The sequence below is a fragment of the Aquamicrobium aerolatum DSM 21857 genome (assembly GCF_900113935.1).
GTDB lineage: Bacteria > Pseudomonadota > Alphaproteobacteria > Rhizobiales > Rhizobiaceae > Aerobium > Aerobium aerolatum.
On the sequence record NZ_FORF01000011.1, the window covers coordinates 56649 to 154138 of the forward strand.

Below are 97490 nucleotides of genomic sequence, written 5' to 3' on the forward strand. Positions count from 1 at the left end.
GCGAGCGGCGCAGCAACGATCGAGGGCACTTGATAAGGGTGCAGCGAGCGGACGAGGGCGCTGACGCGTTCAAAGTCTGCAGCCCTGCATTTCAGCAGCAGCGGCACTTCTTCCGCCTGTTCCACTTCGCCCTGCCAGCGATAGACGCTGGAGACAGCGGGAAAAACATTGGCGCATGCGGCAAGGCGGGCATCGACTGCCGCCCTGGCGATCCCGTCTGCCACCGGGCGATCAGGACAGTTGATCCAGATGTCGATGAACGGCGTGGTCATGGGCGGATCAGATTTCCATACCCATCATGCCGGCCACCGTGTGCACATCCTTGTCGCCACGGCCCGACAGGTTGACGATGATGATCTCGTCCTTGCGCATCGTCGGAGCGATTTTCATCGCATGGGCAATGGCGTGCGAGGATTCCAGCGCCGGAATGATGCCTTCCTTCTGTGTCGTCAGCTGGAATGCTTCCAGTGCCTCGTCGTCAAGGATCGGAACGTAATCGACCCGGCCGGTATCGCGCAGCCAGCTGTGCTCCGGACCGACGCCGGGATAGTCGAGGCCTGCCGAGATCGAATGGCCGTCCTTGATCTGTCCGTCGCTGTCCTGCAGCAGATAGGTGCGGTTGCCATGCAGAACGCCGGGACGACCGGCGTTCATCGACGCGCAGTGCTCTTCGCCATCAAGACCACGACCGCCGGCCTCGATGCCGATGATCTTGACGTCCTTGTCGTCGAGGAACGGATGAAAGATGCCGATCGCGTTCGAACCGCCGCCAACGGCTGCGATGATCACATCCGGCAGCCTGCCTTCCTGTTCGAGGATCTGCGCGCGCGCTTCGTTGCCGATCGCCGACTGGAACTCGCGAACCATCTCCGGATAGGGGTGAGGGCCGGCGGCGGTGCCGATCAGATAGTAGGTGTCTTCGACATTGGTCACCCAGTCGCGCAACGCTTCGTTCATGGCGTCCTTGAGGGTGCCATGTCCGGCTGAAACCGCGTTCACCTGCGCGCCCAGAAGTTTCATGCGGAACACGTTCGGCTTTTGCCGCTCGACGTCGGTTGCGCCCATATAGACCACGCAGGGAAAGCCGAAGCGGGCGGCAACCGTGGCCGAGGCAACGCCGTGCTGGCCTGCGCCGGTCTCGGCGATGATGCGCTTGCGCCCCATGCGCTTGGCCAGCAGGATCTGGCCGAGGCAGTTGTTGATCTTGTGCGAACCGGTGTGGTTGAGGTCTTCACGCTTGAAATAGATCTTCGCGCCACCCAGGTGGTTTGACAGCCCTTCAGCGTAATAGAGCTTCGACGGTCGCCCGGCATAATGTGTCGAGAGCGCCTGCAATTCGGCGCGGAACGCCGGATCGTTTTTCGCTGCGTCCCATTCCTTTTCGAGATCGAGAATGAGCGGCATCAGGGTTTCGGCGACAAAGCGGCCGCCAAAGATGCCGAACATGCCCTGTTCGTCGGGTCCGGTACGGAACGAATTCGGGGCCACAGGCTGGTTCACGGCCGGTCTCCTCAGGGATTGGTCCGTCAGGTGGCGCTTGTTTCCTGCGCGCTCCGGACGGCTTTGAAGAACTGTGCGATCAGCGCCGCATCCTTGATGCCCGGCGCTCGCTCCACTCCCGACGAGATATCGATACCGGGCGGATTGGAGAGATGAAGGGCATCGCCGATGTTGGCGGCGTTCAGCCCCCCCGAAAGCATGTAATCGACGTCGCGGTCAAGGGCTGCGAGCAGCCGCCAGTCGAAGGAAACGCCATTGCCGCCGGGCAATTGCGAGCCCTTGGGCGGTTTTGCATCGAACAGGAGGCGATCTGCAACGTGGGAAAACGGCTCGACCTGGTCGAGATCGGCAGCTTCACTGATCGAAAACGCCTTCATCACCGGCAAGCCATAGCGCTGCTTGACGGCACGCACGCGCTCCGGCGTTTCGTTCCCATGAAGCTGCAGGATCTCAGGCGAGACGCTTTTCACGATCGCATCCAATGCGTCGTCATCGGCATTCACAGTCACCGCGACGACCTTTGCCCGGCCGACAGCGTGCTGGCGCAGCATGCCGGCAGCAGCCGGCTCGATATGTCTCGGGCTCTTGGGAAAGAAGATAAAGCCAATATGGCTTGCGCCTTCGTTCAGCGCCGCGAGGAGCGTGTCGTCGCTGGTCAGGCCGCAGATTTTGATATCGAGGGTCATGCCTGTCTTATCGCCACGAAAATGCAGCCGTTTCAAGGACGATTGATACTTTTGCCGGGATTGAGGGATTCACGTGAAATCATGCCGCTGCGGCATGGCTTGCCATCAGGCGTCGCTGTTGTTGCTGAAATCGATTGCCTGAAGCGCGCCGCCATTGCGCTTGAGCCAGGCACGGGCCTCTTCCGTTCGCGGGCAAAGCCTCGCGCACAGCGCCCAGAATTTCGGGCCGTGGTTCATTTCCTTCAGATGCGCAACTTCATGGGCGACGAGATAGTCGATCACGACAGGCGGTGCCATCATGATGCGCCAAGAAAATGACAGATTGCCTTCCGACGAACATGACCCCCAACGCGATGAGGTGTCCTTGTAGCGGATCGAACGGGCAGCTCTGCCGACGCTGGCCGTGTGTTTTGCCACCAGCCTCTCGATGTCGTTGCGAGCCTCACGCTTGAGGAAGTCCGCCACCCGGCGCGGCAGGTGCTCTGCCCGGCCATAGACCCGTAAAACCGGCTCCCCCGTAATAATCTCGGTCGCCACCGTGCCGCGCCCGTCTTCATGCACGATCAGGTGCGCTTCGCCGCGAATGGGGATCTTCACCCCCGGCCGCACACGCGGCAGGTTGGGAAGTTTTGCCAGCTTCGTTTCGAGCCAGCCCTGGTGCCGGTCGAGAAACTGATCGACCTCGCCCTTGCGCAAGCCCGGCGGCACGGTCACCCGCAGTCCCCGCCCTCCAGCTTCGATGCGCAATGTCAGCCGCTTGGCGCGGTCGTTCTCGACGATCTTCAGCGGCAAATTGCGCTCGGCAACCACATGCACCCGCTCCTGCGTCGCTTGACGCGGACCACTGCGTGCTTTCGTCGATTTGAGGAAGCTGAAGACCATGGCAGGAGTCTAGCCGATTCGCGGGCAACAGAAAGGCTGGTCAGGAAGCAGCACGTTGCGGGCGCAAAGAAATGGCGCCGGATTGCTCCGGCGCCGTTTTTGCAGGAAGGCACATCAAAGGCGTGCTAGCGTCTCAGACGTCATCCAGCAGACCTTCGCCCTTCTCAGGCTGGCGGTTTGCCGGGGTGTTCTTCGAGCGTTCGGCCATGAAGCGGTCGAACTCCTGCTGGTCCTTGGCGCGGCGCAGCTCACGCGCATAGGCGTCGAATTCCTCGCGCATCGTGTCGAGCTTGCGGCGCTCTTCGGCGAGGCGGTCGAGTTCTTTTTCACGCCAGTCATCGAAGGCGACATTGCCGGTACGTGCGTGCATCGTCCTACCCTTCTTGCATGAGCCGAAGATGGAGTTGCGGGCCTTGCTCCAGTCGCCTTTGAAATCCTCGAGGCGATCGCCCCAGATGATATAGGCCAACATTGCGAGACCCAGCGGCCAGAATACCATGAAGCCGACGACCATCAGCGCGATGGTAGCAGGCGTCCATGCAGGCCGGATCAGGGCGGTCTTGGTCATTTCGTCCGTTCCTTCACTTGGAGGCAGCCAGACCGGCTGCTTGATTTCGAGATGGGAAACGAAAAAAGTCGATTCAAGACCTTTCTGCGTGAATCAGGCGCAAGGTCCGATCACATTTCAAACTGCCCTGCACGCAGATCCTTTTTCGGTGACCGCTTGCGTGGGGTGTCGAGCGCGCGGCGGTGCCGGTCGCCGCGCGCCGATTGTTGGTCAGCGCCAGCCCAGCCCCGGCGCGACATGCTTGAGGATCGCCTCGATGACATGGGCGTTGTAGTCGACGCCCAGCTGGTTTGGCACTGTCAAAAGCAGCGTGTCGGCTTCCGCAATCGCTTCGTCCTGCTTCAACTGCTCGATCAGCCTGTCAGGCTCCGCCGCATAGCTCCGGCCAAAGATCGCGCGGGTCTTCTCGTCGATGAAGCCGACCTTGTCGTTGCTTTCGTTGCCCGTGCCGAAATAGGCCCGGTCGCGATCATCCATCAGCGCAAAGATGCTGCGGCTGACCGAGACCCGTGGCGTGCGTTGATGGCCTGCTTCCTTCCAGGCTTCGCGGTAGGCGCGAATCTGTTCCGCCTGCTGGATGTGAAACGGCAGTCCTGTCTCGTCATCCTTCAATGTCGAGCTCTGCAGGTTCATCCCGAGCTTTGCGGCCCAGCGGGCCGTGGCGTTGGAGCTTGCGCCCCACCAGATGCGTTCACGCAGACCTTCCGAATGCGGTTCGATCCGCAGCAGGCCCGGAGGGTTGGGAAACATCGGATGCGGGTTGGGTTGGGCAAAGCCCTCGCCGCGCAGCAGGTCGAGGAAGGTTTCGGCCTTCTCGCGTGCCATGTCCGCTTCCGACTCGCCCTCCTTGGGCTGGTAGCCGAAATGACGCCAGCCATCGATCACCTGCTCGGGCGAGCCACGGCTGATGCCAAGCTGCAGCCGCCCACCGGCGATCAGGTCGGCCGCGCCGGCATCCTCGACCATGTAATGCGGGTTCTCGTAGCGCATGTCGATGACGCCGGTGCCGATCTCGATCTTGCTGGTGCGCGCGCCGATGGCGGCCATAAGCGGGAAGGGCGATCCAAGCTGCCGCGCAAAATGGTGCACGCGGAAATAGGCGCCATCAAGCCCCAGCTCTTCGGCTGCGACTGCCAGCTCGATCGACTGCAGCAGCGTGTCGCTGGCAGAGCGCGTCTGGGAATGGGGCGAGGGCGACCAGTGGCCAAAGGAGAGAAAACCGATTTTCTTCATGGGATCTTCAATCTGGTTGAGCGGGCGGTAGAGTTAATCCCGGCGAATATGGGCCGACTGGCGCACAATCGCCACCGTCCCACGGTGAACACTCAGTCGCTGCAAACGGGGCGTTGACCTGCTAATGAGGCGGGCAGCGCCATTGCTGCGGCGCGTCGCGTCGATGTCTGGGAGGAATGAGATGAAACTCTTGCGCTATGGGGCAGCGGGCACGGAAAAGCCGGGCCTTCTCGATGCTGACGGTCAGGTGCGCGATCTTTCGGCCATCGTTTCAGATATCAGTTCCGAAACGCTGGCCGCCGGAGCACTGGGAGCTCTGTCGGCATTTGACCCGCAAACCTTGCCGATTGTCGAAAATGTCGGTCGCCTCGGTCCGTGTGTCGGTAATATCGGCAAGTTCATCTGCATCGGGCTCAACTATGCCGACCATGCTGCCGAAGCGAACCTTCCCATTCCTGCCGAGCCGATCATCTTCCTGAAGGCCAACAGTGCCATCTGCGGCCCCAACGATACGGTGCTGATCCCGCGCGGCGCGCAAAAGACCGACTGGGAAGTCGAGCTCGGCGTCGTCATCGGCAAGGGCGGCAAATATATCGACCAGGCCGACGCCCTTGCCCATGTCGCCGGCTATTGCGTCGTCAACGACGTGTCCGAGCGGGACTTTCAGATGAACCGTGGTGGCACGTGGGACAAGGGCAAGGGCTGTGACACATTTGGGCCGGTTGGTCCGTGGCTGGTCACCCGCGACGAGATCGCCGATCCGCAGAACCTGGCGATGTGGCTCGACATCGATGGCCAGCGCTGCCAGGACGGCTCGACCCGAACGATGATCTTCGATGTCGCCAGCCTTGTCAGCTATGTCAGCCAGTTCATGTCGCTGCAGCCGGGTGATCTCATCTCGACCGGCACGCCCCCCGGCGTCGGCATGGGCATGAAACCGCCACGCTTCCTTGCGCCCGGCAACATCATGGAACTCGGCATTGAGAGGCTCGGCACCCAGCGGCAAAGAGTTGAGGCCGACCGATAGCGTCGCCCTCTTCCACGCCATCGCGCCCTGATGGGCAATCTGCCTGGCGCAATCGTCTTGACGATTGTGCGGCCGACCGCCGGGCATGTTTAGCAGAGTGATCTTGTTGGGGATATCCGGAGTGCACATCTCCGGAAAGAGAATGGTGCCCAGGAGAGGACTCGAACCTCCACGCCTCGCGGCACACGGACCTGAACCGTGCGCGTCTACCAATTCCGCCACCTGGGCAAGTGACCGCGTGAACAGCTTCGAAGGGCTCGAAGCGAAGGTTCATGCGTGGTGCGCCGCCGATGTAAGCGGCAGCGCGCATTGTGTCAATGGGTATCTGGCGACAAAGTCTGCAATTGCGAAAAATCCCTGCACAGCTGTGTTGCCGCGCTCGTGAAGAGCGCGGCGCAGCCGGGTCAGCCGGCCAGCACTTCTTTCGAGGCAACCGTCGAATCTGCGTTCAGGCGGTAGATGATCGGCACACCCGTCGCGAGCTCGACATTGATCACCTCTTCGCGCGAAAGGCCTTCCAGCGCCATGATCAGCGAGCGCAGCGAATTGCCGTGAGCGGCAACCAGAACGGTCTCGCCGCGCAGCACGTGCGGCTGGATCGTGTGCATGTAATAGGGCCAGACGCGCGCGCCGGTATCGCGCAGGCTCTCGCCGCCGGGCGGAGGCACGTCATAGGAGCGACGCCAGACATGGACCTGATCCTCGCCCCACTTGGCGCGGGCATCGTCCTTGTTGAGCCCCGAAAGCTCGCCATAGTCGCGCTCATTGAGCGCTTCGTCGCGCACGGTGTCGAGATCAGACTGGCCGACGGCGTCGAGAATGTGCTGGCAGGTCAGCTGGGCGCGGCTGAGGGTTGAGGTGTAGGCAATATCGAACTTCAGCTCGCGGGCAGCCAGACGGGCGCCAGCGGCTTTTGCTTCACTGTGGCCGAGTTCGGTCAGGCTGGGATCGCGCCAGCCGGTGAAGAGATTCTTGAGGTTCCACTCACTTTGGCCGTGACGGACGAGGACCAGCGTTCCGGACATGCAGCAATACTCCGTTAGACGAATGGGATCAGAATTCAGGCGCCGATGCCGAGCACGTCGCGCATGGAATAAAGGCCTGGCTTGCGCTCATGCGCCCAAAGGGCCGCCTTGACCGCGCCACGGGCAAACAGGCCGCGATCTTCGGCATGGTGCGACAGGACCAGACGTTCGCCGGCTCCCGCCAGGATCACCGAATGGTCGCCGACGACCGAGCCGCCGCGCAGGGAGGCAAAGCCGATGGTGCCCTCTTCACGCGCGCCGGTGATGCCATCGCGTCCGCGCACCGAGGCTTCCGACAGAACGACCTTGCGCCCGGCGGCAGCAGCTTCGCCCAGAAGGATGGCGGTGCCGGATGGCGCATCGACCTTGTGCTTGTGGTGCATCTCGACGATCTCGATGTCGAAATCGGCGGCGTTCAGCGCACGGGAAGCCTGTTCCACCAGCGCGGCCAAAAGATTGACGCCAAGGCTCATATTGCCGGATTTGACGATCGGCGCATGACGCGCTGCCGCAGCGATCTTGGCGTCGTCTTCTGACGTGCAGCCCGTGGTGCCGATGATGTGGGCAATGCGGGCCTGCGCGGCATAGCCGGCAAACTCGATTGTCGCCGCCGGGGTGGTGAAGTCAAGGACACCATCTGCTGTTGCAAAGGTTGCGAGCGGATCGTCCGAAATCGCCACGCCGAGCGGGCCAACGCCGGCGAGCGTACCGGCATCCTCGCCGATCAGGGGCGAGCCGCTGCGCTCGACAGCGCCGACCAGCGTTGCGCCTTCGGTTTCATGAATGGCGCGAACCAGCGCGCGGCCCATGCGCCCACCAGCTCCGACGACAACCAGACGCATGCTCATGGGATCGAAACTCCTTGTTGGGAGACAGCGCCGTCAGGCGTTTCGCCGCGCGCCGTCTGCATGGTGTAAAAGCGTGCATAGACGCCGTTGGTGATGGCCAGAAGCTGTTCGTGGGTGCCTTCCTCGATGATCGAGCCAGCTTCCATCACGATGATATGGTCGGCATTGACCACGGTCGACAGGCGATGCGCGATCACGATCGTGGTGCGTCCCTTCATCACCGTGTCGAGCGCCTCCTGCACCAACGCTTCCGATTCATTGTCGAGCGCCGATGTCGCCTCATCGAGAAGCAGGATCGGCGCGTTGCGTACGATGGCGCGGGCGATCGAGATGCGCTGGCGCTGGCCGCCCGACAGGGTCATGCCGTTCTCGCCGACAAGCGTGTCATAGCCATCAGGCATGCGTTCGATGAATTCATCGGCATGGGCAAGGCGCGCTGCCTGTTCGATTTCGGCGTCGGTCGCGCCGGGGCGGCCATAGCGGATATTGTCGCGAATTGTGCCCTCAAACAGATAGGGCTGCTGCGAGACATAGGCGATGTGGCTGCGCAGCGATGCCTTGGTGACCTGCGCGATGTCGGTGCCGTCAATTCTGATCGCGCCGGCATTCAGGTCGTAGAAGCGCTGGATCAGCGACACGATGGTCGACTTGCCAGCCCCCGAACTGCCGATGATCGCGGTGGTCTTTCCTGCTTCCGCAACGAAGCTGACATCCTGCAGCACCTTGCGCTCGGGCGTGTAGCCGAAGCTGACCTTGTCGAACCGGACCTCGCCGCGTGTTGCTGTCAGCACCGGCGCACCGGGCTTGTCCTGCTGGCGTGGTTCGACATCGAGCAGTTCGTAGATCATGCGGGCATTGACCAGCGTGCGCTCGAGATTGACCTGCACGCGGGCCAGCTTGCGGGCGGGGTCGTAGGCCAGCAGCAACGCGGTGATGAAGGCGAAGATCGAGCCGGGCGGCGTGCCATCGGCAGAGGCGCGATAGGCGGCGTAAGCAACGACGCCGGCAATCGCCAGCCCTGCCAGCGCCTCGGAGATTGGCGTCACACGCTCGGAGACGCGCGCGATCTTGTTGGCGCGTTGCTCGGCCTCGGCGATCAGCTTTGCCATGCGCTGCGACAGCTGCTCTTCCATGGTGAAGGCCTTGACCACGGCGATGCCCTGCGTGGTCTCCTGCATCGCGCCGACCAGCCTTGCATTGACCTCGACAGCCTGGCGCGCAACGCGGCGCAGCCGGCGCATGATCTTGTTGACCGCATAGACCAGCGGCGGGCCAATCAGCAGCGCGATCAGCGACAGCATCGGGTCGAGCGCGATCATTGCACCGACGAGCGCGATCAGCAGCACCGCGTCGCCAGCCACGGATCTGAGCGTCATGCCGAGCATGTCGCGCACGCCCAGCACGTTTTCGTTGATTTGCGCGGCCAGACGCCCCGAGCGTTGTTCGGAGTAGAAGTCGAGCCCGAGCTTCATCAGATGGTCGAAGATGCGCTTCTGGTAGCGGGCAACAAGGTTGTTGCCGATCATCGCCAGGATCACCGACTGGCCGTAAGTGGCAAGGCCGCGAATGAAGAACACGACCGCGATGGCGCCGCAGATCAGCGGGATCAGTTCAAAGCGCTGGTTATAGAAGACGTCGTCGATCAGCGGGCGCATCACCCAGGGGATGAAGGCTGTTGCTCCGGCGACCGCCAGCAGGCAGGCGATTGCTGCGATATAAAGCCCGACATAATCGCGCGCGTTTTCAGAAAGCACGCGCTTGAGCACGGGCAGGATCGCATCCTGTTGCCTTGCGGCGGAGTTCATCTTTGCGTCTGAAGCCAAACCACTGGTTTCCGAAACTGGTTCCTGTGCGTCTGGCTATGCCCTGTCGGGCCATCGGGTGCAATCGTCAATTGCCGGGCAGGTCGTCGCAATCGCGTCAGCCGTGCCGCCAGTGCCGCCCTGATGTGTCGACGCCAAAGCGCTGCGGCGTGCTGGCAAATGCGCCCAGCCCGCGCAGCGCGGCCAGCGGTTCGGTGATGACATAGACCGGAATGTCGGCGATCATCTGGCTATGCGGAGCCTTGTCATTGAACGCTTCGCGGAAGCGCCCGCTCTTCAGCGTCGGCACGATCTTCTGGGCGATGCCACCGGTCAGGAACACGCCGCCCTTACTGGAAAAGATCAGCGCGAGGTCACCGGCAAGGCGGCCAAGGCAGGTGACGAAGATATCGAGCGCTTCCTGCGCCTGCCGGTCGGTGCCGTCCATCGCGGCGGAGGTTACCTGCGCCGGCAGGTTGAAGCCGGCGCTGACGCCGTCAGCTGCGCACACGGCCCGGTAGATATTCACCAGTCCGCGCCCGCACAGCATCTGCTCGGCCGAAATGCGGCCCTCGATGGTTTCGATGCGCGGAAAAACCTGCAGGTCGCGCGCGGTGCGGGGGCCGATATCGACATGGCCGCCTTCGCCGGGGATCGGGATCCAGATGTCGTTTGAATGAACCAGACCGGCAACGCCCAGCCCGGTGCCCGGTCCCAGAACGACCCGGCGGCTGTAGGGCTCAGGCTCGCCGCCGCCGATCTTTTCCATCTGGTCGGGCCCGAGCGCCACCACGGCCAGAGCCTGCGCCTCGAAATCGTTGAGAACGATGATTTCATCAAGCCCGAGCGTTTCGAACATCTGGCGTGGACGCACCACCCAGGCGCTGTTGGTCAGCGCGATCTCGTCCCCTTCGACCGGCGCGGCAATCGCCAGCACTGCCGAACGCGGCATCACCGGGGTCTGATCGAGGACGATGGCGCGGATCGCTTCATCGAGGGTTTCGAAGCTGGCGCTGACAATCGTCGGAAATTCCAGTGGTTTGCCCGATGGCTCGGTCAGGATCGCAAACCGGGCGTTGGTGCCGCCAATGTCGCCGATGAGAACTGGAAATGTCAGCATGGTGTCGGCGGTCCGATCTGTTGTGCGTGCTCAGTGTGCCTCGTGCGCCTGCAGCACCATCCGGGCCGTCGCGACGTTCAGCGCGATGGGAATATCATAGTGCACGGCAAGTCGCATCAGTGCCTTGACGTCGACATCGTGGGGCATCGGTGTCAGCGGGTCGACGAGGAAGATGACCGCGTCAATCGCGCCTTCGGCGATCAGCGCGCCGATCTGCTGGTCACCGCCAAGCGGGCCGCTCCGCAAGGCGCGCACCTTGAGCTTGGGATAGGCATCGCTGATGCGATGGCCGGTGGTTCCGGTCGCCACAATGTCGCAGCGTTCCAGCAAGGGCAGGTACGCAGCGCAGAATTGAACCAGATCGTCCTTCTTGGCGTCGTGTGCGATCAACGCAAGGCGCAGCCTGTCAGCCACTTCATCCTACCAGTCTGTGATTAAATCGATTAGCATCGTCTTAGGGTGCCGTAACGCGACCTGTCAAGATCAGTTGCCGGGCCTGCCAAACGGAAGCGGGATGCTGCTCTCGGGCGTGGGTGCAAAGGCGCTGGCCGAAACCGGCGAACTGGCAGCCGCGGCGGCGAGGGTCCGTCCGCTCCCGGTCACCGTCACCAGCGCTTCCGATGCTGGCGCCGGCGCGGCGGCAACTGCCTGGCAAGCTGCCGGCAATGCGGAAAGGCGCATCACGTCGCGAGCGCGTGGCTTGGCGGGGCCGGTGGCCGGCTTCCACGGCTCGTCAGTGAACCACCAGGCCAAGGAGGCATCGCAGCCGTCGCTCTTGGGCACTGCCTCCTGCTTTTTGCAGCCGTTCGATCCGGCCGGGCAGGCGATACGCACGTGAAAATGCGCGTCATGGCCCCAGATCGGGCGCACCTTGCGCAGCCAGGAGCGATCTCCTGTCACCGTGTCGCACAGCTTCTTCTTGATGCCCGGGTGAACCAGCACGCGCTCGACATTCGGATAGCTGGCGGTGCGTTTCAACACCGCTGCATGGGCGGGCGTCCACTTGCGGTCGTCAACATAAAGCGATTTGGGCTTGAGCAGAGAGACGAATTCCATCGTCTCGCGCTGTGCCTTGGTCAGGCGCTGCCCGGCAGGCATCGGCACAAACCAGATATCGGCGTCGAGCCCGATCTGGTGGGAGGCGTGGCCCGACAGCATCGGCCCGCCGCGTGGCTGCGAGATATCGCCAAGCAGGAGCCCCGGCCAGCCGTCCTGAACCGCTTCGCGCGACAGGCGCTCCAGCGTGGCGATCATTTCCGGGTGACCCCAGCGGCGGTTGCGCGACAGCCGCATTGCCTGCCAGTTTGGCCCGTCCTCGGCGATCGCGACGCCGCCGCCGAAGCAGCCTTTGGAGTAGGTGCCGTGAGCGGCCGCCTGCGACAAGGCCGGCAGGCGCTGCGCACCAAACACTTCTTTCGCCAAGGGATCGGCGCTGGCGGGAGCCGCCGTCAGCATGGCTGCAACGCCACCAAGGGCGAGCACGGTGCGCCGGATCGACGATTTCACAAACATGCAAGAAACTCCGATCAAACGCCCCCGCACGATCACGCCAAGCTTGCGGATGGCACGGTTAATGGCTTCCTAACAATACGCGATTGCCACCACGATAAGTTCCGTCGGCCCACATTGCCTGAAGCGCCGTGCGATAGTCAGGATACACGAATCTATACCCTTCCGCTTTCAGTGCATCGTTGGCGGCGCGCTTGGTTTCTTCGTAGAAGGATCGTCCCATCGGCGACAGATCGGCATCCTCGAATGCAATTTCAGGGGGAGGCGCAACGCCCATCAAGTCCGCCGCGAAGGTGACGACATCTTCTGCCGGTGCAGGAAGATCGTCGCTGAAATTATAGACGCCTCCGCGATTGCCCTGCGCCAGAAGCAAGGTTGCGCCTGCAATGTCGTCGACATGAATGCGATTGAACACCTGTCCCGGCTTGATGATCCGCCGCGCCGTGCCGCTTTCCAGATTGGCCAATGCGTTGCGACCCGGACCGTAAATTCCCGCAATGCGCATGATGGCGACGGGGACGCCGATTTCGCGCCCCAGCGCCTGCCAGGCAAGTTCGGCATCGAGGCGTTGGCGCGAGTGTCGCGACACCGGATCGCAGATCGCGTCCTCGCTGATCCAGCGTCCCTCATGATCGCCATAGACGCTCAACGTCGAGTAATAGCCGATCCAGCGCAGGTGCGGCATTGCGGTTGCAATCGCCGCGCGCGCGACAGCCAGAACCGGATCATCGCCGTTGGGGGCGATCGATATCAGCACATGCGTCGTCCGCTTCAGCTCTTCGACAAGATCACCGCTTGCCGTGGATCCATCAAACACAAACGGCGCGATTCCACCGCCTTGCAACGCGGAAAAATTCTCCGCCCTGCGTGTCGTGCCGGCAATGTGGGCGCCGTCGCGCCGGGCCAGCGCCGCGAAAGCCTTTGCACTGTATCCGGCGCCGAACAGGAAATAGCGGGATGTCATGGCAAGACCTCTTCTTTGTAACTCTCAGGCGCGCCGAACTCGGCCAGCACTTCGGCATCGGTTTCCAGCAACATCATGTCGCGCGTGTCGGCCTCGAACTCGGTTGCCGACAAAAGGCGCGACAAGGCCCACACCGCAGCCCCACGCACCAGCGGCGAAGCATCGCCCAGAAGCGTCCTGACTTGCGGCACCAGCGCCATCTCGCCCGAGTTTCCCGCTGCGATCAGCACATTGCGAATGAAGCGATCGCGCCCGATGCGTTTGACCGGCGAGCCTGAAAACAGCGCGCGAAAACCTGCATCGTCGAGGCCGATCAGGTCGGCGATCCTTGGCTCGCGCAGGTCTTCCCGCGCCACCAGCTTGGCTTCCGATGCGGTGCGGGCAAACTTGTTCCACGGGCAGGCGGCAAGGCAGTCGTCGCAACCATAGATGCGGTTGCCGATCGCTTCGCGGAATTCGTGCGGGATCGGTCCCTTGTTCTCGATGGTCAGGTAAGAGATGCAGCGCCGCGCGTCGATCTGGTACGGGGCGGGAAACGCCCCGGTCGGGCAGGCATCGAGACAGGCGCGGCACGAGCCGCATTGCCCGCGTGGATCAGGCGCATCGGCGGCAAGGTCCGCCTCGGTGAAGATCGAGGCGAGAAACAGCCAGGAGCCGAAATCACGGCTCACCAGATTGGTGTGCTTGCCCTGCCAGCCGATCCCAGCAGCTTCCGCCAGCGGCTTTTCCATCACCGGTGCGGTGTCGACAAACACTTTCACCTGCGCGCCGGTTCGCGCGGCAAATTTCTGCGCCAGTTCCTTCAGCTTGCCCTTGATGACGTCGTGATAATCGCGATGGCGGGCATAGACGGAAATCGCGGCGCGATCCTTGCGCTGCAAGAGCGCGCGTGGATCGTGGTCCGGGCCGTAATTCATCGCCAGCATGATGACGGAGCGCACGTCGGGCCACAGGCTGCGCGGATCGCCGCGCCGGTCGGCGGTCTCGGCCATCCACTCCATCGACCCATGGCGCTGCGCCTCGATGAACTCGTGCAGTCGCCCGTATGCGAGCGGTGTTGCGCCCGGCTTGGTGATGGAGATAACGTCGAAGCCAAGCTTTTCCGCTTCAGCGTTGAGAAAACCCCGAAGCCGGTCCTGCTGGACTGGGCTCAGGTCGCAGGCCATCAGAAATCCAGATCGGCGTAATGCGAGGTCGGGGTTAGGCCCCGCACCCGATCGGCCAGCAGCGGGCGGAAGGAGGGACGCGATTTCATGCGCGTGTACCAGTCCTTGGCCGCCGGATATTCCGACCAGTTGATCTCGCCGAGATAGTCGAGCACGGACAGTGAAGCCGCCCCGGCCATGTCGGCATAGGTGAGGCGCGCGCCGGCGAGCCAGTTGCGGGTTCCGGCCAGCCAGTTGGTGTATTTCATGTGCTGGCGGACATTGGCGCGTGCGGCGCGCAGGGCCGTCGAATCGGGCGAGCCGCCGCCAAATTCTGCGCCCATTACCGGCTTCAGGACGCGCTCGCGCACAAGGTGGCGAACGACGTCCGCCTCCATCTTCACCAGATACCAGTCGACCAGCCTGCGGATTTCCGCGCGCACGAACGGGTCTTCGGCAAAAAGCCGCCGGTCGCGCTTCAGAACGCCCCGCGTCTCATCGAGATATTCGGCGATCACCGTTGCCCCGACAATCGGCGTGTCGCCCTCGGCCAGCAGTACCGGCAAGGTCGCGGCGGGGTTGAGCGAAAGGAACTCCCGGCGGCGCAGCCAGGGCTTTTCCTCGATCAGAGCAAGTTCCTCCCCGTACTCCCCGAAGGAGACGCGGACAAAACGGCAATTGGCAAATAGCGGGTGATGAAACAGGGTCAGCATGGTTTCGTGGAGAACAGAACGTTCTGGCCTTTTCAAGGCGGCGCAGTTAAGTCTCGAACCCGTTTTTGAGTCGAGCGCGAGGGTGTCACGACCTATAGGCGCTCAACTATTTCCTGACAAGCAACCCCTCTTCGCCAACGTCCGGGAGTCGCGAGCATGAGCGAACAGACCATCGTCGGAGCAGCAATTCTCGGCATCGTCGAGGGGCTGACGGAATATATTCCGGTCTCTTCAACGGCGCATATCCTGCTGCTGGGTCATTTTCTCGGCTTCGAATCGACCGGCAAGGTTTTCGAGGTGGTGATCCAGCTTGGCGCTGTGCTGGCGATGCTGACGCTTTATTTCTGGCGGCTGTGGGACATGGTTGTGAAGCTGCCGTCGGATCGCTCTACCCAATTGTTTGTACTCGGCATTCTGATCGCCTTTCTGCCTGCCGCAATCATCGGCGTGATGGCGCATGGCTTCATCAAGAACGTGCTTTTCGAGACACCGATTCTCATCTGCGTCATGCTGATTCTGGGCGGTTTCATCCTGTTGTGGGTCGATCAGCGCAAGGTCGAGCCGAAATATACCGACGCGGCGGCATTTCCACTGTCGGTCTATCTGAAAATCGGCCTGTTCCAGTGTCTTGCAATGATTCCAGGCACTTCGCGGTCGGGCGCGACCATCGTCGGGGCGCTGCTTTCGGGGACCGACAAGCGTTCGGCGGCCGAATTCTCGTTCTTTCTTGCCATGCCGACCATGGCGGGGGCGTTTGTCTACGACCTCTACAAGAACTGGCACATCCTGTCGCCCGACGATCTGCCGATCATAGGGACCGGCTTTGTCTTCGCCTTCATCGCGGCGGTGCTGGTGATCCGCAAACTGCTCGATTACGTCTCGCGCAAGGGATACACGCTGTTTGCCTACTGGCGCATACTGGTCGGCGCGCTCGGCCTTATCGGATTGATCTTGTTGGGATGATAAGGCGCGCGGGTTCGTGGCCCCGAACCCGCGCGCGCGCTCCCCGCAGCGCGTATAGGTCAGATATCAACTTCCCTGTACAGGGTATAATGCTCATGTAATTGATCGCGAATCACAAGTTCGCAAGGCTGCCGTAGGGGAATTACCCACAGGTGGATGAGTTTCGTCGTTTTCCGAAAGTGGATACGTTTTACATCCTCTTGGTTTTATTATGGAAATTCCCTGTTTTCGGGCATTTTCAGAGCAGCGTTCAGCCAGAATTTGTCCAAAACATTTTCAAGCTGCAAAACTGATGTGAAAATTTGTCCGGATTTCCATGTTCATTGTTTTCCAGCGCCAAAAAAGAATGTCCGCGCCGGGCATGACGCGGACATTCTTACATCATTGATGATAGCTGCGCGTCAGGCCGCGTTGGGTCGTGTGAACTGGCCTGCCTTGCGGTACTGCCACAGATAGGAAGGCAGGATCGCATCGGCGGCTTGCGGATCAATCCCTATGGCAGCGAAATCGCGACCTTCGCTGATCGCCTCGGCCGAGACGACATTGTCGCTCTTGAGCATCGTGACCTGATCGCGGGTCAGCAGCGGATTGGGCAGGATGCCGAGCAGGGAGCCCATCAGTCCGGCGACCGGCCATGGCAGCGAGACGAGCAGACGCTTGCGGTCGATGACGGCGAGCATGTCTTTCATCAAAGTGCGGAAGGTCTTCACTTCCGGCCCACCCAGCTCATAGATGCGGCCGCCTTCGACCTGACCGTCGACGGCGCGCGCGATCGCCTCAGCGACGTCCACGACATAGACCGGCTGCATGCGCGTTTCGCCACCGCCAATCAGCGGCAATGCCGGCGAAAGGCGGGCGATCGAGGCAAAGCGGTTGAAGAAGCTGTCGTCGGGTCCGAAGATGATCGACGGCCTGAAGATGACAGCGTCCGGCAGGGTCTCCAGGACGGCCTGTTCGCCGCGCGCTTTGCTGCGGGCATAGGCGGCTTCCGACTGCGCATCGGCGCCGAGGGCGGAGAGGTGAACAAGTTTTGCACCTTCAGCGCGGGCGGCTTCGGCAACTGCGCGTGCGCCAAAGCCCTGCACGGCCTCGAAGGTCTGGCGTCCGCTTTCGTGGAGGATACCAACCAGATTGATAACGTAGTCGGCGCCCTGGACGGCACGGTCGACCGACCAGCGCACCCGCAGATTTGCCTGCACTGCCTGAATCTGACCGACATTGCCGAGCGGCAGCAAATGGCCTGCCAGATGCGGATTGCGCACCGCAACGCGCACGCGATAGCCGCGACGCGCAAGCGCACGCACGACATATCGTCCGACAAAGCCCGATCCACCGAACACGGTGACGAGCGGCGGGACCTTGGAAATGGCGGTCATCTCTGGCTCTCCGATTGCCTCTTCTGCCGCTTCTTAGTCGTTTCGCAGCCAAAGGCAAAGGGTGCTGTTGGTCGCGGAAAGGGTGACCTTGGTCCGTTTATGCTTCCACTTGGCCGTCTTGCAAGTTAGAAACGCCCCCGGCCTTGTGCTTGCACCGTAAGAAAGAGGAACACCATGCGATTTTGGACGCTGGCGGCAATCGCCGTCGCCATCGGCATTATTTTGCCAGACCCCGCCTTTGCAGCGGAGGCCTTGCCGGGGGCGACGATGTCGTTGCTTTGGGCGTTGCCCTTTGCCGGCATACTCTTGTGCATCGCCACCGGGCCGTTGTTCTTCCCGCATGTGTGGGAGCATCATTATGGCAAGATCGCTGCGGGCTGGTCACTTCTGGTGATGGTGCCATTGCTGATGGCGTTCGGCTTCGGCGCGGCGAGCGGCGCGGTGCTGCATGCGATGCTGCTCGAATACATGTCGTTCATCATCCTTCTGTTTGCGCTTTTCACCATTTCCGGCGGCATTCTGGTGTCCGGCAATCTGCACGGCACACCTCTGGTCAATTCGGCAATTCTGCTGATCGGTGCGCTGCTCGCATCGGTGGTCGGCACCACGGGTGCGTCGATGATCCTGATCCGTCCGATCATCCGCGCCAACGACAATCGCCGGCACAATGTGCATGTCATCGTTTTCTTCATTTTCCTGGTGTCGAATATCGGCGGTTCGCTGACGCCACTGGGCGATCCGCCGCTCTTCCTCGGCTTCCTGCGCGGTGTCGATTTCTTCTGGACCGCCTCGCATATGCTGGCGCCCGCAGCCGTGATCGGGCTCATCGTACTGGTGGTGTTTTTCCTGCTGGACAGCTGGCTTTACAAGCGTGAGGGCGCTCAGGCCCCGATTGCGGATCCGACGCCGGATTCACGCCTTCGTCTGCGCGGCCTGGTCAACCTGCCTTTGCTGGGCGGTGTCATTGCCGCGATCCTGATGTCCGGCATGTGGAAGCCCGGCATCGGCTTCACCATTCAGGGCGTGCATCTGGAGCTTCAGAACCTGCTGCGTGATGCGATCATTCTGATCCTGGCGCTGGTGTCGCTGGTGGTGTCGAGCAAGGAATATCGTGAAGCCAACGGCTTCAACTGGCATCCGATCCTCGAAGTCGCCAAATTGTTCGCTGGCATCTTCATCTGCATCATTCCGGTAATCGCCATCCTGCAGGCCGGACTTGACGGCGCCTTCGCGCCGCTGGTGTCGCTGGTGACCGCCGCCGATGGCAGCCCGAATGACGCGGCCTATTTCTGGATGACCGGCATCCTTTCGTCGTTCCTCGACAATGCACCGACCTATATCGTGTTCTTCGAGATGGCCGGCGGCGATCCGCAGGTGTTGATGACGACGATGTCGCGCACGCTGGTGGCGATTTCGGCAGGTGCCGTGTTCATGGGAGCCAACACCTATATCGGCAACGCACCCAATTTCATGGTCTATGCCATCGCGCGCAGCCAGGGCGTCAACATGCCGTCCTTCTTTGGCTACATGGCCTGGTCCTGCGTGGTGCTGCTGCCGATCTTCGTGCTGGTGAGCTTCCTGTTCTTCATGTGAGGCCTGCGGGCCTCACGCAGCTGCTCACGCTCCATTCAGCAGCCCGGCAGGGGGGATGAACACGAGTTCTGAAAAAGTCAGGTCAATCGTCTCGGCGTCGTGGGCGCCGAGAACCTGGACGGGCGGTGAGCGCGTCCAGAACAGGGACGGCGGGAAGCCGTCCTTGCTGTCCCCATCGAAATCCATGAACAGATATCCGCGCGCCAGTAGATGCCGCGCCAACGCGCCGGCCGCATCGCGCAACAATGCGCGTGAAGGCGCAAGGATCACCCGCGCACCTGCAACGCCCTTGCGCCGGCCCGGTGCGAGAATGACCGGATGCAGCGCAGCCTGCCATTCAACGATCAGAGCGACGCAGCCAAGCGCTTTATGGGCGGCGAGCAGGTCACGCAGGCGCGTATCAAGTTGCGCGGCTGCCGCGCTACCGAGCGTATGGATACGAACGTGTGGCGAGGGCCGCAGAGCCGCCGGCAGCAGCGGCACGATCACCATGCCTCCCGCCTGATCGACAAAACCGATCTTGCGGTTGAGCTCGCGCATCACCGGCGAGGCGGTCAGGTCGAGATAGGTTGCGGTGGTCTGTGCCATCAGGCGCTTGAGGACCAGCGGTGTGCGCCATTCTTCACCGGGGCGCATGTAGAAACAGGCGAGATTGAAGATTGTCGATGGCGGCTGGGCAAAGGCGTGGCGCTCTGCGGGGATGGCAAGGCAGATGCCAAGATCGCCACGTGACGCGGTGACAATCGAGCCGATCGCATGCTCGCCGCGTCGTTCGACATAGTCGAAGATCCGCGTCACGCTGTCTTTCCATGTCGTCTCGGCCAGAGCCGGGAAACCTTCGGCAAGCAGCGACGTCGCAAGTGCCGAATCGTCGCGCGTGATGGGGCGGAGCTTCATCCGGGACGCGGTCCCGGCTGTGCCTCGATCATCTCTTCGAGCGAATGCAGGGTGTCGATGCGCGAGATGTCGAAATCCTCGTCGGAGAGGTCGACGCCATATTCGCTCTCAAGCTGGATCAGCACTTCTGTCGCTGCAAGCGAATCCAGAAGACCGGATGAAAACAGCGGATCGTGCTCGCCTGCCGGACCCAGCTTCCGCTCGGCCAGAATCTGCAGGATGGTTTCGCGCACACTGGCGCTTGCGTATTGCGTCATGGCTTGCCCTCCGACGTGTGTTCCAGATTGCGCGCGGTTGCAGGCGCGGCCTGCTCGTGCACGAGACGGTCGATCAGCGCGCGCCTGTCGACCTTGCCATTGATGTTGACGGGCAGGGTGGCGACGACATGGACCGGCTCGGGAACCATGTAGCGTGGCAGCGTCGTCAACAGCGCATCCGTGATCTGTTCAGGCGTGAGGGCGCTGGTGCAAAAGCCGACGAGCCCCTGCGGCACGCCGTCGAGCAGCGGCCAGGCAACGACGGCAACGCCATCGCTGTCGCAGGCGCGGCGCAAATGTGCCTCGACTTCCTCAAGCTCGATCCGGTTGCCCTTGACCTTGACCTGATTGTCGGTGCGCCCGAGGTGATGGAAGACGCCGTTTTCGTCGCGCATGCCAAGATCGCCGGTCAGATACCAGCGCTGGCCATCAAGGATGCAGAAACGCGCATCCTGCTCCGGCGACGCGTTGAGATAGCCCTGCGCCAGCTGTGGGCCGGAGAGGGCGATCTCGCCCGGAAGGCCATCCGGGACGGGCTTTTGCTGCGCATCGAGGATCGCGACCGTCATCGTCTCATAGGGCGTTCCGATGGCAAGGATGCCGCGCTCGCCGGTGGTCAGCGGCGGCTCGGTCAGCGTATGGCGCATGCAGATGACGGTGCCCTCCGTCGGGCCGTAGATGTTTTCGACCCGCCCGCCGACGGTTGCGTCGGCCCACGCTTTGGCAAGCGATGCCGGCAGCGGTTCGCCACAGAAGATCGACAGGCGCAGATGCGGGAAGATGCCGGGCTTGAGCGCGCCGGCCTTGCGCATCGTGGCCGCAAGCGTGGGCACAGACATCCAGACGGTGATGTCGCGGGCGCGCAGGAAGCGCGCTGGGGCCAGCATGTCGAGCGGCGTCAGGATATGCAGCGACGCGCCAGCCTCGGCGGCGAGGAACAGATTGTGGACGGAAAGATCGAAGGTGAGGTCGCAGGTTTCCGCCAGACGGTCGTCGGGCGTCAGCTGCGTCCATGGGCGGCTCTCTTCGACGTAGCTGGCAAGGGAGCCGGCCGAGATCATCACGCCCTTGGGCGTTCCGGTCGTGCCGGAGGTGAAGATGATATAGGCCAGGTCGTCGGGGCCGACCGGGACAGGCTGCGCGAGCGGTTGTGCGTCCATCTCGCCGAAGCGGGTGATGGTCTGGCCGGGAACGGGGCTGAGCGGCGCTGCCTTATCGGCGACGACGATGATGGCGGGGGCAGATGCCAGCACGGCTTCGGTGAGCAGCGAGGCACCATTGGCGTCAACGATCAGTGCGTCGAGATCGAGCACGCCGAGCAATTCGGCGATGCGCTGCGGCGGCCATTTGAGGTTAAGCGGGACATAGGCGGCGCCAGCGATGGCGGCGGCGAGCACGCCTGCATAGGCTTCGACGCTGCGGGTGCCAAGAATGCCGACACGCTTGGGCCGGCCAGATGCCGATAGATGCCCCGCCAGCTGCGCGGCCTGCGAGTACATCTGGCCATAGCTGAAGCTGTTCAAAGAATCGGCAAGGAACAGATGTTCCGGAAAGCGAAGAGCTGAGCTTACAAAGCCACTCGCAATATTGTAATCGTCAGCCATATCCGCTCCTGTACCCTGATCAGGAATTGCCTCCCCCCGGACAAATCTTGGCGTCCACGAAAAAGACCTGGCGCGAAAGTCGCGTCATCTCGGGACTGCTTGGCATCACTGATACAAGACAGGGCTTGCGATTTTGCTAATGCGCGCGACATGCGGCGCAATGTCCGCGAATTTCGACGATCGTCTTCTCTGTCTGGAAGTCGTTGGCCGCTGACCAGGCGCCCAGACGTTCGCGGATGGCGTCATCGGTGAACTCGTTGACCTGGCCGCAATCGCCGCAGATTGCAAAGGCGATCATGCCGTGGCCGTGGCAATCTGGATGAGCACAGGCAATGAACGCGTTGAGCGATTCAAGGCGATGGACGAGGCCGCTCGCCAGCAGCTTGTCGAGCGCGCGATAGACCTGAAGCGGCGCGCGGAAGCCTTCATCGCGCAGGCGGTCGAGGATGGTGTAGGCTGACAGCGGTCCTTCGGCCTGGGTGAGCGCGCCGAGGACCAGCGACTGGTTGCGGGTGAGTTCGCGCGGAGCAGCGGTGGTCATGACAGCGGCCTTTCGGTTTGCCGGCTGCGTGCAAGCGGCAGCAGGCTGAAAAGAAACAGCACAAGGGCGGCGACGACAATCGACGGACCGGATGGCGTGTCGAATTCGAGCGAGCCGAACAGTCCGCCGATGACGGCAACCGCGCCCAGCAGCGCACCAATCACCGCCATCTGCTCGGGCGTGGCGGCAAAGCGGCGGGCAGTGGCGGCGGGGATGATCATCAGCGCGGTGATCAGCAGCACGCCGACAAGCTTCATCGCGATGGCGATGACGAGCGCCATCATCAGCATGAAGACGAGACGCGAGCGGTCGGGGGAAAGCCCCTCGGCTTCTGCCAGTTCCTCATTGACGGTGGCGGCCAGAAGCGCGCGCCAATAAAGCGCCAGAACGGCCAGCACCAGCGCCCCGCCGCCCCAGATCAGCGCGATGTCGAGACGCGACACCGACAGGATGTCGCCGAAGAGGAAGCCCATCAGGTCGATGCGCACCCACGACATGAAGGCGATGGTGACGAGGCCGAGCGCGAGCGTTGCGTGCGACAGGATGCCAAGCAGCGAGTCGGTCGACAGCGAGCCGCGCTTTTGCAGGGCGAGCAGCGAGAGAGACGCAAGGACGGCAACGATGAAGACGCCAACCGTGAGGTTGATCTCGAACAGGAAGCCGAGCGCAACGCCGAGCAGCGCCGAATGGGCCATCGTGTCGCCGAAATAAGCCATCCTGCGCCAGACGATCAGGCAGCCGAGCGGGCCGGTGGTGAGCGCAAGGCCGATGCCGGCGATCAGCGCGCGGCTGAAGAAATCATCGAGCATGGTGGTGCTCCGCATGGTCGTGGCCATCATGGTCATGCTCATGATGGTGGCCATCCTCGGGGTGGCAATGGGCGGTGATCGAGCCATCGGAATGCTGCACGCGCCCGTCTGGTAGATGGGTGTGGTCGTGATCGTGACGATAGACGGCAAGCGTGCGCGCGGCGCGGGTGCCCCCGAAAAGATGCTGGTATTCGGGGCTGGCAGCGACGGATTGCGGCGTGCCGCGGCAGCAGACATGACCGTTGAGGCAGATCACCGTGTCGGTGGCCGCCATGACGACATGCAGGTCGTGCGAGATCAGCAGGATGCCGCAGCCGGTCTCATCGCGGATGCGCCCGATGAGGTCGTAAAGCGCGACTTCGCCGGCAAGATCGACACCCTGCACCGGCTCGTCGAGGACGAGCAGGTCGGGCTTGCGCAGCATCGCGCGGGCGAGCAGCGCGCGCTGGAACTCGCCGCCGGACAGCGCCTGGACGTCGGATTTTCCCAGATGCGGGATGCCGACGGAGGTCAGCGCGGCCTCGATCTCGGCCGTCGAGCGCCGCTCGGTGAGCGTCATCAGTCGATTGACGCTGAGCGGCAAGGTCCAGTCGATCGACAGCTTCTGCGGCACGTAGCCGATCTTGAGGCTGGGCTTGCGCGTCACGGAGCCTTCGTCGGGGCGGATTGCGCCGACGGCAGTGCGGGCGGTCGTGCTCTTGCCCGAGCCGTTGGGTCCGATGAGCGTGACGATCTCGCCGCGCGCGACGTCGAACTCGACATTGCGCACCAGCCAGCGCCCGGCGCGCTGGACACCAATGCCATGCAGGCTGACGAGAGGTGTTCGATCGGATTTCGGGGTGTTCTTCATCGCTTATGTCCGGGGTTGCCAAATGCATATCGCACACGTTATAGCATTACACAATGTAATACCATTACATCTCCCGGCACTCTTTCTTGGACGGAACATGCTCATGAAACATTCGCGCCCCCTCGCACTCGCTTTTGCCGCCACAGCGGCGCTTTGCACCACGCCCGCTTTGGCGCTGGACGGCGTCGTGACCTCGATCAAGCCGGTGCATTCGCTGGTGGCGGCGGTGATGGAAGGGGTCGGAACCCCGCATCTGATCGTGCGCGCAAGCGGCTCCGAACATGCCTATTCGTTGCGCCCTTCCGATGCAGGTGCCTTGCAGGATGCGCGGCTGATCTTCTGGATCGGACCGCAGATGGAGACATTTCTGAAGACACCGATCGAGACGCTGGGAGAAAAGGCCGAAGCGGTTGAACTTGCCGCCATCGAAAGCCTGACCTTGCTGCCGCAACGCGAAGGCGGCCCTTTCGAAGCCCATTCGCATGGCGAACACGCGCATGAAGGCGAACATGACCATGACGACCACAAGGATGGGCACAAGGATGGGCACGATCACGCCCATGACCACAATCATGACCACGAGCACGATCACGCGCATGGCGAGCATGATCTGCATTTCTGGCTTGATCCGCTCAACGCCAAGGTGATGCTGGGCGAGATCGAGCAACGACTGCGCGCCGCCGATCCGCAGAACGCGCAGGCCTACAAGGAAAATGCGCAGGCCTATGCGGCCAAGCTCGACGCGCTGGTCGGCGAGGTGGACGCGGCGCTGGCGCCGGTGCGCGAAAGGCCGGTGATCGTGTTTCACGATGCCTACCAGTATTTCGAGCAGCGTTTCGGCGTGAACGTCGTCGGCTCGATCACCGTCAACCCGGAGATCGCGCCGGGCGCGCAGCGTGTGTCGGACATCAAGGCGCGGATCGCGGAGCTTGATGCTGCCTGCATCTTTTCCGAACCGCAGTTCGAGCCGCGTCTGGTCGGTGTGGTGGCGGAAGGCACCAAGGCCCGGACCGGGGTGCTCGACCCGCTGGGCGCGGAGCTTGAAGACGGGCCGCAGCTTTATCTTGATCTCATCCGCAACATGGCAACATCGTTCACCACCTGCCTTGCTGAAGGGTGATGCTGTGCGGTTTCAGGTGCGGGTGCGCAGCTGCCCCTCATAGTCGCCCTTGCCGATGGGCACGCCTTGCGTTCGCAGAATGTTATAGGCGGTGACGGCGTGGAAATAGAAGTTGGGCATGGAGTAGGTCAGGAGCAGCGTTTCTGCGGTCATGGGTAGCCTGCGGGCCGCCCAGGCCGAGGACGATGCGTGGTCGGGATCGACGGGACGGAAGATGTCGATGTCCAGCGTCTTTCCGGACCAGCTGTCCACCTCGGTGCGGTCAAGCGCTTCAAGCGTCGTGATGGCTTCGCCAATAAGATCGCGCAGCTTGGAAAACGGCACCGGCCCGACGAGCGGCGGCGGCTCGAATGCGCCGGTGCGGATCGCGTCCAGCCCCCATACGGCGTGGTTGCGCAGCGCTTCGATCTGGAAATGGAAGGGCGCCATATCAGGATAAAGGCGCGCGTGGACGAATGCGTCAGGGCCGGTGCCGGTGGCCGCGCCATGAAGCGCGGCGCGCTCAAGTACACCGGCAAGCGCGCGCAGCGTTTGCAGGAAAGTCGGGACGCTGAGTTCGTAAAGGGAGATTGCCATCACACGCGCTCCCTGGGGGCTTGCCGCTGCAATTTAACGCATAAGGCGACGTCAGTCTTGCTCGAAGCCCGTCAGCACACCGACGGCGTTGATGCCGATTTCCTCGACGGCATAGCCACCTTCCATGACGAACAATGTCGGCAGGCCAAGCCGTGCGATCCGCGCGCCGATCTTGGGATAGTCGGACGAGGTCAGGCGGAACTTGCTGATCGGGTCGCGCTCGAACGTGTCGACGCCAAGCGAGACGATCAGCGCGTCGGGTGCATAGGCGGCGACGAGATCGCAGGCGCTGTCGAGCGCGGCGCTCCAGCCCTCCCATGCGGTGCCGAGCGGCAGCGGGAAATTGTGGTTGAAGCCTTCGCCCGCGCCGCTGCCTGTCTCATCGGCATGGCCGAGAAAATAGGGATATTCCTGCAGCGGGTCGGCATGCAGGTTGAGAACCTGCACATCGGCACGTGCGTAGAAGATCTGCTGGGTGCCGTTGCCGTGGTGGTAGTCGACGTCGAGGATTGTCACGCGCTTCGCGCCGTTGTCGCGGAAGAACTGCGCTGCGACGGCAGCATTGTTGATGTAGCAATAGCCGCCGGCAAAATTCGAGCCGGCATGATGGCCGGGTGGCCGGCACAGGGCAAAAGCGGCGCGTTCGCCTGCCTGCACCAGCCGAGCGGCGCTCAGCGCGCTGTCGTGCGACGATTTCACGGCGTCCCATGTGCCCGCAACGAAGGTCGCGCCGGCATCGAAGGCGTAATAGCCGATCCGGCCCTCGATGCTGGTCGGCGGCACATCGGCGCGCACGCCGCGCGTCGGCCACACATAGGGCATCGCCGTGCCGGAATGCCCCGCTGCAAGCCATTGCGGATAGACGCTTTCAAGGAAGTCGAGATAGTCGTGCGCATGGATCTTTCGCGCGGTTGAAAGGTCGTGCGCGTTGGGTTCGATCACCGGCCCGAGCCCCACGGCCTCGACACGCTCGCGGATGATCTGCGCGCGCGACGGCTTTTCATAGGCCGCGACGATGGCGTTGGTGTCGAGCTCGACATTGCCGGAATGGCCGACATGGCGCGGTGAAAAGACGGTTTTCATGGGACGACCTCGCAGTGACGCGCAGACTATGCCGCGCGAGGGAGGTGATGCAAGGTGGCGCGAGCGAGTTGCCATTGCGTCGCGGTGTTAAAAAAAACCCCGCCGGATGGCGGGGCTGGGGTAAGGGTAGTGAGAGAGATCAGCCGCGGCGCAGCCAGTCGTCGATCTCGCGGTCGCTTTCTTCCTGGGCCTTGCCGTAGCGTTCCTGGATGCGGCCGGCCAGTTCCTGGCGCTTGCCCTTGATGACGTCGAGATCGTCGTCGGTGAGCTTGCCCCATTGCTGCTGGACCTTGCCCTTGAACTGTTCCCAATTACCTTCGATCTGATTCCAGTTCATGTCGCGTCCTTTCATTCTGGTCGGGACGTTGGCGTCCCTTGCAAAATCCCAACGCAACGAGACGGGCAGGGGTTCCTCAAAAAAAATATCAGCTGCGCGGTGGGCCGTTTGAGGACAGCGCAAAAGAAAACCGCCGGATTGCTCCGGCGGTTTCCAATTTTTCAGCAGTGAAAGGACGATCAGTCCTTGGTGTTCTGCTTCTTCAGTGCCGCGCCGAGGATGTCGCCCAGCGACGCGCCGGAGTCGGTCGAGCCGTACTGTGCGACTGCTTCCTTCTCTTCAGCGATTTCCAGCGCCTTGATCGAGACCTGCAGCTTGCGGGTCTTCTTGTCGAAGACGATGACGCGTGCATCGACCTTCTGGCCGACCTGGAAGCGCTCTGGACGCTGCTCGTCACGGTCACGCGACAGATCCGAACGCTTGATGAAGCTTTCCAGATCGTGGTCGACGAGACGGACGTCGAGGCCGCCGTCCTTCACATCGGTGACTTCACAGGTAACGATCGCACCCTTGCGCAGTTCGCCCGAGGTTGCGGCTTCACCGATCGAGTCACGCGACAGCTGCTTGATGCCGAGCGAGATACGCTCCTTCTCGATGTCGACATCGAGAACCTGCGCCTGAACCATGTCGCCACGGTTGTACTCTTCGATGACCTGCTCGCCAGGACGGTTCCAGTCGAGATCCGACAGGTGAACCATGCCGTCGACGTCGCCCTCGAGGCCAATGAACAGGCCGAACTCGGTCTTGTTCTTGACTTCGCCTTCGACGATCGCACCAGCCGGGTGGTTGCGTGCGAACGCTTCCCATGGGTTCTCGAGCGTCTGCTTGAGGCCCAGCGAGATGCGGCGCTTCTGCGGGTCGACTTCCAGAACGACCACGTCGACTTCCTGAGTCGTCGACAGGATCTTGCCCGGATGGACGTTCTTCTTGGTCCACGACATTTCGGAAACGTGGATGAGGCCTTCGATGCCCGGCTCCAGCTCGACAAATGCACCATAGTCCGTGATGTTGGTCACGGTGCCGGTGATCTTCTTGCCGATCGGGAACTTGGTGCCGATGTCCTGCCACGGATCCGACTCGAGCTGCTTCATGCCGAGCGAGATGCGGTGGGTTTCCTGGTTGATGCGGATGATCTGCACCTTGACCGTCTGACCGATGTTGAGGATTTCGGTCGGATGGTTGACGCGGCGCCATGCCATGTCGGTGACGTGCAGCAGACCGTCGATGCCGCCGAGGTCAACGAACGCACCGTAGTCGGTGATGTTCTTGACGACGCCTTCAACGACCTGACCTTCTTCGAGGTTCTGGACGATTTCCGAACGCTGCTCGGCACGGCTCTCTTCGAGCACGGTGCGGCGCGACACGACGATGTTGCCACGACGGCGATCCATCTTGAGGATCTCGAAGGGCTGTGCGTTGTGCATCAGCGGGGTGACGTCGCGGATCGGACGGATGTCGACCTGCGAACGCGGCAGGAAGGCAACTGCGCCATCCAGATCGACGGTGAAGCCACCCTTGACCTGGTTGAAGATGACGCCTTCGACGCGCTCACCAGCGTTGAACTTGGCTTCGAGACGGACCCAGCTTTCCTCGCGGCGAGCCTTCTCGCGCGACAGCATGGCTTCGCCCAGCGCGTTTTCGATGCGCTCGACGTAAATTTCGACTTCGTCACCCGCCTTGAGTTCCTTGGCCTGAGCGCCGAACTCCTTGAGCGGAACACGACCTTCTACCTTCAGGCCGACGTCGATGATCGCCATGTCTTTTTCGATGGCGGTGATGAGGCCCTTGACGACCGAACCTTCAGCGGAATGCTCGGCCGAGAACGACTCGTCGAGAAGGCTGGCGAAATCGTCACGGGTTGGGTTGGATTGCGACATAGATGCTCCTGAAATGCCCTGACCGTTGCCGGTCCTCCGGGCGCGCGCCGTGGTTTGCGTTTCGAAAGGTCCGCCTCACATCGCGATCCGAGCTTCGGATCGACCGCCCTTTCGGGCAATTCCGGCGCATGACAATGCTGGCGGGCCGGTGCAAGTCCTTGGCACAAAAGCGCCGTACTCTGCTTCCCGAAGCGGGAAAAGTGTACGTCGCTCGATGCTGCAGGTCTTATTTCCGGGAAGCCATGGCCGTTTCGACCAGCGTTTTCGCTGCCTGGAAGGCCGTCTCTATATCCATTTCGCTCGTATCGAGCAAGTGCGCGTCGTTGGCAGGACGCAGAGGCGAATCAGCGCGGCCCATGTCGCGCGCATCACGCTTTTCGATGTCGGCCAGAATCTGCGCAAATTCGGCGCTGCCGCCACGCGCCTCGATCTCGGCGAGGCGGCGTTGCGCGCGCACCTGGGCGGTGGCAGTGACATAGAGCTTCACGTCCGCATCCGGGCACACGACGGTGCCGATATCGCGACCGTCGAGCACGGCGCCGGGGAGGGTGCGGGCAAATTCACGCTGCTTTTCAACCAGCGCCTGGCGCACAGCCGGAATGACGGCGACTTGCGACGCTGCTTCGCCAATCGCGTGCTGGGACAGGATCTCGCGATCCATCTCGCCCAGATCGAGCTGGCGCGCCGCGGTCTCGGCTGCCGACGCGTTCTGCAATGGCAGGCCATAGGTGAGCATGCGGTGGGCGACGGCGCGGTAGGTCAGGCCGGTGTCGAGCAGATTGAGATGGAAATGGTCGGCCAGCCGGCGCGCCATGGTGCCCTTGCCCGCGCCAGCGGGGCCGTCAATGGCGATGATGAACGGGTCGGACATCGGCAATCCTATACGGAGCGCATCAGGCCGCCGTCGATGCGGATGTTCTGGCCGGTGATGTAGGAGGATTTTTCGGAGGCGAGAAAGAGGACGAGGTCGGCGACTTCGTCGGCCTTGCCATAGCGCTGCATCGGCACCGCGTCGCGCCGCGCCTCGACTTCCGGCAGGCTGTCGATCCAGCCCGGCAGGACATTGTTCATGCGCACGCTGCGCGCGGCGTAATTGTCGGCGAAGAGCTTGGTGTAGGCGGACAGACCGGCACGGGCGACGGCGGAGGTCGGGAACATCGCGCTCGGCTCATCGATCCAGGCGGTCGAGATGTTGACGATCGAACCGCTGTTTTGGGCGATCATCACCGGGGCGACGTGGCGGACCGCACGCACGACATTCATGAAATAGACGTCGAGGCCTTCGTGCCACTGCGCGTCGGTGATGTCGAGCAGCGCGCCCTTGGGGCCGTGGCCGGCGCCGTTGACCAGCACGTCGATGCGGCCGAAACGATCCATCGTCATGTCGGTGAAGCGCTGCAAATCGTCCGGCGAAAGGTTGGAGCCGGTGAAGCCGAGGCCGCCAAGATCCTTGGCCAACGCCTCGCCCTTGCCGGACGAGGACATCACGGCAACGCTGTAACCGTTTTCAGCAAGCTTGCGCGCCGATGCGGCACCCATGCCGCTGCCGCCGCCGACGATCATTGCAACCTTGGTGTCAGTCATGGTCTCGCCTTTCGCGTATGCCTGTCGATGAGAGAGTAGGGGAATAGGCGGTTAAGGGAAGAGGGGAGTAGGCAGTAGGCAGGGGCTAGGAGATCAGCGCTCCGAGCCCTGTCATCAGACCCATGAACTCGGGGAAGCTGGTGGCGATCATCGTGCGGTCGTCGACGGTGACGGGGTGCTGGGTGGCAAGGCCCATGATGAGGAAGCTCATCGCGATGCGGTGATCGAGATGCGTGGCAACGGTGCCGCCGCCAAATCCCTTGCCATCGGGGCGACCGCGCACGGTCAGGCACGCCTCGCTCTCGGTGCAGTCGACGCCGTTGGCCTCAAGCCCTCGGGCGACGGCGGCGAGGCGGTCGCATTCCTTGACGCGCAGTTCCTCGATGCCATCCATCACCGTCTCGCCCTCGGCGAAGGCGGCGGCAACGGCGAGAATCGGATATTCGTCGATCATGAAGGGCGCGCGCGCAGGCGGCACGACAACGCCCTTGAGCTGCGAATGGCGCACGCGCAGATCCGCGACCTCTTCGCCGCCGGCATCGCGGCGGTTGAGGATCTCGATGCTGGCACCCATTTCCAGCAGCGTGTCGATGATGCCGGTGCGGGTCGGGTTCATCAGGACGTTCTCGATGGTCACGTCGGAACCGGGCACGATCAGGGCTGCGACCAGCGGGAAGGCGGCCGAGGACGGATCGCCGGGAACGGCGATGGTCTGGCCGCTCAGGCGCGGCTCGCCTTCGATGCGGATGTGGCGCACGCCTTGCGCGTCGGTCTCGATGTCGAGTGCAGCACCGAAGCCGGCCAGCATCTTTTCCGTGTGGTCGCGGGTCATGATCGGCTCGATCACGGTGGTGATGCCCGGCGTGTTGAGGGCAGCCAGCAGCACAGCCGATTTCACCTGCGCGGAGGCCATCGGCACGCGGTAGCTGATCGGCGCGGCGCGCCGCGGGCCATGCAACGTCAACGGCAGGCGATCCCCCGGCGCGGCATCGATGACCTGAACGCCCATCTCGCGCAGCGGGTTGAGCACGCGCGCCATCGGGCGGCTCTGCAACGAGGCGTCGCCGATGAAGGTGGTCTTCATGTCATAGGTGCCGACGAGGCCCATGGTCAGGCGCGAGCCGGTGCCGGCATTGCCGAAATCGAGCGGCGCCTGCGGCTCCAGAAGGCAGCCATTGCCGACGCCGTCGATGACCCACTCATTACCGGCGCGGGTGATCTTCGCACCCATGGCCACCATGGCATCGCCGGTGCGCATGACGTCCTCGCCTTCCAGCAGCCCGGTGATGCGCGTCTGGCCCGCAGCAAGGCCGCCAAACATGAAGGCACGGTGCGAAATCGACTTGTCGCCCGGCACACGAATGCTGCCGGTCAGCGTTTCGGAACGTGAAGCTGTGGAGGGATTGGGCAAAGCGTACGAATTCATGAGAAAATTCCGGTCTGGCGCAACGTCGTGGTGGCGTTTTTGTTGCGGCGTCGTACCATGCGACCTGCGTTCGGTCATCCCCTGGACACGGGTCAGGACTGAAAAGCGCTTTTCATGCGCGCTGCACATGCGCGGGCGCGAGTTGTGGGCAGGAGGCGGGCGACGCGGATATAGGCTTTGACAGTGGGTCGACTTGCAGTTAAGGGACCGCAATTCTGATGAGAGCGTCAGGGGCTGCCGGCCTTGGCAGGCAAGATCCCCCATCCACGGACCGACGTGCAGATCGGTCTCATCGCAAGCAGAAAATTATGAGGCAGCACGTGGCTAACCCCGATCTCGGCACCAAACGCATCTGCCCCGAAACGGGCCGCAAATTCTACGATCTCAACAAGGATCCGATTGTCTCTCCCTATACGGGCCAGAGCTATCCACGTTCCTTCTTCGACATCACCACCAAGATGTCCGTCGTCGCAGACGAGGAAGACGAAGAAGAGAAGGAAGTCGATCTGGAGGATGAGGGCGCCGAGCTGGTGTCTCTTGAAGACGCCGACGACGAAGCGAAGGGCGAAGAGATTCCGCTCGACGATGACGATGACGATGTCGACCTTGGCGACGACGATGACGACACCTTCCTGGCCGATGACGAGGACGATGAGGACGACGTCACCGGCATGATCAGCGTCGGCGACGACGACGACGAAGGTTAATTGAAGAAACACCTCGAAAGAGGCTTGATCTTAGAGGCGGCCAGGGTTAGAAGCCGCCTCTAACACCGGTGCAGCACCCCAGCCGCATCGGTCTGATGGGGCCATAGCTCAGCTGGGAGAGCGCCTGCATGGCATGCAGGAGGTCAGCGGTTCGATCCCGCTTGGCTCCACCAAATTCTACCCTCCCTGTTACGACCCGATTTGATCCGCCAGAACCATGAATTGTGCCGTATGGCGCGCCTTTCCGCGCGGCGTGCAAGGCCTTCTGGCATAAGCCGACAAAATATCGATAAATTGCATGGCAGGCATGCAGGAATGTTGGTTGTCCGAATCGGCCCGTCTGGGTAGGAAGCAGTCACTGACGTTCTACCTCCTCCCAGAACGTCGGTATCGAATGCGGCGAACCTCCTCCCTTGCCGCATTGCAGATTAGACCCGCTGCACCTCCTCCCGCAGCGGGTCTTATCATTTCTGCACCCTATAGCCGGCAGATGCGGCTTTCCTTACAAATTGCTGTACCGGTTTGCGATGAAGCTTCAGGCAATCGTCGTCGTCAATGCGCCGAGATTTTCGATCTCGACGACGCAGACATCGCCGCGCTCCAGCGCGCCGACCCCGGCAGGCGTGCCGGTATAGACGAGGTCGCCTGGCTGAAGGCGGATCGAGGCCGACAAGATCGCGATGATTTCCGGCACCGACCAGATCAATTCCGAAAGATCGCCGCTCTGGCGCAGGCTGCCATTGACCGAGAGGCGGATGAAGCCCTGTGAAGGATGGCCAATGGTTGCGACGGGGATGACCGGGCCGCAAATGGCGGAATTGTCAAAACCCTTGCCCCAATCCCATGGCCGCCCCGCCTTCTTGGCTTCGGCCTGGCGGTCGCGCCGTGTCAGATCGTTGCCAATGGCGTAGCCCCAGACATGGGCAAGCGCGTCGGCGGCATGGATATCAGCACCACCGCGCCCGATGGCAACGACCAGTTCTGCTTCATGATGAAGGTCATCCGTGTCCGGCGGGTAGGGGATCGTGGCGCCGTCGTCGACCAGCGCATCAGCCGGCTTGGTAAAGAAAAACGGCGGCTCGCGGTTCGGATCGCCGCCCATCTCATGTGCGTGGGCGGCATAGTTGCGCCCGACACAGAAGATGCGTCGCACCGGGAATCGGGATGTGGAGCCGGCTGTCGCGACGGATGGAACCGGAGGCGGGGCAAAAACGTAGTCCATGAAACTTTTCCTGTAAGCCTGTCGATAGCCAATTGGACGCGTTTTCGCGGCGCGCGCAAGGGGGCCGCAGCCGGGCCGAAAATCCGGGGCAGCCCGGCTGCATGGCTGCCATGCGAGGGAGGTTGTTGACGCGGTCTTGTGCAGGAGAGCATCATTCAAGGCACCTGCCAGAGTTGCATGCGGAGGAACGATCCATGTCAAAAGCGGAAATAGGCCTCATCGGGCTCGGTGTCATGGGCTCGAACCTTGCCCTGAACATTGCCGAGAAGGGCTACCCGGTCGCCGTCTATAATCGCACGACATCGCGCACCGGCGCTTTTTTCGAAAACGCCCATGGCCTGCGTGAAAATGTCGTTCCCTGCTCAACGCTGGAAGAGCTGGTTGCGCAGATCAAGCCGCCGCGCCCGATCATTCTGATGGTGCAGGCCGGCAAGGCGGTGGACGAGCAGATCGCCGCGCTGCGCGGGCTGCTGTCGAAGGACGACATCATCATCGACGCTGGCAACGCCAATTTTCGCGACACGATCCGCCGTTTTGAGGAAATGGCGGGATCGGGCCTCACCTTCATCGGCATGGGCGTTTCCGGCGGCGAGGAGGGCGCGCGCCACGGCCCCTCGATCATGGTCGGCGGCAAGCAGGAAGCCTATCAGCGGGTCGAAAAGATTCTGACCTCGATTGCCGCGCGCTTCGAGGGCGAGCCGTGTTGCGCCTGGCTCGGCGAGGGTGGCGCGGGCCACTTCGTCAAGACGATCCACAACGGCATCGAATATGCCGACATGCAGATGATCGCTGAGATCTACGGCATCCTGCGTGACGGATTCGGCATGGAAGCGGGCGACATCGGTGCACTTTTTGCCAAGTGGAACGAAGGCCGGCTCAATTCCTATCTGGTGGAAATCACTGCTGAAGTGTTGAAGACCCAGGACGCGGACACGATGCGTCCGATCGTGGATGTGATTCTCGATCGAGCCGGGCAGAAGGGCACCGGACGCTGGTCGGCGATCGAAGCGCAAATGATGGGCGTGCCGGCAACGGCGATCGAATCGGCGGTGGCAGCACGCAGCCTTTCGGCGGAAAAGACGCTGCGGCGCGCAGCCTCGGCAGCCTATGGCAAGCCCAACAAGCCGGACGCGACGACACCTGACGCCGCCTTTATCGACGATCTGGAGCTGGCATTGTTTGCCGGCAAAATAGCAGCCTATGCGCAAGGTTTCGCCGTGATGGGAGAAGCCTCGGCGGAGTTCAAATGGAACCTGCCAATGCCGACGATCGCGCGCATCTGGCGCGCTGGCTGCATCATCCGTTCGCAGTTCCTCGGCACCCTGGCCCAGTCGTTCGAAGCCGATGCGGAGGCAGAAAACCTGCTGCTGATCAAGGATTTCGTCGGCATGATGCAGGAAGCACAGCCCTCCTTGCGGCGCATCGTGGCGCATGCGGCGCTCGGCGGGCTGCCGGTGCCGGCATTGTCGGCGGCGCTCGGTTATTTCGACTCGTTCCGTCAGGCGCGCGGCACCGCTAACCTGATCCAGGCGCAACGCGACTTCTTTGGCGCCCATGGGTTTGAGCGCATCGACCGGGAAGGCGAAGATTTCCACGGGCCGTGGGCGCTGGTTTCCTGACGGGCTGAACGATTTGCGGGTCTTGGGGGTGCGTCCTTCGAGGCTCGCTGACGCGCGCACCTCAGGATGAGGATGGTAGCGCGCGATAAACTGTTGCTGCGCCTGCCCATTACCTATTCCCTTACTCCCTTCTTCCCCTATTCCCGCAGCCACCTCTCCTGCGCTATGTTCGCTCCTGAATGCTGATGGCGTGAAAGGATATGGTATGAGCTGGCATCCTGCGGACGACCGCTACGAGACGATGCGGTACAACCGGTGCGGGCGCTCCGGATTGAAACTGCCGGCGATCTCGCTGGGCCTGTGGCACAATTTCGGCCATGACCGGCCGCACCAGCTCAAGCGCGATCTGTGCCGCCGCGCCTTCGACCTCGGCATCACCCATTTCGATCTTGCCAACAATTATGGCCCACCGCCCGGCTCTGCCGAAGAAGCGTTCGGCGAGATCTTGCGCACCGACTTTGCCGGTTATCGCGACCAGCTGATCATTTCGTCGAAGGCCGGCTACGACATGTGGCCGGGGCCGTATGGCGAATGGGGGAGCCGCAAATATCTGCTCGCCTCGCTCGACCAAAGCCTCAAGCGGCTCGGCGTCGACTATGTCGACATCTTCTATTCGCATCGTTTCGATCCCGAAACGCCGCTGGAAGAGACGATGATGGCGCTCGATCAGGCGGTGCGCTCGGGCAAGGCGCTTTATGTCGGGCTGTCGTCCTACAATTCGAAGCGCACCCGCGAGGCTGCCGAAATTCTCAAGCAGCTGGGCACGCCCTGCCTGATCCACCAGCCGTCCTATTCAATGCTCAATCGCTGGGTCGAGGAAGACGGCCTGCTCGACACGCTGGACAATCTGGGCATTGGCTCGATCGTGTTCTCGCCGCTGGCGCAGGGCATGCTGACCGACAAATATCTTGGTGGCATCCCCGAAGGCGCGCGCGCCGGACAGGGCAAGTCACTGCGCCCGACCCATATCAACGCCGAAAATCTCGGCAAGATTTCAGCCCTCAATGACATCGCCAAAAGCCGCGGCCAGACGCTGGCGCAGATGGCGCTGGCCTGGGTGCTGCGCGGCGGACGGGTGACGACGGCGCTGATCGGGGCGAGCCGCCCCGAGCAGATCGATGATTGCGTTGCGGCGCTGAAGAACCTTGATTTCACCGAGGCGGAGCTGGCGGAAATCGACACCTATGCCAAGGATGCCGGGATCAATCTGTGGGCGGCATCTGCCGAACGGCCCGGACCGCCGCGCAAGTAACAGCGCGGCCTTCACGGGTGAGGATGTTTTGGGAGGAACACATCACATGACCACTGCGCCAGCGACCATGAAGGGGCCGGGAATTTTCCTGGCCCAGTTTGTCGGCGATCAGGAACCGTTCAACTCGCTGCCGTCGATCGCGGCCTGGGCGGCAGGGCACGGCTACAAGGGCATCCAGTTGCCCAGCGGCGAGCCGAAGCTGTTCGATCTCGAGCGGGCGGCAGAGTCGAAGGATTATTGCGACGAGATCAAGGGCGTGTGCGCTGAGGCGGGCGTCGAGATCACTGAACTGTCATGCCATTTGCAGGGGCAGCTGGTGGCAGTGCATCCGGCCTATGACGCGCAGTTCGATGCCTTCGCCCCGGCGCATCTGCACGGCAACCCCAAGGCACGGCAGGAATGGGCGGTCGATCAGGTCAAGAAGGTGGCGCGCGCCTCACGCAATCTCGCACTGCCAGGGGCGGTCGGCTTTACCGGCGCGCTGGCGTTTCCCTATCTTTATCCGTGGCCGCAGCGCCCGGCAGGGCTGGTAGAAGAGGCCTTCGCCGAGCTTGGCCGACGCTGGAAGCCGATCCTCGAAATCTATGAAGAGTGCGGCTGCGATCTCGGCTTTGAAATCCATCCCGGCGAAGACGTTTTCGATGGCGCGACCTTCGAGATGTTCCTCGACGCGGTCGGCGGGCACAAGCGCTGCATGATCAATTACGATCCGTCGCACTTCCTGTTGCAGCAGCTCGACTATCTTGCCTTCATCGACATCTATCATGAACGGATTTCGGCGTTTCACGTCAAGGACGCCGAGTTCAACCCGACCGGCAGGCAGGGCGTTTATTCCGGCTATCAGGGCTGGACCGAGCGCGCGGGTCGCTTCCGTTCGCTGGGCGATGGGCAGGTCGATTTTTCCGGCATCTTTTCCAAGCTGGCGCAGTATGGCTACGACCGCTGGGCGGTGCTGGAATGGGAATGCTGTCTGAAGCACCCGGAGCAGGGGGCCGCGGAGGGCGCACCGTTCATCGATGCCCACATCATTCAGGTGACTGACAAGGCGTTTGACGACTTTGCCGGTGGCAGCACGGATCGCGCGGCGTTGCGCAGGATGATGGGAATCGCCTGACCGATGACGACCGGACAAGTGCTGCCGCTGTGTCGAAACACTCGACTTTGCGGCGCGCACGGGTTAGGGGGCGCTGAGATCAACGAGGCTGCGCCATGACTTCTCCGACACTCATCGCTCCATCCGTGCTGTCTGCCGATTTCTCGCGACTTGGCGAGGAAGTGGAGGCGGTGGTTGCCGCTGGCGCCGACTGGATCCATCTCGACGTGATGGACGGACATTTCGTGCCGAACATCACCTTCGGGCCGCAGATCATCAAGTCGATCCGGGGCCGCACCGACAAGATCTTCGACTGCCATCTGATGATCACGCCTGCCGATCCGTATCTGGCGGCATTCGCCGATGCTGGCTGTGACATCATCACGGTGCATGCCGAAGCCGGCCCGCATCTCGACCGCTCGCTGCAGGCGATCCGTGCGCTGGGCAAGAAGGCGGGCGTGTCGCTCAACCCGTCGACGCCGGAATCGGTGATCGAATATGTGCTCGACCGGCTCGATCTGGTGCTCTTGATGACGGTCAATCCCGGCTTTGGCGGCCAGGCCTTCATTCCGTCGGTGGTCGAGAAGGTGCGCCGGGTCAAGGCGATGATCGGCGACCGTCCGATCGACATCCAGATTGACGGCGGTGTGACGCCGGAAACCGCGCCGTTGGTCGCCGCAGCAGGCGCCAACGTGCTGGTTGCAGGCTCGGCGGTGTTCAAGGGCGGCTCGACCGAGGCCTATGCCAGGAACATCACGGCGATCCGCAACGCTGCCGATCTTGCCACCGGCAGCGCTGTCTGATCGACGCGCGTCAGACCGAATAGCCGATCCGAAGGCCGCCCCAGTGGCGGCCTTTGACGTAGATCGGCGCCGACACGTCCTTCATCAGCATGAAATTGCCGCCGCCCATGTCGCGCCGATAGGTCTGCAGCAGGAAGGGGCGGGTGTTGCGCCCGGCACCAAGGCCGGTGCGGTCGGTGAACATGCGCCGGTTGCGGCAATGGGCAAGGTTCCACGCCGGATCGTCGCCCTGCGGCTGCGAATAGACCAGATTATGCGTTGGAATATAGCCGTTGCGGTCGATCGACACGCAGAATACGACGCGCGAATTCATGTCCAGCACCGGCTCCTGAACGGGCGGCAGGCAGGCGTCGGTGAAGGCCGTGAAGCGGGTCAGCACCTGCTGCGGGTTCGAGCCCGGCACCGGGCGATAATTTTCATCGAACAGCTCGCTCATGCCGATCCGGCCCGCGTCGACCGCAGCTTCGAAGATCGCCGAGATTTCGGCAGACCGCGCCTTGCACATTTCAATCAGTGGCGTGTCCGGGGTCTCGATGTCGGAACTGGCAATGAAGAGGATGAAATCCTCCGAGATGTCGAGGATGGCCTGTGATCGCTCGGCGGCGGAAGCAAGCTTGGCGTCGGATTCCTTCGTCATGCGGACAATGGAATGGAGGTGTTCGCGAACCTTGTCGCTGGCCTCGATATTCTTGCGCACCGGGTCTGCCATCTGGTCGATATTGTCGGCGAGATGCTCGACGGTCGTGACCAGCGACTGGATCGTGCGGGTGGATTCACTGGCGCGTGCGGAGGCCTCGATCGCCGCCTCGGCGGTCGACACGTTGGTCTGAGCCGTGGCGCTGAGCTCGGTCAATGTGCCCTGCAGTGCGACGAGACTTGATTCATTGCGCTTGGCGGCACTGCCAATCTGGTCGGCGAGCGCCTTGATCGCGGTGCCGATGACGGCAAAGCCCTTGCCGGCCGTGCCAAGCCGCGCCGCTTCGATCGAGGCGTTGATGGCGACCAGCTGGGTTTCGCGAGCGATTTCGTTGATCGATGCGCTGACATCGCTCACCAGCTTGATGGTTTCGGTGACGCGATCCAGCGCCGCGGAAAATCCCATCACGCCGTCGCTGAGCGAGCGCATGTTGCTGACCGCATCATCGAGCGTTCCGGCCACCGCATCAGCGCTTGCCGACAGGATCGAACGCGTCTGCGAGGCGGAAGTGCCCACTTCTTCCATGGACGCGGCAAGGCGCGAATTTGCCTCGCCGGTCTCGCGTGCCGAACGCACGACGTCGCGCAAGGTCTCGATCTGGTTGCGGCCAAGATGGCCGAGATCGTCAATGATGCCGACAATATCGGCGATCTCGATGCCGAGTCTGCTGGCGCGTTCCCCGATCGCGCTCATGTCGACATCATGATGGTGTGGAGCGTCGTCTTCGGCGACGGCGCGCAGCGGTACAATGTTCATCCGGTTCTCCCCCCACGGATCTTGGGGGGAGAGAATTGATGCATCAGCTTAATTTCGCGTTAACTAAAATAGTCTTCGCAGCTGCAGTCGAGCCAAGGATTTCCCTGCATCTTGCTGAAATATTGCTAGTGCGCTTCGTCCCAGTTTCTTGCAGCGCGCGCATCGACATGCAGCGGAACCTTCATGGCAACGGCGGGCATGGCCGCGTTTTCCATGACGGTGCGGATCACCGGGATCGCGGCTTCCACTTCCAATTCCGGCGCTTCGAAGATCAGTTCGTCGTGAACCTGCAGCAGCATCTGCGTCTGCGTCAGGCCAGCGCTTTGCAGCGCATCTTCGATCCGCGTCATGGCACGGCGGATGATGTCGGCGGCTGAACCCTGAATCGGCGCATTGATCGCGGCGCGCTCGTTGAAAGCGCGGATCGACGGGTTGGAGGCGCGGATTTCGGGATAGTTGACGCAGCGGCCAAAGATCGTCTCGACATAGCCGTTCTCGCGCGCCGCCGCCTTGGTGGCTTCCATATAATCGCGGATGCCGGGGAAGCGCTCGAAATACTTCTTGATGTAGGCGCCGGCTTCCTCGCGCGGGATCGACAGCTGGTTGGCAAGGCCGAAGGCCGAAATGCCATAGATGATGCCGAAATTGATCGCCTTGGCGCGGCGGCGCACTTCGCCGGGCATGTTTTCGAGCGGCACGCCGAACATTTCCGACGCTGTCATCGTGTGGATGTCGATGCCGTCGGCAAAGGCCTGACGCAATTGCGGAATGTCGGCGATGTGAGCGAGCACGCGCAGCTCGATCTGGCTGTAGTCGGCCGAAATCAGCAGATTGCCCGGCTCGGCGATGAAGGCGGTGCGGATCTTGCGCCCTTCAGCGGTGCGAACAGGAATGTTCTGCAGGTTCGGATCGGATGAGGACAGGCGGCCGGTCGTCGTCGCAGCCATCGCATAGGAAGTGTGGACCCGATGGGTCTGCGGGTTGATAAAACCGGGCAGCGCGTCGGTATAGGTCGATTTCAGCTTGGTCAGCTGGCGCCAGTCGACAATCTTGCGCGGCATTTCGTGCCCTTCGGCGGCCAGTTCCTCAAGGATCTGGGCCGAGGTTGCCCATTGGCCGGTCTTGGTCTTGGTGCCGCCCGGAATGCCGAGCTTGTCGAACAGAATTTCGCCCAGCTGCTTGGGTGAGCCGACATTGAACTTCTCGCCCGCAAGCGTCTGGATCTCGTCTTCGAGCGCTGCCGCGCCTTGCGCCAGATCACCGGAAAGACGGCTGAGGATCTGCCGGTCAATCGAGATGCCGCGCTGTTCCATGCGGGCAAGCACTGGCGTCAGCGGACGCTCAAGGCGCTCATAGACCGAAACGAGGCCGTCTTGCGCGAGACGCGGCTTGAACACCCGCCACAGGCGCAGGACGATCTCGGCGTCTTCGGCGCCATAGGCGGTGGCTTTGTCGATCTCGACCATGTCGAAGCTGACCGCGCTCTTGCCCGAGCCGCAGACATCCTTCAGCGTCATCGGCGTGTAGTCGAGCCAGCGCTGCGCCAGAGAATCGATGCTGTGGCTGGCGGCCATGCCGGCGTCGAGCGCATAGGACATCAGCATCGTGTCGTCGAACGGGGCAATGTCGATGCCATGGCGCTGCATGACGACGAGGTCGAACTTCAGGTCCTGCGCGATCTTGAGGACGGCGCGGTCTTCCAGAAGCGTGCGCAGCTCCGCCAAAGCCTCGCGCACGGGGATCTGACCTTCGACGGTCCCGCCGCCCAGAAGATCGCCAGCGCCCGATTTGTGCGCCAGCGGCACATAGGCCGCCTTGCCTGGCTCAAGCGCCAGCGAGAAACCGGCAAGCTCGGCGCGCATCGGATCGAGCGAGGTGGTCTGGGTGTTGAAAGCAACCAGGCCGGTGTCGCGCGCGGCGGCGATCCATGCGCGCAAGGTGGCGATGTCGCGGATGGCGATAGCGGCGGCGGGATCGATGGCGCTTGCGCGCGCCTCGGTCTTGCGGAACGCGACAAGGTCGGCCGGCGTCATCACGCCGGGCGCATTTTGCGCTGGTGCGCTGGCGGCTGCCGCGTCGGGTGCTGAAGCAGACGGAGCAACGTCGAGGTCCGGGCCATGGGCTTCAGCGACAGAAGCCACGGCGACATGGGCTGCCTCGATCTGCGCGGCGTCGGTACCGGTGACGTCGGCGACGCGGCGCGTCAGCGTGGTGAACTCCATCGCCTTGAGGAAGGAGATCAGCTTTGGCCCGTTCGGCGGCTGGAGCGTCATCGTGTCGAGCGGGTCGATGTCGACGATGTCGTTCTTCAGGCGCACCAGCTCGCGCGACAGAAGCGCCTTGTCGCGGTTTTCGATCAGCGTTTCGCGGCGCTTGTTCTGCTTGATCTCGGAGGCGCGGGCGAGCAGCGTGTCGAGGTCGCCATATTCCTCCAGAAGCTGGGCGGCGGTCTTCTGGCCGATGCCCGGAACGCCCGGAATGTTGTCGACCGAGTCGCCCATCAGCGCCTGCAGGTCGATCATTTTCTCCGGCGGCACGCCCCATTTCTCGATGACTTCGGGGACGTTGATCTCCTTGTCCTTCATCGGGTCGTAAAGCGACACCGAACCATTGACGAGCTGCATCAGATCCTTGTCCGAGGAAATGATGGTCGTCTCGCCGCCAGCCTCCGTGGCAAGGCGCGCATAGGTGGCGATGATGTCGTCGGCTTCATAGCCTTCCATCTCGATGCAAGGCAGGTCGAAGGCGCGGGTCGCCTCGCGGATCAGCCCGAATTGCGGGATCAGATCCTCGGGCGGGGCCGAACGGTTGGCCTTGTATTCGGGATAAAGATCCTTGCGGAAGGTCTGCGACGAATAGTCGAAGATCACCGCGAAATGGGTCGGGGGCTCGCCGACATCGGTGTCGCGCGCATTCTGCATCAGCTTCCACAGCATGTTGCAGAAGCCGGCAACGGCACCGACCGGCAGGCCGTCGCTCTTGCGCGTCAGCGGCGGGAGGGCGTGATAGGCGCGGAAGATGTAGCCCGAGCCGTCAACGAGGAAGAGATGATCGCCATTTTTCATGCGGCAGGGGTAGCGCGCGGGGTCATTTCTGTCCATCTCTAAGCGCGGCTTTGCAGTGAGTTCCTGCCATGCAAGGGCATCACGACGATGTTACAGAATGGTAATGTTGAGAGCCCTTGAAACGCCACTTTCACACACCAAATTCTGATGTATCGGCAATTATAGCCGAGTCCGGTCCAAGGCTCGTCCCCCGCCTCACCGGACACAGCGGGAGCCTCATCCCCCTCTCCGGGCTCCCGCAATTGTTTGAGTAAAGGCCGCTGTGGTATCCCCCTCCGCCACAGCGGCTCTTTTTTGCCTGCCGCACGGCTCGTTCCCCACATTGAATATTCAGCTTCGACGGCGTGCAGGCTCACGCTGGCCGAAAAGATTGTTGATGCTGCCAGCGGCTGAATGGCGGCTGGGGGCTTTCCGCAGCCAATCGGCGGCGATAGGGTCACGGCAAATCATCGAAAGGCTAGCTGATGTCTGTTGTTTCTCCTGTTCTTGATCAAATCGATGCCAATCTCGACGCAAGTCTGGAGCGTTTGTTTGCGTTGCTGCGGATTCAGTCGATTTCGACCGACCCGGCCTATGCCGGTCAGTGCCGGAATGCGGCGCAGTGGCTGGTGGATGACCTGACCTCGATCGGGTTCGAGGCCAGCGTGCGCGACACGAGCGGGCATCCGATGGTGGTGGCGCATCATGACGGGCCGGAGGGATCACCGCATGTCTTGTTTTATGGCCATTACGACGTTCAGCCGGTCGACCCGCTGGAATTGTGGACCGACGATCCGTTCGCCCCGAGCCTCAAGGAAGTCGAGCCGGGCCGCAAGGTGATTTTCGGGCGTGGCGCGTCGGACGACAAGGGACAGCTCATGCTGTTCGTCGAGGCCTGCCGGGCGTGGAAACAGGTGCATGGCTCGCTGCCGTGCAAGATCACGCTTTTGTTCGAGGGCGAGGAAGAATCCGGCTCGCCGTCGCTGAAGCCGTTCCTTGAAGCCAATGCGGATGAGCTGAAGGCCGATTTCGCGCTGGTCTGCGACACCGGCATGTGGGACCGCACGACGCCATCGATCGACACCTCGCTGCGCGGGCTGGTCGGCGAGGAAATCACAATCAAGGCGGCAAACCGCGACCTGCATTCGGGCATGTATGGCGGGGCAGCAGCCAACCCGATCCGTATCCTGACGAAGATTCTCGGCGCGGTGCATGACGACACGGGCCGCGTCACCATTCCGGGCTTTTACGACGGGGTCGAGGAAACGCCGTCGCAGATCAAGCAGTCCTGGGATGCGCTCGGCCAGACGGTCGAGGGTTTTCTCGGGCCGATCGGCTTGTCCGAATTGTCGGGTGAAAAGGGCCGCTCCCTGCTGGAGCTGGTGTGGGCGCGCCCGACGGCAGAGTTCAACGGCATCAATGGCGGCTATACCGGCAAGGGTTTCAAAACCGTGATTGCGGCGGAAGCGTCGGCGAAAGTGTCGTTCCGGCTGGTGCACAAGCAGGATCCGGACAAGATCCGCGCCGCGTTCCGCAAATTTGTCGAGGAACGTATTCCGGGCGATTGCTCGGTCGAGTTCCTGCGCCATGGCGGCTCGCCGGCGATCCAGCTGGCCTATGATTCGCCTGTCATTACCAAGGCCAAGGCGGCGTTGTCGGATGAGTGGGACAAGCCGGCTGTGCTCACGGGCAGCGGCGGCTCGATCCCGATTGTTGGCGATTTCCGTACTTTCCTTGGCATGGAATCGCTTCTGGTCGGCTTTGCGCTGGCGGACGATTGCATTCACTCGCCAAACGAGAAATACGACCTCAATTCGTTCCACAAGGGACAGAGAAGCTGGGCGCGCATTCTTGCCGCGCTGACGGCATGAGTGCGAAGGGCAATCCGATGACAATCCGTTTCCACAAGGGCGACCTGCCTGACCTGTCCAACTACGATGTCGATACGGTGGCAATCGACACCGAGACGCTCGGGCTCAACCCGCTGCGTGACCGGTTGTGCGTGGTGCAGATTTCGCCCGGCGACGGCACGGCGGACGTCATTCAGATTGCTGCCGGCCAGAAGCAGGCGCCGAACCTGGTGGCTCTGCTGGAAAACCCGGCCATCACCAAGCTGTACCATTTCGGTCGCTTCGATCTGGCGGTGTTGTATCACGCCTTCGGCGTCACGCAGCAGCCGGTCTATTGCACCAAGATCGCCTCACGGCTGGTGCGCACCTATACGGACCGCCACGGGCTGAAGGATCTGTGCAACGAGCTGATCGGGGTCAGCATTTCCAAGCAGCAGCAATCTTCGGACTGGGCCGCAGAGACGCTGAGCCCGGAGCAACTCGAATATGCCGCATCCGATGTTCTTTACCTGCATCAGCTGCGCGACAAGCTCAACGAGCGACTCGCGCGGGACGGACGCGCGCAGGAAGCGCAAAAGTGCTTCGAGTTCCTGCCGACGCGGGCCAAGCTCGATCTGATGGGCTGGGACGAACAGGACATCTTTGCCCATTCGTGATGGGTTCGCGATGCTATCGAAAAGGCCCGGAGCTTGCATGCTCCGGGCCTTTTTTCATTCGGCGGCGGTGCCGGCGAGCTGGGCTTTGGCCGGTGGCCGGTCGAGATAGGCCCAGTCGGGCCGTTCGAACAGGAAGCGGCCATAGCCGGTCCACTGGATCAGCAGATAGAGGATCGCCGGTCCGGCGACGGCGGCCATGGTGACCAGCAGCGACACAACGCCAATGTCACTGATCAGGCCGGACTTGATCAGCACGACACGGCTGACCGCCATCGGTACGAAGAAGGCCAGATAGATCACGATGGAATGGAGGCCGAGCCAGGTCAGCCAGCCGGTCCATGGCAGGCTGGTGACCAAAGTCGACACCAGCACGATTGCCATCGCGCCGGCAACGCCCAGCGCCAGCGACACGAGCGGCAAAGCGGCGATGCCCTGGCTGTAGCGGCCGATGGCGTCGGCATCGAGCAGATATTGCAGCGAGGCTGGCGCCGGCGTGAACACGAACAGCGCATTGACCAGCGCCCAGACGGCGAGCAGTGCCAGCGTCTTGCCACGGTTGGCGCTGGCCCATTCGGCGAAATCGAAGATACGGCTGGCAAGCGCATAACCGGCGTAGAAATAGACGAACCGGGCGCAGAATTCGTCGATCACCAGCCAGCCGGTGTGGACCGGCAGGATTTCCAGAACCGCTGCGCCACCCAGCACCAGCCAGACCGGCAGGTTCTTCATCAGACGTGTCAGGATGAAGAACAGCGGCAAGAGATAGACGAACCACAGCGTGCCGAAGGGCTGGATATAGGCCCAGAGATAATCCCGCACCACCGCGCCGACGCCTTCTTCAAGCGCTGTTGCAGGTGATTTGAACACGAACTGGATGGTGAGCCAGAGCACGTAGAAATAGACGAAATGGACAACCTTGCGATCGAGATAACGCAGCCACGGGCGGTCGATCACCAGGCCCAAAAACAGGCCGGAGATGAGGAAGAAGTCAGGCATGCGGAACGGGCGTGCAAACGACACGACCGTGTGCATGAAGCCTTCGCCGTCCATTGCGTTGCCGACGCCAAGCGTCGAATGCATCATCACCACGAAGATGATGCAGATCCCCTTGGCCGTGTCGACCCAGTCGACGCGTGTACGCGTATTCGTCATCGGCAGATCCCCAAATCGCCCTGCAGTCGCTTATCTGAATCCGATACTGGCAGAAGAAGCCGACAGAACCGTTAAATCGACACCGATCACGCAATTGTCATCGCAGGGTCGATCCTCGCAAAGACGTTGCGCGGGTCAAGATGACTTTGGAAAAGCGATCTATTTGACGGCATTGATTGCGGCCCGGCCCCGTTCATACTGGTTTCAGCGGCACAGAACTGCTGCGCCACGTACTGAAAGGAGGCGTCATGATGCAGAAAATGGTGACCCGCTTTTCCAATTTTCTGGAATGGGTGTTTGCGCCGCACCAGCCGGAAGAGATCACGCGCGCGACAACGCCGGACGAGGCGGCCCAGCGCTTTTCCCGCGAGGAAGCTTATTATTGGCTGATGCACGCGCATTGGTGAGGAGCCGACGCAAGGGCTGTTTTGGGTGGTGCAGCGCGACGTGTGGACGGGGTCGCACATAGAAATATTCGTCGGCAATGAAATTCGTGATCGACAAAGTCTACAGATTTTATAGACTAAGGAGATGGACGGAGAATTCGATGTCGTATTCTGACACTAACAGAGCAAGCCGCCAGCAGTTGCGCAACAGCGCCAAAGCAGCGGTTTCCGCACCGGCGCCAGCAAGCGCGCTGACCTATCTCGTCTTCACCTTGTCGGTCGGCTTCATGATCGCGGTGGTATTCGGGGTTCTTGCCTGAACGGATGACGGGCAGGCGGTGCCTCTGACCAGAACAGGCGCTCTTTGCGCCGGCTGATCTATCCCGACGGGAGCGAAAGATCGCTTTCTTTTGCATCGCGCATCTGGGCCAGACTGCGATGGTCGAGGATCTCGGCGATGGCGCGGCGCACATCCATCATCATCCGGCGGACCTGGCAGCTGGCTTCGTCGCAATCGTGGCAGCGCTCATAGCGCGTGGCGCTGGCGCAGGAGATCGGCGCCAGCGGACCGTCAAGAACGCGTACCACGTCGCCGATCCAGATCTCATCGGGATGGCGCGCAAGACGATAGCCGCCATCCTTGCCCTTGCGGCTCTGCACGAACCCGGCATTGCGCAATTCGCCGAGAATCGCGTCGAGGAATTTTTTCGGGATGCTGTTGGTGGTGGCGATATCGTTGACCAGAGCAAGCTGTCCCTGCGGCAGGTGCGACAGATGGATCAGCGCTTTGAGCCCGTATTTGCCTTTTCTGGTCAGCATATTTGCCCGACGCCTTCTGCGTAGTCCGATGAATGCATGAGATCGCACGCCCGAACCGATCATGCGGCAGAGGCGTTAAAAAGGCGCTTCAGCGCTTCTTGCGTTTGCGTCCGTAGATTTCGAACCGGTGGTGCACGATCTCGTAGCCGAGACGGTGCGCGATCTCGTTCTGGAGTTCCTCGATCTTGTCGGACTGGAACTCGATGACGTCGCCGGTGTCGATGTCGATGAGATGATCATGATGCTCGCCGACGGCGGGCTCGAACCGTGATGGCCCGCCGGCAAAGGCGTGACGGTGGATCGCGCCGATCCCTTCAAGCAGTTTCATCGTGCGGTAGACCGTCGACAGGGAGATGCCGCTGTCGATGGCGACGGCGCGTTGGAAGATCTCCATCGCGTCCGGGTGGTCGCCCATATCGGCCAGAATGCCGAGGATGACGCGGCGCGGACGGGTGATGCGCACCCCTGCCTCACGCAAGGCTGCCTCGTAATCGGTAGTGTGAATCTCTGGCTCGTTCATGGGGTCGACTATGCGTCAGCACGCGCTGCGATGCAAAGCAGGGTGGGCTCCTCATGTCGATGATCCAGAACCTTCTCTGGCGCAAGACGGCCAAAAGACAGATCGCAGATGCAGTTGCAAATGATTTGCAACTGCATTGACAGCGAGGCGACGCAACGATAGACAGGCTGTACCGTTGATGATTTTGATATTTCCTGCCCCGGAGTTTTCATGCTTGTTCGTTCGTTGATTGCCGCGATTGCGTTGTGCGCCGGACTGTTGCCCGCCGCTGCCGCCGAGAAGATGAAGGTGGTGACGACATTCACCGTGATCGCCGATATTGCCCGCAACGTTGCCGGTGATGCGGCGGACGTCGAATCGATCACAAGGCCCAATGCCGAGATCCACGAATATTCGCCGACACCGGGCGATCTGTTGCGCGCGCAGGATGCCGATCTGGTGCTCTATAACGGCCTTAACCTGGAGCTGTGGTTCGAGCGCTTCTTCCGCAATCTGCGCGACGTTCCAAGTGTGGTCGTCACCGAGGGGGTGGAGCCGATGGGCATTTCAGAAGGCCCCTATAGCGGCAAGCCGAACCCGCATGCCTGGATGTCGCCCGCCAACGCGCTGATCTATGTCGAGAATATCCGCGCTGCCTTTGCCGAGCGCGACCCCGCCAACGCCGAGATCTATGCAGCCAATGCCAAGGCCTACCAAGCGCAGATCGAAGCGACCGCCGCACCGATCCGCGAGCGTCTGGGTGCGATTCCGGAGCAACATCGCTGGCTGGTGACCAGCGAAGGCGCATTCTCCTATCTCGCTCGCGATTTCGGGCTGAAGGAACTCTATCTGTGGCCGATCAATGCCGACGCGCAAGGAACGCCGCAACAGATCAAGAAAGTGATCGACCTGGTGCGTGAATATAAGATCCCCGCCGTGTTCAGTGAAAGCACGGTGTCGGCCGACCCGGCGCAACAGGTGGCGCGGGAGACCGGATCGCAATATGGCGGCGTGCTCTATGTCGATTCGCTTTCCGATGAGACCGGACCGGTGCCTACCTATCTCGACCTGTTGCGGGTGACGACCGAAACCATCGCTGCCGGGCTTGCAAAATGAATCAGGCAGATACCAAGCCGACCGTTGCCGCCGAGGGTGCAGGTCTGGACGTGCGCAACGTTACCGCGACCTATCGCAGTGGTAACACCGCGCTGCATGATGCCTCGTTCTCGATCCCGCGTGGTACGATCACCGCGCTGGTCGGCGTCAACGGTTCGGGCAAATCGACATTGTTCAAGTCGATCATGGGCTTCGTGCCTTTGGCGCGCGGCTCGGTGTCGATCCTCGGTCAGCCGGCCGCACAGGCGCTGAAGCGCAATCTGGTCGCCTATGTGCCGCAGGCCGAGGAGGTCGACTGGAACTTCCCGATCCTCGTCGAAGACGTGGTGATGATGGGCCGGTATGGCCACATGAACTTCCTGCGCATGCCGGCACGGCGTGATCGCGAAATGGTCGATGAAGCGCTGGCGCGGGTCAATATGAGCGACTTTCGCAAGCGCCAGATCGGCGAGCTTTCGGGCGGGCAGAAAAAGCGCGTGTTCCTGGCGCGAGCGCTGGCGCAGGAAGGACAGGTCATCCTTCTCGACGAACCCTTCACCGGCGTTGACGTGAAAACCGAAGAAGCGATCATCACGCTTTTGGGTCAGTTGCGCGAAGAGGGGCGGGTGATGCTGGTCTCGACCCATAATCTGGGCTCCGTGCCGGAGTTTTGCGACCGGGCGGTGCTTCTCAACCGCACGGTGCTGGCATCGGGCCTGACAGCAGACACTTTCACCCGTGAAAACCTTGAAAAGGCGTTTGGCGGTGTGCTGCGCCATTTTGTGCTCGGCGGCACAGATCTGCACGACGACGCCGATGGGCGCGAGGTGACCGTCATCTCCGACGACGAACGTCCGTTCGTGCTTTATGGCGACAAGCCGCATTCGACGAGCGGGCCTGCCGGGCAAGAGGAGAACAGGCAGTGACGCTGCTGCTGGAACCTTTCTCCTATGGCTACATGGTCAACGCCATGTGGGTGTCCGCGCTGGTCGGGGCGGTCTGTGCTTTCCTGTCGGCCTATCTGATGCTCAAAGGCTGGTCGCTGATCGGCGATGCGCTGTCCCACGCGATCGTCCCCGGCGTGGCCGGTGCCTATATGCTCGGCCTGCCATTTGCGATCGGCGCTTTCTTTTCCGGCGGGCTGGCGGCAGCTGCGATGCTGTTTTTGAGCCAGCAGACGAAGCTGCGCGAAGATACCGTGATCGGCCTGATCTTCACCTCCTTTTTCGGCCTCGGCCTGTTCATGATCTCGTTGTCGCCCGTGTCGGTGAACATCCAGACCATCGTGCTGGGCAACATCCTTGCGGTGACCCCTTCGGACACGCTGCAACTGGTGATCATCGCCGGGGTGTCGCTGGCGATCCTGATCGTCAAATGGAAGGATCTGATGGTGGTGTTCTTTGACGAGAATCATGCGCGCACCATCGGCCTCAACCCGAACTTCCTGCGCGTGCTGTTCTTCACCCTGTTGTCGGCATCGACGGTTGCGGCGTTGCAGACGGTGGGAGCGTTTCTGGTGATCGCGCTGGTGGTAACGCCCGGCGCGACCGCCTATCTTCTGACCGACCGGTTTCCGCGCCTGATCATCGTTTCCGTCGCGATCGGCACGGTGACGAGCTTCATCGGCGCTTATGCCAGCTATTTCATCAACGGCGCGACCGGCGGCATCATCGTGGTGTTGCAGACGCTGATCTTCCTGGCGGCCTTTGTGTTTGCGCCCAAGCACGGGATGCTGGCCGCCCGAAGGCAGGCGCGCAAGGCGCTGGAGATTGCGTCATGATCGACACGCTGACCTTGCCATTCCAGTTTGCGTTCATGCAGCAGGCCTTCGTCATCGCCATGCTGGTGGCGCTGCCAATGGGGCTGTTGTCGCCGTTCCTGGTGCTCAAGGGCTGGTCGCTGATGGGTGACGCCATCAGCCATGCGGTGCTGCCCGGCGTGGTGCTGGCCTATCTGATCGGCCTGCCGCTGGCGGCGGGGGCGTTTGTCGCCGGCATGTTCTGTGCGCTCGCCGTCGGCTATCTGAAGGAGAACAGCCGCGTCAAGGAAGACACGGTGATGGGCGTCGTGTTTTCCGGCATGTTCGGACTTGGCATCGTGCTGTTCTCGATGATCGAGAGTGATCTGCACCTGCTGCATGTACTGTTCGGCGATATGCTGGGGGTGACCTGGGGTGATGTCGCCCAGACCGGTCTGATCGCGCTGATGGCGGCGGGGTTCGTGCTCCTGCTGCGGCGCGACCTGCTGCTGGCAGCGTTCGACGCGCAGCATGCGCGCGCCATCGGCCTGCCGGTACGCTTTCTCCACTATGGACTGCTGGCTACCCTGTCGCTGACGATTGTCGGCGCGCTGACGGCGGTGGGGATTATCCTTGCCATCGCGCTGCTGATCGCACCGGGAGCGATCGCCTTTCTGCTGACCCGCCGCTTTGAAGCGATGCTGGCGCTGTCGGCGGCGATCGCCACCGTCAGCGCCTTTGTCGGGGTCTATCTGTCGTTCTTCATCGACAGTGCACCCGCGCCGACAATCGTCGTCCTGATGGCAGTGCTTTTCATCGGCGCGTTGCTGTGGACCAAGACGCGCAGCCTCAGCCTCGCGGCGGAACGTTGAGGCCAACCTGGCTGGCCGGGCGCTCCATGCAGCGCTCGAGCCATGCCAGGACGTTCGGAAAGTTCTTGAAGCCCAGCAATTCGTCCGCCTCGTAGAACACGCGCGCGGTGCGCACCCACGGGAAGATGGCGATGTCGGCGATGGTGTAGTCGTCGTCCATGATGAACTGACGCCCTTCCAGGCGCTTTTCGAGCACGCCGAGAAGACGGGTCGCCTCCTTGGTGTAGCGCTCGAGCGGGCGCTTGTCCTCGATCTCCTTGCCGGCAAATTTGTAGAAGAAGCCGAGCTGGCCGAACATCGGGCCGATGCCTCCCATCTGGAAGAACACCCACTGGATCGCCTCGAACCGCCGCGCCGGGTCGGCTGGCAGAAGCTTGCCGGTCTTCTCGGCGAGATAGACGAGGATCGCGCCGGACTCGAACAATGCCAGCGGCTTGCCGCCCGGACCGTCCGGATCGAGGATCGCCGGGATCTTGCCATTCGGGTTCAGCGACAGGAACTCGTCGGTCCAGGTCTCGTCCTTGCCGATGTGAACGCTGTGGGCCTCATAGGGCAGCCCGATTTCTTCCAGAGCGATCGACACTTTCACGCCATTGGGGGTGGGGAAGTAATAGAGCTGCAACTTTGCCGGATCGGCGGCGGGCCAGCGCTGGGTGATCGCAAAAGCGGACAGATCGGTCATGTTACCTCGCAGGAAAAAGGCCGCGCAGGCGGCCGGAAGCTATGTCTCTCACATAGCTATCGGAGTTTTATCTGCAAGGCTGGGTTTCAGATGGACCAGGATGAAATGAGGATTCCCCATCGCTGTGCGATGTTCTAGCGTGTCGGCATCGGAGGAATTGTTCATGATCTATGTGATTGCCACGCTGACCATCAGGCCAGGTTCGCTGGAGGCGCTGCGCGAACCCGCAGCCGCCTGTATCGAAGCGACGCGCAAGGAGGATGGCTGCATCTCTTACGAGCTGTTTTCGAGCGTCATCGACCCTGAAAAGCTGGTGTTCGTGGAAAAATGGGAGACACGCGGGGCGCTGACGGCGCATTCCAAGACCGAACACCTGTTGGCTTGGCGCGAAGCCAGCAAGCCGCATGTGATCGAGCGACACATCGAGATCGTGCATCCGGACGAGGTCGAGAATTACTGACGGGCAAGCGCCCTTGGCAGCAACCACGCATAGGGGGAATCGAACATGTGCAAGGCAATTGGGTCGCCCGGTTCGCGCCTGACGCGCGTCACCTGGATGCTGGAAGAACTCGGCCAGCAATATGAGATCGTCAAGACAAAGCAACACACACCGGAAATGCTGCGCTACAGCGCCTCGGGCAAGGGGCCGGTGCTGGACGATGACGGTGTGGTCGTGACCGATTCAGCGGCGATCTGCGCCTATCTCGCCGACAAGCACCCGGAAAAACGCATGGGTGCGGAAAACCTCGCCGAACGCGCGCATCTCAACGCCTGGCTGTTCTTTGCCCAGTCGGAACTGGAAGCGCCGCTGTGGAACAAGCTGAAGCATCGCATGCTGTTGTCGGCAGAAGAGCGGGTCGATGTCGGCCCGTGGACAAGCGCCGAGTTCACGCGTGAGATCCATTCGCTCGATGCGCGGCTCGGTGATCGCGAGTTTGCGATGGGCGACCGGTTTACCGCTGCCGACGTGATTCTCGGCCATTGCGGCCAGTGGGCGCGCGGCGCGCGCTTCGAGATCGATTCGCCGCGTGTGAACGCCTATTTCGACCGGGTGCTCGCGCGTCCGGCGCTGGCGCGCGCCAAGGCGCGTGAGCAGGCCGCGTAAAGGCTGCCAGTCCCGCGCCGTCTCAATTGGCGGCGGCGAGGGATGCCTTTGGCAGGTACATTTCGATCAGCTCTTCCATATGGGCGTTGCGGGCACGTGCGGTTTCGCCGCCCATCACCACGGCGACGATGCGCCGTCCGCCGCGCCCGGCGGAGGTGGCCAGGTTGAAGCCGGAGGCGCGGATGTAGCCGGTCTTCAGCCCGTCGACGCCGTCAACCCGCCCGAGCAGGTCGTTGTGGCCGCGGATGATTTTGCCGGCATAGGAAAATTCGCGATTGCTGAAATAGTGGTAGTGCTGCGGGAAGCGCTTGCGCAGAGCCGTCGACAGCACCGCCATGTCGCGCGCCGATGTGCGCTGATCGGCGTCGGGCAGGCCCGAGGCGTTGCGGAAGGTGGTCGAATTCATGCCGAGCTGGCGCGCCTTGGCGGTCATCATTTCGGCAAAACGCGCTTCGCTGTCGCCGAGATATTCGGCCACGACGGTGGCGACATCGTTGGCAGAGCGGACACACAGGGCCAGGATCGCGGTCTGCACATCGATATGCTGACCGGGGCGCAGGCCAAGTCTGGATGGCGGTTTGCTGGCGGCAAAGGCGGTGACCGGCAGTTGCGCCGTCGGATCGACGCGGCCGGTTTCGAGCGCCTCGAACAGCATGTACAGCGTCATCATCTTGGTCAGCGACGCCGGATAGCGTAATTCGCGCGAATTGCGGTCGAACAAGACCTTGCCGGTGTTGGCGTCGACGACGATGGCGGCATATTTGTCGGAGGACAGCGGCGCGACTGATTCAAGCGCCGATTGGGTCGAGCAGGCAGACAGGAAAGCTGCCACAAGGACAAGCGTGAGGCCGCGCGCGACATGCGAGGCGATGCGAGAAAAGGCCAACAAATATTCACCCCGATTGAGCCGACGACCACGCCCGAATCTGACGGATGATGCCTCAGCGCCCTGTCGGCCGCAATCCCGCCAGCAATGGCGAGCCGTAGACCGGCATTGCTGGCGCGGCAAGGGGAAAGGATGCGGCGCGACGGAATTTCGCCGCGCCGAAAAGGATCAGGCCGTTGGCTGTTTGGTCTTGCGCAGGTAAGGCAGGATCGTCTCGTAGGAGCCGAAACGCTTGACCGCGTCTTCGTTGGACACGGCGGCGGTGATGATGACGTCGTCGCCCTGCTTCCAGTTGGCAGGCGTTGCCACCTGATGCTTGCTGGTCAGCTGGATCGAGTCGATGGCGCGCAGGATCTCGTCGAAGTTGCGGCCCGTGGTCATCGGGTAGGTCAGCATCAGCTTGATCTTCTTGTCGGGGCCGATGACGTAGACATTGCGCACGGTGGCGTTGTCGGCAGGCGTGCGGCCTTCCGAGGAATCGCCGGCAGCGGCAGGCAGCATGTCATAGAGCTTGGCGACCTTGAGATCTTTGTCGCCGATCAGCGGATAGTCGACGCTGAAGCCGGTGGCGGTCCTGATGTCGTCCTTCCAGCGCGCATGATCTTCGACCGGATCGACGGAAATGCCGATCAGCTTGACGCCGCGCTTGGTGAATTCGTCTGCGAGGCCGGCCATGGTGCCAAGTTCGGTGGTGCAGACCGGGGTGAAGTTCTTAGGATGCGAGACGAACACGCCCCAGCTGTCGCCCAGCCATTCGTGGAAATTGATCGTGCCCTGCGTGGTTTCGGCGGTGAAATCGGGTGCTGTATCGTTGATGCGAAGGCCCATCTGGCTCTCCCTTCTGTATGACGCCGGGTCGCCCTGCCTCAAAAGATGCAGCAGCGACCTGAAATTGAGCGGCACCGGAATATCGCGATGCACTTTCTGCAATATAGGTACTGAGGCCGCATATTTCCTCTCCCTGCGATCTAATATGGCTGGCGGAAATAGAACTTCAATCTACGCTGATGCGAGGATGTGGAACAATAGTCTGATGCGCCTAAGATGAACTCGACAAGCCGCTCGCAATCTGCAGTTCGCGACGTGCGCGCAGATGTTGCTTGAGGGCGGCGAGTTCCGCGGCGCTCCAGGCCGGTGGCTGCGTGACTTCGATCCACGGTTCGACATGGTGTTCGGGCGCGTAGACGTGGCCATGGCCCATCGGCGTGGTGGTCGCCAGCGCCATGTCGAGGCCCAGCTGCAAAACGCTGACGATCGGGAACCACACCAGTGAGGGTGAGACGTCCGGACCGCGTGGAAATTCCATCCATGCCGGTTCGCGATAGGGCGCGGTGCGGTCGAAGAAGACGATCGGGTCGCTGGCATATTGCAGATAGACGATGCGCATCGGCCCCCAGCTGGCGGTGCGCGAGGCCGCCCCGCCGAACTGGTTGGCGAAACGGATCGCCGAGCCGTCGCGGAAATGTGGCAGCCATGCCGGCGAGCCCTCTTCGCGCCGCGCGGTGGCCGAGCGCCATGCCTGGGTCGAAAAGGGCGGGCCGCTCCACAATGCGCCGTGGAACGGATCGCCGATCATGTCGTAGATCTCGACTGAGCGGCTGGAGTTGAGCGCGCCGAGGCTGAGGCCGTAGAGATAGAGGCGCGGCCGCTGATCGTGCGGCAATTTCGTCCAATACTGATAGACCGTATTGAACAACGCTTCGGCGGTTTCCGCGCCATAGGCGGGCTCGATCAGCAGCGAGAGCCAGCTGGCGAGATAGGAATATTGCACCGCCACCGTGGCGACGTCGCCATGATGGAGATACTCCAGCGTGTCCACGGCTGAGGGGTCGAGCCAGCCGGTGCCGGTCGGGGTGGCGACCACGAGAACCGAACGCTCGAAAGCGCCGACGCGCTTGAGTTCTTCCAGCGCCAGCGCAGCGCGCTCGTTGGCTGTGGGGGCGGAGTTGAGCCCGGCGAAGACGCGCAGCGGCTCCAGCGCCGGCTTGCCGGTGAAGGCGGAAATTTCCGTTGCACTTGGCCCAGTGGCGACATAATCGCGCCCGGCGCGGCCCAACGCTTCCCAATCGAGGAGTGAAGCGGGGCTGCCGGTCTTCATCGGATCGGTCGGGCGCGCAATGTTGGATTCGATGCGGGCATCGAGATTCTGGAACGCGCGGTCAGCGGCGCGGATCGCCGACTGGAACAGGATGCCGTCGACGGCAGTCCAGACCAGGCTGACCAGAATGGCAATGCCGATGACATTGGAGACACGGCGCGGGATGTGTTTTTGCAGCCAGAGAGACAGGTGGTCAAACAGGAAATTGAACAGGCGCGCCAGTCCGAGAAGGACCAGAAACACCAGCGCGGCGATCAGCCCGACTTCGAGCGGGCGGCTGCCTTCGACCGGCTGCATCCCCATCAGGAGGCGGACCGAATCCTGCCACTCCGAGGCTTTCCACAACACGACCAGAACGACGGCGGCGCAGAACGCAGATGCAATGCCGAGCGCCCAGCGTCTGACCCGTGCCGACGGTGCGGGCATTTCGAGATAATGCCAGACCCAGCGGGCGAAGACGCCGACCAGATAGCCGGAGGCAAAGGAAAAGCCCGACAAGGCGCCCTGCAACTGGAAGCTGCGCGGCAGGAGGCTGGGCGTCAACGAGGCGGCAAAAAACAGCGTGCCGACAAGCAGGCCGATGGTGCAGAGAGATTTGCTCAGCCTGACGAGATAGGTCTGCACGATGGCACCGTCCGGGTTGGGCGCGTGCTTGCTGGGGGAGGGAGGAACGCGCGGCAGGCAAGATTAGCTGCCCGCCGCCACTGCACGCAAGTGTTTGTGTTGCAGGCGCTGTCGCCTATTTGTCCTTGCGCTTTTGCTTGAACGGCTTGGCGCCGTCAGGCTTCGGCCCTTTTTTCGCCCATGGCTTGCTCTCGCCCGAACCCCAATCCTTCTTCGGGTAGGAGGGGCGATCGCCGCGCGGCGCGCCATCGAACTTCTTCGACTTGTAGGGCTTCTTGCCGGCTGGCGGCTTGGCGGAATAGGAACTGCGGCCAAGCTCTGGCGCACCTTGCAGGCGCTCGAGCAGGATACCGTTCTGCAATTCGCGGTCCGGCCCGACAGCATCGAGGAAGGCGTCGGCGGCACCGGCAGCAATCTGGATGAAGGTCTCGTCCTGCTGCATCTTGATCGCGCCGATCTCGTTCTTGGTGATCTTGCCGACGCGGCACAGCATCGGGATGATCCAGCGCGGCTCGGCGCTCTGGCGGCGACCCGCCGACAGCGAGAACCAGACGCTGTCGCCGAATTCGTCGCGCGAGCGGGCGGGGCCGGCATCGCCGTCGCGCTCTTCGCGGCGACCGGTCGGGGCGGCGAAGGCCTGCAATTCGATCAGATCTTCGGGCGCGGATTTGCCGGCGCGCGCCATGCGCACCAGCGCGGCGGCAACTTTCTGCGCGCCGTGCTTGTCGAGCAGCGTTGCGGCAAAGTCGGCCTCGTCATCAACGATGGCCTCGTCGAAGATCGGATTGGCCAGCAGACGCTCATTGTCGCGGCGGATGATCTCTTCGGCTGACGGCGGACGCGCCCATTCGGCATGGATGCGCGCGTTCTGCAACAGGCGGTCGGCGCGGCGGCGCGCGCTTGACGGGATCACCAGAACGCTGACGCCCTTGCGCCCGGCACGCCCGGTGCGGCCCGAACGGTGCAGCAGCGTTTCAGGGTTGGACGGAAGGTCGGCATGCACCACCAGTTCAAGATTGGGCAGGTCGATGCCGCGCGCAGCGACGTCGGTGGCGATGCAGACTTTCGCGCGACCATCGCGCAAGGCCTGCAAGGCATGGGTGCGCTCGTTCTGGCTCAGCTCACCCGACATCGCGACGACGGAAAAGCCGCGATTGTTGAAGCGCGCGGTCAGATGGTTGACGGCGGCGCGGGTCGAGCAGAACACCAGCGCGTTCTTGGCATCGTAATAGCGCAGGACGTTGATGATGGCGTTCTCGCGGTCGCTCGGAGCAACGGTGAGGGCGCGATATTCGATGTCGCCATGCTGTTCGCGCTCGGCCTTGGTGGTGATGCGCACGGCATCGCGCTGGTAGCTCTTGGCAAGACGCGCAATGGAGCTTGGCACGGTGGCCGAGAACATCAGCGTGCGGCGGTCTTCCGGCGCGTTTTCAAGGATGAATTCGAGATCTTCGCGGAAGCCGAGGTCGAGCATCTCGTCGGCTTCGTCGAGGATCACGGCGCGCATCTGGCTCATGTCGAGGCCGCCACGGGTGATGTGGTCGCGCAGACGGCCCGGCGTGCCGACGACGATGTGAGCGCCCTGTTCGAGCGCGCGGCGTTCCTTGCGCATGTCCATGCCGCCAACGCAGGAGGCAATCCATGCACCGGTCGGGGCGTAAAGCCAATCGAGTTCGCGCTTGACCTGGATCGCCAGTTCGCGCGTCGGCGCGATGACGAGGGCGAGCGGCACGCCGGCTTGCGGGAAGCGGTCGGCACCGTCAAGCAGCGTCGGGGCGACGGCGAGGCCGAACGCAACCGTCTTGCCGGAGCCGGTCTGTGCGGAAACCAGAAGATCGCTGTCGCCCAGTTCTGGGTCGATCACGGATTGCTGGACGGGGGTGAGTTCTTCGTAGCCCTTGGCTGCCAATGCGCTGGCCAGCGCTGGAACCACGCCCTGGAACTTCGTCATGTCGATGTCTTTCGGAGTTGCGGCAGCCGGGACGCGTCCGCGGTGCACGGTGCCGCCCAATTGTCGCAGCAGCATCTTGGTTCTTGTTTTTAAGTGCTATCGGGCGTGATGTACAGGCCGCCCCGAAGCCGGGATAGTGCCGCACATAGAGCATCGGAGCGAAAAGTGAAATGCACTTTTCGCATTACACCAATGCGCGGGCACTGAACAGCTGCCTCAGTCCTCGCGCACCTGGTAGTCCTTGATCGCTGCAAAGCGGATGTCCTTCCAGCGTTCGGCTTCATAGTTGAGGCCGAATTCGTGCTGCGCCAGGAACACCGGATCGTCGTCGAGATCGCGGGCGATGTCGCCGCGATGGGACTCGATGAAGCGCTCCAGTTCCTGACGGCTGTCGGCGGAAATCCAGCGGCAGACCGAAAACCGCGCCATCTCGAAATCGACCGGCAAGCCGTACTCGATCTGCAGGCGTTCCTTCAGAACGTCGAGCTGCAGCGCGCCGACGACGCCGACGATGGCGGGTGAGCCGTCTTCCGGCGTGAACAGCTGGACGACGCCTTCCTCGGCCATCTGCTGCAGCGCTTCGCGCAGCTTCTTGGCCTTCATCGGATCGCCGAGGCGCACACGGCGCAGAATTTCCGGCGCGAAGTTGGGAACGCCACGGAAGAGAATGTCCTCGCCCTCGGTCAGCGTGTCCCCGATGCGCAGCGTGCCGTGGTTGGGAATGCCGACGACGTCGCCGGCATAGGCCTCGTCGGCGGTGACGCGCGAACGGGCAAAGAAGAACTGCGGCGCTGACAGCGCCATCGGCTTGCCGGTGCGCACCAGCTTGGCCTTCATGCCGCGCTGAAGCGTGCCCGAGCAGACCCGCACGAACGCGATGCGGTCGCGATGGTTGGGGTCCATGTTGGCCTGGATCTTGAAGACGAAGGAGGTCATTTTCTCTTCCGTCGCCTCGACCTTGCGGGTGTCGGCTTCTTGACCACGCGGCGGCGGCGCCCAGTCGCCCAGAGCTTCGATCAGGTCGCGCACGCCGTAATTGCGCAGCGCGGAACCGAAGAACACCGGCGTGAGGTGGCCTTCGCGAAATGCCTCCATGTCGAACGGACGGCAGGCCTCGCGCGCCAGTTCCAGTTCCTCGATGAAGGTCTCGCGCTCGTTCTGCGGCAGCAGGCCGGCGGCCCAGTTGGAATCGGGACCGGAAACCTTGGTGCGCTCCAGCTCGGAATCGGCGCGGCGGATGGCGTTGTCGGCGAGGTGATAGGTGCCGGCAAAGCTCTTGCCCTGACCGATCGGCCAGGTGATCGGCGCGGTGTCGAGCGCCAGCTTCTGCTCGATCTCGTCGAGGATCTCGTAGACGTTACGCGCGTCACGATCCATCTTGTTGACGAAGGTGACGATCGGGATGTCGCGCATGCGGCAGACTTCGAACAGCTTCAGCGTTCGCGGCTCGATACCGCGCGCGGCATCGATGACCATGACCGCACTATCGACCGCCGATAGCGTCCGATAGGTATCGTCGGCGAAGTCTTCGTGACCCGGCGTGTCGAGGAGATTGTAGACATTGTCGCCATACTCGAACGTCATCACCGAGGTGACGACGGAGATGCCGCGCTCGCGCTCGATCTTCATCCAGTCGGAGCGGGTCTGGATCTTGTCCTTCTTCGCCTTGACCTCGCCGGCAAGCTGGATCGCGCCGCCGAACAGCAGCAGCTTTTCGGTCAGCGTCGTCTTGCCCGCGTCGGGGTGGGCGATGATAGCAAATGTCCGGCGGCGGGAAACCGCCTGCGCAATCGTCTCGGCCATGCGATGAAATCCTGTGAGATGGCCGGCTTATAACCAGATGCGCGCCGCATGTCGAACCGGAATTGCCAACGTTGTGCCGAGGCTCCGGTCACACTGCCAGAGCGTGCACGGGCGCGGCCATCGGCTCGAACGAGGCAACGGCGACGCTGTCCTGTGTGGCGGTGATGAAGCTGCCGGGTGGGACTGCCTGCCATTCCGGGCCGTCGCGGTCGAACGGTTCCGACACCAGACAGCGCCCCAGCCGATTGCGGAACGTGCCGGCGTAAAGCGTGGGCGCGTGGCTCATGGTCGAGTAGCGCACGGCGTAAAGCCGCTCGCCATCGGAGAAGGCTGCGGTCAGCTTGAGTGCGGGATCGGCATCGGCCCGGTCGGCTGCCGCCAGCACGCGCGCGACGGCGCGGGCGGCGGCACCATGCGGATCGTGGTCGAGACCTTCGGCGAGCATCAAAAGGAAGATCAGCTCCGAATCGGTGGTGCCATGCATCTGTGCGTAAATGTCGTCGGGCAGGCTGTCGACGAGGCGGCGGCGGATCAGCGGGAAGCAGCCGATCTGGCCGTTGTGCATGAACGACCAGCGCCCGGAGACGAACGGATGGCAATTGTTGCGGTTGGTGGCGCCGCCGGTCGAGGCGCGCACATGGGCAAGAAACAGACCCGAGCGGATCTGGCGGCACAGGCTTTTCAGGTTGCAGTCGGACCAGGCGGGCAGGACATCGCGGTAGCGTCCCGGCTCGGCGCGGTCGCCATACCAGGCAATGCCGAAGCCGTCGCCATTGGTGGCGGTCTTGGCTTCCAGCGCATGGTGGCTTTGCGCAATCAGCGATTGCCGGGGCGCGGTGACGATCTCTTCCAGAAATACCGGTTCGCCAAGATAAGCGGCCCATCTGCACATGATCGCGTCCTCACTTTGTGCGCGCTGTGGATGTTCCAGTATTTGATTAAAAACGCAAGAAAAGGTGAATGCGGTGATGCGATTGCATGGACACGAATAATGCCTGATAGCAGTGATCCGTGAATTGACCCTGACGAATGCGCCAGCCATAGCAGAACCATGACCGAGCATCTTTCAGTTTCCATGCCCGCTTTGGGCATTGTTCGACTTGCGCATGCCGACGGCCTTGCGCTTCCTGCCTATGAGACTGCTGGCGCGGCCGGCATAGATCTGCGCGCCGCCGTTCCGGAATCGGAAAGGCTGGTTCTGAAGGCGGGGGAGCGCGCTCTGGTGCCGACCGGCCTGATCTTCGAGATCCCGCAGGGCTATGAAGGACAGGTGCGGCCACGCTCGGGCCTGGCGTTCAAGAACGGCGTAACCTGCCTCAACACGCCCGGCACGATCGACAGCGATTATCGCGGCGAGGTGAAGGTTCTGCTGATCAATCACGGCGATGCAGATTTCGTGATCGAACGGGGTATGCGCGTCGCCCAGATGGTGCTGGCTCCGGTTGTCCAGCTGGCGGTGGAAGAGCGCAACCTTGCTGGCGTCACTGCGCGCGGCGAAGGCGGCTTTGGCTCGACGGGGACGGCTTGATCATGACGGCGACACAGCCACCGAAGCTGGTGATTTTCGACTGCGACGGTGTTTTGGTGAACACCGAAGAGCGCGCCAACCGCGTTTTGGCGCAGTGGTTGAGCGAGACCGGCCTGCCGGTGACCTATGAGGACTGCCGCCGGATCTATTCAGGGCGCAGCATGAAGAGCGTGCAGGCCGAGATAGAAACGCAGGGGCACCAGCTCGGCTTCAATCTGATGGAGCGCTGGTACGGCTCGCTCGATATGATTTTCGGAACGGATGTCGAGGCGATCCCGCATGTCGAGACCGTGCTGGACGATCTGCGCGCGCGCAATGTGCCGTGGTGCGTTGCCTCATCCGCCAAACTGGAAAAGATGCACCTGACGCTCGGTGTGACCGGACTGATCGCGCATTTTGGCGATGTGCTCTACAGCGCCACCATGGTGGAAAACGGCAAGCCGGCCCCGGATTTGTTCCTGCATGCGGCGCGCGAGATGGGCTTTGCGCCGGAAGAATGCGTTGTGATCGAGGACAGCGTGCCGGGAACGGTGGCGGGGATCGCCGCAGGCATGAAGGTCTATTCCTATTTCGCCGATCCGTTGTCCAACAAGGATCAGCTGGCGGCGGCAGGCGGCGTCCTGTTCGACGACATGCGCGCCTTGCCGGGGCTGATGTTCGGCTGAGGCGAGATACGGCTGGACCAAGAAACCAGGGCAGCGTGCGCGCTGTTGCCGGAGCCGGTTTCGTGCAAGAGATTTCGCCATTCTTGGAGACGTCGACATCATGACCCTTGCAGGCTTTCTTACCTATGCCGGTGCGCTGGCGATTGCGGCGGCGATTCCGGGGCCGGGCATCGTGGCGATTGTGGCGCGGGCGCTGGGGTCTGGGTTTCGCTCGTCGGTGTTCATGGCGTTCGGGCTGATACTCGGCGACCTGACCTATCTGACCGCGGTGATCAGTGGTCTGGCATTGCTCGCGCAAACCTTCGGGACGGCGTTTCTCGTTATCAAATGGGCCGGCGTTGCCTATCTCGCCTGGCTGGCCTGGACGTTCTGGTCGAGCGGGATCACGGCGGAAAAGGTCAATGCGGAGCAATCGCGCGACGGCGCTTTCGCCAGCCTGTTGTCGGGCCTGCTGGTGACGCTCGGCAACCCCAAGGTGATGGTGTTCTATGTCGCCATCACGCCGACGATCATTGATATTGCAACGATTTCTCTTGCCGATTACGGCGTGCTGATGGCGATCACGACGATGGTTCTGCTGGTGGTGCTGGTGCCATATCTGATGCTCGCTGCGAAAGCGCGCTGGTTTCTGGCGACCCCACGGGCGCTGAAGGCGCTGAACCGATCGGCGGCAATGATCATGGCGGGTGCAGCGGCGGCGATCGCATTCCGGCAGTAAAGCTGACTGATTTGACATTTTCGGTTTGGCTTTTGCTGCATAGCCTCTAAAACTTAGGCATCGACCGATGGTGAGGGAGGGTGTTCACCGTCGGTCAGTGGCTCTACAGGGAGGAATTGCATGAAACATATTGCCAGGAATCTTGTCGCCGCTGGTGCCGTGGCGCTGTCATTCGGTCTGTCTTCAGGCGCGGCCAAGGCGCAGGAATTCATCAACGTACTGACGGGGGGAACCTCGGGCGTCTATTATCCGCTCGGCGTCGCGCTGTCGGAAATCTACGGCCAGCATATTCCCGGCGCACGCGCGCAGGTGCAGGCGACCAAGGCGTCGGTGGAAAATCTCAATCTGCTGCAGGCAGGGCGCGGCGAAATCGGCTTCACGCTGGGCGACTCGCTCAAGGAGGCCTGGGCCGGCAACAAGGAAGCGGGCTTTCCCGGCAAGCTCGACAAGCTGCGCGGCATCGCCGCGATCTACCCCAATTTCGTCCAGATCGTCGCATCAAAAGAATCCGGCATCACCTCGCTGGAGCAATTGAAGGGCAAGAGCTTGTCGGTCGGCGCACCCGCATCGGGTACCGAGCTGAATGCACGCGCGATCTTCGCGGCGGCCGGGCTGACCTATGCCGATCTCGGCAAGCTGGAATATCTGCCATTTGCGGAATCCGTCGAGCTGATGAAGAACCGCCAGCTCGATTCGACGCTGCAATCGGCGGGTCTCGGCGTTGCCTCGCTGCGCGATCTGGCCACTTCGGTGCCGATTAACGTCGTTGCCGTGTCGCCAGAGATCGTCGAGAAGATCGGCGCGCCGTTCATTGCCGAAACGATTCCGGCGGGAACCTATGAGGGCCAGACCGAAGACGTGCCGACAGCCGCCGTCGGCAATTTCCTCGTCAGCCATGAAGGCGTGTCGGAGGAGACCGCCTATCAGATGACCAAGCTGATGTATGAGAACCTCGACAAGATGGCGGCGTCGCACTCGGCGGCCAAGGCAATCGACGTCAACAAGGCGCTCGATGGCATGCCGGTGCCGCTGCATCCGGGTGCAGAGCGCTACTATCGCGAGATCGGCGTTCTGAAATAAACGGCACGCACTAGAATGCGGCTGCGCGGGAGAAGGGGGCGCAGCCGCACCTCAAAGCGAGAGAATCCGGGAGGAAACATGACCGAGGCCAACACCGCGATGGCGCAGCACGAGCAGGAGGTGCCGCACACAGCGGAAGAGCCGATCGAAGGCCTGCCGCCGGGATTTGGAACCGGGTTTCTGGGCCGGGCGGCATTCTGGATCGCGGTTGCGTTTTCGCTGTTTCAACTGTGGACCGCCGCTTATGGCACACTGCCGAGCCAGGCCGTCCGCGCCATGCATGTCGGCTTCCTGCTGCTGCTCGGATTTGCGCTGGTCGGCAATCTCGTCGCGCGCACATCGGTCGGACAGGCCTGGTTCTGGGCTCTCGGCATTCTCGGCTTTCTCACCGGCATCTATCAATGGGTCAATTATGTCCCGCTGATCCAGCGTTCCGGCTTCCTCACGACCACCGATCTGATCGTCGGCACCATCACCATCATTCTGGTGTTTGAAGGCGCGCGTCGCCTGATGGGGCTGCCGCTGACGATCATTGCCGGGCTGTTTCTGGCCTATTGTTTCTTCGGTCAATATCTGCCCGCGCCGTTCATTCACCGCGGCTATCCGGCCGAGATGATCATCGAGCATTTCGGCTTTGGCACCGAAGGCATCTACGGCACGCCGGTTTATGTCTCGGCGGCCTATATCTTTATTTTCGTGGTGTTTGCCGCCTTTCTGGAACGCGCCGGAATGCTGGCGCTGTTCAACGATTTCGCGCTCGGTTTCGTCGGTGCATGGCGCGGCGGCCCGGCGCAGGTCAGCGTGCTGTCCTCGGCGCTGATGGGGACGATCTCTGGCTCCGGCGTCGCCAATGTGGTGGCATCCGGCCAGTTCACCATTCCGCTGATGAAGCGCTTCGGTTTCCGCCCCGCCTTTGCCGGCGGCGTCGAGGCAACTTCGTCGATGGGCGGCCAGATCATGCCGCCGGTGATGGGCGCGGTGGCCTTCATCATGGCTGAAACGCTCAACGTGCCTTACGTCGACGTCGTCAAGGCGGCGCTGATTCCGGCGGCGCTCTATTTCGGCGTCTGCTTCTGGATGGTGCATCTGGAGGCCGGCAAGGCCGGGCTCGGCGGGCTCGACAAGGCCAGCCTGCCCGACCCGTGGGCGGCGTTGCGCAAGCACTGGCCGCTGGTGCTGCCGCTCGGCGTATTGGTCTATCTGCTGTTTGCCGGCTACACGCCTATCTTCGCCGGCACGATGGGACTGGCGCTGGTGGTGGTGCTGATCCTTGGCACGCCGCTTGCCGCCCTGATCGGGCCGTTCGCATTCCGCATGGTGTTCTGGATTGCGCTCGGCCTCGCCGCAGCCTCGTTCATGAAATATGGCATCAACATTCTCGCCGGCGTGATCGCGGCGCTGGTGCTGGCCTGCGTCTTCTTCAAGGGTGGGCGCGAGACGCTCGGCATCTGTCGCGATTCGCTGGCCGAAGGGGCCAAGAACGCGCTGCCCGTCGGTATTGCCTGCGCCATTGTCGGCATCGTCATCGGCACCCTGACGCTGACCGGCATTGCCTCCACCTTCATCGGTACGATCATCCGCATCGGCGAGAACAATCTGTTCCTGTCGCTGGTGCTGACCATGATCACCTGTCTGGTGCTGGGGATGGGGATTCCGACGATCCCGAACTACATCATCACCTCGTCGCTGGCCGGACCGGCACTGCTGGAACTGGGCGTGCCGCTGCTGGTCAGCCACATGTTCGTGTTCTATTTCGGCATCATGGCCGACCTGACGCCGCCGGTGGCGCTGGCCTGTTTTGCCGCCGCGCCAATGGCGAAAGCGTCGGGGCTGAAAATCTCGCTGCAAGCCACCAAGCTGGCGACTGCCGGCTTCATCGTGCCGTTCATGGCGGTCTATACGCCGGCTTTGATGCTGCAGGATGCCGGGCCAATGGCGGAAGCCTGGGGCTATCCGGTGGAGGTCGTCTACATCGTGTTCAAGGCCTGTTTCGGCATCGCGCTGTGGGGCATGGCGGTGGTCGGGTTCCTCGTCGGCCGGGCGCTGTGGTGGGAACGGCTGCTCGCGTTTGCCGCGGGGGTCTCGATGATCCTTTATCTGCCCTACACGGATGAAATCGGCTTTGCGATGGGCGTGGCGGTGGTGGCACTGCATTGGATGCGCGTGCGCCGCCGTAAAACCAGCGTCGAAGTGGCCTGATGGCGCTGTGCGTGTTGGCGGGCGGCAAACTTGCGATGCTGGCCGCATCCGCCTTCACGCTGGCCTGGACGCATTCGATTGAAAAGACCGCGTGGGAGGAAGACTGGCAGGTGATACCTGCCGGTCTTCAGCTGGTCGAAGCGCGGGTGAAAGGCTCGGGCGCCGGCATGGAGCCGCCGCCGGACGCGCGTCTCGAGGATGGCTGGTTCGTCTGGAAGCCGGATATGCCCGCGCAAGACAGGCTGACGCTCGCGGCATCAGGCGCGACCGGGGCTGGCTGGACGCTCTGCGCAGCGGGGGAGTGCCTGTCGCTGGGCGAAGACGCAAGCGCGCCGGTGACGGTTCAGCTGTGCGGAGGCTGAGGTTTTCGCCGGAACGATCAGCGAAAGCTGGCTGACGGCTCAAGGCGCTTGGCGCGCGCGCATGCAGGTCCGGGTCCACGCATATAGTGGCGCTCCGGGCGATAGCTGGGCGCGATGAACTCACGTATCCCGAGGATGGTTTTCTTGATGTGAGCCAATAACTTCATGACCGTTGACCCTGTCCGCCGGATGTCCCTTCCGAACTGACGCCATCCTACCGCTGATCCATGAATAAGCGGTGAACGTGTTGTTAATATCTTGCCGTTTGCGGCCCGTGGCGTGGCTGAAATGCGGGTGATTCGCGGCATTTTCGCGATTTGCGCCGATGCGTGCGGTGCTGTGCCTTTGCGGCCACAGCGCGCAACGGGCCAAAGTCAATTTTGACGCTTGCCTCGTTGCAAATATGGCTATGGTGGCGCCGTGACGAATTTGGGAGGTGAAGATGGCTGCAGTGCCGCCGGTATGCGATTTCGGCTGGAAGGGAATTGATGCGATCCTGCCTGGCACCGATGGCAATGAGCATCAATTGTCAGAGCATGTCGGACCGGGTGGATTGGTGGTGGCGTTCATCTGCAACCACTGTCCCTATGTGAAGGCCGTGATCGGCCGCATCGTGCGCGACGCCAACGACCTGCGCGGCCATGGTGTCGGCTTTGTTGCAATCAATTCCAACGACGCCGCCGCTTACCCGCAGGATTCGTTCGAGGCGATGAAGGAATTTGCCCGCGCGCATCGCATGTCGTTTCCTTATCTGCACGATGAGAGCCAGGCGATTGCGCGCGCCTATGGCGCAGCGTGCACGCCGGACTTCTTCGGCTTCAACGCCAATATGAAGCTGCAATATCGCGGCCGTCTCGACGCTTCGCGTCGCGAGGAAGGGTCGCCGGACCTGCGCCGCGATCTCTATGAGGCGATGGTGGGAATTTCACGCAGCGGCGAGGGGCCGCGCGACCAGATTGCGTCCATCGGCTGTTCGATCAAATGGAAGGACGGGGTCGAGTAAGACGCTGGCGCTGTTGAACGTGCGGCTGTGGCGCTGTGGGACGACACGCAGTGCAGCCATGGTGTCGCCCTGCGGCACGGAGATATGATGATGAATGCAACGCTCAACAGCGGGATTGACAGCCGCTATGCCTGGATACGGCTGGTCATCTCGGTGTTGATCGCCACGATCGGTAGTGTCGGCATGTGGTCGGTCGTCGTGGTGCTGCCTGCGGTGCAGGCGGAATTTGCGGTTGATCGCAGCGTTGCCTCGCTGCCTTACACGATGACGATGGTCGGTTTTGCCGTGGGCAATGTCTGGCTCGGGCGCATTGTCGATCGTGCCGGCATTTTCCTGCCGTTGGCGGGTGTCGCAGTGGCCTTGTTGGTTGGCTATGTCGGCGCGGCGATGGCGCCGTCGATCTGGCTGTTTGCGCTGTTGCAGGCGGTTATCGGCTTTGGGGCATCGGCAACCTTCGGACCGCTGATCGCCGATTTGTCGCACTGGTTTCGCAAGCGTCGCGGGGTGGCGGTAGCGGCGGCGGCCAGCGGTAATTATCTCGCCGGTGCGATCTGGCCGCTGGCGATGCAACTCACGTTGGCTGACGAAGGTTGGCGCTTCACCTATGCCGCGATCGGCATCTTCTGCATCGTGACGATGGTACCGCTGGCGCTATTGTTGCGCCGCCGCGCTCCGACGATGATTGCGGCGTCGGATGGCGCGCAGAAACCTGCCGGACAGCGCAGCGTCGACCTGTCGCCGCGCGCGCTGCAATGGCTGCTGGCAATCGCAGGCGTTGGTTGCTGCGTCGCCATGGCGATGCCGCAGGTGCATATCGTTGCCTATTGCGTGGATTTGGGATTCGGCGTGGCGCGCGGCGCGGAAATGCTGTCGCTGATGCTCGTCGGCGGCATCGTCAGCCGGCTCGCATCGGGGTTTCTGGCCGACTATATCGGCGGCGTCAAAACGCTGCTGATCGGCACCGTGCTGCAATGTCTGGCGTTGCTTGCCTATATCCCGTTTGACGGGCTGGCCTCGCTCTACATCGTCTCGCTGGTGTTCGGCCTGTCGCAGGGCGGCATCGTGCCCAGCTACGCGATCATCGTGCGCGAATATCTGCCGGCACATGAGGCCGGACAGCGCGTCGGGATCGTGATCATGGCAACGATTGTCGGCATGGCGCTGGGCGGCTGGCTGTCGGGCTGGATCTATGACCTGACCGGTTCCTACGCCGCCGCGTTCTGGAACGGCATTGCGTGGAACGTGCTCAACATCGCGATCATGCTCTTCATCCTGATGCGCGGGCGTGCACCTGCAGCACTGCGTGCGTGACGCGGCGCGTCAGAACGCCTTGAAGGTCAGCGTCGTCAACGACCGCATGATGCCGGGAACGTTGGCGACGTTGTCATTGATGAATTTGCCGATGTCGACATCGTCCTCGATGTAGATCTTCATCAGGAGGTCGTAATCGCCGCTGGTAGAGTAGAGCTCCGATGCGACCTCGCGCTTGAACAGTTCGTCTGCGACGTCATAGGTCCGGCCTGGCGAAACCTGCAGCTGCACGAAAACGGCTCTCATGATGTGTGCTCCGAAAATGGGGTTGCGCCTGTATAGGGGCTCTCGAGGCTGGTGTCTTGGCCCTAGCCTGTCAACAATGTTTGCGTCAGGGCGTGGGTGGGGTCGATCAGGCCGTCGAGGATGTTGAAATGGTGGCGGTCGGGTTGTTCGACGATCAGCGTCGTTGCACCCAGTCCGGTCCAGATATTGGCGAGAAGGGCGTTCTGGCGGACGAACTCCGAGCGTTCGGCGGCACCGACCCAGCAGGCGATGCGCGCGCCTTGCTTCGGTTCCAGCAAGACGGGGCTTTCGTTGTTTGCTTCCTCTGCGTCGATGCCGAGCACGGCATAGATCGTGGTGGCCATAAGGGGGCGCAGATCGTGCAGGCCGGAGACGGAGACGACGTTGAGGATGCGCGCACTGGTCGAAGGGCTGAGCGGCGAGGTGGTGCAGATCATCCGCGACACCAGATGGCCGCCGGCGGAATGGCCGATGAGGCGGATCGGGCCGTCGATCTCAGCCGCGGCAGCGTCGATGGCCGCACCGATTTCTTTGACGATGCCGCCGATGCGGATGTCGGGGCACAGCGTATAGGATGGGATCGCGACGGCATGGCCCTGTGCCACCGCGCCGGCAGCCAGATGCGACCAGTAGCTCTTGTCGAGCGCCATCCAGAAGCCGCCATGGACGAACACTACCAGCCCTTTTGGCGTGCCTTCGGGCAGGAAAAGATCGAAGCGGTTGCGGGGCTGGTCGCCATAGACAAGGTCGAGCCGGGCGCGGTTTTGCGCCTGCATCGCGGCGCGGAACGTGGCGGCCGGCTCCACCCAGGCGGCGGGCCAGCGGTCGCCATGCGGGATATTGATGCCGTTGGAATAGGCGTCGTTCCAGTCTGCGATGCGGTGATAGATCATGATTTCCGGCTCCCCCGATGACGGCGTTTTGTCGCGCGACGGGAGCATTCTGTCCAGTCCGGAAAAATACTTCAACCTTGAAAGTTTATGCTTGAAGGATGGGGCGATTGGTGCAATCCTCGATCAAATAACAAGAACGGGGAATGCGACGGATGAAAGTTGCTGTGCTCGGCGGCGGTCCCGCTGGCTTGTATTTCGCCATCTCGATGAAGCTGCGTGATGCGGCGCATGAGGTGGTGGTGTTCGAGCGCAACAAGCCGGACGATACGTTCGGTTGGGGCGTCGTTCTGTCCGACGAAACCCTCGACAATCTGGCCGAAAACGACGCCAAGAGCGCGGCGGCGATCCGCGAGCATTTTGCCTATTGGGACGACATTGCCGTCATACACAAGGGCGTGCGCACTTTGTCGACCGGGCATGGCTTCTGCGGCATTGGCCGGATGCGGCTGCTGGTGCTGCTGCAGGAGCGGGCGCGTGAACTCGGCGTTGATCTGCGCTTCCAGACCGAGGTGGACGACACCGAAAAGCTGATGGCGGAGTACGATCTGGTGATCGCCGCGGATGGCCTCAACTCGCGCACCCGCAGCAAGTTTGCCGAACATTTCCACCCCGATGTCGACACGCGCAAGTGCAAGTTCGTCTGGCTCGGCACCAAGCAGAAATTCGACGGCGCATTCACCTTCATTTTCGAGAAGACCGAGCATGGCTGGGTCTGGGCACACGCCTACCAATTCGATCCGGAGACCGCGACCTTCATCGTCGAATGCACGCAGGAGACGTGGGAAAAGTTCGGCTTTGGCGAGATGAGCCAGCAGGAATCGATCGCCGTATGCGAACGGATCTTCAAGGATCATCTCGACGGTCACGCGCTGATGACCAATGCCAACCATATTCGCGGCTCGGCCTGGATCAACTTCCCGCGCGTGCTGTGCGAGCGCTGGTCCTACAAGAACCTGGCGCTGATGGGCGATGCGGCGGCGACGGCGCATTTCTCCATCGGCTCCGGCACCAAGCTGGCGCTGGAATCGGCGATTGCGATGGCCGATTATCTCCATTCGGAGCCGACGCTGGAGGCGGCGTTCACGAAATATGAGGACGCGCGGCGGCTCGAAGTCCTGCGGCTGCAATCGGCGGCGCGCAACTCGATGGAGTGGTTCGAGGAAGTCGAACGCTATCTCGATCTCGACCCGGTGCAGTTCAACTATTCGCTTCTGACCCGCTCGCAGCGCATCAGCCACGAAAATCTGCGGCTGCGCGATGCGCAATGGCTCGGCGGGGCGGAGGAATGGTTCCAGTCGCAGGCAGGCGCGAACGGCAAGGCCAGCCGCGCGCCGATGTTTGCGCCCTATAAATTGCGCGAGATGGAGCTGAAGAACCGCGTCGTCGTCTCGCCGATGGCGCAATATAAGGCGGTCGACGGCACCCCGACCGACTGGCATTTCGTCCATTATGCCGAGCGCGCCAAGGGCGGTGCAGGCATGGTCACGGTCGAGATGACCTGCGTGTCGCCGGAAGGGCGGATCACGCCGGGCTGCCCCGGCTTCTACAAGCCGGAACACGAGGTGGCGTGGAAGCGGATCGTCGATTTCGTTCATGCCGAGACGGACGCCAAGATCTGTGCGCAGATCGGCCATGCCGGCGCGAAGGGCTCGACGCAGGTCGGCTGGGAAGAGGGCGACGCGCCGCTGAAACAGGACAATTGGCCGTTGCTGTCAGCGTCCGAAACGCCGTGGTCGCCGCAGAACCAGACGCCGAAGGCGATGACGCGCGCCGACATGGATAGGGTGCGTGACCAGTTTGTCAGCGCTACCGAAATGGCGCAGCGTTGTGGCTTCGACATGATCGAACTGCACATGGCGCATGGCTATCTCTTGTCGTCGTTCATCTCGCCGGTGACCAATCTGCGCACCGACGACTATGGCGGCTCGCTGGAAAACCGGATGCGCTATCCGCTGGAAGTGTTCCACGCGGTGCGCGCCGTGTGGCCCAAGGAAAAACCGATCTCGGTGCGTATCTCGGCCAATGACTGGGTTGGCGACGAGGGCGTCACGCCGCAGGAGGCGGTCGAGATCGCGCGCATCTTGCAGGCGGCGGGCGTCGATATTTGCGACGTGTCGGCGGGGCAGACCTCGATCCGCGCCAAGCCGGTCTATGGCCGCATGTTCCAGACGCCGTTCTCCGACCGTATCCGCAACGAGACCGGGATGGCGACGATGGCGGTTGGCAATATCTACGAGCCGGACCATGTCAATTCGATCCTGATGGCAGGGCGGGCTGATCTCGTCTGCCTGGCGCGGCCGCATCTGGCCGATCCGTACTGGACGTTGCATGCAGCCGCACAACTTGGCGACAAGGGCGTGACCTGGCCGAGCCCTTACTGGCCCGGTCGCGACCAGCTTTACCGCCTCGCCGAGCGCGGGCCGGAACAAATGACAGGAAAGGTGTGATGGCGTTGAATTTCAGGCATGCGCTGGTGACCGGCGGCGGCAGTGGCATCGGAAAGGCCATTGCCGAAGCCTTGGCACAGGCGGGTGTCACCGTGACGATCTGCGGCAGGCGCGTCGAAGCGCTCAACGCAGTGGCCGAAGGCAACCCGAATATTCATGTGCAGGTGGCTGACGTCACTGACGAGGATTCTGTCACGCAGCTTTATGAGCGCGCGCAGGCCGCGCGCGGCCCGTTCGATATTGTCATTGCCAACGCCGGCATGGCGGTCAGCGCACCGGCGGGCAAGACCAGCCTCGATTTGTGGCAGCAGACCATGAACGTCAATCTGACGGGCGCGTTTCTCAGCGTCCGTCCGGCTGTGGACACGATGCGAAAAGCCGGAGGGGGCCGCATCGTGTTCATCGCTTCCATCGCGGGGCTGAAAGGCGCACCTTACATCTCGGCCTATGTGGCGTCGAAACATGGCGTCGTTGGTCTGACCCGCGCGCTCGCCGCCGAGCTGGCGCATACCGAGATAACGGTGAATGCGATCTGCCCCGGCTATGTCGAAACGCCGATGCTGGAGCGCACGGTCGCCAATATCGTCGCCAAGACCGGCCGCGACGAAGACAGCGCGCGCGCTGCGGTCACCAAGGACAACCCGCAAGGACGCATCATCACCCCGCAGGAAGTCGCCGACACTGTGCTGTGGCTGTGTGGTGACGGCGCGCGTTCGGTGACCGGGCAGGCGATTGCGATGGCGGGAGGCGAGGCGTGATGGATGCGATGACGCCGCCGCTCGTGGCCCATAAGGATCGGTTGCGGCTGTGGATCCGGCTGCTGCGCGCCGCGCGCGTGGTCGAAGGCGAATTGCGCGAGCGGCTGAAGACGCAGTTCGAGATGACGCTGCCGCGTTTCGACGTGATGTCGGCTTTGTATCGCGAGCGCGATGGCATGCTGATGAGCGACCTGTCGCGGTTTCTGCTGGTGTCGAACGGCAATGTCACCGGCATCGTCGACCGGCTGGTGTCGGACGGATTTGTGGTGCGCTCCAATCGCGAGGGCGACAGGCGCACGTCGATCGTCCGGCTGACGGAAGCCGGGGAAATCCGCTTTGCCGAAATGGCAAGCGCACATGAAAACTGGATCGAGGAACTGCTCAAGGACATCAGCGAAGAGGACGCACGGCGTCTGTCGTCGATGTTGAAGGCGTTCCGCAGCAATTGGGAGGCAGAACATTGACCAAGATGGCCGGGCTGAAGCCGAAGCATTTTCTGTGGCGGGTCGAGGGCCGGGTCGGCATCGTCCAGCTTGACCGTCCCGAGCGCAAGAACCCGCTGACCTTCGAGTCCTATGCCGAGTTGCGCGATACGTTCCGCGACCTCGTCTATGCCGACGATATCGACATCATCGTGTTCCTGCCCAATGGCGGCAATTTTTGCTCCGGCGGCGATGTGCATGACATTATCGGCCCGCTGGTCGGCATGGACATGAAGGAATTGCTGGCGTTTACCCGCATGACCGGCGATCTGGTCAAGGCGATGCTGAATTGCGGCAAGCCGATCATCTCGGCGGTCGATGGGGTCGCGGTCGGCGCGGGCGCGATCATCACCATGGCGTCCGACATTCGTCTGGCAACGCCCGAAGCCAAGACCGGTTTCCTGTTTACCCGCGTCGGGCTGGCCGGCTGCGACATGGGCGCATGCGCGATGCTGCCGCGCATCATCGGGCAGGGCCGTGCGGCGGAACTGCTCTATACCGGCCGCACCATGAGTGCGCAGGAAGGCGAACGCTGGGGCTATTATAACCGCCTCGTCGACGCCGCAGAGCTGGAAGCCGAAGCGCTCAAGCTGGCGCAGCAGCTGGCAGCAGGGCCGACTTTCGCCCATGGCATCACCAAGACGCAGATCAACCAGGAATGGTCGATGAGCCTGGAACAGGCGATCGAGGCCGAGGCGCAGGCGCAGGCGATCTGCATGCAGACCAAGGATTTCGAGCGCGCCTATCGTGCGTTCGTCGCCAAGGAACGTCCGGTGTTTGAGGGGAATTGACGATGGCGAACGCCTTTTTTCCCTCCCCCTTGAGGGGAGGGTGCCGAGCGAAGCGAGGTGGGTGGGGTCGGTCGATGCCGCGCGCTGCCGCCATGACCCCGCCCGTCCAATCGCTTTTGGCGATTGTCCACCCTCCCCTCAAGGGGGAGGGATACCATGACTGACCGCTCCTTCCTCAACTGGCCTTTCTTCGAGCAGCGCCATCGCGACCATGCCGAACGGCTGGAAGCGTGGTGTCAGGAGAACCTGCCGGTCGATCACAGCGACATCGACGCCGCCTGCCGCAAGCTGGTGGCGATGCTGGGCGAGGCCGGGTTCCTGAAACCCACGGCGGTCGACCCCGCCGATCCGCAGCCGCTCGACGTGCGCATGTTGTGCATCACGCGCGAGACGCTAGCGCGCCATGACGGGCTCGCCGATTTCGCCTTTGCCATGCAGGGACTTGGCACCGGCGCGATCAGCCTGTTCGGCACGCCGGAACAACAGAAATGGCTCGACAAGACCCGCGCCGGTAAAGCGCTGTCGGCGTTTGCCCTGTCAGAGCCAAGGTCAGGGTCCGACGTCGCCAACATGGAAATGACGGCGACGCGCGATGGCGACGACTACGTGCTGTCAGGCGAGAAAACCTGGATTTCCAACGGCGGCATCGCCGATGTCTATTGCGTGTTTGCCCGGACCGGGGAAGCGCCGGGTGCCAGGGGCATCTCGGCCTTTATCGTGCCGGCGGATTCGCCCGGTCTCATCATTGCCGAGCGCATCGACGTGGTTGCCCCGCACCCGCTCGCACGCCTTTCTTTTAACGACGTTCGTGTCCCGGCTTCGGCGCTGATCGGCAAGGCCGGCGACGGCTTCAAGCTGGCCATGTCGGTGCTTGACGTGTTCCGCTCGACAGTGGGCGCGGCCGCGCTTGGCTTTGCCCGTCGCGCACTGGATGAAAGCGTTTCGCGCGTGCGCGAGCGCGAATTGTTCGGCGCGCCTTTGTTCGATCTGCAGATGGTGCAGGGCCATATTGCCGACATGGCGCTCGACGTCGACGCCGCCGCGCTGCTGATCTACCGCGCCGCCTGGACCAAGGATGAAGGGGCGCCCCGCGTGACCCGCGAAGCGGCGATGGCAAAACTCTATGCAACCGACCGGGCCCAGAAGGTCATCGACAAGGCGGTGCAGCTGCATGGCGGCGATGGTGTGCGCAGGGGTCACATCATCGAAAGCCTTTATCGGGAAATCCGCGCATTGCGCATCTACGAGGGCGCGTCAGACGTCCAGAAGGTGGTGATTGCGCGGCAAACAATGGGAGGATGAGCCCATGCTGGGGCCATCAGCGCACGTCGACAGTTTTACACGCGACAACCTGCCGCCATTCGACCAATGGCCGGACATCAATCTTGATGGCTTCCAATATCCGGAGCACCTGAACTGCGCCGTCGAGCTGACGGACCGGCTGGTGGAAAAGGGATTGGGCGACCACACCGCGCTGATCGGCAATGGCCGCCGGCGCACCTATAAGGAACTGTCCGACTGGACCAACCGGCTCGCCCATGCGCTGGTCGAGGATTACGGGGTCAAGCCGGGCAACCGGGTGCTGATCCGCTCGGCCAACAACCCGGCGATGGTGGCGTGCTGGCTGGCCGCGACCAAAGCCGGCGCGGTCGTGGTCAACACCATGCCGATGCTGCGGGCGGGCGAACTCGCCAAGGTCGTCGACAAGGCGGAAATCCAGCTCGCGCTCTGCGACACGCGTCTGATGGACGAATTGGTTGCTTGCGCCAAGGACAGCCGTTTCCTCAAGCAGGTCGTCGGCTTTGACGGCACCGCCAATCACGATGCCGAGCTTGACCGGGTGGCGCTCGACAAGGCGGTGACCTTCGACGCAGTGAAGACCGGGCGCGACGATGTCTGCCTGCTCGGCTTTACGTCCGGCACCACCGGCGTTCCCAAGGCGACGATGCATTTTCACCGCGACGTGCTGATCATTGCCGACGCCTATGCCAAGGAAGTGCTGGGGGTGACACCAGACGACGTGTTCGTTGGCTCGCCGCCACTTGCCTTCACCTTCGGGCTGGGTGGCCTGGCGGTTTTCCCACTGCGCTTCGGCGCGGCCGCGACGCTGCTCGAAAGCGCCACGCCGCCGAATATGATCGAGATCATCGAGAAATATAAGGCAACGATCTGTTTCACCGCGCCGACCGCCTATCGCGCCATGCTGAAGGCGCTGGACGAAGGCGCGGATTTGTCATCGCTGCGCGTTGCCGTCTCAGCGGGCGAGACGCTGCCCGCGCCGGTGTTTGAGGAATGGGTCGCCAAGACCGGCAAGCCGATCCTCGACGGTATCGGCGCGACCGAGATGCTGCATATCTTCATCTCCAACCATTTCGACGATATGCAGGCTGCTTCGACCGGGCGTCCGTTGCGCGGCTATGAAGCGCGGATCGTCGATGACGAGATGAATGAGAAGCCGCGCGGCGAGGTCGGCAAGCTTGCGGTGCGCGGACCGGTCGGCTGCCGCTACATGGCCGATGATCGCCAGATGCAATATGTGCGCGACGGCTGGAACCTGACCGGCGATGCCTTCTGGCAGGACGAGGAGGGGCGGTTCCATTTTGCTGCCCGTTCCGACGACATGATCGTGTCTGCAGGCTACAATATTGCCGGGCCGGAAGTGGAAGCGGCGCTCCTGTCACATGAATCGGTGCTGGAATGCGCCGTGATCGGTGCGCCGGATGTCGAGCGCGGCCAGATCGTCGAGGCATTCGTGGTGCTGGTCGATGGCGCCAAGGCTGATGACGCCACGGTGCTCCTGTTGCAGAACCATGTGAAAGCGACGATTGCACCGTTCAAATATCCACGCTCGGTGAAGTTCGTGACCGCCCTGCCACGGACACAGACGGGCAAGATCCAGCGCTTTCGCCTGCGTGAGGAAGACGCGTCATGACCATCGCCGAAAACCCGGAGACGCATGGCGCGGAAACCGATTTCCGCCAACGCATGTCATATGCCGACTATCTGCATCTGGAAAAGATCCTCGATGCGCAGGAGACATTGTCGTCGTCGCCCGATGAACTGCTGTTCATCATCCAGCACCAGACGTCCGAATTGTGGATGAAGCTGGCGATCCACGAACTGGGCGCGGCGATCTCTGCGATCCAGCGCGACGATCTGCGCCCGGCCTTCAAGATGCTGACGCGCGTGTCACGCATCTTCGAGCAGTTGAACAGCGCCTGGGACGTGCTGCGCACGATGACGCCGAGCGAATATACCCGTTTTCGCGACGATCTGGCCCAGTCTTCGGGGTTCCAGTCGTGGCAGTATCGCGCCATCGAGTTCCTCGCCGGCAACCGCAATCTGGCAATGATGAAGCCGCATGAGCACCGACCTGAACTGGTGGCGCGGCTCGAGGCGATCCTTGCGCAGCGCAGCCTCTACGACGAGACGCTGGCGCTTCTGGCGCGCAACGGTTTCGACATTGGCGAAGATGCAAGCCGGGGCGACTGGCGCACCACGCGCGCACCCAATGACGCGGTGCTCGCCGCCTGGCAGACGGTCTATCGCGAACCTGAAAAGCATTGGGCGCTTTATGAACTGGCGGAAAAGCTGGTCGATTTCGAGGACTATTTCCGGCGCTGGCGTTTCAACCATGTCACGACGGTTGAGCGCATCATCGGCCTGAAGCGGGGCACCGGCGGAACGGCTGGGGTGTCCTATCTGCGGCGGATGCTGGAGGTCGAGCTGTTCCCCGAACTGTGGAAGGTGCGCACGGAACTGTGAATTTCTGGTCGTCCTTTGCAGAGGGGAGGCGACCCAAGAACAAAAACACTGCAACAGTCTGGTATTGAACCAAAAACCTGTTCATCGTGAAACGGCCCATAAGGGTCCAGTTTAATGGGAGTTGAGGAATGAAGAGATTGATAGCTGCCAGCCTTGCCGCGCTCGCTCTGGGCGTGTCGGCTGTGTCGGCCGAGCCAGTGAAGGTCGGCCTGATTACAACGCTTTCAGGCGGCGGTGCCGGTCTCGGCGTCGACGCGCGTGACGGCCTGATGCTGGCGCTGAAGAACGCCGGCGATGCAGCCAAGGACATCACGGTGGTGACCGAAGACGACGGTCAGAAGCCGGAACTTGCCGTGCAGATCGCCGACAAGATGATCCAGTCGGATCAGGTCGACATTCTCACCGGCATCATCTGGTCGAACCTTGCCATGGCTGTCGTGCCAAGCGCCGTTGCGCAGGGCAAGTTCTACCTGTCGGTCAACGCCGGACCTTCGCCGCTGGCTGGCCCGCAGTGCAACGAGAATTATTTCAACGTTGCCTACCAGAACGACAATTTCCATGAAGCGATGGGCCAGTACGCCAACGAGACGTACAAGAACACCATCATCATGGCGCCAAACTATCCCGCCGGCACCGACTCGCTCACCGGCTTCAAGCGCTACTACAAGAACACGCTTGCCGGCGAGATCTACACCCAGGTTGGCCAGACCGACTACGCCGCCGAAATCGCACAGATCCGCGCATCGGGCGCAGATTCGCTGTTCATCTTCCTGCCAGGCGGCATGGGCATTGCGTTCATGAAGCAGTACGCGCAGTCAGGCGTCGACATCCCGGTGATCGGACCTGGCTTCTCGTTCAGCCAGGACGTTTTGCCGGCTATCGGCGATGGCGCAATCGGCGTGAAGAACTCGGCTTCCTGGGCCAAGGATCTCGACAACGCCGCTTCCAAGAAGTTCGTCGAGACCTTCCAGGCCGAATATGGCCGTCTGCCTTCGATCTATGCCGCACAGGCCTATGACACCGGCAGCCTGATCGTCTCCGCTGCCAACAAGGCCAGCGTCAAGGACGCGGCTGCGTTCCGCGCGGCGCTCAAGGCCGCCGATTTCGAGTCGGTGCGCGGCAAGTTCTCCTTCAACACCAACAACCACCCGATTCAGGACATCTATGTCCGTGAGGTGGTGAAGGAAGGCGACGTGCTGACCAACAAGATCATCGCCACGGCGTTTACCGACCATGGCGATGCCTATGCCGAGCAGTGCTCGCTAAAGTAGGTCTCGCATGAACGCTTCCGCCTCTCCTTCGGGGAGGGGCGGAAGACATGTCACTGTCATTGACCGTCGCGGCGCGCACCAGCGGGCGCGCGCCCGATGATTCTCGCAACGCCGGAAGCTTGAGTTCGCCTCGTGCAAATAGCGCTCTTCATCGAACAGATCCTCAACGGGCTGCAGCTCGGCGTGATGCTGTTTCTCATGGCCGCAGGGCTGACGCTGATCTTCGGCGTCATGGGGCTGATCAACCTCGCCCATGGCTCGCTCTACATGGTCGGCGCGTTCGCCTGCGCGGCCGTGGCGGCGGCAACCGGTTCGTTCTGGCTCGGGCTCGCGGCAAGCCTTGCGGCAGCTGCGGCGGCGGGCGCGATTATGGAAGTGCTGGTCATTCGCCGGCTCTATGACCGTGACCATCTCGATCAGGTGCTGGCGACCTTTGCGCTGATCCTCGTCTTTTCCGAAGCGACGCGCTGGCTGTTCGGCTCGTTTCCGCTCTATCTCGACATTCCGCCGCTGTTGCAGGGCACGGTGCCGCTGCCGGGCGGGTCGCGCTACCAGCTCTATCGCCTCGCCATCATCGGTGTCGGCATCGCGGTCGCCGTCGGCATGTATCTGCTCATCACCAAGACGCGGCTTGGCATGCGCATTCGCGCCGGCCAGTCGGACCGCGACATGATCGGCGCGCTGGGGGTGGACATTCGCCTGCTTTATACGGTCGTGTTCGCGTTCGGCGCGGCGCTGGCCGGATTTGCCGGGGCGCTAGTGGGCGCGTTGCAATCGGTGCAGGTTGGCATGGGCGAGCCGGTGCTGATCCTTGCTTTCGTTGTCATCGTCATCGGCGGCATCGGCTCGATCAAGGGCGCGCTTGTCGGCGCTATTCTGGTCGGCGTCACCGACACGCTGGGGCGTTTCCTGCTGCCGCAATTGTTCGGGCTGATGATGCCGCCGTCGCAGGCGGGGCTGGTCGGCGGCGCGCTTGCCTCGATGCTGATCTACATCGTCATGGCCGTCATTCTCGCCGTGCGTCCGCAGGGCCTGTTCCCGGCGATGAAGGGGTGAGGCGATGACGATCTCCCGTGAAACCATCATCAACATCGTGCTGGCGCTGCTGCTGCTGGCAATCCCCTATGCCGCGATCCAGTTCGGCAATCCGTTTTACGTGACGCTGGCGACGCGGATGGCGATCCTCGGCCTTGCCGCTGTCGGTCTCAACATCGCGCTCGGCTTTGGCGGCCTCGTCTCGTTCGGCCATGCCGCGTTCTTCGGTATCGGCGGCTATGTTGCCGGAATCCTTGCCAGCCACTCTCTCTCCGGCGCGCCGCTGAATTTCGGTGTGTTCAGCGTGCCGGGCACCAATCAGATGCCGGTGATCTGGCTGGTGGCGTTGGTGGCGGGCGGCTTGCTGGCTGCGGCGATCGGCGCAATCAGCCTGCGCACCTCCGGCGTCTATTTCATCATGATCACGCTCGCCTTCGCGCAGATGACCTATTATTTCGCGATTTCCTGGCCTGCCTATGGCGGCGAGGATGGGCTGTCGATCCTGGTGCGCAATCAGTTTCCCGGCGTCAACACGATGGTGCCGCTCAACTATTTTCTCGTCTGCTATGGCGTGTTGATGGTGGGGCTGCTTGTGTCGGCACTGATCCGCGATTCGCGCTTTGGTGCGGCCTTGCAGGCGGCGCGGCAAAACGAAGTGCGGGTTGCCTCGGTCGGGATCACGCCGTTCCGCATCCGTCTCGTTGCCTTCGTGATCTCGGGCATGATCACGGCGCTGGCCGGGGCGCTTTATGCCGACCTCAACCGCTTCGTCAGCCCCTCGATGCTGTCCTGGCACATGTCGGGCGAATTCATCGTGCTGATTATTCTCGGTGGCGTCGGTCGTCTCTATGGCCCGGTGGCCGGGGCGATGTTGTTCGTGATGTTCGAGTTCCTGCTCGGCGGCATGACAGAACGCTGGCAGTTCTTCCTCGGCTTGATCCTCCTGGGCGTGGTGCTGTTTGCACGCGGTGGCCTGATCGGCCTGATTGCAGGGAAGCCGCGTCATGGCTGAAACGATTCTCGAACTTCGTAATCTGTGCAAGAGCTTCGGCGCGCTGAAGGCGACCGACGATGTCAGCCTCGATCTGCGGGTGGGTGAAATCCACGCGTTGATCGGCCCGAACGGGGCCGGCAAGTCGACCCTGATCCACCAGATCGCCGGAACATTGACGCCCGATACCGGCACGATCGAGTTTCTTGGCCGGCCGATCAGCCAGCTTGGCGTTGCCGAGCGGGCGCGGTTGGGGCTGGGGCGCTCGTTCCAGGTGTCGTCGCTGGCGTCGGAATTTTCCGCGCTGCGCAATGTCATGCTGGCGGTGCAGTCGCGGCAGGGGTCGAGCTTCCGCTTCTTCAAGCCGGTGATGCGCGACCGTTCGCTGGTCGAGCCGGCAATGGCGGCGCTGGCGCGGGTCGGGCTGAAGGACCGCGCTGACATTCCGGCAGCGGAACTGTCGCATGGCGAACGCCGCCAGCTTGAAATCGCCATTGCGCTGGCGCTGGGCTCGCGCGCATTCCTGCTCGACGAGCCGATGGCGGGAATGGGGCCGGAAGGCTCGCGCCAGTTCACCGGCTTTCTCGACGCGCTGCGCCAGGAAGCGCCGATCCTGCTGGTCGAGCACGACATGGATGCGGTGTTTGCGCTGGCCGACCGGATTTCGGTGCTGGTCTATGGCCGCATCATTGCGTCGGGCACGGTGGAGGAAATCCGCCACAACCCCGAAGTGCGCCGCGCCTATCTGGGAGATCCGCAATGAGCCTGCTGCAGATAAGGGGGCTTGAGACCTTTTACGGTGCCAGCCAGGCGCTGTTCGGCGTCGATCTCGACATCGCCGAGGGCGAGGTCGTGGCGCTGATGGGGCGCAATGGCATGGGCAAGACCACCACCATCGGCTCGGTGATGGCGCTGACGCCGGCGCGCAAGGGTGAGATCCGCTTTGCTGGAAAGACGATCCAGACACTCAAGCCGCATGTGATTGCGCGGCTCGGTCTGGGGCTGGTGCCGGAAGGGCGGCGCTGCTTTCCCAATCTGACCGTATTCGAAAATCTGGTCGCCGCGGCCCGGCCCGGTCGCTGGACGCTGGCGGAAATACACCGGCTGTTTCCGCGCCTTGAAGAACGGCGCGATCAGCTGGCGCGCTCGCTGTCGGGCGGCGAGCAGCAGATGCTGGCGATCGGCCGCGCCTTGATGACAAATCCCAGCCTGCTCATCCTTGATGAAGCAACCGAAGGGCTGGCCCCGGTGATCCGCCACGATATCTGGGCGGTAATCCGGACCTTGAAGCAGGAAGGCCAGTCGATCCTGATCGTCGACAAGACGCTGGCCGAACTCTTGCCCTGTGCCGACCGGTGTTTCGTGCTCGAAAAAGGCACCACCGTGTGGACAGGCAACCCGACCGACCTGACTCCCGAATTGCAGGATCGTTTTCTCGGCGTCTGACGCCGTCCGTCAAGGCGGGCCATGCGCCGCCAGTGAAGAGGATCTATCCCATGAGCGAACAAAGAACCCCGCACGAAGTGCTGCACCCGGCGAACTGGAAGAAGGCGTCCGGCTATGCCAACGGCATGCTGGCGCAAGGCCGCACCGTCTGGGTTGGCGGCCAGATCGGCTGGAATGGCGATCAGGTGTTTGAAACCAGCGACTTTGGCGAACAGACGCGCCAGGCGCTGGCGAATATCGTCGCGGTGCTGCACGAAGCGGGCGGACGCCCCGAGCACATCGTGCGCCTGACCTGGTATGTCACCGACAAGCAGGAATATCTCGCCAGCCTCAAGGGCATTGGCGATGCCTATCGTTCGGTGCTGGGACGTCACTTCCCGGCGATGACCATGGTGCAGGTGGCCGATCTGATCGAGGACGAAGCCAAGGTCGAGATCGAAGCCACCGCCGTTATCCCGGACTAAGGTCAGTCCGGATCGACCACCCGGTCGACCAGGCCTTCCAGCGCGGTGATCATCATCGCGATGTCCTGTGGCCGCGACAGACGGTGATCGCCATCGCGAATGAGCGACACGGTGACATCGTCTGCCGGCAGGTGCTCGACCAGCTTCAGCGCATGCTGGTAGGGCACATCCGGATCTTCCATCCCGTGCATGATGTAGACCGGGCAGTGCGTGTCGATCAGCCCGGTCATCACCCGGTTCTGCTCCCCATCTTCAAACAGCGCGCGCGTGTAGATGTTGGGTTCGGGCGAATATTCGGAGTGCTCTTCCAGAAAGCCGCGCTCCATCAATTCGGCGCGTTGTTCCGGCGTCAGCACGGGTTCCATCAGTTCGGCGGTGAAGTCGGGTGCGGGGGCCAGCAGCAGCAGGCCGGCGACATGGTCGCCTTCGCCCGCCTTGTGCAGTTCCTGGATCATGCGCAGCGCAATCCAGCCGCCCATCGATGAGCCGACGAGAATTTGCGGCCCGACGGTGCGCTGGCGCAGCACCGCAAGGCTTTGCGCCAGCCACAGCGAGATCGTCCCGTCGCGAAATTCTCCGCCGGACTCGCCATGGCCGGAATAGTCGTGGCGGGTGAAGGCCTGGCCGGTTTCTTCGGCCCATGTGTCGAGCGCAACGGCCTTGGTGCCGCCCATGTCGGAACGGTAACCGCCGAGCCACATCACACCCGGCGTTGCTCCATTGCGATGGCGCACAGCGATGCGATCGTCTGCAACGTTCAGATATTCAAGTTCCCCGGCATTCATGGACAGTCCTTCCGATCATCCCTACATAGTGAATGGTGTGCATTTTTGCTGCGGTGCAGCGGTTAATGAAACCGAACTGCCACATTGCAGGAGTTTGTCGCGTTCCGCGTGATTTCTTCAGCGTCCTGTGCTATTGACGGTCGCGGCGAGCGCGCGCAGATCTGTGTGCGACCCACACTATAACCAATCGATATCAACGATTCGAGGAGTTTACGACCATTCGCAGACCATTCAAAGCTACGGCGCCCGTAAAGGAAGGCCCGCGCTCAAATCTGGAGATTCGAGTCCCCAAGGTTCAGCTCATCGACGCAGAGGGCACGAATCGCGGCATCGTCTCGATCAATGACGCGCTGCTTTTGGCGGAAGAAGCCGGAATGGACCTTGTGGAGATCGTTCCGCATGCGGAACCGCCCGTCTGCAAGATCACCGATCTTGGCAAGATGAAATATCAGAGCCAGAAGAAAGCAGCCGAAGCGCGCAAGCGTCAGAAGACCATCGAGATCAAGGAGATCAAGATGCGTCCGAACATCGACGACCACGACTATGAAACCAAGATGAAGGCCGCGCGCCGGTTCTTCGACGATGGTGACAAGGTAAAGGTGACTTTGCGATTCCGTGGCCGCGAAATGGCGCATATGGAACTCGGCATGAAGTTGCTCAACCGGGTGCGCGAAGAGACAACCGAGATTGCCAAGGTGGAAGCCGAGCCGAAGCTCGAAGGCCGCCAGATGATGATGGTGCTCGCGCCACGCGCGTGAGCGTCGAAACCAGCATAGCTGTTGCGCTTTGACGGAGTCCCCGTTATACAGCGCGCGTTAAAGAGCCGCCCGGCAGGGCATGCCGGGGCGGTTTCTTATGCTTTTCGGGCTTTGGTCGGCCCGAGGCAGACATTGCCTTCTCGCGAAGGCGCATAGAAAGGATAAGCAAAATGCCCAAGATGAAGACCAAGTCATCCGCCAAGAAGCGGTTCAAGATTACCGGTACAGGCAAGGTGAAAGCCGCTGCTGCCGGCAAGCGCCACGGCATGATCAAGCGCTCCAACAAGTTCATTCGCGATGCTCGCGGCACCATGGTTCTCGCAGAGCCAGATGCCCGGAAAGTCGTCAAGAATTACCTGCCTAACGGCGGCGGCATCTAAGCCGGTTGGAACCTGAGTTTTAAGGAGATCATGACATGGCACGCGTAAAGAGAGGCGTTACCGCCCACGCAAAGCACAAGAAGGTTCTGAGCGCAGCTAAGGGCTTCTACGGCCGCCGCAAGAACACCATCCGCATCGCCAAGCAGGCAGTCGAGAAGTCGCTGCAATATGCTTATCGCGATCGCAAGAATCGCAAGCGCAATTTCCGTGCGCTCTGGATCCAGCGTATCAACGCCGCTGTGCGCGAGCACGGCCTGACCTACGCTCGCTTCATCGATGGTCTGAACAAGGCGAACATCGAGATCGACCGCAAGGTTCTGTCCGATATGGCGATCCATGAGCCGCAGGCATTTGCTGTTCTGGTCGAAAAGTCGAAGGCTGCTCTCGAGTACCTGAAGGACACGACCCCGAACGCATTTGAGAGCGCTGTCGCCTAAGCCAGCGCTTCCCAAGCTTCGACATCTGATTTGGGAAACCCGCGCTGGCAGGCTGGCGCGGGTTTTTCTTTGATCCCTGGCAACGTCTGTGAAGTGAATCCGATATGAGCGAACAAAACGCGCAACTGGCTGCACTGGAAGCCACCCTGCTTTCCGACATTGCCGCGGCAGGTGACGAGGCCGCCATCGAGGCGGTACGGGTCGCTGCCCTTGGCAAGAAGGGCTCGATCTCCGAAAAGCTGAAGACGCTGGGCGCGATGAGTGCCGAAGAGCGCCAGGTGATGGGCCCGGCGATCAATGGCCTGCGCGACCGTGTCGGCACCGCGCTTGCCGCCCGCAAGAGCGATCTGCGCGACGCCGCCATCGAGGCGCGCCTGGTGTCGGAAAAGCTCGACGTGACGCTGCCGGTGCGCCAGAGCCCGGCTGAACGCGGCCGTATCCATCCGATCAGCCAGGTGATCGACGAGATCACCGCGATTTTCGGCGATCTCGGCTTTGCCATCGCCGAAGGCCCGGATGTCGAGACCGACCATTACAATTTCACCGCGCTGAATTTTCCGGAAGGCCATCCAGCGCGCGAGATGCACGACACGTTCTTCTTCGAGCCGAACGAGGCAGGCGAGCGCAAATTGTTGCGCACCCACACCTCGCCGGTGCAGATCCGTACGATGGAGGCACAGCAGCCGCCGATCCGCATTGTTATTCCCGGCAAGACCTATCGGCAGGATTCCGACGCCACCCATTCGCCGATGTTCCATCAGGTTGAGGGACTGGTGATCGACAAGAGCGCCAATGTCGCCAACATGAAGTGGGTGCTGGAAGAGTTCTGCAAGGCGTTTTTCGAAGTCGACAGCGTGAAGATGCGGTTCCGCCCGTCATTCTTCCCGTTCACTGAGCCGTCGATGGAAGTCGACATCCAGTGCGACCGTTCGCGGCCGGGCGAGGTGCGCTTTGGCGAGGGCAATGACTGGCTTGAGATTCTGGGTTGCGGGATGGTGCATCCCAACGTGCTGCGCCATGGCGGGCTCGATCCGGAAATCTATCAGGGCTTTGCCTGGGGCATGGGGATCGACCGGATCGCGATGCTGAAATATGGCATGCCGGATCTGCGCGCCTTCTTCGACGCCGATGTACGCTGGCTGCAGCATTACGGCTTCCGTCCGCTCGACCTGCCAACCCTGTTCGGGGGGCTGAGCCAGTGAGTGACGCGCCGCATGGTGGCGCCTGCCGCTGCGGGCTGATCTCGGCGGAGATGCGTGCGCAGCCGATGCTGCGCCTCTACTGCCACTGCCGCGACTGCCGCAAGCAGACCGGCGCGCCGATGATGGCGTTCGTCGTGTTCAACGACAGTGACGTTACCTGGTTTGGCACGCCGAAGACATTTCGCTCCGGCGGCGTCGAACGGTCGTTCTGCGAGCATTGCGGCAGCCAGATCGGCTACCGCGACGACCAATTGCCCGGCGAGATCTATCTGGCGCTCGGTTTCATGGATGAACCGGAACGCTACCCGCCGTCCTTCCACGCCTTCGACAAACGAAGGCTGCCCTTTATTCACCTTGCCGACGAGTTGCCACGCCACGACGGCTTCTCCACCCAGCGCTAGAGCGAGCGGACCGAGACATGAAATTCACTCTTTCCTGGCTTAAGGATCATTTGGACACCGATGCGTCGCTCGACGAGATCGTCGAGAAGCTGACGATGATCGGTCTTGAAGTCGAAAGCGTCGACGACAAGGCGGTGCTGAAGCCGTTCGTGATCGCCAAGGTGCTGAGCGCAGAGCAGCATCCCGATGCCGACCGGCTGCGGGTGCTGTCGGTCGACACCGGCACGGGCGATCCGGTGCAGGTTGTGTGCGGTGCGCCCAACGCCCGTGCTGGCCTGATCGGCGCTTTCGCCGCGCCCGGCACCTATGTCCCCGGCATCGACGTGACCTTGTCGATCGGCAAGATTCGTGGTGTCGAAAGCCACGGCATGATGTGCTCGGAGCGCGAGCTGGAGCTGTCGGACGAGCACAATGGCATCATCGAATTGCCCGAAGACGCGCCGGTGGGCGTCAGCTATGCGACATGGGCCAAGCTTGATGACGCGGTGATCGAGATCAACCTGACGCCGAACCGCCCGGACGCCACCAGCGTTCACGGTATTGCGCGCGATCTGGCAGCAGCCGGGCTCGGCACGCTGAAGAACGATGCGGTCGCGCCGGTCAAGGGTGAGGGCGCGTGCCCGATCAAGGTGACGATCGAGGCACCCGATCTGTGCCCCGGTTTTGCGGTGCGGCTGGTCAAGGGCGTCAAGAACGGCCCGTCGCCGAAATGGATGCAGCAGCGTCTGATCGCCATCGGCCTGCGCCCGATCAATGCGCTGGTCGACATCACCAACTATCTGACCTTCGACCGTGGCCGCCCGCTGCACGTCTATGACGCCAAGAAGGTGGTCGGCGACATCGTCGTGCGCCGTGCCCATGACGGTGAGACTCTGGTGGCGCTCGACGGGCGCACTTACACGCTGAATTCGCAGATGTGCACCATCGCCGATGCGGAAGGTGCTGATTCCATCGCTGGCGTGATGGGTGGCGAGCATACCGGCAGCGATGAGGACACCACCGACGTGCTGATCGAATCGGCGCTGTGGGAGCCGCTCAACGTCGCGCGCACCGGGCGTGCGCTCGGCATCATCACGGATGCGCGCTATCGTTTCGAGCGTGGCGTCGACCCCGAATTCATGGTTCCGGGGCTGGATCTGGCAACGCAGATGGTGCTCGATCTGTGCGGCGGCACGCCGGGTGAGGCGCAGGTGGTTGGCTATGCCGGTCATCAGCCCAAGGTGGTGACGTTCCCGTTTGCGGAAGTGAAGCGCCTGACCGGCATTGAGGTGTCAGCCGATGAAAGCCGTGCGATCCTGACACGTCTCGGCTTCACGCCGAAGGGTGACGGCGAAGTCATCGAGGTGACGGTGCCGTCATGGCGTCCGGACGTCGATGGCAAGGCCGACATTGTCGAAGAAGTGATGCGTATTCATGGCGTCGACAACATCGCGCCGCAGCCGCTGACCTCGCACGACGCCGTCAATGGCCGCATCCTGACCCAGTTGCAGATCCGCACCCGCAATGCGCGCCGTGCGCTGGCCGTGCGCGGCATGATGGAGGCTGTCACCTGGTCGTTCATTCCGGCCAAGCACGCCGAATTGTTCGGCGGTGGCGCGACAGCGCTGAAACTGTCGAACCCGATTGCCGCCGACATGTCCGACATGCGCCCATCGCTGTTGCCGGGGCTGATTTCGGCGGCGCAACGCAATGCCGACCGCGGCTTTGCCGATGTGGCGCTGTTCGAAGTGTCGGGCACCTATGAAGGCGACACGCCGGATAAGCAGCGCCGCGTTGCTGGCGGCGTGCGTCGTGGCACGGCGAAGCTTGACGGGCAGGGCCGCCACTGGGCCGGCAATGCGGCTTCAGTGAATGTCTACGACGTCAAGGCCGATGCGCTGGCCGCGCTTGAGGCTGCCGGTGCGCCGGTCGAGCGCCTGCAGATCGAGGCCGGCGGGCCGGCCTGGTATCATCCGGGCCGCTCGGGCACGATCAAGCTCGGGCCGAAAGTCGTGCTCGGCACGTTCGGCGAGTTCCATCCGAAGACGCTGGAAGCGCTCGACGTGTCGGGCCCGCTGTGCGGCTTTGAAGTGTTCATCGACGCGATCCCGGAAGCCAAGGCCAAGCCGACGCGCACCAAGCCGAAGCTGGAACTGTCGCCATTCCAGGCGGTGCGCCGCGACTTCGCCTTCGTCGTCGACAAGGCGGTCGAGGTTGCATCGCTGACCCGCGCTGCCGGGTCGGTCGACAAGAAGCTGATCACCGATGTGCGCGTGTTCGACATCTTCGAAGGCGCTTCTGTTGGCGCGGACAAGAAGTCGGTCGCCATCGAAGTGGCGATCCAGCCGTTGGAACGCACGCTGACTGACGAGGATTTCGAGACCCTGGCCAGGAAGATTGTCGACAACGTCGCGAAGCAGACCGGCGGTGTGTTGCGCGGTTGAGTTCAGCACTTTGCGATTTGAGGAAGGGCGTCGCCGAAGCGGCGCCCTTTTCTTTTGACGGAGCTGGTCGTACCGTCTGAGCGGATTGGCCTTGCGAGGAGACGCAGATGTTTCGCTGGGGTGTGTTGTCGACGGCAAAGATCGCGCAGGTGCATGTCATTCCGGCGATCCTGACGTCCAGCAATGGTGTGCTGTCGGCGGTTGCCAGTCGCGACCTCGCCCGAGCGCAGGCTCTGGCCCAGCAATGCGGCGCGCCGCATGCGTTCGGCACCTACGAGGAGTTGCTGGCGTCGGATGCGGTCGACGCGGTCTACATTCCGCTGCCGACATCGCAGCATGTCGAATGGGCAATCAGAGTGGCGGATGCCGGCAAGCATGTGCTGGTGGAAAAGCCGCTGGCACTGAAGGCGTCAGACATTGCCGCGGTGATTGCCGCGCGCGACCGCAACAAGGTGCTGGTGTCGGAAGCCTTCATGGTGACCTATCACCCGCAATGGCGCAAGGTGCGCGATCTGGTGCAGGCGGGCGCGATCGGTCAGTTGCGTCAGGTGCAGGGCGCGTTTTCCTATTACAATGTCGATCCGGAGAATATGCGCAATCAGCCCGAACTGGGCGGCGGCGCGTTGCCCGATATCGGCGTCTATCCGACGGTGGTGACGCGGTTTGTCACCGATAGGGAGCCGCTGCGGGTGCAGGCGAGCGTCGAGCGCGACCCGAATTTCGGTACGGATCGTTTCGCCAGCGTGCGCGCCGATTTCGGCACGTTCGAGCTATCGTTCTATGTCGCGACCCAGTTGGCGGCGCGCCAGGTGATGGTGTTTCACGGCAACGAAGGCTTTATCGAGGTCGAAGCGCCGTTCAATGCCGGCGTCTATGGCGATCCTATTGTGCGTGTTCACGACCGCAGCCACACGCAGGCGCAAGTTTTCCGATTTCCCGCCGCCCATCAATATCGGTTTCAGGTCGAAGCCTTTGCCCGTGCCGCGCGAGGTGAGGCAACCACCGTGTTCACGCTCGAGGATTCGGTGCGCAACCAGAAGCTGATCGATGCAGTGTATCGGGCAGGGGACAAGGATGGCGGCTGGGAAGCTGTTGAGGCTGGCGTGACAAATTGAGTTTCGCGATTCCCTGTTTGCCGGAAACTTGCGTTTCGGTCGGGCAAGACGGGTGCGGTCGGGGCCAAAGGCCGATGGCACGCTTGCAACCCGCATGGCTACCTGACAAGGGAGGCAAGCTGCTTTCTGATCCAACATCTGTGACGTACTAGACATCACGGGGCCAGCGAGCGGTGACCAGTTCGAAAAGCTCGTTCAGGTCGATTGGGCACCACAATGGAGAGGGATGCGTTTTGTTCACGACGGCCGATTTGATCGATGAAGATGAGAGCCTTCCGTCTTGCGCGCTGCAGTTCCGCAGGCTGGGGAAGCGTGCAAGAATTTCCGGCAGGATCGCCACAGTGTCCTGTTTTGAGGACAACGCACTGATAAAGCAGATGCTTACCAAGCCAGGGAATAATCAGGTCTTGGTCGTCGATGGACAGGCTTCACTGCGATGCGCCTTGATTGGTGACGTGATCGCCGGACTTGGTGCCGCCAATGGCTGGAGCGGCGTGATCATCAATGGCGCTGCCCGTGATGCCGATCTGCTGGACGAGATGGATTTTCATGTGAAAGTGCTCGGCACTAATCCAGCAAAATCTTCGAAGACAGCCAAGGGAACGGTCAACCAGCCGGTCGCTTTCGGTGGCGTCTTGTTCCAGCCGGGCCATTTCCTCTACAGCGACAACGACGGGATCCTTGTTTCTGAGCGTTCGATGACCTGATTTCGGAAAATAGGGCAATAGTTCTTTTCCGATATCAGACATTCCATTGAGCTCGCCAGGCGTCATATCTAGCCTCACCAATTTCAGGGAGACTTGTATGAAGCTTGGATATTTTACGATGCCGATGCACCCGGCAGAACGCGCGTGGGTCGACACGCTTCGCGAAGACCGCGAAGCGGTCATCCTGGCGGACCAATTGGGCTTTCACGACGCTTTCATCGGCGAACACCTGTCAGATGTGCACGAGAACATCACCAGCAGCATGCTGTTTCTGGCGTCGCTCGTCTCGGACACCAAATCCATCAAGCTGGCGACAGGCACGTCCAACCTGTCGCAGTCTCACCCTGTCCTCATCGCTGCCCATGCAGCAATGCTGGATCACATGTCGAATGGAAGGCTGATATTGGGTATCAGCCCGGGGGCTCTCACCACGGACGCCGAGGCTCTTGGTATCTTGGATGAAGACCGCAACAAGATGTTCGAAGAAGCCATCGACGTCATCCTGGCTATCTGGGAACGCGATGCGCCCTACGACATCGACTTCCCCGACAACCGCTACAAGGTTTCAACGGCACGAACCGCCGCGATGGAACTCGGTGTTGGTCAGTTGCCAAAGCCCCTTCAGCAGCCTCGTCCCGAAATCGTCGGAACTGTGCTGGCGCCTTACTCCAAGGGTGTCATTGCCATGGGCAAACGCGATTTTCATCCATTGTCCGCCAACTTCCTCCTGCCAAAATGGGTCAAGACCCATTGGCCGAACTACGTGGAAGGCAAGGAGTCGGTCGGGCAGAAGGCAGATACCGCCGATTGGCGCGTGGCGCGCACGATCTTTGTCGCCGATGATGAAAACACTGCACGCAGCTACGGTCGCGACGACGCAAACAGCCCCTATCGCTTCTACTACGAACAGATCCGCAAGAAGCTTATCCGTAGCCAGCGCCTCTTTGTGTTCAAGAGCGAGCGTGAACAGTCAGACGAGTCGGTGACATACGACTACATGATGGACAATCTGATGATCCACGGCACCGTGAACTCGGTCGTTGATCAGATCCTTGCGCTGCGTGAAGAAGTCGGCGATTTCGGCGAGATCGTCTATGCCGGATTGGACTGGGCGGATGCAGACCTTGCCAAGCGTTCGATGCAGCTGATGGCTGAAGAGGTGATGCCGCGCGTGAACGCCGCGATTTCTGCCTAAGCGTTTGCTTCAGGCTGAGTTCGTCTCTCTTGCAACGCCAGATCACACTCAATGTGTTCTGGCGTTGTTGTTGTCCGTTTGTCAGGGCAACTTCGTGATTTCAATCAGAAAATCGAGAAACGCCCTCACCTTCTGTGGGACGTGACGATTGGCGGAATAAAGTATCGAGACCGACATTCCCTGGTCGGCCCAATCATCCAGCAACGAGACCACGGAACCTTGTTCCAGGTCTTTCCGCATCAGCCACCATGTTCCCTGAACGATCCCAAGACCCGAGACTGCGGCCTCGCGCAGCGCGTCACCGCTATTGATGGTGCAGTTGCCTGAAACCCGGACGACGAAGCGGCGCTTGTCCGGATGCAGGAAAGACCATTCGGGTCCAAATCTGCCGACAATGCAATTGTGATGCGACAGGTCATCTGGGGTTTGCGGCCATCCGTGTCGCTCCAGATAGGCTGGCGATGCGACCGTGACCTGACTGCCGCGCGTCAGCACGCGGGTGTTGAGGCGGGAATCGCTGATCTCGCCCGTCCTCACCGCGATATCGAAACCCTCCGCAATCATATCGACCGCTGCGTCGCTGAAATGAACGTCTACCTCGATCTCGGGATGAGCCTCAAGGAAACGAGGCAGCTGAGGTATGACGGTAACGCGACCGAACGAAAATGGCAGGACAACGCGGATGCGTCCTTTCGGAGCAGCTATTCCAGTTTGCAGTGCAGCTTCTGCATCTTCCAGCTCGGCGAGAATACGGATGCAGCGTTCATAAAATTTCTGACCGTAATCGGTAATGTTGATGCGCCTGGTTGTTCGATTGAACAACTGGACACCCAGCTCATCTTCCAGTCGCGATATTGTTTTTGTGACGGCAGAAACTGAAAGATCGAGCGTTTCAGCTGCCGCCGTGAAACCACCGTGCTCTGCCACCCGCACGAAGACCGATATCGCCATGAATTTGTTCATTGCTGATCATTTCGGAAATTTTAGAAAGAAGCAATTTCGTATTTCAGACTTCATAGCAATGCAAGCTTTCCGATAAACTCGTGTCAGATCTTAAAGGAGACGACATGAGCCGCCCTGCCGTAGCTGTTGATTATGATCACGACGGGATCTGCCAGGCAGAATTCCGGAAAGCGATGAGCAACTTCCCGACCGGGGTGGCTGTCCTCACTGCAGCCGAGAACGGCACACGCTATGGCATGACAGTCAACTCACTGACTTCTGTGTCGCTGACGCCTAGCCTGCTGCTCGTTTGCCCCAAAAAGGGAAGTTCAACTGGCGAAGCCCTGAAGCGGACGGGGCGTTTTGCCGTGAACATTCTGTCGGCGGACCAGGAAGATTTGTGCAAGCGCTTCGCTGGTGAACATGCGCCCCGCTTCGAGGGACTGGAGGAGGTTGAGGAACGCGATGCGTTGCCCTTGCTGCCAAACAGTCTCGTACATCTCATCTGCGAAGTTCATGCCGTTCATCCTGCCGGCGACCACGACATTGTCGTTGGCAGAGTGACGCAAGGACAAGTTGCCGCCGGCGACCCGCTACTTTTCCATCAGGGCTCGCTGACGCATCACCGAAGGGAATCAGCCTAGAAATGACTGAGCTCAACTATATCACTGAGGGCAACCCAAGCGGCCCGGCGCTTGTTCTTGCACACGGTCTGGCGACCGATTGCCAGATGTGGGCTGACGCTGCTGGTCATCTCGGCGAATATTTCCGGATCATCCGCTACGATTCCCGCGGTCATGGGCGCACGCCGGCGGGTGCGGTTGGGTTTACCCTGGAGGATCTCGCTCAAGACGTGATCCGCCTCCTGGATATCTTGCAAATTGAAAGCGCGGCATTTGCTGGTCTTTCGATGGGTGGCATGGTGGGCATGACGCTCGCACTCAGTGGCAGTGATCGCATTTCCAGCCTTATTGTCTGCAATGCGAGGGGGGATGCGCCTGAGGCATATCGCAACTCGTGGGATGACAGGATCGCCAAAGTGCGCGCTAACGGCGTTGCAGCGATCGCTGATGCAACCATCAATCGCTGGTTTACCAGTGAGTTTCTCGGCGATCCGGCCAAGGTTGCGAAGGTTCGTGAGATGATGCTGCGTACCAGCGTTGATGGCTACTGCTTCTCGGCTGCCGCGCTGAAAGCCCTGAATTGCACGCCCCGCCTGCCAAGCATGAGCATACCCGCGATGTTTTTGACAGGCGCTGAGGATGTCGGCGCTCCGGTTGAAACCATGCGTGAAATGCATCGTCTGACACCCGGCTCGCGGTTCGAAGTCATCAGCGGTGCGGGGCATATTTCGGCACTGGAACAGCCTTTGAAGGTCGCCGAGGCGATCCTGTCGTTTCACAAGGAACTGTAAATTGGCACGAATTACGCTTGTCACATCCAAGGAAGGTCTGGAGGGGCGGCAGCTCGAGGTTTTCAACAGTATCGCGGGAAGCAGGCCCAACGGTGTGCGAGGCCCGCATGCCGTGCTTCTCAACAATCCTGATCTTGCCGGCACAGTTGAAGCACTCGGGCGATACGTTCGGTTCGAGTGCAGTGTCCCGCAACGGTGGCGTGAACTTGCTATTCTGGCTATCTCCGTTCACTGGAAAACACGCTATGAATGGTACGCCCATTCAGCCATTGCGCTCTCCCTGGGGATCAGCGACCACGTGCAGCGTGCGCTCGCGGCCGGGGCAGAACCTGAGTTCGAGAACGAAGATGATGCGCTGGTTTTTTTCTACGTAAAGCAGACATTGCAGGGCCAGGATCTCGAGCCCGACCCATTTGCGAAGCTGCAGGCACTGCTCACGCCGAACGGTATTCTCGATCTCGCGGCTTTGGTTGGTTATTACACGATGCTGGCTTTCATCCTGAATACGTTTCAGGTCGAGCCTCCCGTTGGCACGGTTCCCTGGTAGGCGCGGATTGTTGCCAAAATGGAAAGAGCAAATTCTCCTTTTTGATATTTTCGACGGGAAGAGGTTGAGCTAGGCTCAGGACCCATTGATTTAGAGGAATGGGTGTGATTCAGACGGGCGTATAGGAGCCTGACTGATGAGCAATTTGTTTTGGCTGACGGACGAGCAAATGGCTCGTCTTCGGCCCTATTTTCCCAAGAGCCATGGTCGCCAGCGCGTTGATGATCGACGCGTTCTGAGCGGCATCATCTTCGTCAACCGCAACGGGCTCAGGTGGTGCGATGCGCCGAAGGAATATGGCCCGGCGAAGACGCTTTATAACCGCTGGAAACGCTGGGGCGACAAAGGCATCTTTATCCAGATGATGGAAGGCCTGGCTGTGCCTGAAGCTGCAGAGCACAAGAC

99 protein-coding genes, 2 tRNA genes and 1 pseudogene (1 of these 102 only partly in view) are annotated in these 97490 nt (G+C 62.1%); 54 read left to right on the top strand and 48 right to left on the bottom strand.

Annotated elements, in window-relative coordinates; genetic code table 11:
* The 6 genes and pseudogenes from cutA to BMZ42_RS10555 all read right to left on the bottom strand — a co-directional run.
* Positions 1-272, bottom strand: a pseudogene (gene cutA, locus BMZ42_RS18440) (divalent-cation tolerance protein CutA); its annotated part reaches 25 nt to the left of the window's first position; the annotation flags it as partial.
* Between the two features lie 7 nt (positions 273-279).
* On the bottom strand, positions 280-1500 hold the full coding sequence (gene trpB, locus BMZ42_RS10535; RefSeq protein ID WP_091521985.1) for a tryptophan synthase subunit beta: 1221 nt from the start codon (positions 1498-1500) through the stop codon (positions 280-282).
* A gap of 26 nt (positions 1501-1526) precedes the next feature.
* Positions 1527-2186, bottom strand: a complete 660-nt coding sequence (locus BMZ42_RS10540) for a phosphoribosylanthranilate isomerase (RefSeq protein ID WP_091521987.1) — start codon at positions 2184-2186, stop codon at positions 1527-1529.
* 105 nt (positions 2187-2291) lie between these two features.
* Entirely contained in the window at positions 2292-3068 is a 777-nt protein-coding gene (locus BMZ42_RS10545; RefSeq protein WP_091521989.1) for a M48 family metallopeptidase, read from the bottom strand.
* 133 nt (positions 3069-3201) lie between these two features.
* The gene (locus tag BMZ42_RS10550; protein ID WP_091521990.1) at positions 3202-3636 is read right to left on the bottom strand and encodes a DUF2852 domain-containing protein; all 435 of its coding nucleotides are present in this window, start codon (positions 3634-3636) and stop codon (positions 3202-3204) included.
* Positions 3637-3846: 210 nt separating this feature from the next.
* The gene (locus BMZ42_RS10555) at positions 3847-4869 is read right to left on the bottom strand and encodes an LLM class flavin-dependent oxidoreductase (protein WP_091521992.1); all 1023 of its coding nucleotides are present in this window, start codon (positions 4867-4869) and stop codon (positions 3847-3849) included.
* Between the two features lie 181 nt (positions 4870-5050).
* Here BMZ42_RS10555 and BMZ42_RS10560 point away from each other — a divergent pair, with 181 nt between their 5' ends.
* On the top strand, positions 5051-5896 hold the full coding sequence (locus BMZ42_RS10560; protein WP_091521994.1) for a fumarylacetoacetate hydrolase family protein: 846 nt from the start codon (positions 5051-5053) through the stop codon (positions 5894-5896).
* Between the two features lie 143 nt (positions 5897-6039).
* Here the strand turns inward: BMZ42_RS10560 and BMZ42_RS10565 are convergent.
* From BMZ42_RS10565 to BMZ42_RS10610, 10 genes are all read right to left on the bottom strand, one after another.
* A tRNA-Leu gene (locus BMZ42_RS10565) sits at positions 6040-6124 on the bottom strand.
* A 176-nt stretch (positions 6125-6300) separates the two neighbouring features.
* Positions 6301-6921 (bottom strand): 2,3-bisphosphoglycerate-dependent phosphoglycerate mutase, encoded by a 621-nt coding sequence (locus BMZ42_RS10570; protein WP_091521995.1) that lies wholly within the window; start codon positions 6919-6921, stop codon positions 6301-6303.
* Positions 6922-6956: 35 nt separating this feature from the next.
* Complete coding sequence (gene dapB, locus BMZ42_RS10575) at positions 6957-7763, bottom strand: 4-hydroxy-tetrahydrodipicolinate reductase (protein ID WP_420492462.1); 807 nt, start codon at positions 7761-7763, stop codon at positions 6957-6959.
* 2 nt (positions 7764-7765) lie between these two features.
* Complete coding sequence (locus tag BMZ42_RS10580; RefSeq protein WP_091521999.1) at positions 7766-9574, bottom strand: ABC transporter ATP-binding protein; 1809 nt, start codon at positions 9572-9574, stop codon at positions 7766-7768.
* A 115-nt stretch (positions 9575-9689) separates the two neighbouring features.
* Entirely contained in the window at positions 9690-10691 is a 1002-nt protein-coding gene (locus tag BMZ42_RS10585; RefSeq protein WP_091522001.1) for a glucokinase, read from the bottom strand.
* Between the two features lie 30 nt (positions 10692-10721).
* Positions 10722-11105 (bottom strand): methylglyoxal synthase, encoded by a 384-nt coding sequence (locus BMZ42_RS10590; protein ID WP_091522003.1) that lies wholly within the window; start codon positions 11103-11105, stop codon positions 10722-10724.
* A 69-nt stretch (positions 11106-11174) separates the two neighbouring features.
* A complete protein-coding gene (gene mepA, locus BMZ42_RS10595; protein ID WP_091522005.1) occupies positions 11175-12203 on the bottom strand; it encodes a penicillin-insensitive murein endopeptidase in 1029 nt (342 codons plus the stop codon).
* 58 nt (positions 12204-12261) lie between these two features.
* Positions 12262-13164: an SDR family oxidoreductase gene (locus BMZ42_RS10600; protein ID WP_091522008.1), complete on the bottom strand. Its 903-nt coding sequence runs from the start codon at positions 13162-13164 to the stop codon at positions 12262-12264.
* The gene (gene queG / locus BMZ42_RS10605; RefSeq protein ID WP_091522010.1) at positions 13161-14330 is read right to left on the bottom strand and encodes a tRNA epoxyqueuosine(34) reductase QueG; all 1170 of its coding nucleotides are present in this window, start codon (positions 14328-14330) and stop codon (positions 13161-13163) included. Before queG ends, BMZ42_RS10600 begins: the two co-directional genes overlap by 4 nt.
* Positions 14330-15022 carry a glutathione S-transferase family protein gene (locus tag BMZ42_RS10610; RefSeq protein ID WP_091522012.1) on the bottom strand — a complete coding sequence of 231 codons (693 nt, stop codon included), beginning with the start codon at positions 15020-15022 and terminating at the stop codon, positions 14330-14332. Before BMZ42_RS10610 ends, queG begins: the two co-directional genes overlap by 1 nt.
* 156 nt (positions 15023-15178) lie before the next feature.
* On the opposite strand from BMZ42_RS10610, the gene BMZ42_RS10615 reads away from it, so the two are divergent.
* Positions 15179-15985, top strand: a complete 807-nt coding sequence (locus tag BMZ42_RS10615; RefSeq protein ID WP_091522015.1) for an undecaprenyl-diphosphate phosphatase — start codon at positions 15179-15181, stop codon at positions 15983-15985.
* 401 nt (positions 15986-16386) lie between these two features.
* On the opposite strand, the gene BMZ42_RS10620 is transcribed toward BMZ42_RS10615, so the two are convergent.
* Positions 16387-17361, bottom strand: a complete 975-nt coding sequence (locus BMZ42_RS10620; RefSeq protein WP_091522018.1) for a complex I NDUFA9 subunit family protein — start codon at positions 17359-17361, stop codon at positions 16387-16389.
* 174 nt (positions 17362-17535) lie between these two features.
* On the opposite strand from BMZ42_RS10620, the gene BMZ42_RS10625 reads away from it, so the two are divergent.
* Positions 17536-18954, top strand: coding sequence for a sodium:proton antiporter (locus tag BMZ42_RS10625; RefSeq protein ID WP_091522020.1), 1419 nt, complete (start codon positions 17536-17538; stop codon positions 18952-18954).
* A 24-nt stretch (positions 18955-18978) separates the two neighbouring features.
* Here the strand turns inward: BMZ42_RS10625 and BMZ42_RS10630 are convergent, their stop codons facing one another.
* The 6 genes from BMZ42_RS10630 to BMZ42_RS10655 all read right to left on the bottom strand — a co-directional run bounded on the left by BMZ42_RS10630 (position 18979) and on the right by BMZ42_RS10655 (position 23912).
* Positions 18979-19851, bottom strand: a complete 873-nt coding sequence (locus BMZ42_RS10630; protein ID WP_091522022.1) for a hypothetical protein — start codon at positions 19849-19851, stop codon at positions 18979-18981.
* Positions 19848-20108, bottom strand: a complete 261-nt coding sequence (locus BMZ42_RS10635; RefSeq protein WP_091522025.1) for an acyl carrier protein — start codon at positions 20106-20108, stop codon at positions 19848-19850. Before BMZ42_RS10635 ends, BMZ42_RS10630 begins: the two co-directional genes overlap by 4 nt.
* Positions 20105-21712, bottom strand: a complete 1608-nt coding sequence (locus tag BMZ42_RS10640) for an amino acid adenylation domain-containing protein (protein WP_091522026.1) — start codon at positions 21710-21712, stop codon at positions 20105-20107. Before BMZ42_RS10640 ends, BMZ42_RS10635 begins: the two co-directional genes overlap by 4 nt.
* 136 nt (positions 21713-21848) lie before the next feature.
* Positions 21849-22253, bottom strand: a complete 405-nt coding sequence (locus tag BMZ42_RS10645; protein ID WP_091522029.1) for a Fur family transcriptional regulator — start codon at positions 22251-22253, stop codon at positions 21849-21851.
* Positions 22250-23062 (bottom strand): metal ABC transporter permease, encoded by an 813-nt coding sequence (locus tag BMZ42_RS10650; protein WP_091522031.1) that lies wholly within the window; start codon positions 23060-23062, stop codon positions 22250-22252. Before BMZ42_RS10650 ends, BMZ42_RS10645 begins: the two co-directional genes overlap by 4 nt.
* Positions 23052-23912 (bottom strand): ATP-binding cassette domain-containing protein, encoded by an 861-nt coding sequence (locus BMZ42_RS10655; protein WP_091522034.1) that lies wholly within the window; start codon positions 23910-23912, stop codon positions 23052-23054. Before BMZ42_RS10655 ends, BMZ42_RS10650 begins: the two co-directional genes overlap by 11 nt.
* Before the next feature lie 103 nt (positions 23913-24015).
* Here BMZ42_RS10655 and znuA point away from each other — a divergent pair, with 103 nt between their 5' ends.
* Positions 24016-25032 carry a zinc ABC transporter substrate-binding protein ZnuA gene (gene znuA / locus BMZ42_RS10660; RefSeq protein ID WP_091522036.1) on the top strand — a complete coding sequence of 339 codons (1017 nt, stop codon included), beginning with the start codon at positions 24016-24018 and terminating at the stop codon, positions 25030-25032.
* Positions 25033-25044: 12 nt separating this feature from the next.
* On the opposite strand, the gene BMZ42_RS10665 is transcribed toward znuA, so the two are convergent.
* The 7 genes from BMZ42_RS10665 to aroA all read right to left on the bottom strand — a co-directional run bounded on the left by BMZ42_RS10665 (position 25045) and on the right by aroA (position 31915).
* Complete coding sequence (locus BMZ42_RS10665; RefSeq protein WP_091522038.1) at positions 25045-25608, bottom strand: DUF1993 domain-containing protein; 564 nt, start codon at positions 25606-25608, stop codon at positions 25045-25047.
* Between the two features lie 51 nt (positions 25609-25659).
* A complete protein-coding gene (locus tag BMZ42_RS10670) occupies positions 25660-26691 on the bottom strand; it encodes a histone deacetylase family protein (protein WP_091522040.1) in 1032 nt (343 codons plus the stop codon).
* A 139-nt stretch (positions 26692-26830) separates the two neighbouring features.
* On the bottom strand, positions 26831-27028 hold the full coding sequence (locus BMZ42_RS10675; RefSeq protein ID WP_091522042.1) for a CsbD family protein: 198 nt from the start codon (positions 27026-27028) through the stop codon (positions 26831-26833).
* A gap of 179 nt (positions 27029-27207) precedes the next feature.
* Entirely contained in the window at positions 27208-28905 is a 1698-nt protein-coding gene (gene rpsA, locus BMZ42_RS10680; protein WP_091522044.1) for a 30S ribosomal protein S1, read from the bottom strand.
* A 226-nt stretch (positions 28906-29131) separates the two neighbouring features.
* Positions 29132-29776 (bottom strand): (d)CMP kinase, encoded by a 645-nt coding sequence (gene cmk / locus BMZ42_RS10685; protein ID WP_091522046.1) that lies wholly within the window; start codon positions 29774-29776, stop codon positions 29132-29134.
* An 8-nt stretch (positions 29777-29784) separates the two neighbouring features.
* Positions 29785-30489 carry an SDR family oxidoreductase gene (locus tag BMZ42_RS10690; protein ID WP_091522049.1) on the bottom strand — a complete coding sequence of 235 codons (705 nt, stop codon included), beginning with the start codon at positions 30487-30489 and terminating at the stop codon, positions 29785-29787.
* An 85-nt stretch (positions 30490-30574) separates the two neighbouring features.
* The gene (gene aroA, locus BMZ42_RS10695) at positions 30575-31915 is read right to left on the bottom strand and encodes a 3-phosphoshikimate 1-carboxyvinyltransferase (protein WP_091522196.1); all 1341 of its coding nucleotides are present in this window, start codon (positions 31913-31915) and stop codon (positions 30575-30577) included.
* Between the two features lie 320 nt (positions 31916-32235).
* Here aroA and BMZ42_RS10700 point away from each other — a divergent pair, with 320 nt between their 5' ends.
* Together BMZ42_RS10700 and BMZ42_RS10705 are read left to right on the top strand one after the other, a co-directional pair.
* Positions 32236-32622, top strand: a complete 387-nt coding sequence (locus tag BMZ42_RS10700; protein WP_091522199.1) for a TIGR02300 family protein — start codon at positions 32236-32238, stop codon at positions 32620-32622.
* A gap of 97 nt (positions 32623-32719) precedes the next feature.
* Positions 32720-32795: transfer RNA gene (locus BMZ42_RS10705), tRNA-Ala, on the top strand.
* 362 nt (positions 32796-33157) lie between these two features.
* Here BMZ42_RS10705 and BMZ42_RS10710 read toward each other — a convergent pair.
* Positions 33158-33844, bottom strand: coding sequence for a fumarylacetoacetate hydrolase family protein (locus BMZ42_RS10710; RefSeq protein WP_091522051.1), 687 nt, complete (start codon positions 33842-33844; stop codon positions 33158-33160).
* Positions 33845-34038: 194 nt separating this feature from the next.
* Between BMZ42_RS10710 and gndA the strand changes: the two genes are divergently transcribed.
* The 4 genes from gndA to rpe all read left to right on the top strand — a co-directional run bounded on the left by gndA (position 34039) and on the right by rpe (position 38611).
* Entirely contained in the window at positions 34039-35463 is a 1425-nt protein-coding gene (gndA, locus tag BMZ42_RS10715) for an NADP-dependent phosphogluconate dehydrogenase (RefSeq protein ID WP_091522054.1), read from the top strand.
* 205 nt (positions 35464-35668) lie between these two features.
* A complete protein-coding gene (gene mgrA, locus BMZ42_RS10720) occupies positions 35669-36715 on the top strand; it encodes an L-glyceraldehyde 3-phosphate reductase (protein WP_091522056.1) in 1047 nt (348 codons plus the stop codon).
* Positions 36716-36761: 46 nt separating this feature from the next.
* Positions 36762-37829, top strand: a complete 1068-nt coding sequence (locus BMZ42_RS10725) for a sugar phosphate isomerase/epimerase family protein (RefSeq protein ID WP_091522058.1) — start codon at positions 36762-36764, stop codon at positions 37827-37829.
* A gap of 95 nt (positions 37830-37924) precedes the next feature.
* Positions 37925-38611, top strand: a complete 687-nt coding sequence (gene rpe, locus BMZ42_RS10730; protein WP_091522061.1) for a ribulose-phosphate 3-epimerase — start codon at positions 37925-37927, stop codon at positions 38609-38611.
* 10 nt (positions 38612-38621) lie between these two features.
* Here the strand turns inward: rpe and BMZ42_RS10735 are convergent, their stop codons facing one another.
* Both BMZ42_RS10735 and polA read right to left on the bottom strand, forming a co-directional pair.
* Positions 38622-40064: a methyl-accepting chemotaxis protein gene (locus BMZ42_RS10735; protein ID WP_091522063.1), complete on the bottom strand. Its 1443-nt coding sequence runs from the start codon at positions 40062-40064 to the stop codon at positions 38622-38624.
* 125 nt (positions 40065-40189) lie between these two features.
* Positions 40190-43129, bottom strand: a complete 2940-nt coding sequence (gene polA / locus BMZ42_RS10740) for a DNA polymerase I (protein ID WP_091522201.1) — start codon at positions 43127-43129, stop codon at positions 40190-40192.
* 464 nt (positions 43130-43593) lie between these two features.
* Between polA and BMZ42_RS10745 the strand changes: the two genes are divergently transcribed.
* Both BMZ42_RS10745 and BMZ42_RS10750 read left to right on the top strand, forming a co-directional pair.
* Positions 43594-44979 carry a M20/M25/M40 family metallo-hydrolase gene (locus tag BMZ42_RS10745; protein ID WP_091522066.1) on the top strand — a complete coding sequence of 462 codons (1386 nt, stop codon included), beginning with the start codon at positions 43594-43596 and terminating at the stop codon, positions 44977-44979.
* 17 nt (positions 44980-44996) lie between these two features.
* Positions 44997-45614 carry a ribonuclease D gene (locus BMZ42_RS10750; protein WP_091522204.1) on the top strand — a complete coding sequence of 206 codons (618 nt, stop codon included), beginning with the start codon at positions 44997-44999 and terminating at the stop codon, positions 45612-45614.
* A gap of 54 nt (positions 45615-45668) precedes the next feature.
* Here BMZ42_RS10750 and BMZ42_RS10755 read toward each other — a convergent pair whose 3' ends face one another.
* Complete coding sequence (locus tag BMZ42_RS10755; protein WP_091522067.1) at positions 45669-46766, bottom strand: acyltransferase family protein; 1098 nt, start codon at positions 46764-46766, stop codon at positions 45669-45671.
* 248 nt (positions 46767-47014) lie between these two features.
* Here BMZ42_RS10755 and BMZ42_RS18000 point away from each other — a divergent pair, with 248 nt between their 5' ends.
* Both BMZ42_RS18000 and BMZ42_RS18005 read left to right on the top strand, forming a co-directional pair.
* A complete protein-coding gene (locus tag BMZ42_RS18000) occupies positions 47015-47173 on the top strand; it encodes a hypothetical protein (RefSeq protein ID WP_175556693.1) in 159 nt (52 codons plus the stop codon).
* A gap of 140 nt (positions 47174-47313) precedes the next feature.
* Positions 47314-47472 carry a hypothetical protein gene (locus BMZ42_RS18005; RefSeq protein ID WP_175556694.1) on the top strand — a complete coding sequence of 53 codons (159 nt, stop codon included), beginning with the start codon at positions 47314-47316 and terminating at the stop codon, positions 47470-47472.
* A 58-nt stretch (positions 47473-47530) separates the two neighbouring features.
* Here the strand turns inward: BMZ42_RS18005 and BMZ42_RS10760 are convergent, their stop codons facing one another.
* Both BMZ42_RS10760 and BMZ42_RS10765 read right to left on the bottom strand, forming a co-directional pair.
* Positions 47531-47971: an RrF2 family transcriptional regulator gene (locus BMZ42_RS10760; protein WP_091522070.1), complete on the bottom strand. Its 441-nt coding sequence runs from the start codon at positions 47969-47971 to the stop codon at positions 47531-47533.
* Positions 47972-48059: 88 nt separating this feature from the next.
* Entirely contained in the window at positions 48060-48491 is a 432-nt protein-coding gene (locus tag BMZ42_RS10765; protein WP_091522072.1) for a Fur family transcriptional regulator, read from the bottom strand.
* Positions 48492-48701: 210 nt separating this feature from the next.
* Here BMZ42_RS10765 and BMZ42_RS10770 point away from each other — a divergent pair, with 210 nt between their 5' ends.
* The 4 genes from BMZ42_RS10770 to BMZ42_RS10785 are packed head-to-tail and all read left to right on the top strand — an operon-like array spanning position 48702 to position 52175.
* The gene (locus BMZ42_RS10770; RefSeq protein WP_091522074.1) at positions 48702-49586 is read left to right on the top strand and encodes a metal ABC transporter substrate-binding protein; all 885 of its coding nucleotides are present in this window, start codon (positions 48702-48704) and stop codon (positions 49584-49586) included.
* A complete protein-coding gene (locus tag BMZ42_RS10775) occupies positions 49583-50491 on the top strand; it encodes a manganese/iron ABC transporter ATP-binding protein (RefSeq protein WP_091522076.1) in 909 nt (302 codons plus the stop codon). The genes BMZ42_RS10770 and BMZ42_RS10775 overlap by 4 nt, the downstream gene beginning before the upstream one ends.
* A 32-nt stretch (positions 50492-50523) precedes the next feature.
* Positions 50524-51345, top strand: a complete 822-nt coding sequence (locus tag BMZ42_RS10780) for a metal ABC transporter permease (protein ID WP_091522206.1) — start codon at positions 50524-50526, stop codon at positions 51343-51345.
* On the top strand, positions 51342-52175 hold the full coding sequence (locus tag BMZ42_RS10785) for a metal ABC transporter permease (RefSeq protein ID WP_091522078.1): 834 nt from the start codon (positions 51342-51344) through the stop codon (positions 52173-52175). Before BMZ42_RS10780 ends, BMZ42_RS10785 begins: the two co-directional genes overlap by 4 nt.
* Here BMZ42_RS10785 and BMZ42_RS10790 read toward each other — a convergent pair.
* The gene (locus BMZ42_RS10790) at positions 52153-52857 is read right to left on the bottom strand and encodes a glutathione binding-like protein (protein WP_091522080.1); all 705 of its coding nucleotides are present in this window, start codon (positions 52855-52857) and stop codon (positions 52153-52155) included. The genes BMZ42_RS10785 and BMZ42_RS10790 overlap by 23 nt on opposite strands.
* A 163-nt stretch (positions 52858-53020) precedes the next feature.
* On the opposite strand from BMZ42_RS10790, the gene BMZ42_RS10795 reads away from it, so the two are divergent.
* Both BMZ42_RS10795 and BMZ42_RS10800 read left to right on the top strand, forming a co-directional pair.
* On the top strand, positions 53021-53317 hold the full coding sequence (locus tag BMZ42_RS10795; RefSeq protein WP_091522208.1) for a putative quinol monooxygenase: 297 nt from the start codon (positions 53021-53023) through the stop codon (positions 53315-53317).
* A gap of 45 nt (positions 53318-53362) precedes the next feature.
* The gene (locus BMZ42_RS10800) at positions 53363-53962 is read left to right on the top strand and encodes a glutathione S-transferase family protein (RefSeq protein ID WP_091522083.1); all 600 of its coding nucleotides are present in this window, start codon (positions 53363-53365) and stop codon (positions 53960-53962) included.
* Positions 53963-53984: 22 nt separating this feature from the next.
* Here the strand turns inward: BMZ42_RS10800 and BMZ42_RS10805 are convergent, their stop codons facing one another.
* From BMZ42_RS10805 to BMZ42_RS10830, 6 genes are all read right to left on the bottom strand, one after another.
* Positions 53985-54851: a D-alanyl-D-alanine carboxypeptidase family protein gene (locus tag BMZ42_RS10805; protein WP_175556696.1), complete on the bottom strand. Its 867-nt coding sequence runs from the start codon at positions 54849-54851 to the stop codon at positions 53985-53987.
* A gap of 165 nt (positions 54852-55016) precedes the next feature.
* Positions 55017-55676: a peroxiredoxin gene (locus tag BMZ42_RS10810; protein ID WP_091522088.1), complete on the bottom strand. Its 660-nt coding sequence runs from the start codon at positions 55674-55676 to the stop codon at positions 55017-55019.
* Between the two features lie 211 nt (positions 55677-55887).
* Positions 55888-57573: an alpha/beta hydrolase gene (locus tag BMZ42_RS10815; protein WP_091522091.1), complete on the bottom strand. Its 1686-nt coding sequence runs from the start codon at positions 57571-57573 to the stop codon at positions 55888-55890.
* 112 nt (positions 57574-57685) lie between these two features.
* A complete protein-coding gene (locus BMZ42_RS10820) occupies positions 57686-59521 on the bottom strand; it encodes a DEAD/DEAH box helicase (protein ID WP_091522211.1) in 1836 nt (611 codons plus the stop codon).
* A 216-nt stretch (positions 59522-59737) separates the two neighbouring features.
* The gene (locus tag BMZ42_RS10825; RefSeq protein WP_091522094.1) at positions 59738-61324 is read right to left on the bottom strand and encodes a peptide chain release factor 3; all 1587 of its coding nucleotides are present in this window, start codon (positions 61322-61324) and stop codon (positions 59738-59740) included.
* An 88-nt stretch (positions 61325-61412) separates the two neighbouring features.
* Positions 61413-62216, bottom strand: coding sequence for a class II glutamine amidotransferase (locus BMZ42_RS10830; protein ID WP_091522097.1), 804 nt, complete (start codon positions 62214-62216; stop codon positions 61413-61415).
* 159 nt (positions 62217-62375) lie between these two features.
* On the opposite strand from BMZ42_RS10830, the gene dut reads away from it, so the two are divergent.
* From dut to BMZ42_RS10860, 6 genes are all read left to right on the top strand, one after another.
* Positions 62376-62852, top strand: coding sequence for a dUTP diphosphatase (dut, locus tag BMZ42_RS10835; RefSeq protein WP_091522100.1), 477 nt, complete (start codon positions 62376-62378; stop codon positions 62850-62852).
* A gap of 2 nt (positions 62853-62854) precedes the next feature.
* Complete coding sequence (locus BMZ42_RS10840) at positions 62855-63517, top strand: HAD family hydrolase (protein WP_091522103.1); 663 nt, start codon at positions 62855-62857, stop codon at positions 63515-63517.
* A 100-nt stretch (positions 63518-63617) separates the two neighbouring features.
* Complete coding sequence (locus BMZ42_RS10845; protein ID WP_091522105.1) at positions 63618-64235, top strand: LysE family translocator; 618 nt, start codon at positions 63618-63620, stop codon at positions 64233-64235.
* A gap of 120 nt (positions 64236-64355) precedes the next feature.
* Positions 64356-65315 (top strand): TAXI family TRAP transporter solute-binding subunit, encoded by a 960-nt coding sequence (locus BMZ42_RS10850; protein ID WP_091522107.1) that lies wholly within the window; start codon positions 64356-64358, stop codon positions 65313-65315.
* 78 nt (positions 65316-65393) lie between these two features.
* Positions 65394-67514 (top strand): TRAP transporter permease, encoded by a 2121-nt coding sequence (locus BMZ42_RS10855; RefSeq protein ID WP_091522110.1) that lies wholly within the window; start codon positions 65394-65396, stop codon positions 67512-67514.
* On the top strand, positions 67514-67876 hold the full coding sequence (locus tag BMZ42_RS10860; protein ID WP_091522112.1) for a DUF1850 domain-containing protein: 363 nt from the start codon (positions 67514-67516) through the stop codon (positions 67874-67876). Before BMZ42_RS10855 ends, BMZ42_RS10860 begins: the two co-directional genes overlap by 1 nt.
* Positions 67877-67893: 17 nt before the next feature.
* On the opposite strand, the gene BMZ42_RS18010 is transcribed toward BMZ42_RS10860, so the two are convergent.
* A complete protein-coding gene (locus tag BMZ42_RS18010; RefSeq protein ID WP_091522115.1) occupies positions 67894-68043 on the bottom strand; it encodes a hypothetical protein in 150 nt (49 codons plus the stop codon).
* 275 nt (positions 68044-68318) lie between these two features.
* Here BMZ42_RS18010 and BMZ42_RS10870 point away from each other — a divergent pair, with 275 nt between their 5' ends.
* Together BMZ42_RS10870 and BMZ42_RS10875 are read left to right on the top strand one after the other, a co-directional pair.
* The gene (locus BMZ42_RS10870; RefSeq protein ID WP_091522118.1) at positions 68319-68879 is read left to right on the top strand and encodes a thioredoxin family protein; all 561 of its coding nucleotides are present in this window, start codon (positions 68319-68321) and stop codon (positions 68877-68879) included.
* Positions 68880-68966: 87 nt separating this feature from the next.
* Positions 68967-70190, top strand: a complete 1224-nt coding sequence (locus BMZ42_RS10875) for an MFS transporter (protein ID WP_244523231.1) — start codon at positions 68967-68969, stop codon at positions 70188-70190.
* Positions 70191-70199: 9 nt separating this feature from the next.
* On the opposite strand, the gene BMZ42_RS10880 is transcribed toward BMZ42_RS10875, so the two are convergent.
* Together BMZ42_RS10880 and BMZ42_RS10885 are read right to left on the bottom strand one after the other, a co-directional pair.
* On the bottom strand, positions 70200-70436 hold the full coding sequence (locus tag BMZ42_RS10880; protein ID WP_091522121.1) for an Lrp/AsnC ligand binding domain-containing protein: 237 nt from the start codon (positions 70434-70436) through the stop codon (positions 70200-70202).
* A 62-nt stretch (positions 70437-70498) separates the two neighbouring features.
* Positions 70499-71329, bottom strand: coding sequence for an alpha/beta hydrolase (locus BMZ42_RS10885; protein WP_091522215.1), 831 nt, complete (start codon positions 71327-71329; stop codon positions 70499-70501).
* 152 nt (positions 71330-71481) lie between these two features.
* Between BMZ42_RS10885 and BMZ42_RS10890 the strand changes: the two genes are divergently transcribed.
* From BMZ42_RS10890 to BMZ42_RS10950, 13 genes are all read left to right on the top strand, one after another.
* Complete coding sequence (locus BMZ42_RS10890; RefSeq protein ID WP_091522123.1) at positions 71482-73776, top strand: bifunctional salicylyl-CoA 5-hydroxylase/oxidoreductase; 2295 nt, start codon at positions 71482-71484, stop codon at positions 73774-73776.
* The gene (locus BMZ42_RS10895; RefSeq protein WP_091522126.1) at positions 73776-74534 is read left to right on the top strand and encodes an SDR family NAD(P)-dependent oxidoreductase; all 759 of its coding nucleotides are present in this window, start codon (positions 73776-73778) and stop codon (positions 74532-74534) included. The genes BMZ42_RS10890 and BMZ42_RS10895 overlap by 1 nt, the downstream gene beginning before the upstream one ends.
* The gene (locus tag BMZ42_RS10900; protein ID WP_091522128.1) at positions 74534-74998 is read left to right on the top strand and encodes a MarR family winged helix-turn-helix transcriptional regulator; all 465 of its coding nucleotides are present in this window, start codon (positions 74534-74536) and stop codon (positions 74996-74998) included. Before BMZ42_RS10895 ends, BMZ42_RS10900 begins: the two co-directional genes overlap by 1 nt.
* A complete protein-coding gene (locus tag BMZ42_RS10905) occupies positions 74995-75807 on the top strand; it encodes an enoyl-CoA hydratase family protein (protein ID WP_091522130.1) in 813 nt (270 codons plus the stop codon). Before BMZ42_RS10900 ends, BMZ42_RS10905 begins: the two co-directional genes overlap by 4 nt.
* Positions 75808-75963: 156 nt before the next feature.
* Positions 75964-77109, top strand: coding sequence for an acyl-CoA dehydrogenase family protein (locus BMZ42_RS10910; RefSeq protein WP_091522132.1), 1146 nt, complete (start codon positions 75964-75966; stop codon positions 77107-77109).
* 4 nt (positions 77110-77113) lie between these two features.
* The gene (locus BMZ42_RS10915) at positions 77114-78739 is read left to right on the top strand and encodes an AMP-binding protein (protein ID WP_091522134.1); all 1626 of its coding nucleotides are present in this window, start codon (positions 77114-77116) and stop codon (positions 78737-78739) included.
* Positions 78736-79572 (top strand): tryptophan 2,3-dioxygenase, encoded by an 837-nt coding sequence (gene kynA, locus BMZ42_RS10920; protein WP_091522136.1) that lies wholly within the window; start codon positions 78736-78738, stop codon positions 79570-79572. The genes BMZ42_RS10915 and kynA overlap by 4 nt, the downstream gene beginning before the upstream one ends.
* A 128-nt stretch (positions 79573-79700) precedes the next feature.
* Entirely contained in the window at positions 79701-80843 is a 1143-nt protein-coding gene (locus BMZ42_RS10925) for an ABC transporter substrate-binding protein (protein ID WP_091522139.1), read from the top strand.
* Positions 80844-80975: 132 nt separating this feature from the next.
* A complete protein-coding gene (locus tag BMZ42_RS10930; RefSeq protein ID WP_091522141.1) occupies positions 80976-81899 on the top strand; it encodes a branched-chain amino acid ABC transporter permease in 924 nt (307 codons plus the stop codon).
* A 10-nt stretch (positions 81900-81909) separates the two neighbouring features.
* Positions 81910-82890, top strand: a complete 981-nt coding sequence (locus BMZ42_RS10935; protein ID WP_091522218.1) for a branched-chain amino acid ABC transporter permease — start codon at positions 81910-81912, stop codon at positions 82888-82890.
* The gene (locus BMZ42_RS10940) at positions 82883-83632 is read left to right on the top strand and encodes an ABC transporter ATP-binding protein (protein WP_091522144.1); all 750 of its coding nucleotides are present in this window, start codon (positions 82883-82885) and stop codon (positions 83630-83632) included. Before BMZ42_RS10935 ends, BMZ42_RS10940 begins: the two co-directional genes overlap by 8 nt.
* Complete coding sequence (locus BMZ42_RS10945) at positions 83629-84315, top strand: ABC transporter ATP-binding protein (protein ID WP_091522147.1); 687 nt, start codon at positions 83629-83631, stop codon at positions 84313-84315. Before BMZ42_RS10940 ends, BMZ42_RS10945 begins: the two co-directional genes overlap by 4 nt.
* A gap of 50 nt (positions 84316-84365) precedes the next feature.
* A complete protein-coding gene (locus tag BMZ42_RS10950; protein ID WP_091522150.1) occupies positions 84366-84779 on the top strand; it encodes a RidA family protein in 414 nt (137 codons plus the stop codon).
* 2 nt (positions 84780-84781) lie between these two features.
* Here BMZ42_RS10950 and BMZ42_RS10955 read toward each other — a convergent pair whose 3' ends face one another.
* Positions 84782-85564: an alpha/beta hydrolase gene (locus tag BMZ42_RS10955; RefSeq protein ID WP_420492460.1), complete on the bottom strand. Its 783-nt coding sequence runs from the start codon at positions 85562-85564 to the stop codon at positions 84782-84784.
* Positions 85565-85782: 218 nt separating this feature from the next.
* On the opposite strand from BMZ42_RS10955, the gene infC reads away from it, so the two are divergent.
* From infC to BMZ42_RS11000, 9 genes are all read left to right on the top strand, one after another.
* The gene (infC, locus tag BMZ42_RS10960) at positions 85783-86322 is read left to right on the top strand and encodes a translation initiation factor IF-3 (protein WP_091522156.1); all 540 of its coding nucleotides are present in this window, start codon (positions 85783-85785) and stop codon (positions 86320-86322) included.
* 170 nt (positions 86323-86492) lie between these two features.
* Positions 86493-86702: a 50S ribosomal protein L35 gene (gene rpmI, locus BMZ42_RS10965; protein WP_091522158.1), complete on the top strand. Its 210-nt coding sequence runs from the start codon at positions 86493-86495 to the stop codon at positions 86700-86702.
* A 35-nt stretch (positions 86703-86737) separates the two neighbouring features.
* The gene (rplT, locus tag BMZ42_RS10970) at positions 86738-87139 is read left to right on the top strand and encodes a 50S ribosomal protein L20 (RefSeq protein WP_091522161.1); all 402 of its coding nucleotides are present in this window, start codon (positions 86738-86740) and stop codon (positions 87137-87139) included.
* A 104-nt stretch (positions 87140-87243) separates the two neighbouring features.
* Positions 87244-88341, top strand: a complete 1098-nt coding sequence (gene pheS, locus BMZ42_RS10975; protein WP_091522163.1) for a phenylalanine--tRNA ligase subunit alpha — start codon at positions 87244-87246, stop codon at positions 88339-88341.
* A complete protein-coding gene (locus BMZ42_RS10980) occupies positions 88338-88742 on the top strand; it encodes a GFA family protein (protein ID WP_244523232.1) in 405 nt (134 codons plus the stop codon). Before pheS ends, BMZ42_RS10980 begins: the two co-directional genes overlap by 4 nt.
* A 17-nt stretch (positions 88743-88759) precedes the next feature.
* Positions 88760-91165 (top strand): phenylalanine--tRNA ligase subunit beta, encoded by a 2406-nt coding sequence (gene pheT / locus BMZ42_RS10985; RefSeq protein ID WP_091522165.1) that lies wholly within the window; start codon positions 88760-88762, stop codon positions 91163-91165.
* 107 nt (positions 91166-91272) lie between these two features.
* Positions 91273-92280 (top strand): Gfo/Idh/MocA family protein, encoded by a 1008-nt coding sequence (locus BMZ42_RS10990; RefSeq protein ID WP_091522167.1) that lies wholly within the window; start codon positions 91273-91275, stop codon positions 92278-92280.
* Between the two features lie 233 nt (positions 92281-92513).
* Positions 92514-92987 carry a ribonuclease E activity regulator RraA gene (rraA, locus tag BMZ42_RS10995; protein WP_091522170.1) on the top strand — a complete coding sequence of 158 codons (474 nt, stop codon included), beginning with the start codon at positions 92514-92516 and terminating at the stop codon, positions 92985-92987.
* Between the two features lie 97 nt (positions 92988-93084).
* Positions 93085-94182: an LLM class flavin-dependent oxidoreductase gene (locus tag BMZ42_RS11000; protein WP_091522173.1), complete on the top strand. Its 1098-nt coding sequence runs from the start codon at positions 93085-93087 to the stop codon at positions 94180-94182.
* Between the two features lie 81 nt (positions 94183-94263).
* Here the strand turns inward: BMZ42_RS11000 and BMZ42_RS11005 are convergent, their stop codons facing one another.
* Complete coding sequence (locus BMZ42_RS11005; protein WP_244523233.1) at positions 94264-95133, bottom strand: LysR family transcriptional regulator; 870 nt, start codon at positions 95131-95133, stop codon at positions 94264-94266.
* Between the two features lie 116 nt (positions 95134-95249).
* On the opposite strand from BMZ42_RS11005, the gene BMZ42_RS11010 reads away from it, so the two are divergent.
* From BMZ42_RS11010 to BMZ42_RS11025, 4 genes are all read left to right on the top strand, one after another.
* Positions 95250-95768, top strand: a complete 519-nt coding sequence (locus tag BMZ42_RS11010) for a flavin reductase family protein (RefSeq protein WP_091522177.1) — start codon at positions 95250-95252, stop codon at positions 95766-95768.
* Between the two features lie 2 nt (positions 95769-95770).
* Positions 95771-96538 (top strand): alpha/beta fold hydrolase, encoded by a 768-nt coding sequence (locus tag BMZ42_RS11015; RefSeq protein ID WP_091522179.1) that lies wholly within the window; start codon positions 95771-95773, stop codon positions 96536-96538.
* Position 96539: 1 nt separating this feature from the next.
* Positions 96540-97085 (top strand): carboxymuconolactone decarboxylase family protein, encoded by a 546-nt coding sequence (locus tag BMZ42_RS11020; protein ID WP_091522181.1) that lies wholly within the window; start codon positions 96540-96542, stop codon positions 97083-97085.
* Positions 97086-97221: 136 nt separating this feature from the next.
* The coding region (locus BMZ42_RS11025; protein ID WP_139207906.1) for a transposase at positions 97222-97490 on the top strand (269 nt) is incomplete at its 3' end.

What these genes read in the sequence shown, in the direction of transcription:
- BMZ42_RS10540 (WP_091521987.1), bottom strand. Translation starts at nt 2,186, where the DNA reads ATGACCCTCGATATCAAAATCTGCGGCCTGACCAGCGACGACACGCTC.
- BMZ42_RS10545 (WP_091521989.1), bottom strand. Translation starts at nt 3,068, where the DNA reads ATGGTCTTCAGCTTCCTCAAATCGACGAAAGCACGCAGTGGTCCGCGT.
- BMZ42_RS10550 (WP_091521990.1), bottom strand. Translation starts at nt 3,636, where the DNA reads ATGACCAAGACCGCCCTGATCCGGCCTGCATGGACGCCTGCTACCATC.
- BMZ42_RS10555 (WP_091521992.1), bottom strand. Translation starts at nt 4,869, where the DNA reads ATGAAGAAAATCGGTTTTCTCTCCTTTGGCCACTGGTCGCCCTCGCCC.
- BMZ42_RS10560 (WP_091521994.1), top strand. Translation starts at nt 5,051, where the DNA reads ATGAAACTCTTGCGCTATGGGGCAGCGGGCACGGAAAAGCCGGGCCTT.
- BMZ42_RS10570 (WP_091521995.1), bottom strand. Translation starts at nt 6,921, where the DNA reads ATGTCCGGAACGCTGGTCCTCGTCCGTCACGGCCAAAGTGAGTGGAAC.
- dapB (WP_420492462.1), bottom strand. Translation starts at nt 7,763, where the DNA reads ATGCGTCTGGTTGTCGTCGGAGCTGGTGGGCGCATGGGCCGCGCGCTG.
- BMZ42_RS10580 (WP_091521999.1), bottom strand. Translation starts at nt 9,574, where the DNA reads ATGAACTCCGCCGCAAGGCAACAGGATGCGATCCTGCCCGTGCTCAAG.
- BMZ42_RS10585 (WP_091522001.1), bottom strand. Translation starts at nt 10,691, where the DNA reads ATGCTGACATTTCCAGTTCTCATCGGCGACATTGGCGGCACCAACGCC.
- mepA (WP_091522005.1), bottom strand. Translation starts at nt 12,203, where the DNA reads ATGTTTGTGAAATCGTCGATCCGGCGCACCGTGCTCGCCCTTGGTGGC.
- BMZ42_RS10600 (WP_091522008.1), bottom strand. Translation starts at nt 13,164, where the DNA reads ATGACATCCCGCTATTTCCTGTTCGGCGCCGGATACAGTGCAAAGGCT.
- queG (WP_091522010.1), bottom strand. Translation starts at nt 14,330, where the DNA reads ATGGCCTGCGACCTGAGCCCAGTCCAGCAGGACCGGCTTCGGGGTTTT.
- BMZ42_RS10610 (WP_091522012.1), bottom strand. Translation starts at nt 15,022, where the DNA reads ATGCTGACCCTGTTTCATCACCCGCTATTTGCCAATTGCCGTTTTGTC.
- BMZ42_RS10615 (WP_091522015.1), top strand. Translation starts at nt 15,179, where the DNA reads ATGAGCGAACAGACCATCGTCGGAGCAGCAATTCTCGGCATCGTCGAG.
- BMZ42_RS10620 (WP_091522018.1), bottom strand. Translation starts at nt 17,361, where the DNA reads ATGACCGCCATTTCCAAGGTCCCGCCGCTCGTCACCGTGTTCGGTGGA.
- BMZ42_RS10625 (WP_091522020.1), top strand. Translation starts at nt 17,536, where the DNA reads ATGCGATTTTGGACGCTGGCGGCAATCGCCGTCGCCATCGGCATTATT.
- BMZ42_RS10630 (WP_091522022.1), bottom strand. Translation starts at nt 19,851, where the DNA reads ATGAAGCTCCGCCCCATCACGCGCGACGATTCGGCACTTGCGACGTCG.
- BMZ42_RS10635 (WP_091522025.1), bottom strand. Translation starts at nt 20,108, where the DNA reads ATGACGCAATACGCAAGCGCCAGTGTGCGCGAAACCATCCTGCAGATT.
- BMZ42_RS10640 (WP_091522026.1), bottom strand. Translation starts at nt 21,712, where the DNA reads ATGGCTGACGATTACAATATTGCGAGTGGCTTTGTAAGCTCAGCTCTT.
- BMZ42_RS10645 (WP_091522029.1), bottom strand. Translation starts at nt 22,253, where the DNA reads ATGACCACCGCTGCTCCGCGCGAACTCACCCGCAACCAGTCGCTGGTC.
- BMZ42_RS10650 (WP_091522031.1), bottom strand. Translation starts at nt 23,062, where the DNA reads ATGCTCGATGATTTCTTCAGCCGCGCGCTGATCGCCGGCATCGGCCTT.
- BMZ42_RS10655 (WP_091522034.1), bottom strand. Translation starts at nt 23,912, where the DNA reads ATGAAGAACACCCCGAAATCCGATCGAACACCTCTCGTCAGCCTGCAT.
- znuA (WP_091522036.1), top strand. Translation starts at nt 24,016, where the DNA reads ATGAAACATTCGCGCCCCCTCGCACTCGCTTTTGCCGCCACAGCGGCG.
- BMZ42_RS10665 (WP_091522038.1), bottom strand. Translation starts at nt 25,608, where the DNA reads ATGGCAATCTCCCTTTACGAACTCAGCGTCCCGACTTTCCTGCAAACG.
- BMZ42_RS10670 (WP_091522040.1), bottom strand. Translation starts at nt 26,691, where the DNA reads ATGAAAACCGTCTTTTCACCGCGCCATGTCGGCCATTCCGGCAATGTC.
- BMZ42_RS10675 (WP_091522042.1), bottom strand. Translation starts at nt 27,028, where the DNA reads ATGAACTGGAATCAGATCGAAGGTAATTGGGAACAGTTCAAGGGCAAG.
- rpsA (WP_091522044.1), bottom strand. Translation starts at nt 28,905, where the DNA reads ATGTCGCAATCCAACCCAACCCGTGACGATTTCGCCAGCCTTCTCGAC.
- cmk (WP_091522046.1), bottom strand. Translation starts at nt 29,776, where the DNA reads ATGTCCGACCCGTTCATCATCGCCATTGACGGCCCCGCTGGCGCGGGC.
- BMZ42_RS10690 (WP_091522049.1), bottom strand. Translation starts at nt 30,489, where the DNA reads ATGACTGACACCAAGGTTGCAATGATCGTCGGCGGCGGCAGCGGCATG.
- aroA (WP_091522196.1), bottom strand. Translation starts at nt 31,915, where the DNA reads ATGAATTCGTACGCTTTGCCCAATCCCTCCACAGCTTCACGTTCCGAA.
- BMZ42_RS10710 (WP_091522051.1), bottom strand. Translation starts at nt 33,844, where the DNA reads ATGGACTACGTTTTTGCCCCGCCTCCGGTTCCATCCGTCGCGACAGCC.
- gndA (WP_091522054.1), top strand. Translation starts at nt 34,039, where the DNA reads ATGTCAAAAGCGGAAATAGGCCTCATCGGGCTCGGTGTCATGGGCTCG.
- mgrA (WP_091522056.1), top strand. Translation starts at nt 35,669, where the DNA reads ATGAGCTGGCATCCTGCGGACGACCGCTACGAGACGATGCGGTACAAC.
- BMZ42_RS10725 (WP_091522058.1), top strand. Translation starts at nt 36,762, where the DNA reads ATGACCACTGCGCCAGCGACCATGAAGGGGCCGGGAATTTTCCTGGCC.
- rpe (WP_091522061.1), top strand. Translation starts at nt 37,925, where the DNA reads ATGACTTCTCCGACACTCATCGCTCCATCCGTGCTGTCTGCCGATTTC.
- BMZ42_RS10735 (WP_091522063.1), bottom strand. Translation starts at nt 40,064, where the DNA reads ATGAACATTGTACCGCTGCGCGCCGTCGCCGAAGACGACGCTCCACAC.
- polA (WP_091522201.1), bottom strand. Translation starts at nt 43,129, where the DNA reads ATGAAAAATGGCGATCATCTCTTCCTCGTTGACGGCTCGGGCTACATC.
- BMZ42_RS10745 (WP_091522066.1), top strand. Translation starts at nt 43,594, where the DNA reads ATGTCTGTTGTTTCTCCTGTTCTTGATCAAATCGATGCCAATCTCGAC.
- BMZ42_RS10750 (WP_091522204.1), top strand. Translation starts at nt 44,997, where the DNA reads ATGACAATCCGTTTCCACAAGGGCGACCTGCCTGACCTGTCCAACTAC.
- BMZ42_RS10755 (WP_091522067.1), bottom strand. Translation starts at nt 46,766, where the DNA reads ATGACGAATACGCGTACACGCGTCGACTGGGTCGACACGGCCAAGGGG.
- BMZ42_RS18000 (WP_175556693.1), top strand. Translation starts at nt 47,015, where the DNA reads ATGATGCAGAAAATGGTGACCCGCTTTTCCAATTTTCTGGAATGGGTG.
- BMZ42_RS18005 (WP_175556694.1), top strand. Translation starts at nt 47,314, where the DNA reads ATGTCGTATTCTGACACTAACAGAGCAAGCCGCCAGCAGTTGCGCAAC.
- BMZ42_RS10760 (WP_091522070.1), bottom strand. Translation starts at nt 47,971, where the DNA reads ATGCTGACCAGAAAAGGCAAATACGGGCTCAAAGCGCTGATCCATCTG.
- BMZ42_RS10765 (WP_091522072.1), bottom strand. Translation starts at nt 48,491, where the DNA reads ATGAACGAGCCAGAGATTCACACTACCGATTACGAGGCAGCCTTGCGT.
- BMZ42_RS10770 (WP_091522074.1), top strand. Translation starts at nt 48,702, where the DNA reads ATGCTTGTTCGTTCGTTGATTGCCGCGATTGCGTTGTGCGCCGGACTG.
- BMZ42_RS10775 (WP_091522076.1), top strand. Translation starts at nt 49,583, where the DNA reads ATGAATCAGGCAGATACCAAGCCGACCGTTGCCGCCGAGGGTGCAGGT.
- BMZ42_RS10780 (WP_091522206.1), top strand. Translation starts at nt 50,524, where the DNA reads ATGGTCAACGCCATGTGGGTGTCCGCGCTGGTCGGGGCGGTCTGTGCT.
- BMZ42_RS10785 (WP_091522078.1), top strand. Translation starts at nt 51,342, where the DNA reads ATGATCGACACGCTGACCTTGCCATTCCAGTTTGCGTTCATGCAGCAG.
- BMZ42_RS10790 (WP_091522080.1), bottom strand. Translation starts at nt 52,857, where the DNA reads ATGACCGATCTGTCCGCTTTTGCGATCACCCAGCGCTGGCCCGCCGCC.
- BMZ42_RS10795 (WP_091522208.1), top strand. Translation starts at nt 53,021, where the DNA reads ATGATCTATGTGATTGCCACGCTGACCATCAGGCCAGGTTCGCTGGAG.
- BMZ42_RS10800 (WP_091522083.1), top strand. Translation starts at nt 53,363, where the DNA reads ATGTGCAAGGCAATTGGGTCGCCCGGTTCGCGCCTGACGCGCGTCACC.
- BMZ42_RS10810 (WP_091522088.1), bottom strand. Translation starts at nt 55,676, where the DNA reads ATGGGCCTTCGCATCAACGATACAGCACCCGATTTCACCGCCGAAACC.
- BMZ42_RS10820 (WP_091522211.1), bottom strand. Translation starts at nt 59,521, where the DNA reads ATGACGAAGTTCCAGGGCGTGGTTCCAGCGCTGGCCAGCGCATTGGCA.
- BMZ42_RS10825 (WP_091522094.1), bottom strand. Translation starts at nt 61,324, where the DNA reads ATGGCCGAGACGATTGCGCAGGCGGTTTCCCGCCGCCGGACATTTGCT.
- BMZ42_RS10830 (WP_091522097.1), bottom strand. Translation starts at nt 62,216, where the DNA reads ATGTGCAGATGGGCCGCTTATCTTGGCGAACCGGTATTTCTGGAAGAG.
- dut (WP_091522100.1), top strand. Translation starts at nt 62,376, where the DNA reads ATGACCGAGCATCTTTCAGTTTCCATGCCCGCTTTGGGCATTGTTCGA.
- BMZ42_RS10840 (WP_091522103.1), top strand. Translation starts at nt 62,855, where the DNA reads ATGACGGCGACACAGCCACCGAAGCTGGTGATTTTCGACTGCGACGGT.
- BMZ42_RS10845 (WP_091522105.1), top strand. Translation starts at nt 63,618, where the DNA reads ATGACCCTTGCAGGCTTTCTTACCTATGCCGGTGCGCTGGCGATTGCG.
- BMZ42_RS10850 (WP_091522107.1), top strand. Translation starts at nt 64,356, where the DNA reads ATGAAACATATTGCCAGGAATCTTGTCGCCGCTGGTGCCGTGGCGCTG.
- BMZ42_RS10855 (WP_091522110.1), top strand. Translation starts at nt 65,394, where the DNA reads ATGACCGAGGCCAACACCGCGATGGCGCAGCACGAGCAGGAGGTGCCG.
- BMZ42_RS10860 (WP_091522112.1), top strand. Translation starts at nt 67,514, where the DNA reads ATGGCGCTGTGCGTGTTGGCGGGCGGCAAACTTGCGATGCTGGCCGCA.
- BMZ42_RS18010 (WP_091522115.1), bottom strand. Translation starts at nt 68,043, where the DNA reads ATGAAGTTATTGGCTCACATCAAGAAAACCATCCTCGGGATACGTGAG.
- BMZ42_RS10870 (WP_091522118.1), top strand. Translation starts at nt 68,319, where the DNA reads ATGGCTGCAGTGCCGCCGGTATGCGATTTCGGCTGGAAGGGAATTGAT.
- BMZ42_RS10875 (WP_244523231.1), top strand. Translation starts at nt 68,967, where the DNA reads ATGATGAATGCAACGCTCAACAGCGGGATTGACAGCCGCTATGCCTGG.
- BMZ42_RS10880 (WP_091522121.1), bottom strand. Translation starts at nt 70,436, where the DNA reads ATGAGAGCCGTTTTCGTGCAGCTGCAGGTTTCGCCAGGCCGGACCTAT.
- BMZ42_RS10885 (WP_091522215.1), bottom strand. Translation starts at nt 71,329, where the DNA reads ATGATCTATCACCGCATCGCAGACTGGAACGACGCCTATTCCAACGGC.
- BMZ42_RS10890 (WP_091522123.1), top strand. Translation starts at nt 71,482, where the DNA reads ATGAAAGTTGCTGTGCTCGGCGGCGGTCCCGCTGGCTTGTATTTCGCC.
- BMZ42_RS10895 (WP_091522126.1), top strand. Translation starts at nt 73,776, where the DNA reads ATGGCGTTGAATTTCAGGCATGCGCTGGTGACCGGCGGCGGCAGTGGC.
- BMZ42_RS10900 (WP_091522128.1), top strand. Translation starts at nt 74,534, where the DNA reads ATGGATGCGATGACGCCGCCGCTCGTGGCCCATAAGGATCGGTTGCGG.
- BMZ42_RS10910 (WP_091522132.1), top strand. Translation starts at nt 75,964, where the DNA reads ATGACTGACCGCTCCTTCCTCAACTGGCCTTTCTTCGAGCAGCGCCAT.
- BMZ42_RS10915 (WP_091522134.1), top strand. Translation starts at nt 77,114, where the DNA reads ATGCTGGGGCCATCAGCGCACGTCGACAGTTTTACACGCGACAACCTG.
- kynA (WP_091522136.1), top strand. Translation starts at nt 78,736, where the DNA reads ATGACCATCGCCGAAAACCCGGAGACGCATGGCGCGGAAACCGATTTC.
- BMZ42_RS10925 (WP_091522139.1), top strand. Translation starts at nt 79,701, where the DNA reads ATGAAGAGATTGATAGCTGCCAGCCTTGCCGCGCTCGCTCTGGGCGTG.
- BMZ42_RS10940 (WP_091522144.1), top strand. Translation starts at nt 82,883, where the DNA reads ATGGCTGAAACGATTCTCGAACTTCGTAATCTGTGCAAGAGCTTCGGC.
- BMZ42_RS10945 (WP_091522147.1), top strand. Translation starts at nt 83,629, where the DNA reads ATGAGCCTGCTGCAGATAAGGGGGCTTGAGACCTTTTACGGTGCCAGC.
- BMZ42_RS10950 (WP_091522150.1), top strand. Translation starts at nt 84,366, where the DNA reads ATGAGCGAACAAAGAACCCCGCACGAAGTGCTGCACCCGGCGAACTGG.
- BMZ42_RS10955 (WP_420492460.1), bottom strand. Translation starts at nt 85,564, where the DNA reads ATGAATGCCGGGGAACTTGAATATCTGAACGTTGCAGACGATCGCATC.
- rpmI (WP_091522158.1), top strand. Translation starts at nt 86,493, where the DNA reads ATGCCCAAGATGAAGACCAAGTCATCCGCCAAGAAGCGGTTCAAGATT.
- rplT (WP_091522161.1), top strand. Translation starts at nt 86,738, where the DNA reads ATGGCACGCGTAAAGAGAGGCGTTACCGCCCACGCAAAGCACAAGAAG.
- pheS (WP_091522163.1), top strand. Translation starts at nt 87,244, where the DNA reads ATGAGCGAACAAAACGCGCAACTGGCTGCACTGGAAGCCACCCTGCTT.
- pheT (WP_091522165.1), top strand. Translation starts at nt 88,760, where the DNA reads ATGAAATTCACTCTTTCCTGGCTTAAGGATCATTTGGACACCGATGCG.
- BMZ42_RS10990 (WP_091522167.1), top strand. Translation starts at nt 91,273, where the DNA reads ATGTTTCGCTGGGGTGTGTTGTCGACGGCAAAGATCGCGCAGGTGCAT.
- BMZ42_RS11000 (WP_091522173.1), top strand. Translation starts at nt 93,085, where the DNA reads ATGAAGCTTGGATATTTTACGATGCCGATGCACCCGGCAGAACGCGCG.
- BMZ42_RS11005 (WP_244523233.1), bottom strand. Translation starts at nt 95,133, where the DNA reads ATGGCGATATCGGTCTTCGTGCGGGTGGCAGAGCACGGTGGTTTCACG.
- BMZ42_RS11010 (WP_091522177.1), top strand. Translation starts at nt 95,250, where the DNA reads ATGAGCCGCCCTGCCGTAGCTGTTGATTATGATCACGACGGGATCTGC.
- BMZ42_RS11015 (WP_091522179.1), top strand. Translation starts at nt 95,771, where the DNA reads ATGACTGAGCTCAACTATATCACTGAGGGCAACCCAAGCGGCCCGGCG.